The following is a 115343-nucleotide window of genomic DNA, read 5'->3' as shown; positions in this document are numbered from 1 at the left end:
CATGGGCGCCCGCGCCAAGGAAGGTCAGCATGTTGCGGATATGGTCGATGTAATCGTCCAGATCGAACCGGCCGAGCCAAACCGGCGCCATGCGGGCATCCTGCCAATCGGTAATGTAGACATCATGCGTCGGCAGGAAGGCCTCAACGGTTCCGCGCAGCAGGGTGGCATAGTGTCCAGACAGGGGGGCCGCGATCAGAAGGCGCGGCTGCGGGCCCAGCTTGTCGGCATTGCGCGCAGCGGCCAGCGCCTCAGGATCCTTGCGGAAATGAACCATGTTGCACCACGGCGAACGCCAGGCGACGGTCGGCGTAACGCCCACCGGCGCGCTGTTCACGCTCACGCTGTCGATGCGCCATTCCGGCTTGCCATAATACCGTGTGGCGCTTTCGAACACGTCCGCCATTGCGGACAGGGAGCGCCCATATTCGGTATGTCCAAATGGGTTCAGCGGAGAGCTGAGCGCGGCGCGGCTGGCCCGGGCGGCGATGCGAACTGGCGCCATCGCAGCGCGGTTCATTTCAACAAGCGAGTAGAGCATTTGTCACACATCTTCCATGTTGCGGTGCAGCATAGGTCTCAAACGGAGTGAGGGCAAACGGATTCGCCAGACGGGTGTGTCCTCCCCCAAACGGGCCCGATCGGGTTAGTCCGCAAATTTCACGCAAATTTACCAAGACCGGACAGGGTATGTTTAAGTCGCCGGACGTATTTTCTCCTGGCAGTGGAGTGATTGCGATGTTCCTCAAATGCCAGCCAAACCCTCATCGTGGTGGCCGCATGACGCGGGCGCTGATCTATGAACAGTCGCCGGGCCAACGGTTCGCGATCGACGCCGAGATCCTGCACAAGCAGCCGGAATTGCTGAACGATTTCGGGCGCTACATGCATGCCCGTTTCCGCATTCTGGATGCCGTGGCCTACTTTATATGTCTGGCCGGTGTGCTGGCCTCTCTCGCCCTGGTCTGGTGGGCTTTCCTGCCGGGCATCGCCATCTGCACCATGATGTTGGCGGTCAATCGCAAGGCGGCTGGCGAGATTGCGCGCAAAGCGGCAAAGAAGTCCGTCGATGACTTCCGCAAACTTCACGAAATGGGCTGTCTCTGGCTGGTGTTCGCCTGATCCGCCTAGATGCGCACCATGCCGAGGACGGCGGAAACAATCGCCACCAAAGCGAACATAAGTGAAAAGCTGACCGACACTGCGCGCTGGTCTTTGCGGCTCGTGCGAACGCCTTTGGCTTTCTTGCCCGGTGCCAGCATCCAGCGATTTGAAAAGAATCCGAACGCCGCCAGCAATGCCGTGATCGCGGCCGCCCAACTGGTGGCCAGCAGATAGAATGCCCCCGATGCCAACATCATGCCGGCGATGGGCGTTGAGGTCTGCAGCAGCAATTCCCGCACATGCCGATCCGCGCGCGAACCATCCAGTTTGTCAAAACTGCAATTCGGCGATGCGATGGCGGCGACCCATGAGGCGCCGATGGCCATCGCTCCGAAGAGCAGGCCGAGATGGGTGGCAGTGGTGGAGAGACCTTGAAGCATGTCGCAATTATGCGCCGGATTCGCGCATCAGCCTAGAGAAAGCTTACCGGAGGCGACACGGCGCAACGCGCTGGCGACCTCCGGCAAAACAATTGGCGACATGTTGCGACTTGTGGCGACACTGGGCGACAGATCGCAACAAGCCGCGACGGGCGACGACAAACGTCTACAGGGCGGCTTCGTACACTTTCGCGTAATCGTCAGCGCTCATCGGCTTCGGATTGCCGAAATGCGCCAGATCCTTCAGCGCGTATTCCACAACGCCCGGCGCATCGTCTGCACTGAGGCCGATTGCGGAAAGCGTTGCCGGAATGCCGATATCTGCGTTCAGCTCTGCAATCGCATCGCCCAGATCCGCGCCCGGTTTCAGGCCCATGGCCTGGCGCAGGCGGGCGTATTTCTCATCCGCCGTGCCTTCGTGGAAGCGCAGGATATGCGGCAGGAAGATCGCATTCAGCGTGCCGTGGTGCAGTTTCTTTTCATGCAGGCGGCCCGCAGCATGTGACAGGGCGTGGACGCCGCCCAGACCCTTCACAAAGGCCAGTGCGCCCTCATAACTGGCCATCATCATGTGCCAGCGGGCATCTGCATCAGAGCCGTCCTGCACGGCCTTTTTCAGCCAGCCATTCCCGACCGAGCGGAACACGCCTTCATAGGCGATGCCTTCGGCAGGCGGGTTCACGGAAGGGGAGAGCACGGATTCGATACAATGCGTGACAGCATCCATGCCCGTTGCGGCGGTAAGTCCTGCTGGCAGGCCCAAGGTCAAATCCGGGTCACAGATTGCTGTTGCCGGGATCAGGTTTGGCGAAACGATCGTTTCCTTGCGCCCATTCTCCAGAACGATGACCATGCCGACGGACACTTCAGAGCCAGTGCCGGAGGTGGTCGGAATGGCGATCAGGGGCGGGATCTTGCCGATCTTCTTCGCGCCGCCCGTGATCGCCGCATAGGTTTCCAGCGGCTCGTCATGGCTGACCAGAAGGCCAATGCCCTTGGCATGGTCCATAGAAGAGCCACCGCCCAGCGCGATCAGGCCATCCGCGCCGCATGCCTTGTAGGCCGCGGCAGCTTCCTTGGTTTGCTTTTCAGTCGGGTTGGGAACCGTTTCAGAGAATACGCCCGCCGGTGCAACGCCTAGCGCGTCTTCCACCTTTGCCAGGATACCTGCCGCCTTGATGCCCGGATCCGTGACGATGAAGGGGCGAGACATGCCCAGCTTCTTGGCTGTACCGGCCAGTTGCTTCAGTGCGCCGGAGTCAAAGATACAGGTTGTGAGATAATTGATGACGGGCATGCCGTGGTTCCTCGCTCGAATGTTTCCTCAACGCCCATGTGCCCTAGCGGCAGTGCGAAGTTCAAGCCTGACCGTGGGAGAACCATCTTCCTGTTGCAAACTGGGCAGAGGCGAGCCCAGAGCCTGAGCGCGCACATTCCCAGAATCGCAACCGGTCGAAGCGCTCGCAATCGGGGAGATTACTTATTCGCGATGCCATGTCGCGCGACACGGCCCCGCGCGTCAAAACGGGCAATTACTCCCATGAAAACATGGGCGTAGGTGGCGGTCATCCGGCGCAGATTGGTGCGCCAAAATTGGAGTGAAAGACCATGAAACAGCTTCTCCTTGCCTCTCTGGTTGCCGGGGCGACCTGGCTTGGAACAGCGCCTGTCGCATCGGCAGACGAAAACCCGTGGATGGTGCGCGGACGTGTGATCGGCGTTCTCCCGGACGAGTCCGGAGACCTGTCGGTTGCCGGAACGCGCCTGGCTGGCGATGTCGACATTTCGGACCAGTACGTGCCTGAACTCGACATCACTTACTTCTTCACGAAGAACATCGCAGCGGAACTGATCCTCGGCGTGACCCCACATGATGTGAAGGCCACGGGCGTCACGGTGCCAGGCGCGCTCGACAATGCCACGATTGATCTGGGCGATGTTACGCTGCTGCCGCCGACGCTGACACTTCAATATCATTTCGTGAATGACAGCCAGTGGAAGCCCTATGTGGGCGCGGGCATCAATGCGACTTTCTTCTTCAACGAAGATGAAGGCCCGGTCGCGGACGGTATCGACTACGATACCAGCGTCGGCCTCGCCCTCCAGGCCGGGGTTGATTATGACCTCGATGGAGAGCCAGGCGGCTGGGCCATCAATGCGGACATCAAGAAGATCTGGATCAATCCGGACGTGACTGTCGATTTCACCACGGCGCTTGGCGCAACAGTGGATGCTGACGTGGACATCAATCCACTCGTGGTGGGACTGGGGCTCGGATACAAGTTCTGAGACCCGATTGCCGAAGGCGGGGTTTCCCATTGAATCCCGCCCTCGCTTTCTCCTCCTTGGCCGCGTTCTTTCCCGATGAGCGCGGCCTTTTTTTGGCTTTTTGCAGAGCGGTCGTTGCGCCCTTCGCCGTCCCGTATACAGATTGCGATCATGGCTATTCTTTCTGTCAAAGATCTACGGGTTTCCTTCGATACGCCGGACGGTGTGGTCGAAGCGGTCAAGGGTATCAGTTTCGATGTCGCCAAGGGCGAATGCCTGGGCATTGTCGGCGAAAGCGGTTCGGGCAAGAGCCAGTCGGCCCTCTCTGCGCTCGGCTTGCTCGCGGGCAACGGAACCGCCTCTGGGCGGATCGAATTTGACGGCATCAACATGCTGGACGCACCGGACGCGACGCTACGCGACATTCGCGGCGCGCGCATGTCGATGATCTTTCAGGATCCGCTGACCAGCCTGACGCCCCATATGACAGTGGGCGCGCAGATGCGCGAAGTGCTGGCCCTTCACAAGGGACTGAAGGGTGAAGCGGCAGACCGCCTCTGCGTCGAGTGGCTTGAGAATGTGCGCATTCCGGAAGCGGCTCGCCGGATGAACCAGTTTCCTCACGAACTGTCAGGCGGCATGCGCCAGCGTGTGATGATCGCCATCGCCATGCTCTGCAATCCGGAACTCCTGCTGGCGGACGAGCCGACCACGGCGTTGGATGTAACGGTTCAGGCGCAGGTGCTTGAGCTGATGGACGAGTTGAAGCGTGAGACCGGTACCGGCATCGCCCTGATCACGCACAATATGGGCGTCGTCGCGCGCATGTGTGACCGGGTGATCGTTATGCGTCATGGCGAGATCGTGGAGCAGGGGAGCGTCGACGATATCTTCTACCGCCCGCAGGCCGACTACACGAAAATGCTGCTCAATGCCGTGCCGAGAATTGATGAGCCGGATCGTCCCGGTCGTCCTGTCCTGTCAGATGCTCCGGCGCCAGGCACAGAGCCGGTCCTCAAAGTAGAGGACATGAAAATTCACTTCCCGATTTCGGTCAAAGGTGGCCTGTTCGGGAAGACCAAACCGCTCAAGGCCGTGGACGGCGTCTCCTTTGACCTGAAGCCCGGCGAAACCCTCGGCGTTGTCGGCGAGTCCGGTTGCGGCAAATCCACCCTTGCGCGCGGTGTGTTGAATTTGATCCCGCCGACTGATGGCACGGTTGCATGGCTTGGCCGGGACATCTCGAAGGCCGGGCGCAAGGAAATGAACGCCCTTCGCGATGATTTGCAGATCGTCTTTCAGGATCCGCTGGCCAGTCTGGATCCGCGCATGTCCATCGGAGCCTCCATCGCGGAACCGCTTCAGGTGCACCAGCCACGCCTGACGCGGGCCGAGCGCGAGGCAAAGGTTCGCGAAATCCTGCCACGCGTTGGTCTCGACCCGAACCTGATCAACCGTTACCCGCACGAATTGTCGGGCGGGCAGAACCAGCGTGTGGGCATCGCCCGCGCCATGATCCTGCAGCCAAAACTGGTGATCTGCGATGAAGCTGTCTCTGCGTTGGATGTCTCGGTCCAGGCGCAAGTCGTTGATCTTCTGATCGAGCTTCAGAAGGAATTCGGCCTCGCGATGATCTTCATCAGCCACGATCTCGCAGTCGTTCGGCAGATCAGCCACCGCGTTATGGTGCTTTACCTGGGCCGCGTGGTGGAGCTCGCAGGCCGCGACGCGATCTATAATGAAGCGCGCCATCCCTATACGAAGGCCCTGATCGCGGCGGTACCAAACGCCGATCCGACGGGTGAGCGCACTCGCGAGCGCCTGCGCCTGACGGGCGACTTGCCCAGCCCGCTGGATAGCCGGGCAGCGCTGCGGTTCATGAAATCGAAGCTGGTCGATGATGCAGATGCGGACCAGTACAAGCCGAAACTCGTTGAAGTCAGCCCTGGTCACCTCGTGGCGGAGCACGATCCGGTGATGGGTGGGGAAGGACTTCTGGCCAGCTGATCTCCCAGTAAAATGCGGGGCTTGTAAGCTTGGCTTAAGACGAATGTGCGAGGGTCACGGTTCTAGTATTGCCGGAGCCTGCGCATTTTGCCTCAACTAATCGGTCTTGTTCTCGTGCTCGTCCTCGTGATGGGTGGCCTTGCCCTGACCGGCGGGCAAGGCGTGATGCAGGCTTTGCCGTTTGAACTGGCCCTGATCGGCGGCGCGGCTGTTGGCACGCTATTGATCGGGAATTCGCCCAAAGTTGCCAAAGAGGCCTTCGGCGGCTTTGTTCGTTCGTTTCAGGGTAGCCGCTGGCATCGCGCACAACACCGCGAATTGCTGGTCCTGTTGGCGACCCTGATGCGCAGGGCACGTCAGGATGGATTTGTCTCGATTGAACGCGACATAGAGAATCCGGACGATTCTGCCCTCTTCGCGACAGCGCCCGCAGTTCAGGCAGATGCGGCGGTTCGCGACATGATCTGTGATTCCTTTCGCCTGATGGCGCTGGATCTGTCCGACCCGGCGCGGGCCGAAGCGCATATGGAACAGGCTGTCGCGCTTCATGTGGATCAACGGATGAAGGCCGTGAACGCGTTGAATACGGTGGCAGATGCGCTGCCTGCGCTCGGCATTGTGGCCGCTGTGCTTGGCATCATCAAGACAATGGGGTCTATCGACCAGTCACCAGCCATTCTTGGGATGATGATTGGAACCGCGCTGCTGGGAACGTTTCTCGGTGTGTTTCTCGCCTATGGCGTCGTTGGGCCTGTTGCTGCGCGCTATGGCCAGATTGTTGAGGATGAGGCGCAGCCTCTTGATGTGGTACGCACCGTACTGTCTGCATTTGGCAGCGGCGTTCAGCCCGGAATAGCCATTGAGCTCGGCCGCACAGCCATTCCCGTCGAACAGCGCCCGGACGCTGACTCTGTAGAACGGGCCCAGACGAGCGCGCGCTTTGCCGAACGTGCCGTAGCCTAACCTCACATCCATTGCGCGTTGACCGCACTGGAATGAAGCCGCATCACCGGTAGATGCCCCAAATTCGACTGGCCACGTTCAATTGCGAAAACCTGATGATGCGGTGTGATTTCGCGCGCTCGGGTCTGGCCAATGCGCGTAGTCGCCTGACAGATGTCGATGATGCCCGGATCGCTGAGCAGGTGGACGCAGTGTTCGATGTCTTGTCGGAGGATGACCGGACCCTGACGGCGCAGGCGCTTGTGGCGGCAAAGGCCGAGGTATGCGCACTGCAGGAAGTCGAAAACCTTGTCACGCTCACCGCATTTGACAATCGCTACGTGTCGCGCTGGGCAGGGCAGCCCTTCGGCCAACGTGTCCTGCACGAAGGCAATGATAGCCGCGGCATCGATGTCGGCCTGCTTTCGTCGCACCCAGTAGTGTTTCAGCGCAGTCACGCACGTGCCACGTTTGGTCGGCTTGGCATTCGACCGCCGAAGGGCGCATCGGTGAATGACTACGTGTTCCGGCGGGACTGTCTGGAAGTGGATATTGTGAAAGAGGGACGGCAGCTGACGCTGTTTATCTGCCACTTCAAATCGATGCATGGGGGCCGCAAGCGCACGGCCTCGGTGCGTGAAGCGGAAGCCCAGGCTGTGCGGAAGATTGTCAGTCAGCGCTTTGAGACGCCCGCGTCAGAGGATTGGGTGATTCTGGGTGACTTCAATGATTACTGGGAAGTAGACGGCAAGCCAGCCCCGTCGCACGGGCTCGGCCCATTGGTCGGCGATGGCTTTGCGGTCGATCTGGCCAGCCGCGCAATTGCCGATCCTTTTGACCGATGGACGCATCATTATAGCGGTGACGACACTTATGGTGCGCTGGACCATATCTTTTTGTCGCCAAATCTCGCCGCGCAGAATCCGGCGGCAAATGTTGAGATTGTTCGCGCTGGTTCGCCCTACCGGGCGGCGCGATACGACGGAGATCGCTTCCCCGGTGTAGGCTGGATTACGCCGAAAGCATCAGACCATTGCCCCATGGTTGCGACTTTAAAGTTTGAAGGCCGCGCTGCGGCACCCTAATTTATGTGGGCTTTGGTAACCAAGGGGGCCGCAAGGCTGTGTCACGTTTTGATAAACTGATCGAGACGGTGGAGGCCTATCAGGCCCTCGCTGCCGAAAATTATGACCGGATCCGAACACTGGCTGAGGAAGTGCGCAGTGGTTTCTGCGACTATCTTGGCGCAAGTGACGGCGTTTGTGTCCACCTTGTGCCACCGGTCGGCGAGTACAAGCCGAAAGCCCACGGTGACGCCGCATTTTCCATTCCACCGCGCGGATTCCGCCTGCTCGGGCCGATTGCATTCGGCCTGGCAGTAAGGGTTTCCCGCGACACCGATTGGCTGCGGCTGGTGATGCGGTGTCGCAAGATTGGCGACAAATTCATGATCCAGATCGAGGATGGCTCGGAATACGAGTTCAGCCTGCCGCTAAAAGACGCCGATCCTGAGCCATTTTACGACCATCTTTATCAGCACATCCTGCTCTGGTTCTCAGACCATATCGAGCGCTACAAAGTGGGCGACTATGGAACCCGTGAGATCGGATTCGACTTTGCTGATGACATAAATGCCGCTCAAGCCTAGTTTTTTGACGAACTGGTGGGCAGGGTGGACCTAGAACGGGGCTGGTATGGACCAATTTGATTTTGCACTGGCGGCCGCGGGGTCCAGCGAGTTGATCTTTGCATGCGCATTGATTGGCGCACTCGGCATCGGCGCACAATGGATTGCATGGCGCATTCAGGCGCCGGCCATCGTGTTGATGGCCTTAGCAGGTCTCGCCGTCGGACCGCTGTGGACGGTCATTTTTGGCGAGCCGTTGCTCAATCCGGAAAAAGTGTTCAATGGCGGCAGCAATGAGTTGCTCAGGCCGATTGTGTCACTGGCTGTCGCGGTCATCCTGTTTGAGGGTGGTCTCGTCCTGAAATTCGAGAATTTGCGCGATGCGGGCGCTGCCGTACGCCGCATGGTGTTCCTGGGCGGGCCATTGGCGTGGGCGTTGGGCACATTTGCCGCGCACTATGCAGCGGGCCTCGACTGGGGCAGTTCCGTTGTCTTTGCAGGCGTGTTGGTGGTTACCGGGCCGACGGTGATCATGCCCTTGCTGCGGCAGTCAAAGCTTGGGGGCCGAACGGGTCAGTTCCTGAAATGGGAAGGCATCGTCAACGACCCCGTTGGTGCGTTGTTCGCCGTTGCCGCGTTCGAGATCATCCGCGTGGCGGCGACGGGCGAATCCATTCTTGGCAAAGGCGCGATGATCATCGTTGCTGCGGCGCTGGGTGTGGGTCTCGGGTTTGCGTTTGGCTGGGCGATTGTCAGGGCCTTCCGTCAGGGCTGGACACCTGAATATCTCAAGGCGCCGATCATCTTCGCCTCGATTATCCTTTGCTACGCTCTGGCAGAAATGATCGAGAAGGAAATCGGTCTTGTGGCTGTGACGGCCTACGGTATGACGCTGGCCAATTCGCGGCTCGCGGGCCTCGCAGAGCTACGAAAGTTCAAGGAAGACATTGCAGTATTGCTTGTCTCGGGCGTGTTTGTGATCCTGACCGCGAATTTGACGCCGGATGTTATCCGCCGCGCGTTGACGTGGAACACGCTCGCCTTCCTGATGGCGATGCTGTTCATTGTGCGTCCGCTTTCGGTTTGGATCGCGACCTGGGGCACCCTGAAGCGCAATGAGGCCATCCTGCTTGGCTGGATCGCGCCGCGCGGTATCGTTGCTGTCGCTGTGTCCAGCCTGTTTGCAACCCTGCTTGAAGACCTCGGTCGACGCGGGGATTCTCGTTTTTACTTCTCCGGCGCCGAGCAGATCACTCCACTTGCTTTCGCTATGGTGTTTGTCACCGTCGTCCTGCACGGATTCACGATTGGCCCGCTGGCGCGGCGTCTTGGTCTGGCGCGGAAAGAGCGTCCGGGCGTCCTGCTGGTCGGCGTGAACCCGTGGAGCATTGATCTGGCGAAGGTTCTGAAAGATGTCGGCATCGAGCCAATTCTTGCCGACAACAATTGGCGACGCCTGCGGCCAGCACGTGAGGCGGGACTGAATACGTTCTTTGGGGAAGTCCTGTCTGAAGAGGCCGAAGTGCGCCTCGATCATGCGGCGTTTGACCAGGTTGTCGGCCTATCTGCGAACGAGCCCTACAATGCACTCGTTTCCGGGCATTTCGCACCGGAACTTGGGCGGCATCGAGTCTATCAGCTGTCTGCGCAGGACACTGAGGAAGAGGATCCACGCGCCATTGGCATGGGTACGCGCGGACGCACCCTGATCCGTCGGGGCAGGGGGTATGACGGCCTGATCCGCGATCACTATCGGGGCTGGACCTTTGGCAAGACGAAGCTGACCGAGGAATACGATCTTGCGGAGTATCGCAAGGATCGCCCGAAAGCCGATATCATCGCGGAAATCCGCCCGGATGGCACCTTGATCTTCCTTGGGCCGAACCGTGAGGCGCGCGGCGGCGACGGAGTCACCCTGATCAGTTTCGGTCCGGCACGTGAAATGGAAGTTGCAAAAGAGCCTGAGGACATCAGCTCTGACGGCAATCAAGGCTAGCTGCCTGTGGCCTGTAGCGTGGCACCATGAACCCGCAACCAGTTGCGGTGTGTCTTCCAGTCTACGCAACAGGTGGAAACGTGGGCCCAAAAGCGGGGCGAGTGATTCATTTCCAGCAAGTGCGCGCACTCATGAGCCGCGACATAGTCAAGGACAGCTGGCGGCGCCATGATGAGCCGCCACGAGAAGGACAGTTTTCCATCTGCGGTGCACGATCCCCAACGTGAGCGCGTGTCTTTCACTGATATCTCGCTATAGGTCACGTTCAGGCGGGCGGCATGGCGTTTTACGGCGCGGGTGATGTCTGCGCGGGCCTGCTTCTTCAGGTATCTCGTCGTGCGTAAATGCAATGTATCGGGGTCGCCCGGGGCGCATAGCGTATTCGGATCGCCGGGAACCAGGCGCGCGACGCGGCCGTCCCCAATGGCGGTCAGACGACAAGGCGCGCCGCGATAGGAAATCACGCTGCCTTCCTCGAAACTGACTGCATCCGGCAAGTGCCGCAACCGGCTGTGAATCCAGTCAACGCGTTCAGCCGCAAAGGCTGCCGCGTCCTTGATCTGACGGCGTGAAGGCGCAACAGCGACCGCTTCCCTGCGGCGTTCATCCAGCCGAAGGATCAAGCGCCGCGCTTTCGAGTTCACTTCGAGGCGAACGCGGATCTCGTCCCCGTCCGGTCCACTCAGTGTCACGGTCTGGCCATTGTTGTATGGCATGTTAATAATCTCACATTAGGTGACGGGCGCACTCGATACGCTGGCATCAACTATTTTAAGGGACCAAACATGAAATATCTGCTCACAGGCGTTGCCGCCATCGCCATGCTTACGGCTTGCGGGGACAATGACAAGCCAGATGATGGTGCAAGCTCAGAATATGCTGTGCAAGACATCACAGCGCGCGCGGGTGACCCGGCAACTGCACCGCAGGCATTGGCCGCTTTCGCGCTGGATGGGTCCGATTCGACGCGTCTCACATTCGCGGGTAGCGACATCAAGGGGGACAAGGCCGTATTCACGGATGTGACGCTTTTGTCGGCCGATGATGACGACGATTCAGACGAGGACGGCATTGATCTTGATGGCACCGTCGTAAAGGCGAAGAAGCTTGAGCTTGATGGCCTCGCAATGGTCGACGGGAAAGCAAGCTTCTCGAAGATGGTCATGAGCGACATTTCGCTCGTTCCGACAGACCCGGAAGAGGCCGAAGAGGGAAGCGCGACGATTGGCTCGATCCAGCTTGTAAATCCTTCGCCTGAACTGGCAGCTTGGGTCGCGAGCGCATTCAGTGATGCTGATCATGGTGACCTGCCGACCGGCGACGCCCTGTCGTTCGATCTCTGGTCAGTTGGCGATGTTAACATGCAGATCAATGAAGAAGACGGCGAGACCGGTACCTTCCTGATCGATGCCATTTCCGTCAGTGGCCTGAAAGACCGCAAGGCAGCGGGGATGTCCCTCAAGAACATGAAGTTCGACATGTTCGACCCGTCTGAAGACACGACCGTGAAAGCGAATATCGGTGACGTCAGCGTCGAAGGCTTCGACTTTGCGGTATTTGCACCGGAAGAAGGCGAAAGCCTTGAGGACAGTTTTGAGTCGGGCTTCATGTCTGGACTGAATGCTCAGGACCCTGCGAATCCAGGCTACAAGTCCATCAGCATGAAGGACCTCAACTTCGACATATCCGGCGTAAATTTCGATATGCCGTCTCTCGTTTCCAAAGTGAGCCACGACAAACAGGGCCGCGCGGTGAAGGTCGTGACCGAACCAGTGAAGATGGTGCTGAATGCAGGCGATGGCGAACTTGGCCAACAACTGGGTACGCAACTTGCGACGCTCGGCTATGAAAAGCTGGAGCTGACCATGGCGAGCGAGCAGTCTTACGATCCGGATGCTGACATTGTGACCTTGGCCAAGGGTAAGAACTATTGGGAGCTCAAAGATGGCTTCCGCCTCGATTTTGGTGCCAAGTATGAAGGCGCCAGCGCAATGGCGGCTGCGCAGGCAGAGCAGGGTGACGCATCTGCAGACCCATCTGCCATGATGGATGCTGTCATGGAGAAGCTGACGATCCATTCGCTTGACCTGGCGCTGGACGATAATGGCATCGTGGATCGTGCCTTCAACGCATACGCGGCCCAGAGCGGCGAAGACCCGCAGCAATTGCGCAATCAGACTGCTGGCATGTTGGCCATGGCTCCGATGATGGCTGCTGGATCCGGTATTGATCCGGAATTGGTGACAGAAGCTGCAACAGCTCTGTCCAGCTTCATCACCGATCCGAAAACCTTGACGCTATCGTTGAACCCGGCTGCGCCGCTGAAAGTATCAACGCTGGCAGACATGGAAGATCCGTCTGGTCTGACCAAGTCGGCGCTCGGTTTCTCGGCCTCCAACGAATAGGTCGCCGAGCAAATCAGACATATTGGCGCGTGCATCCCGTGTGGGTGCACGCGCTTTTCTTTGCGTGCTAGTCGAGGCATAGACTGGCTGTCATGAAACTGGCTTTTTTTGGAGATGTGGTCGGAAAGCCCGGCCGGCAGGCCGTGTTGGACCATCTACCGGGTCTGAAAGCGCGTCTGCGTCTGGATTTTGTTGTCGTGAATGCAGAAAATTCCGCAGGCGGCTTCGGGTTGACCAGCGCAATTGCGGAGGAGTTCTTCGCGGCTGGTGCGGACTGTCTGACGCTGGGGGACCATGCCTGGGACCAGCGCGAGGCGCTCACTTATATTGAACGCGAACCTCGTCTGCTGCGCCCACTGAATTATCCGCCGGCTGCCAAGGCGCCCGGTAAGGGCGCAAACCTGTTCAGCCTGCCCGATGGCCGCCGCGTGGGCGTGATCCAGGTTCAGGGTAACGTGTTCATGAAACAGGTGTTGAGCAATCCGTTCTCCGCGGTGGATGAAGCGCTCGATTCGATGCCGCTTGGCGCTGTGGCTGATGCGGTGATTGTGGATATGCATTGCGAGGCGACCAGTGAGAAAATGGCGATGGGCCATTACTGTGACGGTCGGGCCAGTCTGGTTGTTGGCAGTCATACGCACGTGCCAACCGCCGATACGATGATCCTTGAAGCGGGTACGGCCTATCAGACAGATGCTGGCATGTGCGGTGACTATGATAGTGTGATCGGGATGCAGAAGCAGATCTCGCTCTATCGCTTCGAAACCCAGCTTCCCGGCGAACGCTATCAACCGGCCCTGGGCGAAGGTACACTCTGCGGAACCTATGTTGAGACAGATGATGCGACCGGGCTTGCGACCCGTATCGAAGCCATTCGCGTCGGCGGAAGGCTCAGCGATGCGGTGCCTTTCTGACCTCTCCTGAAACTGAAGCGCCCCGAGACCTCGGTCTCAGGGCGTTCGTGGAACCGAGTTATTTCCCCGGCTGCGCAGTGTAGCGGAGATAGGGTTTCACCGCCTTGTAACCTGACGGGAAAAGCCGATCGATCTCGTCAGGATCTGTCAGCGATGGCACGATGATCACATCATCTCCGTTCTGCCAGTTCACAGGAGTCGCAACCTTGTGATTGTCAGTGAGTTGAAGGCTGTCGATGAGACGCAGGATTTCGTCAAAGTTCCGCCCGGCACTGGGCGGGTAAATGATGGACGCGCGAATTTTCTTGTTCGGATCGATGACATACACAGCGCGCACGGTGACTTTCGCGTCCGCACTTGGATGGATCATGTTGTAGAGGGTTGCCACGCTCCGGTCTGGATCGGCGATGATCGGGAATTCCACGGTTGTGTCTTGGGTTTCCTCAATGTCAGAGATCCAATTCTTGTGGTCCTCCAGACTGTCGACGGAGATCACCAGTGCTTTTGCGCCGCGCCTTGCAAACTCGTCCTTGAGTTTAGCTGTATAGCCGAGCTCCGTGGTGCAGACAGGTGTGAAATCGGCCGGGTGAGAGAAGAAGACCACCCAGTCTTCGCCAATCCATTCGTGAAACCGAATGCGGCCTTCTGTCGTGTCGGCTTCAAAGTCCGGGGCAACGTCGCCAATCAGAAGGCTCATATTACCATACTCCTGTCTCTTGATTTCTGACAGGAAAGTGGTGCCTAAGAAGAAGCAAACCAATGCGCAGCATCTCAAGCTGTCGATAAGTTTTTCTAATGCCCGGTCAGGGAAGAAGGAATTTGAATGAAACGTCTCATTCTCATGCGTCATGCCAAGACCGAACCCTGGGCAGAAGGCATTGACGATTTTAGCCGGGCGTTGACCGAGCGTGGGAAAGAAGATGCAAAGCGCATGGCCGAGGAACTTGTCGCCATTGGCTGGAGCCCCGAACGCATTCTCGTATCAACTGCGCGTCGGGCGCGGGAGACCTGTTCTGAAGTGGCGAAGATTGTGGAGGGCGAGAAGGTACGCCCGATGGAAAACCTGTATCTCACCGGCGTTCGCGGTCTGACCGAGGCCATCTGCCACAATGACGGGGCAGGCACCCTGATGGTGATTGGGCATAATCCGGGACTGCATGATTTTGCCATGGAGATTTTGCGCGAAGCCGGGAGCCAGGATCATCAGGAATCTGTCAGGCTGATCGAGAAATTTCCGACCAGTTGCTGCGCTCTCTTCGAGAGTGAACAGGACGGGGCCTTTCTGCCGGTCCATTTCAAACTGACTCAAATTCTGCGTGCGAAGGACCTTCGCGAGGCTGATGCGCCACTCTGACGAAAAAAGCCCTGCCGGTGAAGGCAGGGCGGAGATCCTGGTCGGTCAGGCGGTTTGGAGAGGCTGAGACCCTGCCGACCGGATCAGTGCTAGTTTGATTGGTAGTGCACGTTGGTGAACGTGTCGTGGTCCACGTAAGCGACGACCTTCTTCATCATTTTACGTTCGCATTGGCGCACAGCCAGCGCTTTTCCGAAATTGTAAGCGACGTGTTCTGAAGTACACCGAGCGTTCACTTCGTCGCGGATACGGTCGTACTCTTCCTGGGCACCGACAACCGTTTCCAGTTGCGTACGGTTCACGTCGATTTCCATCTTGAATTCATCTGACGCGGCAAAGGCTGGCGCGGTGGCGACGGAAGCGGCGACGGCAAGAGCGGTGAAAATGCGGATCATGGCAGTATTCCTTTCGAATTTCGGTGAGATAATCAGGGCAGGGTGGCTGGCGCCGCATCGATCAGGGGATTGGGGGATGCGGCGCCAGCAGGACAGGCTTAGCGGGCTTCGCGGCGGGCGAAGCGACGGCGGCGGCGGACCAGAAGGTTCTGACGACCCTCCGCTGTGACATCATTGGCCGGCCGGGTCCGGTGAGTTGCCTCTCCGGTCATGATGGAGAGGGCCATCATGCTTTCGGTGGCTGGTACGGCGATGTCGCTCTGACGGGCGCGGGGGATCATGATTTTCAATTCCTTCTAGCTTTCTGTTGATGTCCTTGGCGAGACCATCCCGCCGCCGACACCCTCTATCTAGGTCAGAAATTATCGAAAATCAATAAGTTTTTATCGAAAAATAATAAATGCCAACAAATTCAAGGCACTGTTGTTTGCCGAATATCGATATGGTTGCGCGTTTTTCAAGTCAAGCGATGCCGAATAAACTGGAGAAGAATTCATGCAATGCATTGTAGCGCTGAATCGATGCGACAAGCGGAACCCGTTCCGTTCGCATGGATCAGGCATGGCCACCCAAATCGAAGCTGAGCTGAACCGACTTGGCAGGTAAGGCGTGGACACGTCCAGACTTCGACATGCCCGCCCTGCGCGCCATATTCGGCCGTGCCGGAACACCAAATGGCAACGCATGCGAACTTTGCTCAGGGAACAGGTGACGGCGAGCCGCCCTGGCCGCAGCCATATGATCAACCATTCTCATCGGATAGGATTGGCCCAAGACAATGCCCTTCTCGGCGAGCAGACTTTTTGGGGCATCCCAAGGCGAGTGGATCAGCGCGTCCGGGAGGTCAGCGATTTCAGGTATCCATTTTCGAATAAAGGTGCCCTCAGGATCGCGCATCTGGGAGTGTCGTACCGGATTCGGAATTTGCCCGACGGGGTGTGAGCTGACGCCGACAACTTTCCGTGCGTTCCCATAGAACAGGGCCCCGTCAAAATCGGTGGAGAGCCGCGCCAGATGCTGGGCAGGCGCAGTCGGATCCAGCCAGAGATGGCACGTCGCGAATGACAGAAGCAGGCTGCGCAACTCCGATTCGAGGCGTCCGGTGGCCTGAAGGCAGCGCATGCTGGCATCAAGAAGTGGGAAACCTGTGCGGCCACTGGCCCAGGCAGCCAAGCGGGGATCTGCCGCGCCGACCATTTCACGTTTGAAAATATCATGTGGAAGACCGGCATTCTCAACCTGCTCACGCCGTGGTTTGGCGGTCAGCAGGCGAGACCTTTGTTCCAGATTCTCAACAAATGCGTCGAGCGAGGCGGCAAACGTCTCATCCCCATCGGATAGAAGGGCGCCTTTGGCACGCATCGCCGCCTGCCAGACCTCGCGATCCGATAATGTGCCCCAGTTGAGGTAGGGGGACAGGCCGGAGGCAGATGATTCCCGGTCCGTAACAGAGAGATTGCGTTTGGAGGCTGGCCGTCCGCGACCTGCCAGATATTGGCGCAGCTGAAGCACACCATTGGTGCGGCCTCCAGTCTGGCGGCCTGCACATGCGTCGTCACCCAATCCGTAATCTGATGCGACTGGCCAGTCTTCCGACACCATATCAGGCGTGTCCAAGTTTTCCGGTGCATTGAGACGTGGCTGGCGCATGTAGTGCCGGAAAGCGGTTTCCGACTCTTCCGGAGTTAATGGCATCGCACGCCTTATGGCCTGCTCACGCAATGGGATTCCGGCTTTCATGGCCCAGCTGCGGACGTGCTGAACGCGTTCCGTCTCTTCCGGATCGTGACTTGCCGCATGGAAGTGGAGGGAGGCGATCCCGTACTGGGTGTGAATTTGCGACAGGACTTCGGCTGCGTTGCCGGATCTCAGGCACAACTTGCTTCCGCGTTTGCGCAGGGCGCCGTCGAGATCTGCAAGGGATTCCAGAAGAAAGTCGAATTGGCGGCCGGATGTGTCCGGGCGATGCCAATGCCGGGTATCAAAAATGTAGAGGGGCAGGACCTGCCCGCCTGATGCGCAGGCGGCCACGAGGGCTGCGTGGTCATGCACCCGCAAGTCTCGTCTGAACCAGATGACATGTAGATCGCTCATGGAACAAATATAGAACATTGTTCCTCTTTGTCCAATCTTTTCGGCGCATGCGCTAATTCATTGCGAAACCGAAACAAATTCAACTTCTGGTTTCTTGCGGGTCAATGGTAAAGTTCGTCTTTACCATTTATGGGCGCTGAGGGAGTTACTGCGCGGGATCGTTTCCCGCTGCATCTGTTTGATAATCTTGCTGAACCGAAGCCCGACCCGCGTTTGGCGGAGAATGCGGCCGAGGCCTTCCCAGCAAGATTTCTTGGCATGTCTGCCAAGACCGGTATGGCCACTGATCAGGCCAAACTGCTTCGACATTTGTTGGCAGTGTCCGGAGTCTGCGGACTTGTTGCGCCTGGTTGGTTGCTATCGATTTTTGGAGCCGTGGGGATCGGCGTATTCGCGTTGATGATTCTGTACCGGCTCGGCCTGGTCCTGTTTGGCCCGAGTTCCGTTCATCTTCTGACCAATCCCGCATCGCTATCGTTGCTCCTGCCGACCTACACCATCCTGATTGCTCTCAAGGACGAGGCGGCATGCATGCCGCAATTGGCGAACAGTCTGATGTCGTTGGAGTATCCCCGACGGCTGCTGGATGTGAAGCTTCTGTTGGAGGAGGGGGATCATGATACGAAAAACGCAATCCATGAGCAGATATGGCCCGAGGGGACTGAGCTTTTGGTGCTGCCGCCCGGTCAGCCGCAGACGAAACCGCGTGCGCTGAACTACGGACTGGCCCGGGCCAGGGGAGCATTTGTCACGGTCTATGATGCGGAGGATCGTCCGAACCCCGGTCAGCTGATGGAGGCGGCCCGCCGGTTCGCCTGGGACCCGCAGCTTGCTTGTGTGCAGGCGCCACTATCGGGCAATGTGCGTGGCGGCGGCTGGTTGTCGCGCCATTGGGCGCTGGAATACGCAATCCAGTTCAACCGCATGATGCCGGCGCTGGCCCGGTTGCGTATGCCGATCCCACTTGGCGGAACCAGCAATCATTTTCGCAAGGCGGCACTTCAGGCGGTTGGCGGCTGGGACGCCTGGAATGTGACCGAAGACGCTGATCTCGGACTGCGTTTCGCAAGATTGGGGAAGAAGGTTGATGTTATTGCGCCGCCGACTGTCGAAACCCCACCTCAACAGCTCGATGTATGGGTCGGTCAGCGATCCCGCTGGTTGAAGGGGTTCATCCAGACCTGGCTCGTTCTGATGCGGTATCCATCCACGGCCATAAAGGAGATGGGCGTTCTGGGGTTCATCTCGATGCAATTGACCCTCGGCGCATCTATCTTGTCGGCACTTGTCCATCTGCCTTGGCTTGTCTGGTGCGCGGTTTGCCTCTTGGTGCCGGACGCAAATATGGGTTCGGTCAGCTTGGGCATGTTGGCAGCGTCCTATGCTGTTGGCGTGATCGCGGCGCTGACTGTACCGACGTCTTCTTTTGCGGTCCGGCTGCGCGATATCCTGACTATCCCTTTCTACTGGCCTCTTCAGTTCTTCGCTTTGATGCGCGCGCTTTACAGCCTGTCGCGGCGACCGCATTTCTGGGTGAAGACGCCACACGATATGGACGCCTGACGGAGCCGGGGACAGCGCCCCCACATTTTCTAACGCAAGGTCAATGCTTGGCGGTCCTTCGGCTTGGGCATACAGTCGATGCACGATCTGTTGCCCCCAGAGGAGTCCGATATGGCGTATGATGAATCAGTCGACCTAGAGCAGTTTCGCGCTGAAACGCGCGAATGGCTTGAAGAAAATTGCCCCCCTTCGATGCGTACGCCCATGAAGGATGACGAGATTGTCTGGGGTGGAAAACGCGAAAAGTTCAAGAACCCTGAAGCGAAGGTCTGGCTGGAGCGGATGGGTGAAAAAGGTTGGACCGCGCCGGAGTGGCCAGCAAAGTATGGCGGCGGCGGCCTTAGCCGAGAGCAGAACCGCGTGCTGCAGGAAGAGCTGCGCCGCATCAAGGCGCGGCCTGCCTTGTTCTCTTTCGGGCTCTGGATGTTCGGCCCGGCGCTTCTGGAATTTGGAAATGAAGAACAGAAACTGCGCTTCATCCCGGATATCGTAAAGGGCAAGACACGCTGGTGTCAGGGCTATTCCGAGCCGGGTGCGGGGTCTGATCTGGCAGACTTGCAGACGCGTTGCGAAGACAAGGGCGATCATTACCTGATCAATGGTCAGAAAGTCTGGACCTCCTACGCTGACAAGGCTGACTGGATTTTCTGTCTGGTGCGGACCGATACGAGCACCAAGCATGAAGGGATCAGCTTCATCCTGTTCGACATGGAGAGCGAAGGCGTTGAAGCGCGTCCAATTCTGCTGATTTCCGGCGAGAGCCCATTTTGCGAAACATTCTTCACGGATGTGAAAGTGCCGAAAGACCAATTGGTCGGCGAAGTGAATGGTGGCTGGCAGATCGCCAAACGCTTGCTGCAATTCGAGCGCTCGTCCATTTCTGCCGGAGGCTTTGGCGGCACAGGTGGCTCTGGCATTCTGGGGCCGGAAGAATACGCCAAGATGCACATTGGCACCGACAGTGAAGGTCGCCTGATAGATGGTGACCTCCGTGGGCGGATCACTGACCACAAGATGTATGCCAAGGCATTCAACCTGACTGTTCAACGCCAGGCGGAACAAGCCAAAGCGGGCCAGCAAGTTGGCCATACAGCATCCATTCTGAAGTATGGTGCTGCGAAGATGAACCAGGACCGGCATGAGCTACTCGTTGAGGCGCTCGGCACGGAAGGGCTTGGCTGGGAAGGCGAGGGCTTTGATCCGGCAGCCAAGAAGGTCACGCGCCAATGGTTGCGCTCAAAAGGTAACTCTATCGAGGGCGGTACGAGTGAGATCAATCTGAACGTGATCTCCAAACGCGTGCTGGGTCTCAAGGACCACAAGTAACCCATGTCGTCTACGCAGATCATCCTTCTGTTTCTCGGCACACCGTTCATGGCCGGAGTCCTGGCTCCGTTCTTCCGTGGGCGTTGGCTGGTGCAGTCGGCTGTGTGGATGTTCGCGCTGCTGTCCACACTTGCCGCACTTTATGTGTGGGCTGGTATGGAGGCGGCGCGCCTCGAATTGACAAGCATCAGGCTGGCACTCGCTGCCAGCGCTCTCTGGAGTACGGCCGGGCTGGCCGGACTGCTGGTTGGGCGCGAAGCGGAAAACGTGCGGCGTGTTGCAAAGAACACCAGGGACAAACGCAAGGCTTCGGAGATATTCAGATGACATTCCTTTTGACGGAAGACCAGGAAATGCTGCGGGATACCGCAATGGCATTTGCGCGCGATGAACTGCCAGTGACGCGCCTGCGCAAACTGCGTGATAGTGGGGCAAATGGTGTAGACCCGGACACACGCCAGAAGCTGGCCGAACTTGGCTTCTTCGGTGTGATTATTCCGGATGAGCCAGGCGGTGAGCATTTCGGGCTTGTCGGCCTGGGTCAGATCCTGGAAGCGCAGGGGCGGACTTTGGCTGCTACACCCGTGCTTCAAACCGCATTGATCGCGGCCAGTGCGTTGCAGTTGGGTGGCAGTGCGGAACAACAGGCTGAATGGCTGCCAAAGATTGCTGGCGGAGACGCGACATTTGCGCTGGCGCTTGACGAAACCGCGCACTTCAATCCACTCGGTGTTGCAACGGAAGCTGAGCGTAATGGTCAGGGCTACACGCTGAATGGCATGAAGCGTTTCGTTGCCGATGCGCATCATGCTGACATGCTGATCGTGGTGGCCCGCACTTATGGCGAGGCGGGCGATAGGCACGGACTTACGCTGTTCCTTGTGCCAGCCGATGCCAAAGGCGTGTCAGTTCAGGCGCTGAACTCCGTCGATTCGCATGGCGCGGCTCATATCACGCTGGAAGATGTGATCGTTCCGGACAGTGCAATCATAGGCGCAGTGGATAAAGGCGCCGATGTGCTGGAGCCAGTTCTTGATCGGGCGGCCATGGGACAGGCGGCAGAAATGCTTGGCAGTGCGCAAGCGGCATTCGACATGACGCTGGAATACCTGAACAGCCGCAAACAGTTCGGCCAGTTGATTGGATCGTTCCAGGCTCTGCAGCACCGCGCCGCAAAGATGTTCACCGAATTGGAACTGACACGCTCTTGCGTGGCAGCTGCGCTTGCTGCCGTTGATGAGGGCAAGGACAATGTCGCCGAACTTGCAAGTCTCGCAAAAGCAAAGGCGAGCGAACTGGTGCATCTGGTGTCCAATGAGTGCGTGCAGATGCATGGCGGTATCGGCATGACGGATGATGCTGATCCGGGCCTCTACATGAAACGTGCTCGTGTGCAGGAAGCCATGTTCGGGTCTGCCAGCTGGCACCGCGATCGCTACGCGCGCCTAGCAGGCTACTAGCGGTTCGGAAACACTGAATGAAAAAAAAGCCGGGAAGGTCTGATCCTTCCCGGCTTTACTTTTATCTCGCAAGAGACGCTGGCTTAGCCCTTCAGGACCGATCCCTTCTTCAGAGCTTTGGCAATCAGGTAGTACATGACTGGACGATGTTTTGCGCGAACGGACTTTCCGTACTTCGCAACGGCGTCGGCAATGGCTGCGTCTGCTTTCGCATCGTCAGTTACACCAAGCTTCTTTGCAATGAAGCCTTTCTTGATGCGGGCCAGTTCTTCCTTGTCGGACGCAGCGACTGTCGCAGAGTCGGCCTTGTAGATTGTTGGCCCACAAGCTTTCACGGCGGCATTCAGAAGATCCATGTCGGAGCGTTTTTCACCAACCTTGTCTTTCAGGTCCGTGACATACTTCTCCATCAGCACTTCTTTCGGAGAAGGTGCCTTGGCGGCTTTTGTTGCAGTTGGTGCAGCGGCTTTCTTCGGCGCCGCGGCTTTCTTGGCTTTGGTTGCTTTTGCCATGGGAGTTTCTCCTCAATGGGCCCGACGAACGGGCGTGTTTGAATTTACGCAGCTCACAATACGAATCAGTTTGAAACGTGAAATGGACACTGAACTGTTTTTCCACAGCCTGCCAACCCCTTTTCGGTAGTGAAACGATTCTCAGCAACATGAAGTATACGGACAAAATGGCGGTTGGGTTGCTGATCGCACGTTTCGTTAAGGGCGTGAACTACATTGATTGACCTGTGCGGATTGGGAGTACACATCTTGAGTGCAAACCAGACATGAGATGAGGGCTGACATGTTCCGATACTTGCCGTGGATCACTATCGTACTCCTGCTTGTCGGGTGTCTTGTGTTTTGGAGACTGCAGCCATGGCTGCTGTACGCAGCTGCCGTGCTTGCACTATTTGCGCTGACTGGCCTGTATGACGTCTTCCAGCGCAAGCACAGTCTTTGGCGAAACTATCCATTGGTGGCGCGGATCCGTTGGGTGGCGGAGGAGCTTCAGCCCTTTCTGCGTGCCTACATTGTCGAGAGCGAAACAGAAGGTCGTCCATTTAATCTGGAAGATCGGGCGATGGTGTACCGCCGAGCAAAGAATGTATCTTCGGTGGAGCCGTTTGGCAGTCATCTGGATATGGACAAGCCGCCCTATGAATGGCTGGCGCACTCTATCGCCGCACAACATCCCACCGAGAGCGACCCGCGCGTGATGGTGGGCGCGCCTGGCACGTCCCAGCCTTATTCGACAAGTGTCTTCAATATCTCCGCCATGAGTTTCGGGTCTCTGGGAGCGCACGCTATCTCAGCCCTTTCAAAAGGCGCCGCACTTGGGGGGTTCTATCACGACACGGGGGAAGGGGGTGTCTCGCGCTATCACCGACAGGGAGGCGGTGACTTGGTCTGGGAGCTTGGGTCTGGCTATTTCGGGTGTCGCGCATCTGATGGAAGCTTTGATGCTGCCAAGTTCGCCGAAACTTCCGCAGACCCCCAAATCAAGATGATCGAGGTGAAGCTGAGCCAGGGTGCCAAGCCAGGGCATGGCGGCGTGTTGCCGGGCGAGAAGGTGACTGCGGAAATCGCAGAAGCGCGCGGCATTGAAATCGGGCAGACTTGCATCTCTCCGCCTTCGCATTCTTCTTTCTCGACGCCCATCGAGATGCTGGAGTTTGTTGCCAGATTGCGTGATCTGTCAGGTGGCAAGCCTGTTGGTATCAAGTTCGCAGTCGGCAACCGGTGGGAAACCCTGGCGATCTGCAAGGCGATGCTGGAAACAGGTCTGCGCGTTGACTTCATGGTTGTTGACGGCGGCGAAGGTGGGACCGGCGCTGCGCCTGCGGAGTTTCTAGACCATGTTGGCGCCCCCTTGCGTCAGGCACTCGTTCTGACGCGTAACGCCTTGGTTGGAACGGGGCTGAAGGATGAGGTTCGCCTTGCATGTTCGGGCAAGCAGATCAGCGCGTTCTCAATGGCCTCGTCTCTGGCACTTGGCGCAGATTGGGTGAACACAGCGCGTGGCTTCATGTTTGCGCTTGGCTGTATCCAGTCCCTCAATTGTCACAACAATACGTGCCCGACGGGCATTGCGACATCGAACATGTCACGCCAGCGTGGTCTGGTCGTCGAAGACAAGGCGATCCGCGTCAGGAATTTTCATCACAATACGGTAAAGGCGCTGATGGAAGTCGTCGGTGCCGCAGGGTGCGCGCATCCTTCTGAGCTGACGCCTCGCCATGTGATGCACAGGGTCACTGAAGACATCTCCTATACCGCCGAACGAGCCTACCAACTGATCTCCAACGGGCAATTGCTGGATGCGCCTGATGAGACCCAATTGGCTGAGGAATGGCGCATGGCACAGGCGGCAAGTTTCCACCCAGCAATTTAGCGGGAATACGAGAAGGGGGCGGCCGCATCACAGTTTCACCGGAACCAGCCTTGTTTCATCCGGTTCTGTGCTAGTGCATAGAAAGCGGGCAGCATGATGGTTTCCGCATCCAGTCTTTGGCCGCGCGCTTTGGTCATGGCTGGACGCGGGTTAGACCAAGTGGGACAGGATGGGCAATGACTGAAACTGAGACGCCAAAGCGTAGTCGACTGATTGCGATTTCGAACAGGACCGCTGCGGGGCAGGAAAGCCGCGCCGGTGGGCTCGCTGTGGCTTTGTGGGACTCGCTTGCCGATACACGAGGACTCTGGATCGGCTGGAGCGGTCGCATTCTGGACTTTCCCAGCAATCGCGCCCGCAAATCCAGCGAGGATGGCGTGGAGTTTGCCCTGACGGACTATTCCCGCGATCAGTTCGATGGGTTTTACCTGGGCTATTCAAACAGCGTGCTGTGGCCAGTGATGCACAATCGTATCGATCTTGCCGTCTTCGATTCTTCGTTCTTTCGCTATTATGTGGAGATCAACGAGAAATTTTCCGACATTGTGCGACGTCAGGCGACAGAGGACGACTTGATCTGGGTGCACGATTACCACTTCCTGCTTTTGGGCGGTATATTGCGGGAAGAAGGATGGACAGGACGCTGCGGTTTCTTCCTGCATATTCCATTCCCCTCTCCAGAAGTCTTTCGCGCTATTCCGGAGCATCGCAAGCTTGCGAAAGGCCTGTGCGCTTATGATGTTGTCGGCCTGCAATGCCGGAAAGATCTGGCCAATCTGGCGCAGTATCTGGAAGAGGAATTCGGCGCCGAGGAACAGCCAGATGGCAAGTTCCTGGTTGAAGGTCGTATTGTGCATTTGCTGCATTGTCCGATCGGCATCGACAGCAAGTCATTTGCGCAGACAGCGCAGGACGAACCAGCAACGCGCGCCGCAAGCCGCCTGTCCCGGTTTCTTGGAGAGCGGGATCTGGTCATCGGTGTCGACCGAATGGATTACTCCAAGGGATTGCCACAGCGTTTCGAAGGCATGGCGGATCTGTTCGACAGATATCCCGAGCTGCACGGCAAGATCTCGTTCACGCAGATCGCGCCGCCATCGCGCTCCGTTGTAGAAGAATATGCGCAGCTTCGCGAACAGCTGGATGCCCTGTCCGGGCGCATCAATGGAGACTATGGTGATCTCGACTGGATGCCGATCAGGTATCTCGCACGCGGATATGATCGCGAGGAGATTGCCGGTCTATATAGACTTGCCACGGCGTGCCTTGTGACGCCTTTGCAGGATGGTATGAACTTGGTCGCCAAGGAGTTTGTCGCCGCGCAAGACCCTGAAGACCCCGGCGTGTTGATCTTGTCTCAGTTTGCCGGCGCAGCGGAGCAAATGAAGGAGGCTTTGATTATCAATCCTTATGACAGTTCGGCGATCGCCGAAGCCGTGAAGCAGGCGATTGAAATGCCGCGCGAGGAACGGCGGGAACGCTGGCAAAAGCTCTACGACAACATTTCCGAACAAGACATCGGCTGGTGGCGAAGCCGCTTCATGACCGCCTTCGAGCAGGTTCCGGCATGAGCCAGCCGGACGTCTCTCCTCCCAGGCTGGAAAACACGGTCGCATTGTTCCTTGATTTCGACGGCACATTATCACCGCTTCAGGATGATCCGGATGCCGTATTTCTGGCGCCGGGCATGGATGACGTGTTGATTCAGTTATCTGAGAAGCTGAACGGTGCGCTCGCCATCCTGTCTGGACGCGACCTGACGGATCTGTCTAGGCGCGTCCCGAATGCCTTGTGGCGTTTTGGAAATCATGGCCTTCGCTCCGCCGCTCCGGGAGAGAGGATGGCGGACACGGTGACGGAGGCTCCTGATGGGCTCATCTGTCGGCTTCAATCTGTGATCAGCGCTTTTGACGGGGTGCGGCTGGAGAAGAAGGGGCCTGTTCTGGCTGTGCACTATCGCGCAGCGCCCGACAAGGGTGAGCAGTTGGCCTTGCAATTGGAAAGCGCTCTTGCAGAGTATTCCGACTACGCGCTGCAATCCGGAAAGATGGTGCTTGAGGCGAAGCCGAGCGGGGCGAATAAGGGTGTCTGTCTCGAGAAGGCGATGCGCGCATTTCCCTTCGAAGGGCGGGTTCCCGTTATGATTGGGGACGACAAGACAGATGAAGACGCCATTCTTGTCGCCAATCGTCTGGGTGGATGGTCTGTCAAAGTTGGAGAAGGGGCCAGCGCTGCAGAGTATCGGCTGACGTCCCATAAGGATGTCGAAAATTACCTGAAAGAGATGTTGGGAGATTTATGAGCCTGGATCTTGGAGTTGTCGGAAACGGGACTGTTGCCGGCCTGATCAATTCGCGCGGAGACTATGAATGGTTCTGCCTTCCGCGATTTGATGGTGAGCCTGTGTTCAACAAGCTGTTGGGTGGCGGCGGAACGTTCACCGTCTGGATGGAGGGCTTGACCAAGCGCTCCCAGACCTATGATCGCAACACGGCTATACTGCGCACGCGAATGGAGGCTGAAGACGGAGCAATTCTCGAGATTGTCGACTTTGCTCCGCGCTTTCAGCATAAGGGGCGCACTTTTCGGCCCGCGAGCCTGGTCCGGCGTTTCGAGGTAATCTCGGGCGCGCCGCAGCTGAAGATTTCCCTCACACCGGAAACGGATTGGGGCGGACGCCGCTTGAAGCCAATTCGAGGTGTCAATCATGTGCGCTTCGTCGATGAGGAATTGTCATTCCGGGTGACGACTGATGCGCCGGTTTCCTACATTCTGACAGAAACCAGCTTTATTCTGGATAAGGATGTGACCTTTATTCTGGGGGCTGATGAATCCCTGACGGATTCTCCTGGCGTCATTGCCCGTGATTGGGAAGAACGTACGCGCCAATACTGGGCGAAATGGGCGCGAAGCCTCGCCATTCCATTTGAGTGGCAGGATGAAGTTATCCGCGCTGCCATCACGCTCAAGCTGTGCGTGTTTGAGGAAACAGGCGGAATTGTTGCCGCGTTGACAACGTCCGTTCCTGAGCATGAAGGATCTTCCCGCAACTGGGACTATCGCTTCTGCTGGATTCGTGATGCGTACTTTACTGTGACCGCGCTTAACCGACTGTCCGGAATGGGCACTTTGGAACATTATATGAGATGGGTGAGGAATATTGTTGCCCATTCGAAGGGTGGACATATTCAGCCTGTTTACGGAATCGGCCTTGAAGCGGACCTCACGGAAGACGTCGCGCCTCACTTGCCGGGATTCAGGGACTCAGGTCCGGTCCGGCGTGGCAACCAGGCTGCGGAGCACATTCAGCACGATGTGTACGGTCAGGTTGTGTTGGGCGTTGCACAATCTTTCTTCGACCACAGACTGCTCGCTCAGCCCGGTATTGCGGAGTTCGAACAATTGGAGCCGGTGGGCGAACGGGCGTTTGCCGTTTACGACACACCGGATGCAGGCATCTGGGAATTCCGAACCATCGCTCATGTGCATACATCTTCCGCGATCATGTGCTGGGCCGCCTGTGATCGCCTCTCGCTGATCGCTGACAGGCTCGGACTTGAAAGTCGCGCTGCCTATTGGAGAGAGCGCGCAGACATAATTCATGCGACCATTTTGGACAAAGCCTGGAATGATGACGTCAAAGCTTTCACGGCCGCGTTCGGCGGTACGGATCTGGACGCGTCTGTCCTGCTGATGGCGGAGATCGGATTCCTGCCCGCCACGGACGAGCGCTATGTCGCCACAGTCGATGCAGTGGACCGGGATTTGCGCATGGGCGATCATGTGTACCGTTACAAGGTTGAGGACGATTTCGGGAAACCGAAGACCGCTTTTACGGCCTGCACGTTCTGGTTCATTGACGCGCTGTATCGCGTCGGCCGAGTCGAAGAGGCACGGCGCATGTTTGAGACTGTACTGGCCACCCGCAACCATCTGGGCCTCTTGTCTGAAGACGTGGATACGGAGACCGGTGAACTCTGGGGGAACTTCCCACAAACCTATTGCATGGTCGGAATCATCAATTCTGCGGCACTGCTGAGCAAGCCTTGGGCAGCAGTCACATAAACCTGCACAGTTTTAGCGAACTCGGTTCGATGCTGAGCGGCCGGAACTGAGTTTGTTGAACTGATTCAGCGACTGTGCGTTGCTGAAATCATGGGTGAGAGTGACGACGTCTTTGATGAAATGCATGGCTTCGGGGAAGCGGTACGGTCGCCGTACGCCCGCTATTCCTCCTGGTTTGAAGGCGCGACGCCGTCTGCACTGCTGAAGAAATCGCGGGAAGCGCGCACCTTTTTCCGTCGCACCGGCATTACGTTCAATGTTTACGGTGATGTTGAAGCCGATGAACGGCTGATTCCGTTTGATCTGGTGCCGCGTATTATTGGGGCCAGTGAGTGGGCTTTGCTGGTTCGCGGCATTGAACAGCGGGTCCGCGCTATCAATGCATTTCTTTACGACATCTATCATCGACAGGAGATCATTCGCGCGGGCCGTTTGCCCGAACACTTGATCCGCGAGAATGATGCATTCCTGCCCAAGATGATCGGTTTCGATCCGCCGGGCGGGATCTACACGCACATAGTTGGCATAGATCTTGTCAGAACAGGACCAAACGAATTCTTCGTGCTTGAGGATAATGCGCGGACACCATCTGGCGTTTCCTACATGCTGGAAAACCGGGAAACGATGTTGAAAATGTTTCCCGAGCTATTCGCGCAAGTGCCTGTGCAGCGTGTCTCCGGGTATCCTATGGCCCTTCGCCGATCCCTGGAAAGGTCCGCGCCGCAATCGTCAGCCGACAGGCCCACTGTGGCCGTACTGACGCCCGGCATTCACAACTCGGCTTACTTTGAGCACGCTTTCCTTGCCGACCAGATGGGTGTCGAACTTGTTGAAGGCCACGATCTGCGCGTGGTGGACGGGCGGGTCGCGATGCGGACGACGCAAGGTTACGAGCCAATTGACGTACTCTATCGCCGCGTGGATGACGACTTTCTGGATCCCTTGAATTTCAGACCGGACTCCATGCTGGGTGTCGCTGGAATATTCGACGTCTACCGCGCAGGCGGGATCACCATTGCGAACGCGCCGGGTACCGGCATTTCGGATGACAAGGCGATCTATTCCTACATGCCGGAAATCGTCGAGTTCTATACAGGGCAGGCGCCGCTCCTGAAGAACGTTCCAACCTGGCGATGTGCTGAACCGGATGCGCTGGCCTATGTGCTGGAGCATCTGGAAGAATTGGTGGTGAAGGAAGTGCACGGATCAGGCGGCTATGGCATGTTGGTCGGGCCAGCCGCAAGCAAGCGAGAGATCGCAGCTTTCCGAAGAAAGCTGACTGCGAAGCCAGCGAACTATATCGCGCAGCCGACGCTTGCGCTGTCCACGGTACCTATCCTGACCAAGGCCGGATTGTCGCCCCGCCATGTAGATCTGCGTCCTTTCGTTCTGGTGTCGCCAGACGGTGTTGATGTGACGCCCGGCGGTCTGACACGGGTGGCCATGAAAAAGGGTTCACTCGTTGTCAATTCGAGCCAGGGTGGTGGCACCAAGGACACCTGGGTTTTGAAGGAAGGCTAGGAGATGCTCGGACGCACTGCATCTGGTCTGTTCTGGATGGCCCGCCTTCTGGAGCGCGCCGAGAATACCAGTCGCCTAGTGGAGGCTGGTTTCCGCATGGCGCTGACCCGATCGCAGCCAGGGGAAGAGGAGTGGCGATCTGTTCTGGTCACGGCCGGTTGCCATGACACCTATCGTGCGCGACATGATATGATTGATGGGGCCAAGGTGGCAGACTTTGCGCTCCGTGACCGATCAAACCCCTCCAGTGTATTGTCGACCCTTCACGCTGCCCGTGAAAATGCCCGTATGACCCGCACAGCCCTGACGCGGGAAATGTGGGAGGCGATTAATGATTTCTGGATGACGTTGAGAGATGCGCTCAAGCGGCCCCCCTCGGAAACTGATTTGCCTGAAATCCTCACCATGATCCGGCAGCAAGGTGCGCAAGTTCGCGGCGCGACAACCGGCACGATGCTTCGCAACGACATCTATAATTTCGTCATTCTCGGCATCATGTGCGAACGAGCCGACAACACGGCGCGTATCCTTGATACCAAGTACTATGTCCTCCTGCCGACCAGTGCGTCTGTCGGCTCTCCCCTCGACAATGTTCAGTGGGAGATGATCTTGCGGTCTGCCTCTGCGCAGCGTTCATTTCATTGGCTGAATGGCGGCAGTGTTACGCCGCGCTCCATCGCTGACTTTCTTGTTTTTGACACGCGCATGCCGCGCTCTCTGGCCTATTGCTACCAGACGATCACGCATGAGCTCGACTGTCTGTTTCGGCAGTACGGCCAACGCGTCATGGCCCACGATCTGGCAACGTCTCTGGAAGCAAGTCTGGCCGCGACGAATGTAGACAGCGTGTTTGATAGCGGCCTGCATGAGTTCCTGACGGACTTTCTCGGTCGCAACGCTGCATTATCAACCCAGATCGAACGAGACTACAGGTTTGCGGAGTGATGGGATGAGGCTGACAGTAGATCACACATCGACCTACACCTATGAGACAGGCGTATCGTACGCTCTCCAACAGGTTCGTAAACGTCCTGTCAGTTTGCCCTCGCAATCGATCCTGTCATGGGATCTGTCTATTGATGGGGCGCGTCTGGAGACCAGCTACACAGATCATCACGGGAATCTTGTCGACCTGGTCCAGGTGGATCCAGACGCTTCGAGCGTGACCGTCAGCGTGAAAGGTGAGGTGGAAACGCACGACATGTCCGGCATGATGGGTGGGCATCGCCAGCTCGTGCCGCTTTGGCTCTACAAGCGTCCGACAGGATTGACGGCACCTGCAAAAGGATTGCGGGCGCTTGCGGGAAAGTTCGGTAGCAACACCGCACAGGATGTGGGCGTGCTGCATGAGGTAATGGCCGAAATTGCCACTCATGTGGCTTATCAAACCAACGAAACCGATTCCGAGACCACAGCTGAAGAAGCGCTGCAGAAGGGCCAAGGGGTGTGTCAGGATCATGCGCACATTTTCATCTCAGTTGCGCGGCTTTTGGGGTTTCCGACGCGATATGTCAGCGGCTATCTGATGATGACAGACCGCATTGATCAGGACGCGGGTCATGCGTGGGCGGAGGCGTGGGTGGATGGCCTCGGATGGACAGGGTTCGATGTGTCCAATGGCATCTGCCCAGACGCGCGCTACATTCAGGTTGCGACCGGCCTGGACTATCGGGACGCTGCGCCGATCCGCGGCATGGTGTACGGGGCAGGCGCTGAAAACCTGGTAGTATCCATTCAAGTGCAGCAGTAGATTGCGAGAGCTTTTGTATCGGAGAATCACCCAGTGACGTATTGCGTTGCGCTTCGGTTGAACCGGGGACTTATCTTCATGTCGGATACCCGCACAAATGCGGGCATCGACAATATCTCGAAATTTCAGAAGATGTTCACTTGGGAGAAGCCGGGTAGCCGCGTGATCACCGTCATGACGGCTGGAAACCTTGCGACAACACAAGCCGTCATCAGCCTGCTTGATGAGCGACTGAAAGCCCCGGAAGAACGTAATCCCAGCATCATGGCGGCGGATACCATGTTCCAGGTCGCAAAATTGGTGGGCGACACGCTGAAAGAGGTGATCCGCACCCAAGGGGATGGCGGCCCGGAATCGGAGGCAGCCTTTGGCGCTACGCTTATCGTGGGTGGTCAGATCGCTGGCATGGAGCCAAGGTTGTTCCTCGTATACCCTGAAGGGAACTTCATCGAAGCGAGTGACGAGACCCCTTTCTTCCAGATCGGGGAAACCAAATATGGTCGTCCAATCATTTTGAGGGCTTTCAGTCCCGACATGACATTCGAAGAGGCCGTGAAGCTGCTATACGTCTCGTTCGACTCGACGCTGAAGGCCAATCTGTCCGTGGGTATGCCGCTCGACCTGCAAACCATTGAGTTGGATACCTGCAAGGTCGCTCAGAAGCGGCGGGTCGAGGAGAACGATCCTTACTTCTCGACGATCTCTTCGAAATGGGGCGACGCATTGAAGCTCGCCTTCAATTCATTGCCTGACTACGAATTCTGATCAGATCGGTTCGGGCACATGGCTTCGGTACAGCTTGCGGGCAAGCTCTACCCGACCGAGTGCATCCAATCCTTCGGTATCTGCTTCCAGTGTCGCCTTGAGTAGTGGGCGAATGCCGATCCGGTTCGCAATCTGAATGGCGAGCCCCGGCCGTGCATTCAGCTCCAGAAGAAGCGGTCCCTTTGTCTTGTCCAGAACAATGTCTGCGCCGAGATAACCGAGCCCCGTCACATCGTACGCCTTCGAGGCCATTTCCAGCATCGTATCCCAATGCGGAACCGAGAAATTACGCAGCGGGTTCGCGGTATCAGGATGTATGTCTGTGGTCTTGCCGTTCTGCATACCGCTCAGCGTCTTGCCTGTGACCAGATCCAGTCCAACGCCCACGCCACCCTTGTGCAGGTTCGCTTTGCCATCCGACTCTGCGGTTGGCAGGCGCACCATCGCAACGGCAGGAATGCCGCGCACGACAATGATGCGGATGTCTGGCACACCGCCGAATGAGATCGGATTGAAGATTTCGTCGAATTTTACCCGATACTCGAACATGGCCACGTCCGGCTGGCCGCTGAGGCTATACATGCCAGACAGGATATTGTTCACGTGGAAGCGGATGTCTTCCAGAAGGGCGCGCTGGCCGTTCGACCGGCGCCAACCGCCCCGCATCGGCTCCATCAACACCTGTATCCCGTTCCCCTGAGAGCCGTTGGCAGGCTTGATAACCACACCATCAGGCTTGTCCAGATAAGACTCCAGATGGCGCATATGGAACGGGTTGGCGATCACGCCATAAAGCTCCGGCGTGGGGATGTTTGCCGCGTTGGCGAGACGTTTGGTCTCGCGCTTGTCGTCTACCAGACGGATCAGTCGCCGCGGGTTGAGCTCATTCACGAGGCGGACATTGCGCTCGTTGATGCCGAGCAGCCCAGCCTTCCGTAGAGCCCGATACCGTCCGATCATTTGCGTGTGTCCAACTCGCGGAACCGGATCAGTTCACTGAGGCGCAATCCGGTATATTTACCCATCAGCAGGCAGATCGCCATGATCACGAGAAGCAGTTCAGGGAAGTTGAACATCAGATACTCGACATGCGTGTTGGTCATGACGAGGTAAGACGCCGCAGCGACCATCAGGCTGCCGATGCCTTGCTTGATGGCTTCGGTGGCCGAGTATTCTTCCCAGGCAATCGACATGCGCTCGATCGTCATCGTCAGAATGACCATTGGGAACAGCGATATTGAAAGGCCGATGCGCTGGCCGCTATTGTTCATGATCTGCGCGATAACGGCCATACAGATAACAATAAACACGACAACGGTCGCCAATCGTGGGACCAGCAGCAACTTCAACTTTTCCAGATAGAAACGCACGGCGAGTCCCAGCGCGATGAGCGCCGTGAACAGGATGACTCCGTTGACGAGCGCCGTTTCGCGGAACGCAATGCCGATCAGGACAGGCATGAATGTGCCGAGGGTCTGGAGGCCAATGAACTGGCGGAGGAAGACCAACATCAGAATGCCCACCGGAATGGTCACCAGAACCTGATAGACAAGTTGCGTGGTGATCGGCAGGCGATTGAACGAGAACCATTGCATCGCCGAGCCTTCGTCCTTGGCGACACGTTGCACCACATCCGCGACAGCGGCATTGACGGGCTGGATGCTGACTTGCAGGTCGAGATCGGAGATGCCTTCCGCTCGGATGAAATCCTTGGTGCCATGCCAGATCGTGAAGAATTCCTGCGGATCCGGACCTGGGAAGTAACGGCGGTCAACGCCATCCGCATGATATTCGAGCCAATGCCGGATTTCTGCCCGGCGGCGCGCAGAATCCAGGAATACGCCATTCGCCACGCGGGCAGGGATACCCTGACTGGTCAAGACATCGCGGGCAAGCGCAAGGCGTGCGATTGGGCGCGGCAGGGCTGGCGATAGCAGGGCGTCGACTTCATCGACATCCCCGTCCACGAAGATCTCTTCCAGAACGAGATCTGCGAGAGACTCGTCATCGGCTGAGCGCCGGCGCAAGTCCGTGGACCACACCAGGAAAGCCTGTCGCTCAAGGTCATTTTCTGCCTCAGGCGCGGCGCGGCGCAGTTTTCGGCGCATGTCGTCGGGAAGGGGGCTTTCAACAGTCTCACCGAGCAGGCGCGCACGGTATCGAAGCACCTTCCGGTCATTCGGATAACGATACGTCCAGATGGCGGTCCGACCCTCATCATTGCGGCCATTCAGCCTCAATCCGAAAGCACCGTTGTAGAACTGTTCCTGCGATACGCGGCGATTTTCGCTGTTCGAGGGAACAAAGGTTTCCAGCCGAACTGGCTGGTTGCTCGTGTCGAAGTCGAGATAGATCTCGAAATCCCAAGTTGTGGTCTGCAGGCCGGGGGTCAGCGGATAATCGTGCTGAAGCACTTTCGTCGCGAAGATGCCAAGGCCAATGGCGGCCAGAACCAGGGCAAGTAATCGGGTATGGGTAAAGCTATTCACGGTCTTCTGTTTCGCAGCTGCCAGGAGCAATGAACGTCGAGGCGGAATCGACAAGCACACGGGACGCCATGAATTCGCGTCCTACAAGGAAATCGTATTCGAATTCTTCCCGGTCAGCCAGATTGACTTCCGCCAGGCCGCTTACGCCGCCGATGCATAGCGGTAAGTGAATCACAGGGCGTCTGATGGTTCCGCCCTTTTTCAATTTGATAAGCGCGAAACGCCGAACATTCTGATCGTATCGGACGGTGCGCCCATTCTTGCCGACAAGCCGGAAGCGAACCCAGTCGTCCTTGCCGGATTTGTTGTAGATGTGAACATCGCGTGCAAACACCGAGCTGGAATCGGCACCCGTATCCAGCTTGCCTTTCATCTCAAGGCCAAGTTTTCCGACATATACGTTCTCGACATAGCCCATGGTTACCGGGTCGTCGGTCCGGTCGCTGCTGTCAGCGGAGGCTGACATTGCGGGCAATGACAGAAGGGCCATCGCGGCCACGATAGATCTGAAATACTTCACGTGAATTTGTCCCTTTGCCTTAATCGAGGCAGTCCTCTGCTCACCTACCATGCGAGCGGTGAAGGCGATAGCGTTCGGATCACTTCGGCGTCCCAATTGGGGACGTGGTACAGACTGATAAGTTCCCTGACGACGCCCATTTTTGCCTCAAAAACCTGATTTCGTGTCATTTCTATGGTGAATACGAGGATCGACTGTGGCCCCGGTCTTGCATGTCAATAAACTGCACCTTCTGCGTGTATCACCCCACAAAAATTAACCAAGAATAGAATTTTAAAAAAACTCTATTTCAGGTTGCGTTCTGTAATTGCTGCTATAGAATGAACGTCGGAGGGAGAGAGCTTCGGCTGTCTCGGAGACTGTAAGACGCTGGGGAGTGGTTCGGTTCGCAATCACAAATGCCGGGCGTCATGTTGACGTTGAGAATGGATCGAATCCCGAAGAATTCGGGGGTGATAGGCAGGAAGGCTTTATGGATCGGTCGGTGGATCAGATTCTGGACTGCGTTCGCGAGAATGTGGACGTGCATGTCCAGAATGGCGTGCTGGTTGCGAAGTCGGCAGATGCGCGATCTTTATCTCTGCCTGCGATCTATCCGGAATGGCTGGGAGACGCGGCGTTTGCACAGGCGCATGGTGCGCGGTTCAACTATGTCGTCGGCGAAATGGCGCGGGGCATAGCCACGCCCAGGATGGTTATCGAAGCCGTTCGGGCAGGATGTGTCGGGTTCTATGGCAGCGCCGGACTGAAGCCCGACACGATTCAGGCGGGCATACAGGAAATCAAGGCAGGCATTGCGCAGGGGCAAACCTCTTGGGGTGCGAATCTGATTCATTCACCCCAACAGCCGGGCTACGAAGCAGAAGTCGTGGACTTGTTCCTGTCGATGGGCGTCAGGCGCGTTTCGGCGTCAGCCTATATGCGTTTGTCGCCAGAAGTCGTCCGATACACAGCGCTTGGCTTGTCCAGGGACGGGCAAGGCAGCATCCGGCGCGCCAATCATGTTTTCGCGAAAGTATCGCGCGCTGAAGTCGCGCGGCAATTCATGCAGCCTGCGCCAGAGAAAATTCTGCGCGCGCTGGTATCAGAAAATCGCATATCGCCGGAGCAGGCCGAACTTGCGGCGCAGGTTCCTGTCGCGCTCGACCTCACGGCTGAGGCGGATAGCGGTGGTCACACCGACAACCGCGCCGCGGCGCCCTTGTTTTCATCTCTGTCTATCGCGCGTGATCAAGTAGCCGCGGAAACCGGTATCGATGCGAACATGATCCGTATCGGCCTGGGCGGCGGCATTGCCACACCGCACGGCGTAGCGGCGGCGTTCCAGATGGGCGCAGCCTATGTCCTGACCGGATCAATCAATCAGGCGGCTATCGAGTCGGGTTTGTCCGAACCTGCGCGACAATTGCTTGCCAAGGCCGGGCCAGCCGATGTCGGGATGGCTCCGGCAGCGGACATGTTCGAACAGGGCGTCGAGGTGCAGGTGCTGAAGCGCGGAACCTTGTTCGCCATGCGGGGGCGCAAACTGCACGCGCTCTACAAGGCGGGCTTGTCGTTCGAAACGATGACACAGAAGGATCGGGCCTGGCTGGAAGACGTATTGGGCGAGCCATTTGACGATGTCTGGCAGAAGACACGAGCCTTCATGCTGCAATCAAACCCGAAGGAAGCGGCGCGCGCTGAGGCGGATGGGAACAAGCGGCTGGCGCTCGTGGCGCGTCGCTATCTGTTCATGGGCGCACAATGGGCGCGTGAGGGTGTGGCCGACAAGGCCTCGGACTATCAGATCTGGTGCGGGCCAGCCCAGGGCGCATTCAATGAATGGGTCGCTGGCACATTTCTGGAGCCAATCGAGAACCGGACGGTTCGCCAGATCGCCCTGAATCTGATGGAAGGTGCGGCACGATTGACGCGAGCAGGGCAAATGCGCGCTGCAGGCATTGCTGTGCCGCCCACTGCGTTCTCCTGCACGCCAAAAAGGTTTCTCTGATATGATGTCTTACAAGGTCAGCAAGCCATGAGTTCAAAAGCCGCCACACCGATTGCCATTGTAGGCATGGGCGCGATCTTCCCAGGGCGCGGGGATGTGACCGGGTTCTGGCGTGATGTGTTCGAGGGACGCGACTTGCTGTCGGATGTGCCGTCCACGCATTGGCTGACCGAAGACTATTATGACAGTGATCCGAGGACGAAGGACAAGACTTATGGCAGGCGGGGCGGGTTCATTGATCCTGTCGCTTTCGATCCGCTGACCTTCGGTATCCCTCCAAAGGCGATGGAGGGGACGGATACAGCACAGTTGCTGGCGCTGGTCGCGGCATATGCGACGCTTCAGGATATTGAGCGTGATAGCGAGGGTCGGATCGACAAATCTCGTACGAGCGTAGTCTTGGGTGTAGCGTCTGCTACCGAGTTGACGGCGCATATGGCAGGTCGTCTCCAACGGCCGGTCTGGGTCAATGCCATGCGCGAAGCCGGACTGCCGGAAAGTGAAGTCACTGCGCTCGCCGAGCGGATCGAAAGCCACTATGTCGAATGGCAGGAAGCGACATTTCCGGGACTGCTCGGAAACGTCGTAGCCGGACGGATTGCCAACAGGTTTGATCTTGGCGGCAGCAACATGGTCACCGACGCGGCATGTGCCTCAAGTCTTTCTGCACTGAGCATCGCGTTGCATGAACTGCGCTCGGGCGACAGCGACACGGTGCTGACTGGTGGCGTCGACGCGCTCAATGACATCCTGATGTATATGTGCTTTTCAAAAACGCCGGCCTTGTCGCCAACAGGTGACTGCCGGCCGTTCTCGAACGAAGCCGATGGCACCATGCTTGGTGAAGGGATCGGCATGCTGGCGCTGCGCCGCCTCGAAGATGCGGAACGCGATGGCAACACGATCCATGCGGTGATCCGGGGACTTGGCGGTGGATCAGATGGTAAAGGCACAGCCATTTATGCGCCGGTGCCAGAAGGGCAGGCGCGCGCCTTGAGGCGTGCCTATGAGCAAGCGGGGTACGGCCCGGAGGCCGTAGACCTGGTTGAAGGGCATGGCACCGGGACGAAAGCCGGTGACAAGGCTGAGCTGGATGGACTGCATCTGGTTTTCGGTGAGGTTGAGTCTGAAGCGCCTTGGTGTGCGCTTGGGTCCATCAAGTCCCAGATCGGACATACGAAGGCCGCCGCCGGCGCCGCCAGTCTTGTCAAAGTCGTGAATGCGCTCAGTCGTAAAATCCTTCCGCCTACAATCAAGATCGAAGAACCTGCGGAAGTCATCAAGGATAGCCCAGCCTTCTACCTGAACACCGAGGCTCGCCCCTGGATTGCGCCCAAAAAGCGCCCGCGCCGCGCGTCTGTCAGTTCATTCGGATTTGGCGGAAGCAATTTCCATGTGACGCTGGAGGAGTATATCGGCAAGACAGCGGCGAAGCCTTATCGGGTGATGCCAGCAGAGCTGTTTCTGTTCAGTGAGGATTCGGGCAATGCGCTTGCCTCCGCGATTGAGGCTACCCCTGGTCAGCTAGACGAAGCCGGGCTGGCGTACGCCGCATCGCAAACGCACGCTGCCTTCAGGGCCGACGCTCCGGCGCGCGCAGCAATCATTGCTGAGTCTCTGGCGGATCTGAAGTCAAAAACAGAAAGCCTGTCCCAGCAGATCAGGGCTGGCGAGATCGGTGTCCGTCCGTTCAAGGCTGATTGCGTTGCCTCGCTGGACGCGCCGTTGACTGGCAAAACTGCTTTCATGTTTTCTGGCCAGGGTAGTCAGTATGTCGGCATGGGTTCTGATCTGGCGATGGCCTTCCCTTTGGCGCGTGAAGCATGGGACAGGGCGGCTGGTCACAAACATACCGGCAGGTTGCGGTTGGATCGACTGTCCTTTCCACCTGCCGCCTTTGATCAAGTAGACTTCGGCGCTCAAACGCAGACTCTGACAGAGATGCAGCATGCCCAGCCCGCCATCGCGGCGGTCGCGCTCTCGCAATTGGGGCTGCTATCGCAGCTCGACCTCAAAGCAGACATGGCCGCCGGGCACAGTTTCGGGGAAATCATGGCGTTGCACCTTGGCGGCGTAATGAATGCTGACACTGCGCTGACAGTTGCGGCGGAGCGCGGCGCCCTGATGGCGAAGGCAGCTGGCAACACCAAGGGCGCGATGCTTGCGGTTCAGACGGATGCAGAAACGATCAAACCCGTACTGCAAAAAGTGGGGCAGGGCTTGGTGCTCGCCAATGATAATGGTCCGGACCAAGTCGTCCTCTCAGGTGCGCAGGAGGCAGTTGATGCGGCCAAGGCGGAATGCGACGCGCGAGGCCTTAAGGCGCGGATGCTTCCGGTGGCCACCGCCTTCCATTCCGAGATTGTCGCAGAGGCGGTGCCGCCTTTTGAAAAGCTGCTTGCTAAGCAGAAGCTCCGCGCGCCGAAACTTGATGTTTATGCGAATGCCACCGCCCGGAAGTATGATGCGAAAGTCGCCGAATTGCCGGCATTCATCGCCGACCAGCTGATCCAGCCGGTGCGTTTCCGTGAGCAGGTTGAGGCCATGTACGCGGACGGAGCAAGGGTTTTCGTCGAAGTCGGTCCAGGCGGCGTCGTGACAGGTCTCGTCGGTCATACATTGGGTGATCGGCCTCATCTCGCCATTTCGCTGGACCACAAGCGGCGCAATGGGGTGAACCAGTTCCTGCTCGCGATTGCTACGTTGGGCGTAGCAGGAATCGAGCTCGACTATCCGGCGCTGTTTGCTGAACTTCCGCCACAACCGCCCAATCCAGCTCCGTCCAAGCATGCAGTGAAGATCACTGGCGGCAATTACAACAAGCCGTATCCGCCGGCCAAAGGCGCTGAGGGGCGCGCGACACCGAACCCCGAAAAGCCAGCGATGCCCACGAAATCCACCATGGCGGAATCATCCGCTCCTCCTTCGGTCCGGGCTGGTGTTTCACCACGTCCGGCTGCTCAAGACCTTCCAGAACAGACAGGCGCTTTCATGACCCAAGATCCGTCAGCACCGAGCCCGTATTTCGCTTCGGTACAAAGTTCCGCACTTGCAGCACCCGCTTCGACCACTGAGCGTATCATGCAGGAAGTTTCCCAACGCCACGCAGATTATATGTCAGCCATGTCGACGGCGCATTCGGCATTTCTGAATGTCGCGGTTCAACTTGCCGGACAAACGCCGAGCGAGCCGGCAAAGCCAGCCGCGTTGCCCGCGCCTGCTCCAGCACCGAAGCCGGCGCCCGTTGCTGCGCCATCTCCTGTCGTTCAGTCGCAAGCCAATGGGGCCTATCATGAGGACGCGCCCGAGCCAGCACCTGAACCCGGACCGGTTCCAGAAAGTGCTCCGGCGCCGAAACCTGCCAGTCCTGCGCCCGTGGCAGCGCCTGCAGTCACGCAGCCGGTACTGGGGGCAGATTCGGTTGGCCTGGTCCGCGCGATAATTGCAGAGAAGACGGGGTATCCGGAGGATATGCTTGAACCGGACATGGATCTGGAGGGCGAACTCGGCGTCGACTCGATCAAGCAGGTGGAGATTCTTTCTACGCTGAGAGAGCGCATGCCGGACCTCCCGGAAATCGACCCTGAGCAGCTTGTTGAATTGCGCACGATTTCGGCAATTGCTGAAATGATTGATGCATCCGGCACGGGAGCGGCGGCCCCAGCTGCGGCGACTGTGAGTGTGTCGGAGCCGGAAAGGGGCGCGGCCAATGGCGGCATTTCCGCCGATACAGTCCGGGCATTGATTGCGGAGAAGACCGGCTATCCGGAAGACATGCTGGAAGATGACATGGACCTTGAGGGCGAGCTTGGGGTCGATTCGATCAAACAGGTGGAAATCTTGTCCGCGCTGCGCGATCAGCACCCGGAATTGCCGGAAGTCGATCCAGAGGTTCTTGCCGACTTGCGCACGATCCGGGCGATCGCTGATTTTTTTGGGTAGGGGGCGGCGGAGCGCCAGTTGCGCTCTCCCGTCCCGGCCCTCAGGCCGGTTCGGTTCCGGACTATGAAAGTTCAGTACGTGTCGTTTCACTCGGCGCATCACAGCCCTTCAGCAGGGTTATCGATATCGCTGCGCAGGGGCCGTTCGCAGTATCGGGTGCGGCGCCGGAGCTTGCATATGCCCTTGTCGAGTTCCTGCAGTCGCAAGGTGCGCAGTCTGGGATTTTGGGCGAGGCATCTGATGACTTTCGCACTGTCATCCTCACGGAAGGGCATTCAGGTCTTCCTGTCACGGAACGGCATTGGCAGGCCTTGAATCTGTGTCGGCAGTTTCATGACCGCGGTGTTCGGATAATCATGTTGGAGCCGTCTTCTGAGGCGGCTGCTGATCAATTGTGTGGGCTGCCTGGACTGTCGCGAACTTTGCGTCAGGAATGGCCGAACCATGATGTGGTGACGTGGAGTTTGCCCGCTGGCGAACGCGTAACTGGGTGGGCCGAATTGGTAACGACCGCTCTGGGTACCGATTTGTCTGACGCGGTTTTGACACGGCAGGGAGCGGCCATTCAAGCAATTAACCAAGCACCTCGATTGAGCCGAGCCGTCGTCGAAGCGTCAAATGTCTGGTTCGTTCCAGGCGGTGCGCGCGGCGTAACCGCGGCGTGTGTGAAAGAGCTCGCTCGCAGACAGTCCGGCTCAGTGTTTGTGCTCGCGGGCCGCTCAGACATTGTCTCGTGGCCAGAAGGGATGGACGTTACAAGCGACATGAAACAGTTGCGCGGGGCGCTGATTTCGGTCGCTCGCGCGAGCGGTCAGACGCCATCGCTTCCGGACGTCGATCGACAGGCGAAAGCTCTGCTGGCGGGTCAGGAGATTCGAGAGACGCTGGACGATATTTCGATGTCCGGCGCGCAAGCAGTGTATTTACGCACCGACATGTCAGATCGTGCGAGTATCCAGTCCGCCATTGCGAAAGTCTCACAACAGTATGGCTCCATTACAGGGCTCGTCCACGGGGCAGGGGTGCTGTCGGATGGGCTGGCTCTCAAGAAATCCCGCGAAGATGTCGCGTATGTTTTCGGGCCGAAGGTTGAAGGCTTGGCCATGTTGCTAGAGGCTATCGATCTATCACAGCTCCGCCATGTGGGCCTTTTCTCGTCCGCATCGGCCGTATTCGGAAATGTCGGACAGAGTGACTACGCTATGGCGAATGCCTGGTTGGGCGCGATGGCGAGAAAGCTCTCTGCCGATTTGCCTGACGCCATTGTGAAGAGCTTTTGCTGGGGGCCTTGGGCTGGCGGCATGGTCGACTCGTCTCTCGCAGGTCATTTTGCTTCGCGCGGTATTTCCCTGATCGGCCTGGAAGATGGCGCACGTATCTTCGCTGATCAAATTCTACAGGGTGAACGAAGTGAAGTTGAGCTTCTGATCGGGGATGAGTGGGCAGGATGAGTAGGTCAGACCAGTTCGAACCGATCGCAATCGTCGGACAGGGGTGTGTTTTGCCAGGCGCAATGAGCCCGGCAGAGCTCGGCGATATCGTGTTCAACAAGCGCATCGTGTACGAGCCAGTATCGGCCAAACATCTGGGATTGTCTGAGTCGGAAGCGCTCTCCCGCGCTTATGTGTCGGGAACCATTGACGGGTTCGAAGCTGCCCTCCGTTCAGATAGCGCCTCCGAGTCCTGGCAGACAGCCGCACTTGCTGATCCGGTTTGTGGGTGGACCTTGCGCGCTGCGCTGGACGCATGGTCTGACGCGCGCACACCAAAAGTTCGCAAGGGGAAGGGCGGCGTGTTCGTCGCGAACCTGTCCTATCCGTCTATGGCGCACACGGAACATGCAGCCGAATTCTGGGCCGGGCAGAAGGCCGACAATCCGCGAGCGACGTTGAACGCGTCCCTTCCGCCACACCTGATTGCCGATGTTCTGGGATTGTCAGGTCCGGCCTTTTCCCTTGATGCGGCTTGTGCCTCCTCGCTTTATGCGCTGGAGATCGCCTGCCGCAGGTTGCAGTCGGGAGCGATAGACTGCGCGCTCGTAGCGGGCGTGAACGCAGCGGACAATCTTATCCTGCATATCGGGTTCGAAGCTTTGAAAGCGCTCAGTCCGACCGGGCAATCCCGTCCATTTGTGAGGGGGGCGGACGGGCTTGTGCCCTCTGAGGGGGCGGTGGCAGTTGTCTTGAAGCGTTTATCTGACGTTCGCAAGAAAGACCGGGTTCATGGCGTGATCCGCGGCATTGGTCTGTCCAATGATGGCCGACGCAAAGGGTTGCTGGCACCTTCTGGTGATGGTCAGCGAGAAGCAATGCGGCGCGCCTATGACATGGCTGGACTGGACCCGGCCAGTGTGTCCTATCTGGAGTGCCATGCGACCGGGACACCGACGGGTGATGGTGTCGAAGTGCAGGCATCCACCGAAATGTTCGCCGACAATGAGACTCTCGCCATTGGTTCATTGAAGGCAAATACCGGGCATCTGATCACGGCGGCTGGGCTGGCCAGTCTTCTGAAGCTGACCGAAGCTTTCAAACGTGAGAGCTTGCCGCCAACGCCGGTCGCCGGGGACTTGATCGGACCAGTTCAGGAGGGCGGACTCACCGTCGTCCAGAATGCCGCGCCTTGGAAAATGAAAGGCGGTGTCCGCCGAGCTGCGATCAGCAATTTCGGATTTGGGGGCAATAATGCCCATTTGATCCTGGATCAGTATGATCCAAATGCGAAACAAAGAGAGCCGATCGATCCCGTATCCGTACGTCCACAAGTGGTGATTTGCGGCACCGGTCTCATGGCCGGAACTGATCGCGGTGCGGACGCCGTGACGCGCAGGATCATGAATTCTCCGTTGAAACCCGTCGGGCCTTGCCGGAAGATTGGCGCGGACCCCAGAGCTGCTCGCACACCCCCAATGGATTTGCTTGAGGCCGAGCCGCAACAGCTGGCGATATTGGATGTCGTTGAAGAGGCACTGTCCTCGGTAACACCTGTCGATCCTCAGCGCGTCGGCATCTTCACAGCAATCGGGTGCGCGTCGGACTCTGCGCGTTGGTTGCTGAGAGAGCGTCTGTCTGCGCTCACAGCCTTGCGCTCGGATTCTGATGCGCTGGTGCAAGCCGAGGCCGCTGTGGCGCCGCCATTACAAGCCTCAACAGTGCTGGGGGCGATGGCGAACATGACGGCCAATCGCATTACCTACGCTCACGATTTTCATGGTATGGGGTTCTCGGTGTCGGCGGAAGCGGCATCCGGCCTTGCCGCGCTTGATCTCGCCCTTGAGGCGCTCGGCAGCGGGCGGCTGGATTTGGTGATTGTTGCGGCGGCAGACTTCGCGGCGGAGCCGGTCAGAGCATCAGTTTTGGCTGAACTTGGAGTCACGGTCCAGCCGGGTGACCAGGCTGCTGCGCTAGTGCTCAAGCGTGCGGATGACGCAGCGTCTGCCAAGGATCACAATTTTGGATCGTTAGAGTTCGTTGACTGGACCAGAACACAAACCTCTACTGAAAGCGTCTTGGACGAAGTGTTTGGAGTCGCTCCGTGTGCATCTGTCGTGTTCGATCTGGCGCTAAACGCGCAATTGGCCGCGCGCGGCCAATTGCTGACGGCTGGCGGGGCAATTCCCGATCTGCGAAGTTCGCCAGAGGCCTTGGAAATTGTAGCACGCTCGACGCCTGCGAATTGTACAGGCGCGCTCTCCTTCTGCCCTGCAGACGCCAGGCCTGTGCCGGATGCCTTGCGACCGACGCCATATTTGTATTGGGCTGCCGGAAAGGACAAGGCAACGCTCGCGAGTCGAATTGCATCGGGGAAGGCGGGGGGCAGAGGGAAATGCCGCATCGCAATTCTCGCGCCGACAGAAGACGCGCTTCGGGAGCGGCAGAAATCCGTACAAAAACAGTTGGAGCAGGATGAAATTCCCGAGGGGGAGGGCATTCAGTTTGGTGAGGGCAAGCCCGAAGGTGAGCTGGCTTTCATGTTTACTGGATCGGCCGCCGTCTATCCGCGTATGGGGCGCGGCTTGCTTTCAGCATTTCCGGAATTGCGTCAGCGCCTGTCAAAACTCGACAAGGCTGAAGAGATTGCACCATTGTTGGCGCGCGCCAGTCTGAGCGAATTTGAACAATTGTGCGCCGGTACCTTGTTGAGCCAGGCACACGCGATCCTCCTGCAGGATATACTCGGCGTTAAAGCGGATGCCGCACTCGGACTGTCGCTTGGCGAAAGCAATGCCCTGTTCGCATTTGGATTCTGGCGAGATCCCGGCGCACTGCTGGACGAGATTTCTGACGCGGCCATGTACGAGCGTCACATCGGAGGAGATTTCGAGACTGCGAAAAAGGCCTGGGGACCGAACGTTCCAGCGGACTGGACGAATTGGCGGGTGCAGGCGCCGGTTGAGGCCGTAAAAGCAGAAGTCACACAACATGACGGTGTCGAGATCACGATCATTTATTCGCGGACCGACTGCATGATTGGTGGCCCGGCCGAAGCCTGCCGACAGGTTTGCGCAGCATTGGGGCCCGGCAGTGGCGCGAAGATGCATCAGCACCTCATCGTCCATGCCAAGGCGATGCAACCATTCGCAGAAACCTGGCGGCGTCTGCACACGCGCAAGCTACATAAAGGGAAAGACGTTCGTCTCTATGCCAACGCCATCAATGCAGCCTATGAGCCCACAAGCGAACTGGCAGCAGACATGCTTACCCGGCAGGCCGTCGATACGGTAAACTTTCCCCCCACAGTCGAGCGAGCATGGAAGGATGGTGTGCGAACATTCGTCGAGCTTGGCCCACGAGACACACTGACATCGGCTCTGGCGAACATTCTTGAAGGCAAGCAGTTCAAGGCTGTCGCCACAGACCGGATCGAATCTGCTGACCTGTCCCAGATTGCGGAGTTGGCGGCATTCCTGTTCGCAGACGGGCGCGCCATCAAGATGAAGCCAGTCGCGGAGGCACTGGACGCAGCGAGGCGCAATGCGTCAAGGCGGCCCGAAGCTTGGCCACTCACTCGGCCGGTCCCCTACGCGCCGCCAATCGTTCCCCCGCTTGCATCATCCTTCAGGATGCCCGCAGCACCTGCGCTCTCTGATATTGTCTACCCTCCATCAAGTCCCGCTGCGACGATGGATGAGCCAGTTCACTTTGCGCCGCCTCCGTCGGACCGGCGATTACCGCCGCCCCGCAAGGTGATTGCGGGTACAGAGCCTTTGCTGCCGCGTACGCCGGTGGGACCAAACTGGGATTATCCGGAGATTGAGAAATCTGCTCGCGAGAAAATGTCGGAGTTTTTTGGTAAAAGCTTCAGGAAGCAGGATACGTACGACCGCCAAGTTCGGCTGCCAGCGCCGCCTTTGCTGCTTGTGGATCGGATTACCGGAATCGACGCTGAAGCAGGGGTGGAGAGCACCGGTGTCATCTGGACCGAAACGGATCTGACTGGGGACCAGTGGTTCATCCATGACGGTCGCATCAGGCCGGGGCCGCTGATTGAAAGTGGCCAGGCGGATTTGACCTTGATTGGCTGGATGGGGGCAGACTTCAAGAACCAGAATGACCGTGTCTACCGCCTGCTTGGGTGTGAAATCACATTCCATGACGGAGGCCTGCCGGAGCCTGGCGAAACGCTACGCTTCCAGATCGAGATAACGGGTCACGCCACATTGGCTGGCGTGCGGATGTTCTTCTTCCAATACGATTGTTTGGCGGGTGATCGTCGCGTCTTCTCGGTGCGCAATGGACAGGCTGGTTTCTTCAGTGATGACGAACTTGCGTCCGGAAAAGGCGTCATGTGGGATGCCACAAAGGACGCGCCACCAACCGCTCAGCCTGCAGAGTTCAAGGCGGAGGGCGCCAGCCGCAAGCGCGCTTTCACTGCCGAAGATATCGCAGCCTATCGGGCTGGTGATGCATGGGCCTGCTTCGGTGATGGGTTCGAACTGGCAGCAGCCCGCTCTCGTCCGCATCGCTTGCCTGATGATCGTCTTGCCTTGTTCGATGATGTGGAGATGTTCGATCCACATGGAGGCCCATGGGGCAGGGGGTATCTCAAGGCTCGCGCGCATGTGCCGAAGGACGCCTGGTTCTACAACGGTCATTTCCACAATGATCCCTGCATGCCGGGGACCCTGATGGCAGAGGCGGCTGTTCAGACGCTGGAGTTCTACGCAGCGGCGGCGGGCCTGCTAACCGAACGGGATGGCTATGTCTTTGAGCCAATGCCAGGGCATATGGCGAAGTTCGTGTGCCGGGGACAGGTCATTCCGGATGCAGATCATGACGTGACTTATGAAGTGTTCATCGATGAGATCGTCGATGGCGAGGCCCCCGAAATCTACGCCTCCTTATTGGCGAGCTCCGATGGCAAGAAGGTCTTCCATTGCCCGCGCTTTGGTCTGCGCTTGCGCAGGGATTGGCCGGTGCCTCGTGTCGCTGAACAACCGATCCGGACAGGCCCTCAGGGCGAGAGTCGTGGAGATCATGCAGCCTTGCTTGATTGCGCCAATGGTGCGCCGTCAGCAGCTTTCGGCGACATGTATGATCGGTTCGACCGGGAAGGTATCGTGCCGCGCCTGCCTCAGGACCCCTATCATATGATGACGCGCGTTCTGGATGTGTCGACGCGTCCGGGAGTTCCGGAAAAAGGCGCGCGGGTTCGTGCGGAATATGACATTCCACCACATGCCTGGTACTTCCACGACAATCGCAATGGTGCCATGCCTTTTGCCGTTCTGTCCGAGATAGCACTGCAGCCTTGCGGTTGGCTGGCCAGCCATTGTGGTTTCGCGCTCTCTGGGGACCTCAAATTCCGAAACCTGGAAGGCGAAGGTGTCCTTCACCGTGAACTGAGACCAGAAGACGGCACATTGGTTGTCGACAGTGAGCTGACTGCTTTCTCCCGTGTCGGACCAATGACGATTGTTACATTTGCCGTGAAGGTAAGCTTGGCCAGCGGTGAGCCTGTACTGGAGTTGACGACCCAGTTTGGTTTCTTCCCGGCTGCCGCACTGGCGCGGCAGGCGGGCCTGTCAGACAAACCTCATTTCCGAGACGCGTTCGAACTACCAGGCCAGAATGTGAAGACGAAGAGGATCGAGAAACGCCTGCCCAGTGGCCAGCTTCGCATGCTTGACCGCGTTGACTATTTTGATGCCGAGGGCGGCGAAGCGGGGCTTGGTCTGATAAGAGGGCGACAGGTGGTTGATCCTCATGCCTGGTATTTCAAGGCGCACTTTTATCAGGATCCAGTTCAGCCAGGCTCACTTGGTCTCGATGCCCTCTCGCAGCTTCTTGCGCGTGCCATCCTGCTCAAGGGAATGGATCAGGGGATGAGCAGTCCGCATTTCGAAACCATAGCCACCGGCGCACCCTTCAAATGGAGCTATAGAGGTCAGGTAACGCCCGATAAGAAAGAGGTCGTAACCGTAATGGAAATCACCTCGATTGAAGAGCGGGGAAACGGATATCTGGTTACGGCTCGTGGCAGTCTGTGGCGTGATGGGCTTCGGGTGTATGAAGTTGGTCCCTTCAGTCTTGCTCTGGAAGACCGGGTCTAGTCTGTGGCGGTCGCCAAACTGACCATGAGATGATCATGATGAGTGCAGCTTACGCTGAAGACTCCGTGTCCGGTCGAAATGAGAGCGTGTGGTTCTGCTCCTGTCAGGAACGCATTCGGAAGACTCAGGCTGCGCGCGCCCATACGAAATCCTTCGCCGACGGCTTTCATCACAGCTTCTTTTGCGGTCCATAGACGATAGAAGGCGGGGAGCGCATCAGCTCCTAGCCTGGACAGAAATGCCGTTTCCTCCGACGTACACACCATGTTCTGCATAGACGTCCAGTCGACGGGACGCATATGCTCGATATCGATCCCCAAGGCATTTTGCCGCGACACTGCCACGGCCGACCAGCCAGCGGTCCTTGAAATCGAAATGTGCATGCCGGGTGAGGATGAAAGGGCAGGGGCACCCTTGCTATCGTGCGTCACGTCTACTTGGGAGGCGGATTTTCCCGTCAGATCCGCCAATTCCCGCTTTACGGCGATCAGCGAGCGTTCAAGATCGCGGCGCTTTCCCGCATCTTTGAGCATGGCAAGCCGTTGGATATCCACCGTGTTCAGCGTGCTGGAGTGTACGTCAACATCCGCATGATCCATGATCCGAACAATCGTGTGATCCGGCACATGAGCGTCAAGATGGAAAGCGAATGGGTTGATGGAAACCATGTAGAACCAGCTGCAAGCCTTGTGCCTGTGACTTTTGGAACGGTAAGAAGACGCGATTGTGCAGCGAAGAATATGCACAAGCCACTTATTTCCGCTAGAAGGCGCACTCGTTCCAATCCGCCGCCCTCAAGTGAATTCCGCCATGCCTTTGAATTATACTTTCTCCATCGCGCCGATGATGGACTGGACGGACAGACATTGCCGCATGTTTCATCGGTGCTTGTCGAAGCGTGCGCTGCTCTGGTCAGAAATGGTGACCGCAGATGCGGTAATTCATGGTGATCGGGAGCGCTTGATTGGCTACTCGGAGGCAGAGCACCCGATCGTCCTGCAGCTCGGGGGGAATGAACCCGTCAAGCTCGCCGAGGCCGCTGCGATTGCAGAACAGTTCGGCTATGACGAGGTGAACATAAACTGCGGATGTCCATCAGACCGGGTTCAGTCTGGGGCATTCGGTGCATGCCTGATGGCTCGGCCGCAGGAAGTCGCCGATTGTGTAAGCGCGATGCGGGCTCGCGTGTCCATTCCAGTCACAGTGAAATGTCGCATCGCGATTGACGATCTGCCAGCGGAAGAAACCCTGTTTGGCTTCGTTGAAACCGTAAGCGCCGCAGGGTGTGATGTGTTTACGGTGCATGCGCGCAAAGCCTGGCTGAAAGGGCTCAGCCCGAAAGAGAACCGGGATATTCCGCCGCTCGACTACGGACTTGTCGCGCGGCTGAAGGCTGCCCGGCCCGACCTGACCATTGTTCTGAACGGCGGCATCACGACCCTTGAAGATTGCCTAGAGCATCTGGATACGTTCGATGGTGTTATGCTGGGGCGCGCGGCCTATCAGACGCCCGCCTTGCTCGGAGAGATCGACGCAGCCCTGTTTGGCGAAGGGGCAGCGGTATCGCCTTTCGAGGCAATCGAAGCATATCGGCCTTACATGGCGGAACGCCTGGCAGAAGGTATGGGACTGCATGGCATGACGCGGCACATGCTTGGTCTGTTCAATGGCCGCCCCGGTGCGCGTCAGTGGCGTCGTACCCTGTCTGAAAAAGCGGTGCGAAAGGGCGCGGGCCTTGAGGTTCTGGACGAAGCGCTCAGCGCTGTGATGCACGACGCCTGATGTAAAGGCGTTTCAACTTTTCGGAATTTCGTTCTTTATTTGTTCGCGGAGTTCTGTTAACCATTTCACCCAGGTTGAAGGGGTTTGGACATGGTTTGCAGGGTCACGACATTTGCGTTTGAAGGTGTTGAGGCGCAACCCGTCGACGTGCAGGTGCAAATGACGGGCGGGCAACCCGCATTTCATATTGTCGGACTTCCGGACAAGGCTGTTGGCGAAAGCCGCGAACGTGTCAGGGCTGCTTTCGCGTCTCTTGGCCTCGCATTGCCACCAAAGCGTGTGATTGTGAACCTTGCGCCTGCGGACTTGCCCAAGGAAGGCAGCCATTACGATCTGGCAATTGCGTTGGCAATTCTCGCCATGATGGGCGTGGTCCCGCCAGATCAGCTCGAATCCTATGCAGCGATCGGCGAGTTGTCTCTCGACGGCTCATTGGGGGAGACATTAGGTGTGTTGCCTGCGGCTATGGCAGCAGAGGCAATGGATCTCCAGCTAATCTGCCCACAGATTTGTGGCGCAGAGGCGGCTTGGGCGGGCGGCAGCGTTGTCGGGGCAACTGGCCTCATCGCATTGATCAATCACTTTACGGGCCGCGCAGTAATTTCCCCGCCTCAGCCGGGGGAGCTTGCCATACCGCCTGCGGGGCCAGACCTGTGGGATGTCAAAGGCCAGGAGGGTGCCAAGCGCGCGCTCGAAATTGCCGCTGCCGGCGGGCATAATCTCCTGTTCTGCGGGCCGCCGGGCTCAGGTAAATCCATGTTGGCGCAGCGCTTGCCGGGGATATTGCCTCCACTGTCTGCTCGGGAATTGCTGGAAGTCTCCCAGATACAATCCATAGCCGGATTGCTGGAACGAGGGCGACTGTCGCGTCGTCGGCCCTTTCGGGCACCACACCATTCTGCGTCAATGGCGGCGCTGGTCGGCGGCGGCATAAAGGCCCGGCCGGGTGAAGTGTCATTGGCGCATCATGGCGTCTTGTTCCTGGACGAGTTGCCGGAATTCACGGCCACTGTTCTCGACAGTCTCCGTCAACCTTTGGAGGCGGGCGAAGCCGTCGTGTCGCGTGCCAACCGGCATGTGCGCTATCCAGCCCGGTTTCAACTGATCGCCGCCATGAATCCCTGTCGTTGCGGGGGAGGACCGGGCGCGGCCGCATGCAGGCGCGGCCCGCGTTGTGCACAGCAATATCAGGCGCGATTGTCCGGCCCGTTTCTTGACCGGATTGACCTTTACTACGACACGCCACCCGTGACAGCGGTGGACTTGGCTTTGCCGCCGCCCGCAGAAGGCTCTGCGGAAGTGAGGGAGCGCGTTGCCCGGGCGCGCGATATTCAGACCGAGCGATTGGCGCATATGGCAAGCGATACGTGCCGACCTGTAAACGCTGACACGCCGCTGCCGGAGTTGGAGAAATCGGCTGCCCCCGATGAGGCGGGTGCGGCCTTGTTGTCAGATGCAGCCGCCAGGCTTCAATTGACGGCACGGGGCTATAGCCGCGTCCTCAAGGTGGCGCGCACGATTGCTGATCTGGAAGGATCAGAAGGCGTCCGCCGTATCCACATCGCGGAGGCGTTATCCTATCGGCATCGCCCGGCTGGAGGGCCGGAAGCATCAACAATTCCGGCGCAGGACGGGCTCGTCGGTTAAACGAATGCTAAAGGCTTTGCCTTATGGGGAGGGGCATGACGGACGCATCAAAATCCCCCGAACAGGTCGGTAAGCCGGAAGACACATTCCTCGCTACGGCCAGCCACGAGATACGCACGCCGCTGAACGGCATTCTCGGAACTGTATCCTTGCTCCTGGAAACGGAGCTTGCGCCAGCCCAAAGAGAGTATGCTGAAGCTATCCGTATGAGCGGCGCGCGGCTTCTCGATCTTCTCAACAATGTGCTTGATTATGCCCGTCTGGATGCGTCAGCGGTTGATCTGGAAGTCGAAAATTTCTGCCCCGTCCGCCTTGGCCGCGAAGTGATTGAGCTGCTCAGTCCTCGCGCCCACGCCGCCGGACTTGATCTTGCTGTCAGGGCGAATCCTCTGCCGATGCCGACATATTCCGGGGATGCCGGTCGTATACGGCAGATCCTGTTCAATCTGGTGGGGAATGCTCTGAAATTCACCCAGCAAGGGGCGGTTCTGCTGGATGTGATCGCCCTTGAAGAGGGGTTGAAATTCCGGATCATTGATACCGGCCCGGGCATTGCCGAAGCAGATCGCAAGAACTTGTTCAGCGCGTTCACGCAGTCCACCACGCGCGATGCGTTCAATGATGGCGGCGTCGGCCTGGGGCTCGCCATTGTCAAACGATTGACAGATTTGCTTGGAGGCAAGGTCGAGATTTCGGGCGCGCCAGGACTGGGCACGTCTTTTGATGTGTTTCTGCCGCTTGCCAAAGCAGACATGGCGCCAACCCATGATCTTCCGAAACTGGAAATGACTGTCGGACTGGTTGGGTTGCCTGCTGCCTCGACCCTCGCCGCCGCGGCCGCGCTGCACGGGGCGTCCGTGCGAACTGTCTTGATCAATCCGTCCAATCCCGATGTCCCAGCCAATGTCGATGTATTGCTCATCGGTGCAGACTTGCGCGAAATGCTTGTCCGCAGTTTTGCGAGTCAGAAGCCATCTCTGGTCGTTTTGCGACCGGAGGATCGCGGCGCAATTGATCGCTTCCGTAGTCTCGGATGTGCCGGTTGGCTGGTTCGCCCGCTTCGCGCGTCATCAATTGCGGAGCGCGTCTTTGTCGTGAGGTCGGGAGAGCTGGCGCCGGACGAGCCGGAACAGAAAACCGGCGCAGGTCATGTTCTGATTGCAGATGACAATCCGGTAAACGCCTTGATCGCACGTCGTGCCTTGGAATCGGCCGGTTTTAGCGTCACTGTGGCCTCCACCGGAAGCGAAGCCGTGGAGACTGTCGCCCAGATGACCCCTGACCTCGTCCTGATGGATTTGCGCATGCCTGTTATGGATGGCTTTGAAGCCATGCGGCGTATCCGCGAGCACGGCGGTCGCATGCCCATCATTGCAGTGTCCGCCGAAATGAACCCGAATATTGAACGCGAAGCCAAGGCGGTCGGCGCAGACGGGGTTGCTGCCAAGCCATTGGATGCTGAAGCCTTGCGGACACTTGCCATCAACTGGACGATCGGCGCCGCCCGGCGCGAAGGCGCCGCATGAGCGATACATCGGCGCCAACGCCGCCCGCGGTGAAAGAGCCCTCACGCGCTGTTCGCGCCTTCAAGGCGTTGAAGGATCGCCGTATGGCGGCGATGCTGATCCTCTCATTCGCGGCAAGTATTCCCTATGGCGCGGTTGTCGGGGTTCTCTCCGCCTGGCTGACGCAGGAAGGAATCGATACGGACACAATCGGCGTTCTGGCGCTGGTCTCGCTCGGCTATTCGTTCAAGTATTTGTGGGCCCCCATGTTTGGCCGTGCCCGGAATGTACCTTTCTTGCGTATTGGGGGGCGGCGATCCTGGCTGGTCCTGTGCCAGTCGGTGATAGCGCTGCTCCTGATCGTTCTGGCCTTCAGCAATCCGCCCGAGAACATAGGCCTCGTCGCGCTGATCTGTTTCGTGATCACCATAATTGGGCCGACGCACGATTTGATCCTCGATGCGTGGCGGATCGAGGTGGCGCGATCCGAAGAAGACAAGGATCTGATGTCGGCGCTGTATCAGTTCGGTTACAAATCAGGCGGATTCATATCCGGTTTCCTCGCCCTGTTGGTCGCTGCGCGCGTTGGATGGACCGTTTCCTACGTCATGATGGCGGTCTTCATTGCCTTCACTGTCCTGGGCAGTCTGCTTGCGCCGGAGCCGGAATCTTCTTCAAAGCCAGATACGAGCCGGATGAGCTTCCTGCCGTCACTGCGAAGGAGAGTGACGCTGCCTGCCGTCGTCGTCGTATCGCTCAGTTGGGTGGTCGGCTTCACCTTGATCGGTATCTTTGTGGTGAGAAAGCTGGCGCTTGGCGCTGATATTTCATCACGTGTTTTCGTGTCAGAGCAGGGGCCTATCATTGTCTTGCTGACGGTTGTGCTACCGGCCGTTGTGGCGGCGCTGCTTGTGTTCACGCAGAAGGCCGTCGCAACCGAAGCGCCGCTATTTGTTGCGGGGCAGACACGTGGTGACAAGCTGCTCTCCACCCTGTTTCGGGCGATCTTTGATCCGTTGATGGAACTGATTTCCCGGCTCGGCTGGTGGACAATTCTCGTGCTGGCTCTTGCGCTGACCTACCGGTTCACGGATGCTGTCTGGGGATCGTTCGCCTATCCCTTCTATCTGCGCACTGATCTCGATGCCCTCGGCCACACGCTGGACGATGTTGCGATTGCCTCGAAATTTTTCGGGGTCGTCGCCACAATTCTCGGGTCGCTGATTGGCGCGACATTGATCGCTGTGCTGGGGCGGATGCCTGTCTTTTTCGTTGGCGGCATCGTCGCGGCGGTTACCAATCTGCTGTACGCAGACCTTGCCGCTGGCGCGGCGGCGGTTGATGGCTTCCTCGCGTTCACGCATCTCGATGCGCCGCTGATTGCTTTTGCCGAATGGGCCGCGAAATTGCAGCCGGAGGAGGTGATGATCGCGTCAGACCAAGGCCAGCGCATGGCGCGCCTGATGGTGACGATCTTTGCTGAAAACATCGCGGGCGGGTTCGCGCTTGTGGCGATGACGGCATACCTAACGTCCGTGGTGAACCCGCGTTTCGCTGCGGTTCAATATGCCCTGCTGGCGTCCCTGACGATGCTGATCGGCACGCTCGGGCGGCCATGGCTTGGCGAAATGATCGAGCAGAACGGCTTTTATGACGTGTTCATCATCACCTTCTGGCTAGGGGGTGTTGCGGTTGCGCTGAGTGCCCTAGAATGGGCCCGTCAGGCCTATCTGAAACGGTAGGACATTGCCCCGCTTTTTTGAGGCGGATCCGAACCAGGAGATTTGTGATGCGGTCAGCTGTTTTCGCGGTCATTTTGCCGATCCTTGCTACAGGGTGCGCTACGTATTCTGAGCCATCGTCTCATCTGAGCGGCGCAGCTGAAGCGCAGGAGGCCGCCGCAATAACTGCCGTGCTGCAGGCGCAGGACGAGGCCTGGAATCGCGGGGATATCCGGGCATTCATGGCGGGCTATTGGCAGTCGCCGAACTTGCGCTTCGCTTCAGGTGGCAACGTCGCGCGGGGATGGGATGCGACGCTGGAGCGATACGAAAAGCGGTATGACACGCCCGAAAAGATGGGCCAATTGATCACCTCGGACTATGAGATCGAACTGCTTTCCCCTGATGCGGCCATCGCGCATGGCCGCTGGATGCTGGAGGTAGATGGCGACAACCCGTCCGGTCTCTACACGCTGGTCATGCGCAAGATCGCTGATGAATGGGTCATCGTGTCGGACACGACAACGTCAGCCGACTAGGCGCGATCCACATCCGATGACTTGGCATGCCGGGCAGTTGCGGGCAGAACGCCTTGTGGCCTATCGACCGGAGGGGAACGGCACAGACCATGAAACGCGCAACGCTCGATTTCGACACGCATAATTCTGCTCTGGAAGCCATGGTTGAGAAGCCGTGGTTCCGACATTCGATCATCGCATTGATTATCATCAATGCTGTGATCCTGGGTATCCTTACCTATCGCGCGAGCCTGCCGTCCGGTCTGGTACGGTCGCTGGATGTCATCGACCAGTCCATCACATACATATTTGCGGTCGAAATCCTGTTGAAGCTGATCGTCTATCGGATGCAGTTCTTCAAGCGTGGTTGGAACTGGTTCGATTTCATCGTGATCGGCGTATCGCTGGTGCCAGGCAGTGCCGCATTTGGTGTGCTGCGGGCACTCCGTGTGCTGCGCGTGTTGCGTCTCCTGCACATTGTCCCAATGATGCGCCGGATTACGGAAGCGCTGATGAAGGCGCTTCCGGGTATGGGCGCGATTTTCGCCGTGCTTGCACTGATCACGTATGTCGCCGCAGTCATGGCTACCAACATGTTCGGCAATACGGACAATGAGGAAGTCACGGAGCTGTTCGGAGATTTGCCGCGCTCTGCCTATTCGCTGTTCCAGGTCATGACGATGGATGGTTGGCGTTTCGAAGTGGTTCAGAAAGTTATTGACGATGGCAATCCATACGCCTGGCTTTTCTTCCTGATCTTCATCTTCATTGCCAGCTTCGCCATCCTGAACCTCTTCATCGCGCTCATCGTGGACTCGCTGGCAGCAGAGCAGCAGGCCATCATTGAAGAGGGACTCGACGAGATCGAGGAGGAGCTGGAAGGCGAGCTGATGACGGCGGAGAAGGGGCGTGTTGCCGTATTGAGCGCGATCCAGGATATGCGGTCAGAGATTGCCGCGTTGCGGGCAGTCGTCGAGTCTCAAAGGAAGTAGTCGACCGTAGTAAAAGGCCCGCCAGAAGAGTTTCAGGCGGGCCAGATTTCTAGCGCTTCAGTACAGACCTAGCTGCTCGGCAGCAGTACTTTGTCGATGACGTGGATCACACCATTAGACGCCATGACATCTGCTTTCACGACGGTCGCGTCGTTCACCATCACACCATTTGTGCCGTCAATCGCGACTTCACCATTCAGCGTGTCGACGGTGAGTGTCTGTCCGGCGAGCTGATCTGACGTTACTTTGCTGCCGGCGATAACGTGCAGCTTCAGGATCCCGGCGAGTTGGTCCTTGTTTTCCGGCAGCAGCAGAGTTTCGACCGTGCCGTCAGGCAGTGCAGCGAAGGCCTCGTCGGTTGGCGCAAAAACGGTTAGCGGGCCATCACCTTTCAGGGCGTCAACCAGGCCGGCAGCGGTGGCGGCCGCCAGAAGCGTCTCGAACTGTCCAGCTTCTGCTGCGGTGTCGACAATGTCCATCTTGGTCCATTCGCCTTTGACCAATTCGGCTTCAACCTGATGGGCAGTCTTTTGCTTCGTATATTGGCAGGTTTCGGCAAATGCAGGAGCTGCGGTCAGGGCAAGGGCGGCGGAAAGCGCGATGAGGTGTTTCATAACTGGGGGTCCAACATATGAATTGGCGGGTGGAACCATATCCACCTGCGCCCCTCTGTACGAGCCACCTGCGTGCGGGATCAGAATCTAAAAAATTATTCATGATTGAAATTGTGAGCAGTACTTCACGTAACTGTCAGCATGCCGCTCTCCCAAATCTGGAAAAATGGGGTATAGATTTGCGGGAAATGTCTTTGTGGACCAGACTGCTTGAAGGCGGACGTCGCCTGTTCGACCCGGATCACTCCGACGGCGATTCCGCCGATGGGGGCGATTTCGCCTGCGCGCCAGATCCGAACGATGTCGGCTTCACAGCGGCGGTTGTTGGCCTTGGCGCCAAGCTGGCCGTCGCGGATGGCAATGTGTCTGACGAAGAGATCATGACGTTTTCGCGGGTGTTCCGCGCTGCGCCGGAAGATGCCGACAGCGTGCGTCGCGTATTCAACATCGCCCGCCAGACGGTTCGCGGCTATGAAGGGTATGCCCGCAAGATTGGCCGTCGTTATCACGACCGTCCTTGCCTGTTGGAAGGCGTGCTGGACGGTCTGTTTCAGATTGCCGGGGCAGACGGCGTTGTTACGGCCGATGAACTCGATTATTTGCGCACGGTTTCCGAGGCGTTTGGGTTCACTGAGCAAACATTCCGCCGCATCAAGGCCAGTCATCTGGGGCCAGACGGGGACGATCCCTATCACATTCTTGGCGTCGCGCATGATGCAGACTTTTCCGCCATTCGCGCAGCATATCGTCAATTGATGGCGGACAATCACCCTGACCGCGTTGTGCAGATGGGCGCGCCACGGGAATTCGAAGATGCAGCCCACGCCAAGGCTGCGTCGATCACGGCGGCCTATGCCCAGATCCGCACGGAACGCGGCCTGCTCATCCGGCCCGATTGAGGCAATTGCGTGATTTCACATGGTATCGGCATTGCATTCCATTGACGGAACGCAACGCTGACGCCATGTTTGTTGTTCAGACGAGAGAATGATGACCCACACCGCTTCCAGTTCCGCCCGTTTTCAGCTTGCAGGTGCCGTATCAGGTGCAATCAGCCTGGCGGCGCAATTGTGCATTGGGTTATTGCTCGTCTTGTTCGCCGGAATGCTGGCGCTGATGACCGCAATTGCGGGCGTTCTGCTTGCGGCGGCGGCTTTGGTCATGCGGTTTGCTGGTCGTAGGGGTGTACGCCGCACGGCGCCCCAGCGCCCAGATGAACAGCCCATGACACTTGATGCCCGGCGTACGCCGCGCGGCTGGACGGTCGAGTAGGCGCGATATTTTCCGACAATTGAGTTACGAAGCGCTGCAATACTGTTGCAAGGGATGGCGCATACGTTCCACTTGACGCGGACTCGCTACAAATGTAGCGTTCTCGTGTCAGTGTTAGCGAGGTGCCCATGTCACAGCCAAATCCTTCTGAACTCAATGTCCTGAAACACCTCTGGGCGCATGGCCGGCAGAGTGCACGCGAAGTGCATGATGCCGTTGGGCCGGGGCAGGGGTGGAAGCCGTCAACCACCCGGACCGTGATTGCCCGTATGGAAGAGAAAGGCTGGGTCACACGGCAGGATGTTCACGGAATAACCGTGTTCACTGCCGCTATTGACCGCACGGCGACTCTGGGCGGGCTTGTTCGCCATCTTGCGCGACAGGTTCTGGATATGGACGGCCCACTGCCAGCGGCGCTTTTTGCTGAAAGTCCTCATCTCTCTGACGCGGAACTGGACGAGCTTGACGCCATCATCAATGCAGCTGAGGGCGAACAGGAGGACAAGGCATGAGCGTGCTCGGACTTGTTTGCCTGACCTTTGTCTGGAGCGCCGCATTGTGGGTGCTTGCGTCGGCGCTATCATCACTTAACCCGTCGCCCAAAGCTGCGCAGGCTATCTGGCGTGGTGCAGCTGCGCTGATGTTCGCGCCGTTTGTCGCGTCTGCCTTCATGCCGGGGGTTGGTCAGGTCGCGGTTCACGCCCTGCCGGATTTGCCGATGGTTGAGGCGCTGACCATCCTGCCAGCCGCTGAATTTCAGGATGTGACACGCCCAGCATTCCGTATGCCGCACGTTTCGACGCTTGTCGTTTGGGGGCTGGTGGCAGGTTGGTGCGCTCGGGGAGTTTGTTGGGCCGTCGGCCAGTTCCGGCTTCAGCGCTTGAAGCAACGTGCGCGCGCAGTGTTACGCCCCGTGGGTCATTGGGCCGAGGCGGTTGGATTGAGCCAGGCTCCAGACGTGCGCGTCATACCCCACGGCGCCCCGTTCCTTGCGGGAATACTCCGCCCCGTGATCTACATTCCGGCTGCCCTGATTTCGAAAAGCCACACGCCGCAGATCATCGTGCATGAAATGGTGCATCTGAGGCGAGGTGATTTGCTGACCCGCCCCTTCGACCGGGTCGTGGCAGACATCTTCTGGTTCTCACCTTTTGCCTGGGCCATGCGCGAGCGGCTTGATTACTGGCGCGAAGCCATCGTGGACGAGGAGACTGCCGACCTTACCGGGGACCGTATCGCCTATGCCCGAGCACTCACTCAAGTCGCCCGCCATGCCCGGCCTCCCATGACCCTGCCCGTTGCAGCATTCATTCTCAAAAAGGAAGGAACTCTGAAAATGCGCCTGACACAATTATTGGCGGAGACGGATCATCGGCCGAAACGCCTCGGACTGGCGGTTGCGGCAGCGCTCGCACTGGCTGCGCCACTCGCATTGGCGCAGGGCTCCCTCATCCGTGGCGCAGCCGCGCTGCCCGCAGCCACTGTCAATTACACGCACCCCATTCTCGAAAAGGCCAAGCTGACCAGCGCTTTTGGGATGCGCACACATCCGATCACAGGCGAAGAGAAACTGCATCGTGGGATTGATCTGGCCGAAGAGGCAGGCAAGCCAATCTATGCGCCGACGTCCGCAATTGTCACGCGCGCCGAGATGACCAAGGGGTATGGCAATCTGGTCGAGATCACCGCTGGCAACACGATCCTTCGCTTTGGTCAGTTGCAGGACATCAAGGTTGCCGTTGGTCAAACCGTATCAGGCGGAACGATTATCGGAACCTTGGGCCAATCCGGTCAGGCAACCGGCCCGCACCTGCATCTGGAAGTCTGGCGCGATGGCTCGGTTGTTGATCCGATGGCGGAAGAAGGGCTGGAACCGGCGAAAAGTCTTTTCATAACGGCAAATTCTGGTGCAAGGCTGCCGGCACCGGCGGCTGCGCCCAAAGCTCCAAAGGCACCCGCCGCGCCACAGCCTGCTGCGGCACTAGAAGCGCCGGAGGGGTGTGAGGCAGACAAGGTCTGGTTTACTCAGCGCGATATGTCTCCCGAATGGCGCGAGCGTGCAGAAGCCGCCAAGCTTGCGAACAAGTCGGCCTGGTTGAATCTGGACGCCGGATGGGTGCCGACCACGGTCAAGCATCCCGCGCCGTCCTATCCTGTCGATGCCGCCAAGCAGCATCTGAGTGGTACATGTCTCGTCATGTTCGATCTCGGAGTCGACGGTCTGCCAAAGAACAAGATCGCCGAATGCTCAGATCCGGCATTCAACACCGAAGCCGTCAAACTGAACGGCGCCGTGTTTGAGCCCGTGAAGAATGAGGCCGGCAAGGCGGTTGAAGTGAAAGGCGTGACCTATCCGCTGGAATTCTGCATCGGATAAATTGGTGGAACTTTCCTGGCGCGCGGCGCGTCTGGTTTCGAGAAGAGACTTTTCGCGTCGCGTGTGAGGATGTTCCAGCCATGTCTGCTCCAAAACCCATCGGAAAGAGCAAACCGATCATAGGTGGTGTGCTGACTTTTTTCCTGTTCGGAGTACATCGTCTGTTCGTAGGGCAGATCTACTCTCGCTCAGAAGCGATGAAACTGGTCGACAGCCTTTCCGATTCGTCGCTCTATTTTGGCTCCGCCATTGCCAGTGCATCCGCGACGATTCTGGCCCTCATGCTCACCATGCTTGGCATGATGCACAATAGCAGCGCCGACATTGGTATCTGGCTGTTCAAGCGCGTTCGAATGATTGCCTGGTTTGCGACGATCAGCTTGTGTAGCGCGGTCGCATTGCTGACCTTTTCATCCATCCCCATCGGGGAATTTGAAGACATTCCAAAGGACTGGTTCGTGATGTCTTACTATGCCATCGCGACATTGATGGCGATCCTGGCCGGGCTCTTGGTCACCAGCATTCTGCTGATCCTTGGCGCCGTGAGGTATCTTGTGAACCGATTGGCCCCTGAAGTGCAGGAAGACGCCGACTAGCGATCGAACAGTTTCGAGACGCTCTCTTCATTTGCGATCCGGCGGATAGCCTCACCCAGCAGAGGGGAAATTGGCAGGATGCGGATGGATTTCGACTTGATCGCATCTTCCGATGGCTGGATCGAGTCGGTCATCACCAATTCGTCCAGCACAGATTTCTCGATCCGCTGAACCGCATTGTTCGACAGTACACCGTGAGTGACATAGGCCGCGACAGATTTCGCGCCATGCTCTTTCAGTGCCGCGGCTGCGTTCGCCAGCGTGCCGCCGGAATCACACATGTCGTCGAGCATGATGCAGCGCTTGCCGGAAACGTCGCCAATGATGTTCATCACTTCCGACTTGCCAGCCTCCGGGCGACGTTTGTCGACAATGGCGAGGTCAGCCTCAAGCCGCTTTGCCAGGGACCGGGCACGAACCACGCCGCCAACGTCGGGAGATACGACAATCAGATCCTTGCTGCCGTAGCGCTCCTTGATGTCATCCACCATGACCGGGCTGCCGAACAGGTTGTCGGTCGGGATGTCGAAGAAGCCCTGGATCTGCCCGGCATGCAGGTCCACCGTCAGAACGCGGTCAGCCCCTGCGCTGCAGATCAGATTTGCTACCAGCTTTGCGGAGATCGGCGTGCGTCCGTCAGTTTTGCGGTCCTGACGGGCATAGCCGAAATAGGGGATGACGGCCGTGATACGGCGGGCCGATGCGCGCTTCAGCGCGTCCATGCAGATCAGCAGCTGCATCAGATTGTCATTGGCGGGGTAGGACGTCGACTGGATGACAAACACATCCTCGCCGCGAACATTCTCATCGATCCTGACGAATATTTCCTGGTCCGAGAACGTCTTGACTTCAGAGCGCGTCAGGCGCGTGTCGAGATAGTCGGCGATGGCTTCTGCCAATGGCCGGTTCGCATTGCAGGAAAGCAGTTTCATGATGTATCGCCCGTGAAGCCCGTTGGTGTCGCTTTTGTAACATAGGGCAGCGAGTCGCAACCGGACTCTGTGCGGTTTTGCAGAAAATTACAGATGAAGCATGATCACTGAGGCATTTCGGCCATAGTCCGGTTCGCCGCGATGATTGCGCCTGCGATTGGAGAAATAATCCTTCTCCAGTGCACACGTATCGAGTCCAGAATCATGGACTAAGTGAACGCCCAACCGGTCCAGACGCTGGCGACAATAGCCGGGCAGGTCAAACTGGAATCGGTCTGCCTTGCCCGGAATAAACAAGGCTTCGCTTTCCGGAGACGCCACCAGAAACGTGTCCCGAAATTCCGGGCCGACTTCATAACTGGCCTGTTGGATGGTCGGGCCGATGGCTGCTCGGATGCGGCCTGGAGATGCGCCCAGCTGCGTCATCGCAGAAACCGTTGAATCGAGGACACCGCCAATGGCGCCTTTCCAGCCGGCGTGTGCCGCGCCAATCACGCCGGCGTCCGGGTCAGCAAACAGGACGGGCGTGCAGTCGGCGGTCAGTATGCATAGCGCGAGTCCCGGCTCGGTCGTGACCATCGCGTCGGCTTCGGGCCGCACAGTCCAGGGGGCGGTTACGTGGACGGCATCGGAAGAGTGGATCTGATAGCAGGAAAGAAGGGCGCGGGCGGACAGTGCGGCCCGGACACGCTCCCGGTTCGTCGCTACGGCGTCTGGTGAATCGCCAGAACCTTCGCCGACATTCAGGCTGTCATACAGCCCGCTCGACACGCCGCCTTTGCGGCCGAAGAAGCCGTGTCGGACTGTGCTGATGGCGTGTAGATTGTCGGCGGTGACGGAGGGAGGAATCGACATGGGTTCAGCCTAGTCGCTGATCTGGCGCGCTGGAACGGGCAGCGTGCATATGTCGAGCCGCTTGGGCGGCGTCACGACAAAGGCGTCGACTGCACCATAGTCTCGTTTCGAATCTTTCAGGATTTCCCACTCTGCACTGTGTGTCGCCATGACTTCCCAGCGGGGGCGGATATCTGCGGGCATATCTGCTGCCACGCCGACAGAAAGGATGCGGTTTGCGGCGAGACGCTCAGCCCGCCTTGCAAGGGCTTCCTCGGATGTTTCCGGATCGAGGAAGGCGGCCAAGGCGTCTTCAGGGGTGGGATCGACGCGGTCGAGTCGGTTGATGTGGTCCATCCCGGCGATCACCCGGCCGAACAGTGTGTAGTTCCGGTCCAGATACCGGCGCTGGCCAATCGCGATGTAGAGTTCCGTTGCGCCGGAATCTGGCGCCGTGTCTCGCGCCATCCCCAGCGCACCGGGGCAATGCAGCAGCCATTCCTGCCCGCCCTCTCTGCCCACGGCAAAGCCGTCACGATGACCTGTCGCCTCAGCAAACAGGTCAGGGTTTCCGAGCGGGACAAAGCCGTCAATTTCGATCGGCCGCTCGGCTTCGAGGGAGAGTTCGGCCCATCCGCCCAGACGGTGCTCAAATTCAAGGCCTGCCTGCGCCACATGGCCGTCAATCACGCGGTAGAAGAATTCATCATTGTACAGGTTCGCGCGAACCGCTTCACGGAACTGCGCTGCATGGGCCGGGGCGGCGTTTGCAGCCAGTTCAATTACTGCCTCTCCTGTGAGAGTCTTCAGGATTACCAGATTTTCCGCTTCCACTTCTCGCCAGGGCGCATCGTGACTCGTTTGCGGGGCAGGGGACGCGGTGCCCTGTGGGCTGGAAACGGGGATGGATTCGCAGGCTGTCGTCACCATCAGTGCTGCCGCCGCTGCCATAAGGAATGCTCTCACGTCTTTGTCTCCTTCCCAAGAAACCGTCCGCCTGCTAATCGCCGCGCATGTATCAGATAACTGCAAAGGGCGCGCGGGCGCCAGTCGAAACGGCGTGGGATGCGCTGGCTTGGGCAGATCCTTCGCCAGCAGGCGCGGTCGACGCCAAGGAAGATGGACGCGGCAGCTGGCGGCTCGACGCCTTTGCCGAGACCGAGGAAGAGGCTGAAGCCTGTGTCGTGATCATCGAAGAATCTGCGCCGGAACTGACCGCGCGGATCGAACAGGTGATCGAACAGGATTGGGTTACGCTGTCGCTTGAAGGCCTGCCGCCAGTGAAGGCCGGGCCGTTCATCGTGGCGGGAAGTCACGCCTTGGCGCGACAGTCTCCGGGCAAGATCGCTGTCCTGATCGAAGCCGGGCCGGCCTTTGGCACCGGCCATCATGGCACGACGCTGGGCTGCCTGCTGGCGCTCGACGAAGTTCGCCGCAGCCGGAAAGTCGGCAAGGTGCTGGACCTCGGAACCGGATCAGGCGTGCTGGCGATTGCGGCTCTGAAGGCTGGCGCGACGTCGGCCATAGGCACCGACATCGATCTCGACAGTGTGCGCGTGGCGAATGAGAATGCCCGGAAGAACCACGTCAACGGGTTCACAGCCATGCATGTGACCGGCGCGAATACGCCTCGCATCCGTCAGGGCGGGCCTTATGATACGGTTTTCGCAAACATTCTTATGCGGCCGCTGATCGGGCTTGCGCCGGACATCGCTGCGCTGACGGCGCCGGGGGGCACGATCATCCTGTCAGGTCTGCTTCACCATCAGGCGCCGCCCGTTCGCAACGCGTTTGCGTCCCGAGGCCTGGATTTCCAGAAGCGTATTCGCGAGGATGGCTGGTCAACGCTGGTGTTCCGCAAGCCTGACTGAGGCGATTGCCGCAGCGTCTGCCCGGCCTAGATGAAGCGCGGTGGAGGCGCTTCAGAAATGTCCAGACCCGGCAGCAAACCAAAGCGTGTCAGCAAGGCTGACCTGCCCGAGAAAACCTGCGCTGTCTGCAACCGCCCATTCTTCTGGCGGAAGAAATGGGCGCGGGTCTGGGAAGAAGTAAAGTATTGTTCCGAGCGGTGCCGCCGCGACGCCCGGAAACGCTGACCGGATCAGTATGCGGCGCGGCGAGCCCAGCGGGCCGAACGGCGCGCAAGGATTTGCGGGCGCTGGCTTTCGGCCGACTTCAGCGAGTGCGCAAAAGCGGACTCGGCCACTTCATTGACCATCAGCGGGCGATCTTCACCGGCCATGTTGGTCATGATTGGCGAAGCGATTGTGTTTTGACGTCTCATTTCGAGATCCCTTTTTCTGTATTGTGCGGTGCACAATTTTTATCGTGGCGGCTATGTAGCGGAAAAAGGTAAACTTAAAAGCATGGAAATGCCGAAAAATGCATGCGAATTCGCATAACTGTGATGCGGGTTTCGGTGGTCAAATCGCGGCTTTCGGCCTACATAGAGGGCATGAGACAGACATTTGATATCAAGGGTGGACCGCAGGACGGTCGAGCCCATTTGCCCCTCGTTCGCGAACAGCTTGCCGCTCAGAAGCTTGACGGCCTTTATGTTCCGCATGACGACGAATACCAGAATGAGTACCTGCCGGACGCGAATGAGCGCCTGGCCTGGGTCAGCGGATTTACCGGCTCGTTCGGGTCCGCGTTCGTCTTCACGGATCGTGCCGTCATCTTTGCGGATGGCCGCTACACGCTTCAGGTCGTCGACCAGACCGATCCCGATCTGTGGGAAGTGCAATCGGTTCCCGAGCCTGGCCCGTTCGGCTGGCTGAAGTCACAGGACATGTCCGGAAAGCGGATCGGCTATGACCCGAAACTGATGAGCCCGAATGATGTGGCCCAGATGGCAAAGGCGGCCAAGGCTGCTGGCGCGGAACTTGTTGGCGTCACCGACAACCCCATCGATGTGGCCTGGGCCGACCGTCCGGACCAGCCAATGGCACCCGTTGTCCCGCATGATGTGAAGTTCGCCGGAAAGGCCCATGACGAAAAGCGCGTCGAAATCGGCGATGCCCTGAAAGCGGAAAAGCTGGATGCGGCGGTGATTACGTCCCCGGCGTCGATTGCCTGGGCGTTCAATATTCGCGGCGGAGATGTCAGCTGCACGCCGCTGCCGCTCGGCCGGGCGATCCTGTTCGCAGACGGCTCGGCCGATCTGTTCCTCGACGAGGTGAAAGTCTCGGATGAGCTGCGCCAACATCTTGGCAACAGTGTTACGCTTCGTCCGTTGGCGGATCTCGAAAAAGGTCTGGCGGATCTCAAGGGCAAGACCGTCAGTGTCGACCCGGACGTTGCCTCGGCCTGGTTCTTTGATCAGCTCGAACAGGCAGGCGCTACAATTGTACGAGACCGCGACCCTGTCTCGCTGCCCAAGGCACGCAAGAATGAAGCCGAGCTTGCGGGCTCTGCCGCGGCGCATATCCGCGATGGTGTTGCGCTGACCCGGTTCCTGCACTGGCTGGATACGGATGCGCAGAGCGGCGAGGTCACCGAGATTGATGCAGCCATCAAGCTGGAAGAGTTCCGCGAAAACCTGGGCGGCCTGAACGATCTGTCCTTCCCGACCATTTCCGGGGCAGGGCCGAACGGCGCGCTGCCGCATTACCGCGTTTCGACTGCGTCCAATCGCAAGCTGGAGCGGGGCAGCCTCTATCTGGTCGACAGTGGCGGTCAGTATCTGGATGGCACGACAGATGTAACGCGCACTGTGCCAATTGGTGATCCGAGTGCGGACATGCGCCGTCACTACACCCAGGTCCTGAAAGGGCATATCGCGCTGGCCGTCGTGCGCTTTCCGAAAGGCACAACCGGCACCCATCTGGACGTGCTCGCGCGCCACGCGCTCTGGCAGGCCGGGCTCGATTACCAACACGGCACCGGCCACGGCGTTGGCGTTTATCTCGGCGTTCACGAAGGCCCGCAACGTATTGCAAAAGGCTGGAGCCCGATCCCGCTGGAAACCGGCATGATTGTCTCGAACGAGCCGGGCTATTATCGTGAAGGTCAGTACGGTATCCGCATCGAGAATCTGCAATATGTCACCGCGCCCGCCCAGATCGAGGGCGGCGAGATCGACATGTACGGTTTTGAGTGCCTGACCTTTGCGCCACTGGCGCGGGACCTGATCGACCTGGCCCATTTGACCAAGGAAGAGCGGGAATGGGTCGATGCCTATCACGCGAAAGTCTACGACCTGCTGGCAGACAAGCTGGACGGACCAGTGAAGGATTGGCTGCGCGCCGCCTGCATGCCGCTTTAACACCGTTAACGAAAAACAGGCTTGTTCCTGTTTTGTTCCAATGATAAATCATGGCCAGTAGACTCTTTGGAGACTGGCCATGATCCTTTCCTTGTCGATACGTGATTTTGTCCTGATAGACCGTCTGGACATTGAACCCGGCAGTGGATTTACCGCGCTGACGGGTGAAACCGGGGCAGGTAAATCCATTATTCTCGATGCCCTGTCGGTGGCGATGGGGCATGGCTCTGACCGCGCCATGATCCGCGCTGGACAGGACCAGTCCACTGTTGCGGTGGAGTTTTCACCGCCCGTGAACCATCCGGTGTGGGCCGCGCTGATCGAGAGCGGCATCGACGCCTCGCCTGACGAAACCCTTACCCTGAAGCGCGTATTGCGACGGGCCGGTCCTGCGCGTGCCTTTCTGAATGACCAGCCGGTAAGCGCGGCGCTCCTGTCCGAGATCGGGGACCTTCTGGTCGAAATTCACGGCCAGCACGCGGCCTCTTCCCTTATGAAACCCTCGTCGCACAGGCGGCTGCTCGACCTGTTCGCGGGCAATGAAACCCTGCTCGACGCTTGCGCGTCTGCCTACGGTCTGATGGCTGAGGCGAGTGCGAAGCGGGAGGAGCTGGAGGTGGAACACGCAAAGGCCATCGAGCAGCGGGATTGGTTGAGCGAGGCCGTAGACGAATTGTCCGGGCTCGGCCCACGTGAGGGCGAGGCCGCTCAGCTTACGGAGCGCCGTACGCTGCTGATGCAGTCAGAGCGCGTGACGGAAGCGGTGCGCGAGGCTGAAACTGTACTGGATGAATCCGGGGTTGAGGATGCACTGGCGCGGGCCGCGCGGGCGACAGACCGGATTTGCCGATTGCCGGGGTTCGAGGCGTCAGAAGATGCCTTGCCGGTGGCCGCGCGCGCGGCAGCCGAAGCGGTCGAGCGCGCCTTGATTGAAACCCGTGAAGCGGCGAATGCCATTGGCCAGCTTGAACGTCTAGTCCATCATGATTCCGCAGAGCTGGACAGCGCGGAGGCGCGCCTGTTTGCCCTGCGTGCTGCGGGGCGCAAGCATAATTGCGACCCGGACTTGCTGCCGGACATGCTGGTATCCCTCAGTAAACGGCTGGATCTGGTCGAAGCTGGCGAGGATGCGCTCAAGGCGGCACGCAAGGCTGAGGCCTCTGCAAGGGCCGATTGGCATCAGGCCGCTGGCAAGCTGAGCGATGCGCGCAAGGCGGCGGCGTCCCGGCTTGAAAAGGCCATCGCGCGGGAACTGAAACCGCTCAAACTTGGCCGCTCGGTCATCCGCGTGTCGATCTCTCCATTGGCAGAAGGGGAGGGCGGCCCGAACGGTATCGACCGGGTTGAGTTCGATGCAGAGACCAATCCGGGCGCCGGGTTCGGTCCGCTGCGAAAGATCGCCTCGGGCGGGGAGCTGGCGCGTGTATCGCTCGCGCTGAAATGTGCGCTCGCCGAGGCAGGCTCTGCGCTCACCCTCATCTTTGATGAAGCGGATCAGGGCGTCGGCGGCGCCGTGGCGGCGGCGATTGGCGAACGCCTCATTTCGCTTGGCCAGTCCCGGCAGGTCTTTGCCATTACCCACAGTCCCCAGGTCGCGGCATCCGCAGCGGCGCAGTGGCTCGTGGAGAAGGGGGCTGGCGGCTCACGCATACGCGGGCTAGATGACAGCAGCAGGCAGGAAGAAATTGCCCGGATGCTGTCAGGTGCCGAAGTGACCGCTGAGGCCCGCGCCGCTGCCGGGAGGTTGTTGGAGGGTGCATGAGCGAGGCAACACCGGTTGAGGATCTGACACCGGACGAGGCAGCCGCCGAACTCGCGCGGCTCGCCGCGCTCATCTCCGAAGCTGATGCGGCCTATTATCAGGAAGATGCGCCGGTCCTGACCGATGCGGAATATGATGCGGCCCGCCAGCGCAACCTCGCCATTGAAGCCCGGTTCCCGAATCTGAAGCGAGAAGACAGTCCCTCTGACCGGGTCGGGGCTGTCGCTCAGGATGGCTTCAGCAAAGCCACGCATGCCGCGCCGATGCTGTCGCTGGACAATGCGTTTTCCGACGAAGACGTTGAGGAATTTGCGGGTCGTATCCGACGGTTTCTGGGGCTTTCAGAAGACGATGAGCTGGAGCTGACGGCCGAGCCCAAGATCGATGGGCTGTCTCTCAGCCTCACCTATGAAAAGGGGGTGCTGCAGCGCGCCGCCACGCGGGGCAATGGCCAGGTCGGCGAGGACGTCACCGCCAATGCTCGCACGTTGAAAGACATTCCCGCAAAGCTCTCGGGCAAGGGCTGGCCGGACTTCATCGAGATCCGCGGCGAGGTGTATATGAGCCACGCCGATTTTGCTGCGCTCAACGCGCGCGAAGGCGAAGCCGGGCGAAAGACTTTTGCCAACCCGCGCAACGCCGCCGCCGGCAGTTTGCGGCAGCTCGATACCGAAATCACGAAATCCCGTCCGCTCAACTTCTTCGCCTATGCCTGGGCAGCGGAAAGCGAACCCTTTGCCGAGACCCAGATGGAGGCGGTCGCCGCGTTTGCCGCCTGGGGCTTCGATACGAACACGCTGATGGCAAAGGCGGCGACACTTGGCGACATCCTGGCGACATATCGCGACATAGAGCGACAACGCGCGACACTCGGCTACGATATCGACGGTGTCGTCTACAAGGTAAACAGGCTCGATTGGCAGCAGCGTCTCGGCTTTGTCAGCCGTGCGCCGCGCTGGGCAATCGCGCATAAATTCCCGGCCGAGAAGGCCACTACAACCTTGGAAGATATAGATATTCAGGTGGGCCGCACAGGCTCGCTGACCCCCGTTGCCCGCCTCACACCCGTCACGGTCGGCGGTGTCGTCGTCTCCAATGCAACCCTCCACAATGAAGACGAGATCGAGCGCCTCGGCGTAAAGCCCGGCGACACCGTCGAGATCCAGCGCGCAGGCGACGTGATCCCCCAAGTTCTGCGTGTGGTGAAGGATGGCGGCGGCGCGCCCTGGCACATGCCTGAGACGTGCCCGGTGTGCGGCTCAGCTGCCGTGCGCGAGATTGACGACAAGGGTGAGGCCGATGTGCGCCGTCGTTGCACAGGTGGGCTGGTCTGCGCCGCTCAGGCCGTTGAGCGGCTGAAGCATTTCGTGTCCCGAAAGGCGCTCGATATTGACGGCATTGGCGCGAAACAGGTCCAGCTTTTCCACGAGAAGGGCGTTGTGAAGGCGCCACAAGACATTTTCCGCCTCGCCGATCGCATCGCGGAGGAAGGCTTGCCGCCGCTGGAAGAGTGGGACGGGTTTGGAAAGGCCTCGGCAAGGAAACTGTTTGATGCAATTGATGCCCGCCGCAGCGTGCCCTTTGCGCGCTTTTTGAACGGGCTCGGCATCCGACATGTCGGCCAGACCACGTCCCAGCTCTATGCGCGGCATTTCCTCGACTGGGCACCTTTCTGGCAAACTGTCGTGCGTGCAGAGAAAGGCGGGCAGGAATCTGAAGCCTTCGCCGAACTCACCGGGATTGATGGTGTGGGCAAGGCCGCTGCCGGCGCGCTTATCGATTTCGAGGCAGAGCCCCACAATCGGGAAATGCTCGAAGCGCTCATGCGGGAAGTTTCGGTTGAGGCGGAAGAGGCCGCAGCGTCTGATAGTCCGGTTGCCGGAAAGACGATTGTCTTCACCGGCACACTGGAACGCATGACCCGCGATGAAGCCAAGGCACGGGCCAGCGCGCTCGGCGCGAAAGTGTCAGGGTCGGTATCGGCGAAGACAGATATTCTGGTCGCCGGTCCCGGTGCGGGCTCCAAGCTGAAAAAAGCTGAAGGCCTCGGTGTCCAGACTATGACCGAAGATGAATGGTTTGATCTGATTGGTGGCTAGGTACGGAGTGGCTATTTGCCGCCAGGAATGATCCGCTGCAGCAGGGTGCGGCGGGTTTCGCCATCCAGCGCTTCCGGATCAAGGCCCTTATTGGTCAGCAGGCGATAGCTCATCTGGTACCAGTCGCTTTCGGGGTAGTTGTAGCCAAGCGTAGATCCAACCGCGAGCGCCTGGTCGCGCAGGCCCAGGGTCAGGTAGGCTTCCACGAGCCGATGCAGTGCCTCTGGGGTGTGGGATGTCGTATCATACTTCTCGACCACGGTGCGGAAACGGTTGACCGCAGAAAGCATCTGATTGTTGCGCAGGTACCAGCGACCGACGGTCATTTCCTTACCGGCCAATTGGTCATGCACCATGTCCAGCTTCACACTGGCGTCGCGCGCATATTGGCTGTCCGGGAAGCGGCGGACCACATCCATCAGCGCGTCGCGGGCGCGTTCAGTCGTCGCCTGGTCGCGGCCAACATCGGTAATCTGGTCAAAATAGCTCGCAGCGATCAGGTAATAGGCGTATTCGGCTTCCGAGCCACCCGGATGAAGCGCGAGATAGCGTTGCGCGCCTGAAATCGCCTCGTCGTACCGACGGCCCTGGTAGTGTGCAAAGGCGGTCATGACCATCGAACGGCGCGCCCATTCGGAATAGGGGTGCTGGCGCTCGACTTCGTTGAATAGCAGGATCGCCTGATCGTAATCCCGCTTGTCCATCTCGGACGTCGCCTGATTGTAGAGCTGCTCCACCGGGCGTTCGACATAGGCCAGTTCCTGACGACGATTTTCGCGGGACTGACAGGCTGTCAGCGCAAGCGCGGCAGTCGTGATCAGGAGGAGGGGGAGCTTTGTGGATACTCGCATGGCAGGGCGGGCGCTTTCTGCTGTGATGATCTGATTAACTGCTTAGCGCGAACCCGCAGGGTTTTCCAAGCGCGTTTCTCAGGCCTCGACGGTCAAACGCCTTAAACAGCCGCAGAGCGGCGCGTATCTGCACGGCTCGCATCAGCCGTATCGGATTCCCAGCACCAGGCAGATGGCGTTTCCAACAGTTTCCGAACGAGCAGATTGTTGATGGAGTGGCCCGGCTGGACCGCTTCATAAATACCAGCAATGGGCGCGCCTGCCAGCATGAGATCGCCAACCGCATCAAGCATCTTGTGGCGAACGAATTCGTCTTCAGACCGCAGGCCTTCCGGGTTCATGATCTCGCCATCGTCGACCACGACCGCATTCTCCAGCGATCCGCCCCGGGCAAGCCCCATGGAGCGCAGCATGTCAACATCGCGGGCAAATCCATAGGTGCGGGCGAAGGCCAGATCCCGGGCAAACATGCCGGGAGCCAGTTGCAGCGTCATTTCCTGCACGCCGATGACTGTGTCATCATATTCGATACGTGCATTCAGCGTCAAAAGCTTGTCTTCGGAAGGGGACAGGCGCGCGCGCTTCGGGCCGTCTTCAATCTCGATGGTTTCCAGAATGCGGATGCGGCGGCGCGGTGCAGATTGCTGCTTCAATCCTGCCTGCAGCAGAAGTTCGCAATAGACGGCGGAGGAGCCATCCATGATCGGTACTTCCGGGCCATCGATTTCGATGAGCAGGTTATCAATACCCATGCCAGCCAGCGCCGCCATGAGATGTTCAACGACTGCGACAGACACACCATTTTCGTTCGTCAGCGTGGTGCCAAGTTGGGTATCGGTGACCTGTTCGGCATCGGCCGGGATGGTCGTGTTGGGCCCTTGAATGTCCGTTCGGCGAAACACGACACCGGTTCCGGCCGGAGCCGGTTTCAGCACGAGCCGTGCTTTCTTGCCGCTATGCACACCTACACCCGCACATACGGCGGGACGCGCAATCGTTTGCTGAAATTCTACACTACCGGACAACACACCTACCTCCAGTTTCGCAGAATACATTGGGGTGGGCGGCGTGAAGATACAAAACACGGCTTGTTTCGACGTGTTACAAACCGGGCCAAGATAGCGATCTTGGCCCTGTAATCATTGTGTTTTATTTGAAACAATTGCGTCTGTGGTTTGCTGCAATCGTGTGCAAAATCAGTGATTGGCAGACCGGCGAAGGAAAGCCGGAATTTCCAGGTCGGAATCATCGAACGGAGCAGGTTCCGGGTGGTCGTCCGGCGAGGAGACGATCTGGCCGCCGGATTCCGTCGCTGGTGTGTCGCCATTATCCGCATGAGCGTTGCGACGCCAGCCGAACAGGTTGGAGAATCCGGACGGACCGTGGCGGTTCTCATCTTCAGCAGGCGCGTCGGTCTGCTTGCTGAAAACGGCGTCGGCCTGGATCTGGTCTTCGCCTTCGCTGCCCTCGAAGTGTTCTGCCGGCAAGGATTGGCCAGGGAAGTCGCCGCGCGGATCGGCTTCTTCGGAGCGAAGCGGGGATGGAGTATGGAGGATCACCTTTGGACGATCGTCCTCGTCAGCAATTTCCGCGACAGCTTCGACTTCCGGTTCAACTTCTGAGTCTGCCTCAGTGACGGGCTCTTCCTGAATAGGTTCCGCGATGGGCTGGCGCACAGTCTTTGCGACAGGCGGTTCCTGCTTCAGGGATGGCAGCACGGCGTCCACGCCCGCGGCAACGACCGATACGCGGATCTTGCCTTCCAGTTCGGTATCGAAAGCTGAACCAAGAATGATGTTTGCGTCCGGGTCGACTTCACGGCGGACTTCATTGGCCGCTTCATCCAGTTCGAACAGTGTCATGTCATAGCCGCCGGTGATGTTGATCAGCACGCCCTTTGCGCCCTTCATCGAGATGTCGTCCAGCAGCGGATTGTCGATAGCGGCCTTGGCGGCTTCGAGTGCGCGATTTTCGCCCTCTGCTTCGCCCATACCCATCATCGCCGCGCCCATGCCCCGCATGATGGAGCTGACATCGGCAAAGTCGAGATTGATCAGGCCCGGCATGACCATCAGGTCAGTGATCCCGCGCACGCCAGAATAGAGTACGTCATCAGCCATGCGGAAGGCTTCGGCGAAAGTTGTGCGATCGTTGGCGATGCGGAACAGGTTCTGGTTCGGCACCACGATCATGGTGTCCACATGTTTCTGAATGTCAGCGAGGCCGCTCTCGGCAAAAGACATGCGGCGGGTGCCTTCAAAGCTGAAGGGCTTGGTGACGACAGCAACCGTCAGGATGTTCATTTCCCGAGCGGCGCGCGCGATGACGGGGGCTGCGCCGGTTCCGGTTCCGCCGCCCATACCGGCAGCGATGAACACCATGTGTGCGCCGTCCAGGCGTTCGCGAATTTCGTCTATGGATTCTTCAGCGGCCTTCGCGCCAACATCGGGGCGGGCTCCTGCGCCCAGTCCGGACGTGGTTTCTGGCCCAAGCTGGATGCGGTTTTCCGTCTTCGAGCGGGAGAGGGCCTGCGCGTCCGTGTTGGCAACGATAAACTCGACACCCTGCAGGTTCGCCTCGATCATGTTGTCAACGGCATTGCCTCCGGCGCCGCCGACTCCAAAGACCAGGATCCTGGGCTTGAGTTCATGTGTCATTCGTCGTCCTCACCTAACCGCCTGAAGCCATACTGAAGCGCTAAAATGACGCGTTGCAGCTAAGAAGCGGTTAAGTGATTCGCGATTGGCGTCAGAAATTTTCCTTCAACCAATGGAACGCCTTGTTCACGGCTCCGCTTCGGGCTTCTGCTCCGTATTCCTTTGACGCAATGCCAGCCCGCACAGCGTCTGCGAACCCCAACTCGGTATACAGTAGCAGACCTGAAGCTGTAGAAAAAGCTGGTGTTCCCAGTGTTTCACCCAGGAATTCAGCATTTGTCGGCCGTCCCAGCCGGACCGGCGCCTCCAGAGTGCGCATGGCAACTTCTCTGACGCCGGGCAACTGGCTGGCGCCGCCCGTCAGTACAACTCGACGAGGCAGTACTTTGCGTACACCACTTGCCTGAAGCGTGCGTTGGACCAGCTCGAAGATTTCCTCGATACGCGGCGCAATGATTTCGGCCAACTGGCCGCGCTCCATACGCGTTGCCTGAAGTCGACCATCATCTCCGAGGCGGGGCGCTTCAATTCGTTCTGCGAGGCCCGGCCCTTCCATATTGGCGGTCCCATAGACGCTCTTGAGACGCTCGGCAGCGGCGAAAGTCGTTCCGATGCCCTGCGCGATGTCTGATGTGACATGCGTTCCGCCCGCCGGAACAAGGCCGAGCCAGGCTGGCGACCCATTCAGATAAACCGACACGGCTGTCACGCCGGCGCCCATGTCTATGCAGATGGCGCCGTTCTCGATTTCATCATCGATCAGCGTGCCTGCGCCGCTCGCGATAGAGGAGGGGATCAGCATCTCCACACCGAGATGCGCGCGGCCGACACATTCCACCAGATTGCGCACCATCGCCTTTGGCGCGGTGACAACAGACAGCAGCAATCCGAGCCGGTCGGCGTACATACCTGCTGGTTCGCGTACGCCTTCCTGTGCATCAACGCGGTACGCCACAGGCCAGGCCGCCAGGACGTCCGCGCCTTTGGTCGGGATCTGCGCCATTGCCTGCGCTTGCACGCGGCGAATGTCCTTCGGCGTCACTTCGCGGCCACCGATATCGATTTCTGCTGTAACCAGCTGGCAGTTCAGCTTCGAGCCTGTGATCCCCAGAACGACCTGGCTGATCTGCTCGCCTGCTTCGCGTTCAGCGTCTTCCACAGCGAGGCGAATGGAGCGTTCGAGCCCATGCATGTCCGTAATGGTGCCGCCATTAAAGCCGCGCGACTGCTGGCGACCGGCGCCGAGTATCTGAAAATTGCGCGGTCCGGTGCCGTCATTCCGGCCGATGAGGCAGGTGATTTTTGAGCAGCCGATGTCTAGCGCGGCAATCGGGTTGGATGCTCGCGTCCCTACCAGTGGTTTTCGCCGGGCCTGGACGTTTGCCATCAGCTTCGGGCCGCCTCTTTTCGGGCTGCAAAGTCAGGATCATTGACCGGGTTGAGATAGACGCGGCCCTTGTTGCGAAGATCGATGGTCTCCAAAGGACGCTGCATCAGAGCGGTGCGCAATTGCAGTGTCGACAGGCTGTCCAGCGCAGCAACCATTTGGGGGTCTTCCGGGAGGCGAACGGTCGCGCCGGAAACCAGTCGCATGTCCCAGCGGCGATCATTGATACGGGTGGCAATCGCGATGCGCGGGGCAACATCCGGTTCGGCTTTCAGCGCCTCGACCAGGGCAGGGGCGGCTTTCGCTGCACCGCGACCCGCCAGGCGGATCAGCTGCTTGTGGTCATCCGCGCGAGCGTCCGGAATGACGCGGCCGAGGCCGTCGACAACTGTCCATTCCTGACCGTCATGCCAAACGGCAACAGGTTCCGCAGCGTCGGCCAGAATCACGACCTGATCAGGCCAGAGCCGGTGGACACGCACGTTCAGAACCTTGTTGGTGCCTTCGACGCGGCGACGAATGACATGCGGGTCGGCGCGAAACATGTTCTCTCCCGGCTCGATCATCGCAGCCGCGCGAATGTCCTGTGCCAGTGCAGGGTCCTGTTCCAAGCCAATGATGGACACATCATTCACGGCGATACCGACAGTCCGGGCGGTATCATCCATGAAGCTCGCGAACCGGTTTTCGATCTGGGACATGGAGCCGCCCATCCAGGCGGCGGTGGCCACAACAATGGCAACCAGCATCACAAAACCGAACACGACTGAGGAGACGCGCACCTCTTCGCCCGTCACCTCATCAACAATGACGGCGGGCTTGCGCGCTTTTTTCGGAACGGTCTGATTGCGGGTTACCTTTGGCATGAAGCATCCTCGATCATCCAGGTGACCAGCTGTTCAAAGGACATGCCTACGAAAGCGGCCTGTTCGGGGACAAGCGAGGTGGGCGTCATGCCGGGTTGTGTATTTGTTTCCAGGATCACGAGCCGGTCTCTCTTGTCATCATAGCGAAAGTCGGACCGCGTCGCGCCCCGGCATCCGAGCGCCTGGTGTGCTTTCAGGGCAAATTTCATCGCCGCTTCGGTCACATGGGCAGGCAGGTCTGCCGGGATCACATGCTGCGATCCACCAGCTTCATATTTTGCATCAAAATCGTAATAGTCTCTTAAGGTCGTGATCTCTGTAACGGCCAGCGCGCGATCGCCAAGCACCGCCACGGTCAACTCCCGACCGGGAATGAATTCCTCGGCCATGAGATGGTCGCCATAGCGCCAATTCGGTCCGGTCAGCTCCTTTGCGGGACCATTGGCGCCCTCGCGTACGATCAACACGCCAAAGCTGGAGCCCTCGGCGACCGGTTTGATGACGTAGGGCGGATCGAGGGGATGTGCTGCAGCGGCCTCGGCGCGGGTCACCTGCTTGTCTGCAGCAACCGGAATGCCTGCCTGCTGGAACACGGCTTTGGATTTCAGCTTGTCCATCGCAAGTGCCGATGCCAGCACGCCTGAATGGGAGTAGGGCAGGTCCAGAACCTCTAGCACACCCTGGACACAGCCATCCTCGCCCCAGGGGCCGTGGAGGCCATTGAGAACCACGTCCACGTTTGCTTCGGTCAGTTGCGCCGCAAGATCACGACCCGCATCGATTTCCACAACATCATAGCCGGCTGACCGCGCGGCCTTAGCCATTTGTTTACCGGACGTAACCGACACGTCGCGTTCAGAGGACCAGCCTCCATAGATCACGGCCACACGTTTCATAAGAATATCCTGCAAGCTGGTAGTGGAAGTATTCTTCGCGTCTGCAGGGTTAAAGCGGCCTTAGCGTGGCAGCCTGAGTGTGATTTCCCGGCGAAATAACAAAAAAATTAGAAAACGCCGGTTGCAACGTTTGGACTACAACTGTAGTCGATATCGAAAATCGACATCATTTCGGATTTGGGACACCGGATGTTTCCATCATCTGCGCGGGAGGATACGCAGCGTGAACCCTTTGACTCGGCTTCTTGGTGGAGCGTGCTTCAGTGCACTGGCAGTATCTGTTGTGGTGCCGTCGGCGATGGCCGACGTGGCTCCGGAAACCACGCCAGGCGCAACGATCTACACGATTGAGAATTTCCGTCAGTATGCGCCACGTACAGCGCTGGAAATGGTGAATCGAATTCCGGGCTTCTCAATTCAGGGAGACAATGACGGTTCGCGGGGATTTGGGCAGGCCAGCGGCAACGTCCTGATCAATCATCAGCGTGTGTCTGGCAAATCGAATGGCGCAACGGATTCGCTGGACCGGATCGCTGCGACGAGCGTGGTGCGTATCGAACTTGTCGACGCGTCTGCATTTGAGATCCCTGGCCTGTCCGGTCAGGTCGTGAACGTCGTTACCAGTGGGGACACGGGAATATCCGGCACGTGGCGATGGAGCGCCCGGTTCCGGGATAATCTTCCACCATACTACAATGATCTCAATCTCACCCTGTCAGGTGGGGGCGGTGACCTCAGCTGGACCTTCGAAGCTGAGAGCAGTCCGGAAAGAGGGGCTTCCAACGGACCGGAATTCGTCACTGATGGGCAGGGAAGCCTGATCGAGCGACGGGAAGAAGACTTCACGTACATCGCAGAGATCATGTCCGTGGCAGGATCGATCGGATGGACGCCGCCCTCGGGTGCAATCGCAAACCTGAATGCGAAGGCTCAGGTCTTTCAGCCAGACTACAAGGAAGCCGGAAAACTGTTCCGCACTCAAGGCGTGGAAGGTCGGCGTCTCTATACTGGTGCAGAAGATGAAGTGTTCGTGGAAGTCGGTGGAGATTACGAATTCGGTCTCGGGCCGGGCCGACTGAAAGCGATTGGTCTGGTGCGCCGGGAAGACAGCCCGATTATTGATCGCGTTCTGGTCGGCAATCTTGATGGCGGCAGGGCTTCAGAAGACGTGTTCCGAAAGGATATCCAAGAAGGAGAGTATATTCTCAGAACGGAGTATGCGCTGGGTGCCGGGTCTGGAGCAGATTGGCAGATCGCCCTGGAGGGTGCGTTCAACTATCTGGAGCAGGACTCATCCTTGTTCGTGTCACAAGATGGTGGGCCGCTGGAGCGACAGGAATTGCCGCGAGCGAACTCCCGTGTCGAAGAACAGCGCGGAGAAATATCGATCACGCATGGCCGTCCTTTGGCGAGGGGGCTGACAGGGCAAGTCTCGCTGGGCGCGGAGATGTCGGAACTCTCTCAATCAGGTGACGCTTCCAATGTCAGGACATTCACGCGGCCCAAAGGATTCGCCAGCCTTACCTGGCAGGCCAGGCCCACTCTCCGTCTCGTCTCGCGTCTCGAAAGAGAAGTCGGGCAGCTCGATTTCTATGATTTTGTGTCTTCGGTGAATCTCAACTCTGGCAATGGACAGACAGGAAACCCGGAGATTGTGCCGGATCAGAAATGGAAACTCAGTGTTAAGACCGAAAAGAACTTTGGCGCGTGGGGCGCCGGGACGATCGAGGTATTTTACGAAGATATCGAGGATATCGTGGACCGCGTTCCGATTGGTTCAGGTGATGGGCCAGGCAATCTCGACTCGGCCTGGCAGGTCGGAGCGGAGTGGGATGCCACATTGAAGCTCGCGCCCATCGGATTGTCTGGCGCAGAGCTGACCTATGAGGGCAACTATTATGACTCCGAGTTGACCGATCCGTTGACCGGAGAACTCCGCCCTATCAATGACAGTTCGAAATACTGGATGATGCTTCAACTACGTCATGATGTGCCGGCGACCGACTGGGCGTGGTCGGTCGGGTTCGAGCGTTGGGAGCGGAATCCATACTATCGTCTTGCGGAGACTGGTCAGGAAGGCGCACGCCCAGGATTTGCGTTTGCCTATATTGAGCACAAGGATCTCTGGGGCATGACTGGTCAGGCCATGATCGGCAATATTGCAAACCAGAATGATACGTTCCGCCGCCAGATCTACGGCACTAACCGTCTCGGAAATGTTGTGCGAATAGAGGACCGTGCCCGCGATTTCGGGCCGATCATGACCTTCACGCTGGAAGGAATTTTCTAGGCATCGATTGGGGGAAGGGGAGGCTTGATCCGTCCGATCCGGCGCACTTCCCAGCGGAGGTTCACTCCTTGCGTGGCCAATACTTGCGCGCGGACGAGTTCGCCCAATGCTTCCAGGTCTGCCGCTGTGGCGTCGCCCCTATTGATGAGGAAGTTGCAATGTTTGGGAGAGACTTGTGCACCGCCCACTTTCAAGCCCCGACAGCCGGCAGCGTCGATAAGTTTCCAGGCTGACCTCTGGTCTGGTGTGCCGGGAGGGTCAGGATTGGCGAAGGTAGAGCCCGACGTCTTTTCCTTTATCGGCTGTGTATCCGCGCGGCGGTTCTGAAGCGATTCAATCTCGGCAAGGATCTTTTCCGGATTACCTGAGCCAGACCCTTCCAGCGTCAGCTTGGTGACGATCAGATCATTGGGCAAGTCTGTATGGCGATAGGAGAAGCTGGCCTCTGGCAGATTGCCGGGACGCCCTGGCCCCCGATAGGCGACATGCGTACCGTCCCTCAGATAGCCCTCTAGTCCAACCAGGACATCCCGCAACTCCTGACCATAGCAGCCTGCATTGGTTCGGGTTGCCCCGCCCAGAGATCCTGGAATGCCTGAAAGAAATTCTAGGCCCGTTATGCCTGCACGCGCCGCGGCTTTGGCCACGGAAACGTCTAGTGCGCCCGGTCGCGCAGTCAGAAATCCGTCTTCGCTCGCTTCGACGCTGCCCCAGTATTTACCCATCAGACGCACCACGACACCGGCGATCCCGCCATCGCGGACGATGACATTCGAGCCGACGCCGAGAACCGTAACGGGTATTGCCGGGTCAAGCGTTTTCAGAAAGCCAGCAAGGTCCGTCTCGTCTTCTGGCAGGAACAGCCAATCTGCCGAGCCGCCGACGCGGAACCAGGTGTAGGGCGCGAGGCTTGCATCCTTGATCAGCTTGCCGCGAACAGGGGGAAGGGTTGTCATCATATCGAACTAGGCGTTCGGGCACTTCCAGTCATGTGTCAAGTTGTGAGGATGGTCTGGCCTAGCGTTCAGGCAAGCCATCCTGATCCAGTTCGTCTGAGATCTCATCGGCGGCTTCGGAAACTTCATTCGCGAATTCGGAGGTTTCTTCCGGAAGGTCGTCGATTGTCGCATCCATGCGCGCGCCAGCACCTTCAAAAGATCCTTCCTGGTAATAGAACCAGCCGAGCACGATCAGAAAGGCAACGCAGATAAAGGCGAGGATGGCGGTGAGCGTACGGCCCATGATGAGACTCCTTGTGGGTGTTCATCAGGGTGAACGCAGCGTTTACCACGAAGTTCCGATTCAGCGCCTCATCCGGTCTGTTTCACGAGTCTCAAAAGGTCATCCACACAGTCTGAAATCGGTCGTCCAGCCGTATCGACTGTTCCTGAAGATAGGGAATTTGGCTCCCAGGTACGCTTACGGCGGTCTTGAGGCATGACCGGCAGCAGACCGTCTATGCCTGTCTCGCGCGTGCGCAACCTCTGGGCGGCTTCGTCTTCATTCGTACACACAACTTCGATCTCGATGATCTGCGTGCCAGTCTCCTCAGCGATGGCTCTCCAACCCGTGCGTGCTGGTTCCACCGCATTCACAGCGTCAGCGATGACATCTTTGCCTTTCAGAAGGTGATGCCGGGCAAGGTCATAGCCAATCTGGTAGCCTTGCGTGCCTACATCAAACGTGTCGCCATTGGCATTGCGCAAATCCTGTTCGAATACATCAATTCTGAGCAGGATCGCGCCTGTGTGGTCACTCATTTTTTGCGCCAGCGTGGACTTTCCCGATCCTGGCAGACCCGACAGCATGATGAGCCGGGCCAGGAGATCAAACCTTCTGGCCGATCAGGGCGCCGTGGCAATGCTTGTACTTCTTGCCGGAGCCACAGGGGCAGGGAGCGTTACGGGGCGTGTTGGCCCAGCTTTCTTCTGCCTGGTGAAGGGCGGGTCCGGGCGGCGGTGTGTCGTCTTCAGACATCTCGTTTTCGCCCGTATCCGGATCAAGATGGGTTTCGCGCATCTGCGGCGGAGGTGCCGCGGGCTGCGGGGCAGGGCGTTGCTGTTGTTGTTCGGCCGGGGCCTGAACGCGAATATGCATCAGCGAGCGTGTAACCGTTACGCGAAGTTCGTTCAGCAGATTGTAGAACAGGTTGAAGGCTTCTTCCTTGAACTCGTTCAACGGATCGCGCTGGCCATAGGACCGCAGGTGGATAACGGAACGGAGCTGGTCGATCATTTGCAAATGTTCGCGCCAGCGCATGTCCAGGACCTGAAGCAGGATCTGCTTCTCAATCCGTTGCATCTGCTCAAGGCCAACTTGCTGGGTGATGGCCTCGTAGACCTTGTTCACGCCATTGTGGATGCGCTCGGCGATTTCCTGGTTGGCGACGCCCTCTTCGCTGGCCCAATCTTTCACGGGCATATCGATTGCGAAATCCTGTCGCAGGGCTTCGGCAAGGCCGTCCATATCCCACTGTTCCGCATACGCGCGTTCTGGCATGGTGCGGGTCACAAGGTTGTTGATCACGTCTTCGCGCATGTCGAGAATGGTGTCGGACACGTTCTCGGCGCGCATGAAGTCCATGCGCTGCTCGAAAATGGCCTTCCGCTGATCATTGATCACGTCATCATATTTGAGGACGTTTTTTCGGATCTCGAAATTGCGCTGTTCGATTTTCTTCTGCGACGTTTCCATCGCCTTGTTCATCCACGGATGCGTAATGCCTTCATCTTCCTTGATGCCAAGGCGACGCATCACATTGTCCATGCGCTCAGCCGCGAAGATGCGCATAAGGTCATCTTCAATGGAGATGTAGAATTTCGACTTACCCGGATCACCCTGACGCCCTGTCCGGCCGCGCAGCTGGTTATCGATCCGACGGCTTTCATGGCGCTCCGTGCCAAGAACATAAAGGCCACCAGCGTCCAGCGCCTGCTTCTTCTTGACCTCGATGTCCGCCTTGATCTGGCTGGTCAGCAGGGAGAGTTCGCTTTCCGTCAGCTCACGGCCGAGCTTGGCTTCCTGTTCGGCCTTCTCCTGTTCAAGCCGCATTTCGAAATTGCCGCCCAGCTGGATGTCGGTTCCGCGGCCGGCCATGTTGGTTGCCACAGTGATCGCGCCCGGCACACCGGCATTCGCAACAATTTGAGCTTCCTGCTCGTGGTGGCGTGCGTTCAGAACCTTGTGAGGTATCTTCGCTGCCGTCAGCAAATTGGAGAGAACTTCGGATTTCTCGATGGATGCCGTGCCTAGCAGAACCGGCTGGCCCTTCGCATGACATTCACGCACATCAGTGACAATCTCGGCATATTTCGCCTTAGCCGTCCTGTACACGACGTCGTCTTCGTCGATCCGCTGGATCGGCTTGTTGGTCGGCAGGTCCACAACGCCCAGATTGTAGATATCAGCAAATTCGTCGGCCTCGGTTAGTGCTGTGCCGGTCATGCCGGCCAGCTTTTTGTAGAGGCGGAAATAGTTCTGGAAGGTGATCGACGCGAGAGTCTGGTTCTCTGGCTTGATGTCTACCTGCTCCTTCGCTTCGATGGCCTGGTGCAGGCCTTCGGACAGGCGGCGCCCCTCCATCATGCGACCGGTAAATTCGTCGATCAGCATCACCTGACCATCCTTGACGATGTAATCCTTGTCGCGGGTGTAAAGCTTGTGAGCGCGCAGGGCCTGATTGGCGTGATGGACGATGGAAATATTCGCTGGCTCCCACAAAGAGCCTTCAAGCGTTCCGTTTTCTGTCAGCCATCCTTCCAGCTTTTCGGTGCCGGTTTCGGTGTAGGTGACCGAGCGCTGTTTCTCGTCGAGTTCGTAGTCTTCATCGGTCAGGCGCGGCATCATCGCGTCAAGCGTCATGTAGAGCTCAGACCGGTCATCGGTCGGGCCGGAGATAATCAACGGCGTACGCGCTTCATCGATCAGGATGGAGTCGACCTCATCGACGATGGCGAAGTGGTGCTCGCGCTGGGCCATCTGGTCCAGCGAGTATTTCATGTTGTCGCGCAGATAATCGAAACCGAACTCATTGTTCGTGCCGTAGGTGATGTCTGCGGCGTAGGCCTGGCGGCGTTCCTCGTCAGAGATGCCGTGCACGATGATGCCGGTCGTCATGCCAAGGAAGCCATAAACCTGGCTCATCCACTCAGCGTCTCGTTTGGCCAGATAGTCGTTGACCGTGATGACGTGAACGCCCTTGCCTTCAAGCGCGTTCAGGTAAACTGCCAGAGTTGCCACCAGCGTCTTGCCTTCACCCGTACGCATCTCGGCGATGTTTCCGGAGTGCAACACCATGCCGCCCATCAACTGCACGTCGAAATGGCGCATGCCCAGCGCGCGGCGGGCACCTTCGCGGACTACGGCAAAGGCTTCTTCCAAGAGGCTGTCGAGAGTTGCGCCGTCGGCCAGGCGTTTGCGAAATTCTTCTGTCTTGCCCTTCAGCGCCTCGTCGGACAGGGCCTCCATCATCGGCTCAAGGGCGTTGATCCGGTTGACGCGCGCGCGAAGCGGCTTCAGCTTGCGATCATTAACTGAACCGAAAATCTTGCGGGCAACAGAAAGCATATCAGGCAGCACCAATTGATCTGGGCGACAAAACTCTAATCCTGACAGCGGAACCGACAGAATTTTTGTGGGTTCTCCCACCGCACTCTCGCTGGCTGAAACCCCTCGACCAGCGTTCGGGTCAGACTTAAGAACGCCGCATTGGGGTGTCAATGCAGCGCCCTCAGCCTAGAGGAGACTTTACAGTGCTGCTTCTGAAGCCCTTTTCCCGGATTCATTCCATACTTTTCGTGTCGCTGGTCCTGTCTGCAACGGTGGCGTGCAATCGCCCCGTCGAGGAAGAGCCTGTCCTGCAAGTCGAAGCGGCGACTGCAGTCACAGTAAACGGCGATCCAATTTACGTCAGCGACATTGAGCTTGAGGCAGTCGCCCGCGGCCTGATTTCCCCCGGTGAGGAATTCGGCCCCGGCGACGACAATTATGATCTGGTTCTGGATCAGTTGGTCGATCAGAAATTGATGGCGCAGGAAGCGTTGGGGCGGGGGCTCGACAAGGGCGCCGCCGCAGAGCGCCGCCTTGAAGTTGCGCGCGAGCGCATTCTCGGAAACCTGCTGGTCGAGAGCCTGGTTGCCTCCGAGGTGACGGAAGACAGCATCGAGTCCATGTACAAGGAGCAGGTCGCACTGCAGCAGGAAGACGATGAGGTCTCCATCGCGCACATTCTGGTCGAAACAGAAGAAGATGCACGGCGCCTGTACGACGAAATTCAGAATGGAGCGACATTCGAAAGTCTCGTCGTGTCGGATTCCGTGGATTCGACGACCCGGATGGAAAACGGCGATCTCGGCTATGTCTCTCCGAACAACATGGCCGACCCGTTCCCGGTCGTAATTGCCAATACGGGTGTGGGAGAGGTGTCAGAGCCGTTTCTCTCAGCCGATGGCTGGCACATCCTGAAAGTGAAGGATCGCCGAACCAGCCCACCCAAGACGCGCGCCGAGATGCGTCCGGAAATCGTGACCTTCCTGACACTCAACCAGGTCAGCAAGATCCTGCGTCGATTGCGCACCGAGGCGAAGATCGAAAAAGGCGAAAAATCGCCACATATCGTTCCGGATTCCGGACTTTCGCTTGAAAGCGAAGGCGATCTGCTGAAAGAGCAGCCCGCATCTGAAGCACAAGGACGTGAGCTTTGAAACTGATCCCATCCCCCTTCGCCCCGGCGCATTTTCCTGACTTGCCTATCGTTCACGGCGTGCGCGCAGCCACCGGCTCGCGAGGCTTTTACGCAGCGCGTGGTCTGACACGGGATGATGTTTTCCTGTTCGCCTTCGACGAAGGAACGAGTTGCGCGGGCGTTTATACGGTTTCTAATACGGCTTCGGCCGATGTGCTTTGGTGCCGGGAGGCGCTGAAAAGCGGTGCGGGCACTGCGAGCGCGCTTGTGGTGAACTCCGGCAACTCCAACGCCTTCACCGGCCCGAAGGGTGTCCTGAAGAACGACGCTACACTCAAGGCCATGGGTGACGCATTGGGGGTTGCGAAGGAAACCTGCTTCATCGCTGCGACGGGCGTCATCGGTGAGCCTCTGGCAGATCCAAATTATGTCGGCTCTATTGTGCCCGAATTGGCAGCGCGCCTTGCCGCGCCGGACTGGGAAGCTGCTGCCCGAGCCTTCATGACCACCGATACGTTCCCGAAAGGCGCAGGTCGGTCGTTCGATCTCGACGGAACTCAGATCAATATCGCTGGTATCGCCAAGGGATCGGGCATGATCGCGCCGAATATGGCAACGATGTTGTCATACGTTTTCACTGACGCTGCCATCGCCCCGGCGCTGCTGCAGGAATTGCTGGAGGACATTACTGACGAGACCTTCAACAGCATCACCGTGGATGGCGACACATCAACATCCGATACTCTGATGGTCTTCGCGACCGGTGCCTGCGGCATGTCACCCATCACGTCGTCCGACGATCCCCGGTTCGAAGTGCTGGCGGACGCCCTGCATGCGGTCTGTCTTGAACTAGCCCATCTGATCGTCAAGGACGGGGAAGGGGCCAGCAAGTTTGTCACGATCACCGTGAAAGGTGCCGTCTCGAGTCAGTCCGCCAAGATCATGGCGTGCGAAATTGCAAACTCGCCTCTGATCAAGACGGCAATGGCGGCAGGCGACGCCAACTGGGGGCGCGTCGTCATGGCCGTCGGCAAGTCGCTTGAGCCGATCCGGATGGACGAACTCTCGATCTGGTTTGATGATGTGCTCGTCGCTCAGAATGGCTCGCGTGCCCCGGATTATTCAGAGGCTGCTGCCAGCGCTGTGTTTGCAAAGCCGGAGTTTACAATCACCGTCGATGCGGGCGTGGGCGACCAGTCACATACCGTCTGGACCTGCGACCTCACCCACGGCTATGTCGACATCAATGGGGCCTACCGCACATGACGCGCCGAACGGTGCTGGTGGTTGCTGCCGCGCTTTATGACGCAAAGGGCCGTATCCTGTTGGCCCAGCGCCCTGAAGGGAAATCAATGGCGGGCCTGTGGGAATTTCCCGGCGGCAAGATTGAACAGGGTGAAACGCCTGAGCAGGCATTGGTCAGGGAACTTCACGAAGAGCTTTCGATAAAAGTGGAGGAATCCTCACTGAGACCTGTCACTTTTGCCAGTCATGCTTATTCTGATTTTCACCTTTTGATGCCACTTTTCGCAACGGAGAGTTGGGACGGCGAATTGGTGCCGCGAGAAGGTCAGTCTCTGGCCTGGGTCAAATCATCGGACCTTCATCTCTATCCGGCGCCTGCGGCAGACATTCCTTTGTTTGACGCGCTCTCGGGTAAGACAGTCACTCGGAGCAAGTAACATGGCCACGAAAAAGACAATCGTTCGGTTTCTGACGGATGAGTCCGGCGCGACAGCTGTGGAGTATGGTCTTTTGGTTGGTTTGATTGCTGTAGCGATCATGGGCGGTCTGGTTGCAGTTACGGCCTCAATAAATTCGACGTTCGAAACGGTCGAGAGCGAGATGGCTTGACCCCACACAGGTGAAAAGTCAGCGCGAGCCAGCTTTTTTAACTGCGTCCGCAAGACTGACCTTCGCACTTCCCGGCTTTAGTGGTTTTGGTTGTGAGTCCGCCGGACTCCAACCAGACATGTGAACAATTTCGAACGTCGCTCTGACCCTTCCGTCAGGATCGCTGAACCGGTCTTGGTAGATTTCCATTGCTCGCATAAGCACCCGCCGCGACAGAGGCCGGGTTGTTCCGGTCATAAACGCGGCGCGTTCTCCCATGCCCTTCAAATCGGTCAGCAAGGTTAGCGGCGAACCATAGCGAACCGTAACGGGATCGCGGTCCACGACGGGCAAGGTGAAACCCGCTCTTTGCATCAGGCTCGCCATATCCCGCAGGCCGGGCAGGGGAGACAGTCGCGCAGCTACGCCACCTGTCAATTCGGTCTCGGCTTCCATCAGGCTGGTGCGCAGCTCGCTGAGTGTACCCGCTCCAAACAGGGCTCCTAGAAACAATCCGTCCGGTTTGAGCGCCTTGCGGATCTGCACGAGCGTACCGGGCAGATCATTCACCCAATGAAGCGACAGCGCGGACACGATCAGATCCAGGCTTGCGGGGGCAAACGGGAGGCGTTCTTCGTCGATCTCTCGCGCCGTCACACCACCCGCCGCCATGCGCTCCACCATGCAGCGCGACAAGTCTCCGGCCTCGATGGTGCCGACTTGACCGCTATCCTGCAGCACCTGCGCCAGTTGGCCAGTGTGTGCGCCGAGATCGAAGGCGCGGTCGAAGGTATGTGATGTATCAGCGAGGCGTTCGGCAATATCGCTCGACACACGGGCTTTCAGAAAGTCATAGTTTCCGAAATCGCTTGCAGCCCGGTCGCGATTGCGCGCCAGACGGGCACGATCGAACAGGCGGGGCGGACTGGCAGTTGGGGAAACCGGGGAAGACATGGGCAGCGATATGGACCAGCCAACCCGTATGGCAAAGGGGGCATTGCGCGGCGTCGCTGAGTTTCTGTGGCCGCAGCGTTCCTTGGTCAGCGGTCAACGAGGTGTCGGTAAGGGGCCGCTGACGGCGTCCGAGTTCGCCGCGATCGGCTTTCTGTCTGACCCCGTTTGCAACACTTGTGGACGTCCGATGGAGCTGGACCTAGGGCCGGAAGCGCAATGCGCGGCCTGTATCGCGCGTCCCCCACGCTGGGACCGGGCGCGCGCTGCGCTTATCTATGATGCCGCCAGCCGCCGTATTGTGCTGGACCTCAAACGCTCTGGTCGCCGGGACGGATTGCGCACCATGACCGGCTGGATGCAGCGGGCCGGTGCAAATCTAATTGCGGAAGCGGATATGATCATACCGGTTCCGTTGCACTATACGCGCCTAGTCAGTCGGGGCTTTAATCAATCCGCCTGGCTGGGACAAGGAATCGCGCGGGAGGCGGGGCTACCTTGCCGTGTCGATCTGCTCAAACGCAAACGGAGGACGCCTACGCAGGGAAATCTGAGCGCGAAGGCCCGCCACCGGAATGTGGCGGGTGCGTTCAGTATCTCTCCTCGCGCGGCAACTTTGATCGACGGCAAACGCCTCTTGCTGGTTGATGATGTTCTGACGACGGGCGCGACCCTTTCCGCATGCACACGTGCCCTGAAACGTGCCGGAGCGCGACAAGTCGACGTGCTGGTGCTTGCGCGCGTTGTGCGGGAAACGGATGTCACCATATAAATCGGGAAGAAACCCTGTCAGGAGCCCCCTTATGGCTGAAGTCACGATCTATACGCGCCAATTCTGCCCTTACTGCACGCGCGCTGTTTCCCTGCTCAAATCCAAAAATGTCGAGTTCAACGAGATTGATGCCGGCATGGACGCACAAAAGAAGGCTGAAATGGTCGAGCGCTCGGGTGGCGGTCGCACATTCCCGCAAATCTTCATCGCAGATCAGCATATCGGTGGCTGTGATGACATGATGGCGCTTGAGCGGTCCGGCAAGCTGGACCCATTGCTTCAGGCCTGACGCGAACGACCATGATCCGATACGCCCTGATCTGTTCTGATTGCGAGCACGATTTCGAAGCGTGGTTTGCGTCCTCATCTGCATTTGATGACCAGTCCCAGCGCGGGCTCGTCAGCTGCACGATGTGTGGTGGATCAAATGTCGCGAAACAGATCATGGCTCCTTCGGTGCGTACATCGGAAACGCGCAGGACCAGTTCGGGTGAGGCCGCCCTCGCACGCGAGTTCATCGAGAAGGCACGCGATCACGTCGCCAACAATTTTGATTATGTTGGCGATAGTTTCGCAGATGAGGCCCGGTCCATGTATTACGGCGAGACCGATAGTCGCCCTATCTGGGGTGAAACCACGGCGGAAGAATCCCAGGCTCTGCGTGAGGAGGGCGTGCCCGCCGCGCCGCTTCCGGCGGCCTTGGCACCGCGGCCACCCAAGTCTGACAAGCAATTGAACTGAACTGGAGCGCTTTGACGCGCTTGACCCTGCTGCGCCCTCATATATTACGCAGGACACAAGGTTTTTGACGGGGAGTGCCCTAATGGCTGCCAATGAATATCATCGCGGTGACATGGATATCAGCGTCCAGAAGGCGACTTGGGATGGCTTCATGGTGGGCAGCATCTGGGGCAGCCTCCTGATCATCATGACGGTCGGCTATGCCACGCTTGCTGTTGCCATCGGAATGAACTGGATGGTGTCCTTGGCTCTTATGGCCATCGTTGGCGTCGTTGCCGGTCTTGTCATGAACCTCGGCGGCCGCTGGATGGCGACGGTCGTGCTGATGGTGATACTGGCCGTGATCGTCCAGCTCTTCATCATGCTGTTCGGCGTTTTTCTCTAGATAAATCAGCTCGTAAGCGTCGCGGGCGCCCGGCAGTCCGAGCAGGTTTCGACAGCCGGGTCCGCATCAAGTCGCTTTAGCGAAATTGGACTGTTGCATCCTGTGCAGATGCCATAATGGCCCGCATCCATGCGGTCGAGCGCGGATTCAATCCGCGCGAGCTGTTCGGCGTATTTTTCCAGGGCTGTCGGCTTGCGGCCGAGCGGGTCCTGACCTGCACTGTGAGTCAGGTGATCCGGCACGGGAGGGGGAGGTACCGTCTTCATCTGACGCGATGCTGCGACTCCTTTAAGGGCTTGGCAAGGCAAATCGGACATTTGAAAGTATTGCTTATCGACAATCGAGACGCCCAGAGCCGCTAACTCCACGAGGACGCCCGAACCTTGCCTGCATCCCCGCTGATCATGACTGCCGTCACCAAACGGTTTGGCCAATTCACGGCCGTCGACAATCTGTCGCTGGACGTTCCCGAAGGGCAAATCATCGGATTCCTTGGACCCAACGGCGCAGGCAAGTCTACAAGCCTCCGCATGGGACTGGGCATCATGGAGCCCGATTCCGGCTCGGTTGAGCTGTTCGGCCGCGCGCCGAATGTGCAGTCATTGCGCCGTGTCGGCTTCCTTCCGGAGGAGCGCGGCCTCTACAAGAAGATGACCGCGCGCGACACAATCAGCCACTTTGCGCGATTGAAGGGCCTGTCGGCATCTGATGCGCGCGCCCGGGCCGATGAGCTACTGGAGGCAACCGAGCTCGGTGAGTTCAGCCGGTCGCGTATTTCCAAACTGTCCAAGGGCATGGCGCAGAAGGTGCAGATCCTGTCGACGCTGGCGCACCGTCCTGATTTTCTGATCCTGGATGAGCCATTTTCCGGGCTGGACCCGGTGAATCAACAAGCGCTGGAAAATCTCATTCGCGCCGAGCATGACCGTGGGGCGACGATCCTTTTCTCCACACATGTGATGGAGCATGCCGAGCGTCTGTGCGACCGGATTGTGATGATGGCGCGTGGTCGCAAGGTGTTGGATGGTACGCTGAAGGAGGCATTTGCCTCGTTGGGGCAGGGCGCCCGCATTTCTGTCGAGCATGGATTTGATCTGGCCGCAGCGCTGTCGCCAAAAGGGTTTGAGGCCATTCGCACGGCGGATGTCGGTCACGGCGAGACGTGGCGAATTGAGTTGCCACCCGGCCGGGAGGCGCAGGATGCCTTGCGCGCTGCGCTGGAGGCGGGCGCACCCATCACAGGGTTTGCACCTGAAGAGGCGCGATTGCGGGACGTGTTCGTCTCGCTGGTGGGCGAGGCTGATGCGGCCGCGCTCGAAGCGTCACTCGCTGAAGATGGGGTCGCCTGATGCGCAACATATTGCTGATCTTCCGCCGCGATTATCTTGGCTATGTGAAGGCTTGGGGCTTCTGGCTCAGCCTGGCCGCCGTGCCAATGTTCATGATCATAGGCGCCGCGCTCGCCGCCTTCGCTGCGCAGTCTTCTCCTGTTCGCTATTTCGCTGTGATCGAGCCGGGCAGCGTCTATGCCGAAGCGATTGAGGCTGAGTTCCGAGAGCGGGAAATTGCTGAAATTGAGCGAACCAGTGAAATCGCGGAACAATTGGATCTGCCTGTCTTGTCTGAAGTGGATGTCGCTTCGGTGGGGGAGGGTGGGGCAAGTCCGACGGACCGGAAATTCGTTCAGGTCCCGCCTCCGGCTGATTCCATCGACGGATTGCGACCATACCTGCTGGGTCAGAAACTTGTTTCCGGTCCGCTTGGAGAAAAGCCGCTCTTTGCCGCCTTCATTCTGACAGAAGATGGCGGCGAGCTGGAATATTGGAGCGATGATGTGAATGTCGACCAGCTTCGCTATCTCGCCCGAAATGCGATGCTGGACCTCGCCCGCAAGGATGCGCTCTCCGAGGCCGGGTTGGGCGAAGACTTTTTGGAGCGCGTCGATGAAGCCGCCTTTGACGTCCCCGCCCGGCGTATCCGAACTGTAGAGGAGCAGGATACGGCAGGCTCGGAAGTCACGATGGCGGACCGCGCGCCGATGTTCGTCGCTGGCGGGCTTGCCTACTTTCTCTGGCTGATGGTGTTCTCGATCATTCAGTACCTGCTGATGGGCACGATCGAGGAACGGTCAAACAAGATTTTCGACACGCTGCTGACCTCGGTGAAGCTGCCGGAATTGCTGGCGGGCAAGCTGCTGGCCGTGTTCGCGGTGACCACCACGATGATGCTGTCCTGGGGGGTGTTCGCCTTCTCAGGGGCAACGATTGTCTCGACCCAGATCCCCGGTGTCGGCAATGCGATTGCGCCCTTCATCGCGGCGCTCGCAAACCCGGCCATTATTGTGCCCGGTCTGATCAGCTTCATTCTCGGCTATATCATGTACGGCATGATCTTCATGGCGCTCGGCTCGCTCTGCGACACGATCCAGGAAGCGCAAACGCTGCTCAGCCCGATGATGATCCTGCTCATGCTGCCCATGTTCGCGATCTTCATCGCCTTTCAGGATCCCGGCTCGCCATTGATCGATATCGCCTCATGGATCCCGTTCTTCACGCCCTTCCTGTTGATCCTGCGCATGCCGCATGATCCGCCGCTTTGGGAAGTGCTGGCCCAGATGGGCCTGATGGCCGGGTTCGCCCTGCTCATCCTGTGGCTGTCCACCAAGGTCTACCGCGCGGGCGCCGTCCACGGCGCCGGCATCGGCGACATGGGCGGCATGCTGAAACGGATGATTGGCGTGAAAGGGAAGGCGGCCTGATTCAGCCCCAATAGAAAAAGCCCCGCCAGCGCGAACTGGCAGGGCTTTTATTTAACCGGTTATCCGGAAGCCGGGTCTATACCAGACCTTCGCGCTGGGCGCGCTTGCGAGCCAGTTTGCGGGCGCGGCGAACCGCTTCAGCGCGCTGACGGGCTTTCTTCTCGGATGGCTTTTCGAAGTACTGACGGGCCTTCATTTCCCGGAACATGCCTTCGCGCTGCATCTTTTTCTTCAGTGCGCGCAGAGCCTGCTCGACATTGTTATCGCGGACGACGATCTGTACGATTGTTCTTCTCCATTCGTTGGGGGCGTCGCCCCGATGCATTTCGGTTGAGGCCTACAGACCTCGGAAGCGGCGCCTATATCACGGGTCCGGCCCATTGGCCAAGCCCTTAAAGCCATGAGGTTCAGTTATGTCATCATCGCCGTCAGAAACACTACGGTTCCGCTGGCTGGATGCCCTGTTGCCCGATGTGCCGTTTGATGGCTGGACGGACGCCGCCGCCGAGGCTGCGGCTCAGCGTGCCGGCCTCAGCGAGGGCAAGCAGGCGTTGGCCGCGCCAAATGGCATCTCAGACCTGATTGACGCCTTTTTCGAGCGAGCAGGGCAGGCGGCGCGCGCAACGCTGGCGGCGGAGGATCATTCGGCCCTGAACACGCCGGGCCGGGTCAAGGCCGGGGTGAAGGCGTGGCTTGCCGCGCTGGAGCCAGACCGCGAAGCCGTAAGGCGGGCCGCGGTGCGTGGCCTGTTGCCGTGGGGCGCATTGCCAGCGGCGCAGCGTACCTGGCGCGTGGCAGATATGGTCTGGGAAGAGGCTGGCGACACGGCAGAAGACTATAATCGCTATTCCAAGCGGGGCCTTTTGGCTGCCGTGATTCCGCCCATCGTAATGTACTGGCTGGATCAGCCATTGGACGAGGATCTCGACGCCTACATTGATCGCCGCCTGAAACTTGCTTCGGGCATTGGCCGGAATATCGGTCGTTTCGCCAAGCCATTGCTTGACGCATTGCCCGTCTCGCGGCCCAATAGGTCCAGAAACGCGTAGCTGAGATGGCAGTGAAGGATGAGATGTCGGACAGAGGCTGAACAAACGCCCCAGGGGGCTGGGGGGGCTGATGGGTCCGGGGTGTCTGCTGAACACCTCCGCCCGACAATTAGAAGATGATTGTCGTCGGGGGCGGACGCAAGGCGGAAACATGGCAAATCTGCCTAAATCGGGCGGGATTTCCATTAAATTGCGTTTAGGCGAGCTTACCGGCCACCTTTTCGCGTCACAGGAGAAACCAGAAAGGGAAAAATGGCAGAAAATACCCACCGGATTTCACCGCCGGAACCGCGAATCGCTTTCCACAAGACAGAGCTTCAACCGATTCTCGATGTCTATGGCCGTCTCGTCATGGCGGGGGAAGCAAGAGACTATGCGATCGGAATGCACAAGGATGTCGCGATCTTTGCCATTTTCAGGCGACACGCGGAAAATCCCACATGGCGCATCGAGAAACAGCCCCATCTGGCCAATATGCAGGGCCAATATGTCGTCTACGGACAGGCCGGACAGGTTCTGCGGCGAGGGCGTGAATTGGCGCAGGTGCTGAAAGTGTTCGACCGTAGCCGCTTTCGCGTCATCGATTGAATTCGACCGAATACGTTAATGCGCTGTTAACTAAAAATTTCTTGCGGAACGTTGTGGAACATTATAGGAACATGCTCATTGGAACGGAGCATGAACATGGGTATCGACGTAAGGTTTCGGGGACGGTCAGGCAAAGCCTGGGATTTCAAACGGGTTCCCCTGGATGCGCCTTGGGCGCGCACGGCGGGCGTGGCAATCTTCGCAGCGCCCGACACATATGGATGGCGCATCATCCGCACGATTGAGCTGTCCGGTAAGCCGAATGACGTTCAGCCGATCTGGGCATTGGCCGATGCCGAGCGCTATGGCGCGCGGGCGGTATTCCTGGCGACGGAGTTTGATGCCAGAACGCGCCGCGTAATGGTCGATGATATTGAGGCCGGCTTCAGCCCGGTCTGCATGTCGGATCGCAGCCGGGCCGAAGACGCGCCAATCGCAGCTTGATCTATTCTTCCTGACTCTGCTGGCGCAGGGCGGCCTGAGCCTCGGCCGTCTCTGCAAGCCGGGTCAGCTGCACAAACTCTGCGCGATACCCGAATTCGTCAGGGCCCTTGGCGCCATTCGCCAGGTTCCGGATACTCTCCCAGCCGAACCCGGTGCCGAGGGCCTCGCCACCTTTCAGCATTTCACCATAGCCCGCGACGGCCGTGGCAAAGCGCGCCCATTGCGGGGCGTCGTCGACACTATCTACACGATCCGAGCCAGTGACCGCGCGCTCCAGCAGGGTAGAAGAGTCCTCACCCGGCGCCTTGTAGCGCAGTTTAACATAGGCGTACTCACCGGACGGCTCAGCCTTGCTCGTATCATTGTCGCCGTAGCGGAGCGGATCGATCTGGGTCGCGTCGGAGCCGACCGGCGTGATCTCATAGATCGCCGTCACACTGGTGCCTGCGCCGATATCGCCAGCATCTACCTTGTCATTGTTGAAGTCCTCGCGGTCCAGCAGGCGCGTTTCATATCCGATCAGGCGATATTCGGCGACGCGGGCGGGATTGAACTCGACCTGGATTTTCACGTCATCCGCAATCGGAAAGATGTTTCCGGACAGATCGTCGGCCAGAACTTTCCGGGCTTCGCTCAATGTATCGATGTAGGCTGCCGTGCCGTTGCCGGTCTGGGCAATCTTCTGCATCATTGCATCATTGTAGTTGCCGCGTCCGAAACCGAGCACAGACAGGTAGATGCCCGTCTCGCGCTTGCGGGAGACGAAATCTTCCAGCTGTTCCGGGTCGGAAATGCCGACATTGAAATCGCCATCGGTCAGCAGCATCACCCGGTTGACCGCATCTTCCTTCAGGCCCTGTTCGGCGAGGGAATAAGCAAGGCGCAGCCCTTCGCCGCCAGCAGTTGATCCGCCTGCGCGCAATTCTTCCAGCGCCGCCACGATCTTGCGTTTTTCGCTAACTTGTGTTGGCGCTAGGATCTCACCGGCCGCGCCCGCATATACCACGATCGCAATTGTGTCGGTTGGCTCCATCTCTTCCAGCATCAGCTTGATGGCCTGCTTTGCCAGGGGCAGCTTGTCGTCAGAGAACATGGACCCGGACACATCCATCAGGAGCGTCAAATTGATTGGTGGGCGCGCATCGCGGTCAATGTCGCGGCCCTGAATGCCGATCTGCATCAGCTCACGCCCTTCGGCGAAGGGCGAGGGCATGAGGTTCACCTGCGTGGAGAATGGCGCTTCGCCGTCTGCAGGTTGCGGATAGGTGTAGTCGAAATAATTGATCAATTCCTCGATGCGCACCGCGTCTTTTGGGGGCAATACGCCATCTTCAAGAAAGCGGCGAACATTCGCGTAGGATGCGGTGTCGACATCGATTGAAAAGGTCGAAACGGGTTCTTCGCTGACCAGTTTGACAGGGTTCGGATCAACATCATCGTACTTGTCACGGAATTCCGGCTCTGGCTGCACCATGATCGGAGAAGGTGCACCCGCCATTTTGGCAAAGCCCACCGGCGCTTCCATCGCGGCCACAGCAGGGGGAGGGGGCGGCGGCGGAGGCGGTGGGGGCGCCACAGTGTCCTCGGCCATGTCTTGTGACGTACAAGCCGCCAATACAGCGATTGCGGCCACTCCGGCCAGAATTTTTCCGCGCATTTGCATGATTGTCCCTCCTCATTGCGTCCTGCTGATGACAGAATGGTAAGCCGGTCATGGCGTCAATAAGGCGAAGCCCGGATACTTTGAGGCAACGGGTCTAATGGTCGGCGTTCAGTTTTGCGATGTACCAGCGTTCGACATCATCTTCGAGCAGGGCAAGCGGGCGTGGGCCGCCGCTCAGCACCACGTCATGGAATTCGCGCAGGCTGAAATCATCACCCAGCACCATCTGTGACCGGGTGCGCAAGTCCAGCATCCGTTTCGCGCCGACCCAATAGGCTGCGGCCTGGCCGGGCCAAACAGCGTAACGGTCGACCTCGTGTGCCATCGCTTCCCGGGACTGTCCGGTTGTCTCGGCCAGATAGACAATCGCATCCTCGCGTGACCAGTGATAGCGGTGCATTCCGGTATCCGCCACCAGCCGGGCCGCGCGAAACAACATGGCTTGCAGGAAGCCAATCCGTCCAAGCGGATCGTCTGCATACAGGCCCATATCCTGAGACAGAATTTCTCCGTAGACGGCCCAGCCTTCGCCATAGGCCACATTCCATACCATCTGTCGGATCAGGGGCAGGTTGGCGGATTCCGCCGTCAGCGCACTTTCCAGGTGATGCCCCGGAATGGTTTCATGGAAGACCAGAGTCGGCAGCATGAAGTCTGGCCAGTCGCTGATGTTGGACAGGTTAATCTCAAACTGCGCAGGCGCAGAGCCATTCGCCGGAGCCGCGCTGTAATAGGCAGACGGCGCGGACGCTTCGAGAAATTCCGGCACCGCGCGAATGGTCACGCCCGTTCCCGGCATGGCGGGCATGACATTCGCCATGATTGTTTCGGCCCTGCGCATATGATCCCGCATCCTTGCGAGCAGCGCCTCGCGGCCTTCCGGCGTGTCTTCGTAGAGCTGACCTTCCTGTTGGGCCAGCAGTTCCAGCCGGTCTGCCAATGTGCCCTCGACCAACTCCTGCGCCTCAAGCGCCGCCATCAGTTCGTCCGTCAACCGCTCTACTTCAAGCAGCCCTTGGGCGTGCAACGCTTCAGGCGTGATGCCTTCATCCGTGTAGGCGGCAAGCGCGGTATCATAATAGGCGTCGCCGTCTGGCAATCGCCAGATGCCGGGCTCCTCCGGCGCGTCTGCCTTCAGCGTTTCAAGCGCTTCGGCAAACTCCGCATAAGCGGGCAGCACGTCCTCCCGCATCAGCGTTTCAACCTGCTGCGCCAGTTCCGTTTCGTCCTCAAGGCTCAGATCGTCCGGCCCGGCCACCAGATTGTTGAACGTGGTGACAAGCAAATGTGTCTCGGCGGGGCCGGCCCCAATCGTTTCTGCAAGGGTCTGCATCCGGTCCAGCACAAAAACGGGCGGCACGATTCCGGCCCGGGCGTCTGCCTGCAGGCGGCGGCGTTCATCCTGCAATGCACCGGGCAATTGGGACAGGCGAGTGACGTAATCGCGGGCATCCTGCGCCGTGTTGAATGGGTGTGCCCCGGTCAGCAGGTCTGGCACATCGATATAGGCACCGCGCATATGGTCTGCGACATAGGGAAAGGCCTGGCCCAGCCCCGTCTGGCCGTGCCCCGATACGAACAGCGACTCTGCCGTGCGGTAGGCCTGGGTTACGGTGATCAGGTGTCGAGATTGGGTACCGCCCTCGGCCGGTCGGGGGGCGGCGAGCAGGGCCTCCAGCGTTTCCAGCCGCTTGACCCGCATCCGCTCATAGGCCGCCTGAGAACGATCCGTGAGATAGGCATTGAAGCGGTATCCGGTCGAGGATTCGGTGAGGCCGAGTCGTGTCGCCAGTTCAGGATCATCGGCCAACTCGTTTCGGGCGATGGACGTGAGCAACTCATCCACTTCGCGGGCGATCCTGCGCGGCGTGCCGGAATCGTCGACGGCAGGCGCGCAGGCCGTCAGGAAGGCAGCGATTGCAACGCCACCAAGTGCAGTGCGTGCAACAGTTCGGATCGTCAGCGCAAATGGGAAAAACATTCGAGAAACATGACCTTTTTCTGACTGTAGTTCGCCCTGATTCGGGTGTTGTGACACAAGCCTATTTCCGGTAACGATCCGTCAACAATTTCGGGAGTCTCCAACGTGAACACAACACCTGCAAACCCGCCAGTCGGCGGTCAGCCAAGCCTCACCGGTAATGTCATGTTCTACAAGCAGCCTCAGCCGCTGTCTGCTGAAGCGCATGCGGGCCTGGGCGTCAAACAAATCGATCAGCCTTTCGCCTTCCTGCGGGAATCCCACGCTGTTCCGGTCACCGTATCGGAATTTGGCCGTGCCGCCAGCTTCTTTCCACTGATCTTTGTCGGCGATGACCGTACTCCTGTCGCTGTGATGGGCATTCGTCAGGGCCAGAATTTGTTCGTTGATGACAAGGGCTTCGTTGCTGACGACCATTACGTTCCGGCATTCGTGCGCCGTTACCCGTTCGTGTTCGCGGCTGATGAAGGCTCTGACCGCCTGATCCTGTGTGTCGACCGCTCCGCGCCGATGGTGACCAACCAGCCGGAAGTGCCGTTCTTCGAAAATGGCCAGCCAAGCAAGTTCACGAATGACGCGATTGAATTCTGTAAGGAATTCGAGCGCCAGCGTCAGGCCACCGCGGAATTCGGCAAGATCCTGGGTGATCTTGACCTGTTCGAGCAGAAAACCGTTTCCTTCCAGCCGCGCGACGCGCAGGGCAACGAAATGGGCGCTCAACAGAAAATCGCCGATTACTGGGCCGTTTCCGAGGAAAAACTGAACGCGCTGCCAGCCGAGAAATTCATCGAGCTGCGTGACAATGGCGCGCTCGGTGCGATCTACGCCCACCTGATCTCGCTGATGAACTGGCAGAACGTGATCCAGCGCGCTGTCCGCATCCAGTCTGCTGCTCAGGCTCAGCCGGCTGCTGCGCCGGTGAACTAAGGCCTGTCAGGCATGCAATTCGAACGGCGGTTCCGCTTGGGCGGGACCGCCTTTTTTGTTGGCGCTTAACGGCTCACCACGTGATCACGATTCGGCGAGGCCCTTCATCCCGCGGCGAATAGCGGGCATATGGGCGAGCTTGTAATCAACTTGCCTCAAGGTTTCCGCATGCTTCGAGCGTTCTTCCTGTCTTTTGTCGCCCTGTTCATGGCGTATGTGCCAAGCGCCAATGCGCAGGCTGTGGATGGTGGCCGCGCCCTGGTCGAACTGATCGCAGAGCGGGAAAGCGTCGAGCCGGGCGATACGCTCTATGTCGCGTTGAAAATGGATCTTGATGAGGGCTGGCACGTCTATTGGCGCAATGCGGGCGATGCCGGCCTGCCGCCGCTCGTCGACGTGCTGGATGGCAGCTCGATTTCAGATGAACATCTTGGCGACTTTGTCTGGCCCATTCCACACCTGCTTCCAGTGGTGGAGGGGGAGATCATGGATTATGGCTATGATGCCCGCCTGGTCCTGCCATTTCCCCTGACCGTTCCGGCCGACGCCGAGGGCAGCGTCCAGCTCAACCTTCTGGCCGATTATCTGATTTGCGAGGAAATCTGTATTCCGGAGACGGCAGAAGTCAGTCTCACTCTGCCAGTGGGCGGCAGTGATCCGCATGTCGAACATGGCACCCTGATTGGCGAATGGGTGGCCAAGGCTCCGCGTGACTTCGACGGGGAGGCCCGCATCCACACCGCGAGCGCGCCGTGGAAACTCAGCCTGAAAACGGATGGCGGATTTGAAGAGAATGCCGACATCCGATTCTATCCGTTTGCGCATGAAATCAGCCACCCCGCCGACCAACCGCTCAGCTTTGGCAGAGACGGCGCAACGCTCAGCCTGACGCCAGCGGATGCCAGCCTCGATGGAACGCTTGATGGCATCATCGTGGTAGAGACCAAGGACGGCGAGCGCACCGGCTACACGATTTCTGCGGAGCAGGGGGAGGTGTTCGAGAATACGGCCGGAATTGCCGCGCGGCCTGCATATTCAGGTGGCGGAAAAAGCCTGATCGGTCTGGCCCTTGCGGCGGTGCTCGGTGGATTGATCCTCAATCTGATGCCGTGTGTGTTGCCGGTCCTGTCGATCAAGGCAATGGGCATGGTCCATGCCGTCTCTTCGGGCCATCAGAGTGAAGTGCGCAGTCATGGCCTCTGGTACACAGCAGGCGTGTTGCTGTCGTTCGCAGCACTCGCCGCGGCGATCATCGCCATCCGGGAGGCAACCGGTACGGCCAATCTGGGCTTCCAGCTGCAGAACGGCCCGACCGTGGCCGTCCTGACCCTGATCATGTTCGTGATCGGGCTCTGGTTGCTCGGAATGTTCGAGCTCGGCACGTCCATTCAGAATACGGGCAACAGCCTGGCCTCGCGCAGCGGCTCCATGGGTGCATTCTTTACCGGCGTTCTGGCGGCCATTGTTGGCGCGCCCTGCATCGGGCCGTTCCTCGGCGCAGCGCTGGGTGCAGTGCTGGACCGGCCGGCGCTGTCGGTGATGGTCGTCTTTCTGGCAATGGGCTTCGGCCTGGCGCTGCCATACCTGGTGCTCAGCTTCGTGCCGGGCCTGTCGCGCCTGTTGCCAAAGCCTGGCCGCTGGATGGAGACGCTGAAACAATTCTTCGCCTTCCCGATGTTCCTGACGGCGGCAGCGCTGCTCTGGACCCTCGGCGCGGTGTCCGGCCCGGCTGCTGTGGCCTGGACCGTGGCGGGCGGTACATTGATCGCATTCGGAATATGGCTTGCAAAGCGCGGCAGCGGGGCGGTTGCGAAATCCCTCGCGGCCCTCGCCGTGGTCGGCGGCATGGTCTATCCTGCACTGACCGCGAACTCCTCCACCGCAGCGGGGCAGGGCAACGCGCAATATGCCGAGAAGTACGAGACCGAGGACTGGAGCCCGGAGCGCATCGCAGAGCTCACCGCAGAGGGCCGGCCGATCTTCGTGGACTTCACCGCCACCTGGTGCGCCACTTGCCAGCTGAACAAGGCAACCACGCTGAAATCAAAGCCGGTGCAGGAGGCCTTCGCCGCCAATGACGTGGCCTTCCTCGTGGCGGATTTCACCCGCAAGGACCCGGTCATCGCCGAGGAGCTGAAGCGTCGCCAGCGCGCAGGCGTGCCGATGTACCTCTGGTATCCGGCAGGTGCGACAGAGCCGGAAATCCTGCCGGAGATCCTGTCTCAAAAGCTTGTGATTGGACTTGTGACCGCGGAGTGATCATGATCCCTCCAACCCACCCCAATGGAGGATTCCCATCATGATGAGCCGTCGCAATTTCTCGCTTGCCGCTGGCATGGCCGCCGCCGTGGCGCTGACTGCAGGGGCCCTGATCGCCTCCACCGCGCAGGCCGCGCCGGACGATGCCACCACGCTCGCGCCAGACTTCACCGGCGTAACCGCCACGGGAGAGACCGTGTCCCTGTCCGATTTCGCCGGTCAGACCGTGGTGCTTGAATGGACCAATGATGGCTGCCCCTTCGTGAAGAAGCACTATGCCGTGCCACCGGCCAACATGCAGGGCCTGCAGACCGATGCGTCTGAAAGCGACGTTGTCTGGCTGTCCATCGTCTCCTCCGCCCCCGGCAAGCAGGGCCACCGCACGGGCGCTGAATTGCTCGACATGAATGAGGGCCGCGGCGCGACGCCCGCCCATGTCATCATTGACGAGAGCGGCGACATTGGCCGCCTCTACAAGGCCAAGACCACGCCGCACATGTTCGTTATCACCGCCGAGGGCGAGATTGCCTATCAGGGCGCCATTGACGACACGCCATCGGCCCGCGTCTCGGACATCGAAACCTCCACCAATTACGTCTCTGCCGCCATGCAGAGCGTTGCTGCGGGCGAGCCGGTCGAGGTGGCCAGCTCCAAGCCCTATGGCTGTTCGGTAAAATACTAGCTGCGCCCAATCGGGCACATGACGAAACTGTCGCTTGAACTCGGCGGCAATGCGCCCTAGACGCGCTCGCCATGCTTCAGATTGTGCCCGAAACGCCCGAACTCCACGCCGATGCGATCGAAGACCTCTTCGCGCGCACCTTTGGCTCGGGCCATTTTGCCAAGACGGCCGAGCGGCTGCGGGAATATTCCCGCTCCCTGCCAGAGATCAACCGCGTTGCCGTGCTGGACGGCAAGGTGATCGCTGTTTGCCGTGTCTGGCCCCTGAAGATCGGCCCAAACGCTGACCGCGCCCTGTTCTATGGCCCGGTCGCCGTCGGCCCCTCCCACCGGGGCAGCCGCCTTGGCCTGACCGTCACGGGCGAAGCGCTGGAGGCGGGCAAGGCCGCAGGCTGGCCAGCTGCCGTGCTGATCGGCGCGCCGGCCTATTTCGGCGAGATCGGCTTCACCGTCACCCCGAAGAACCAGCTTCTCTTCCCCGGCCCGCAGGACCAGGCCCGTGTCATGGTGAAAGACCTCGCCGGAGACGCCAGCCAGCTTTCCGGCCTCGTCACGGCGGCGTGACCTGATGCGCCGCATCGCGGGCTTCTCTGACGCAAGGGCAGGGGGGCTAGCGTCTGGCCGTAAAGGCAACAGCCACCAGGAACTGAGCAGGGAGGGCCACCGGCCATGGAATTCGATGAGGTCATCAAGACGCGGCGCAGCATTCGCGGATATCTCGACAAGCCGGTGCCGAAGGAGCTGATCCGCGAAATCCTCGAAATCGCCATGCGCGCGCCCACTTCGATGAATTCCCAGCCCTGGAACTTCTACGTCGTCGCGGGCGACGTGCTGGACCGTATCCGCAAGGGCAATGTGGAGCGTAACGTCGCCGGCGTGCCGGACAGCCGCGAGTTTCGCATGGGCCCGCCCTATGCCGGGGTGCACCGGGATCGTCAGGTCGAGATCGCCGTCCAGCTGTTCCAGGCGATGGGCATTGCGCGCGATGACAAGGAAAAGCGCATGGACTGGGTGCTGCGCGGCTTTCGCCAGTTCGATGCGCCGGTCTCCATCGTCATCACCTATGACAAGGCGCTGGCGGGCGGAGACATCCCGCCCTTTGATTGCGGCGGCGTGGTCAATTGCATCGTCAACACGGCCTGGTCACGCGGGCTCGGCTGCGTGATCAATTCGCAGGGCATCATGCAAAGCCCCGTCGTGCGCGAAGAGGCCGGCATTCCGGACGATCAGGTGATTCAGACCTGCGTCGCCATGGGCTGGCCCGACGACACCTTCCCCGCAAACGCCGTCGTCTCAAAACGAAAATCCGTAGACGAAGCAGCGGTATTTCGGGGGTTTTAGTCTCAGCAGCCTTGTTATCTATCTAGGATGTCGTCCTTGTGCTACCTACCGGTGTGCCAGTTCGTTAGGTGTGCGGGATGAGCAACGAGACACAATTTGAAAAGTTGTTGTCTGACGTTCGAGAGACGTTGGATATTGAAGTAAAGGAAACTCTCGACATTGCAGGGGATCCCAATCATCGCGCAGCGTTAGCCAAAGAGATTATTGCGTTGGCTAACCATGGTGGTGGCTTTGTCATTATTGGTTATGAAGAGAAGGAAGACGGTGATTTCGTACCATCGGTAAATCGAAAGCCTTCAATGATGGATTGGTCGACCGATAAAGTCCAATCGATCATTTCTAGGTACGTCGATCCGCATATGCAGTGTTCAGTCACTCAAACGTCAATTCCAAATAGTGAGGACCGGTGCGTTATCATTGCTGTACCGGGAGGTCACAAAGTTCCGGTAAGAGCAAAGTCGGGGTCACCAGACAACAAGACTTTGGTGCCAAATAGGGTGTATGTCAGGCGACCCGGACCAAACAGTGAAGAGCCTCAGTCGACCCATGACTGGGATGAACTATTTTCACAGATCATACGAAACCGCAGAGAAGAGTTGTCAGAGGCTTTCCGATCGATTTTGGAGGGTGTTGTTCCAGTGAGCTCAGCTACCGAGGAGCCGGCAGACGAGGCACTTCAAAAGCACATTGATCAGGCACGTTCTCGTTGGCATGCTCGAACATCAGATTTGCCTGACCGTCACGCAGCAAAGCTGATATATGGCTATTATGATTGCGCATTTCAGATTCTTGGAAATTTTGACATTCCGTCCTTTAAAGAGCTGCGGGAGATAGTTCAGAGTTCAGTGCGAAATCACTCGGGCTGGCCGCCGTTCGTATCCCTAGCGGGTTCAGAGTACGCACCTCAAATAGTCGACGGCTCTCTAGAGTTCTGGAGGGGCCCAAATACTGATGGTGCTGAACATACGCCCGACCATCACGATTTCTGGCGAATATCTCCAGATGGGTTGTTGTTCATACGTCGCGGTTACCCCGAGGATGGGTTCTTCGACGGGATGGAGCAGGGAAAATACTTAGATATCTCTACGCCGACACGAAGAGTTGGCGAAGCGATTATGGAAGCTGCCTATATTGCGAGAGGTCTGGGTGCTTCTAAGGCGAATATAAAGTGTGAAATCCACTATTTTAAGCTTGCTGGCCGCGAGTTGGTTAGTAAAGGAAACACCAATAGGATGCTATTTGACGAGTACAAGAATCGTCAGGATGAGTACAATTCGAAGTCGGTAGTAGCTGTTTCTCAGCTTCCAGGTTCTTTGCCCGAGGTGGTATACAAGTTACTTGCTCCGCTTTATCAGCTATTCGGATTTTTCAGCCTTCCGAAGCGGCTTGTAGAAGAAGAACTTCGGGATCTACTTCGGTACACGCACTAGTTCAGAATGAGTACTGGAATTTGTGCGGACCCGAAGTAATCTTGACTGATGGGCTTTCTGGCGACCGCGTATTAGTTCCCAATCCGTCTGATAAACTCCGCCCCTAGACTTTCTCGTATGAATGGGATGCAGGCATTTGTGGAGCAGGGGCTGGCGGCGGCGCGGACGGCGTTGCAGGGGGTGCGGGCAGAGGCCGGGCTGCATCTGGAGCCGACACACGTGACCAAATGCCTGCGCGCCAGGGTGCGCAGCCGCCTGAAAGCCATTGAAACCATTGTCCGGCGGCTGATCACCTTGATGGCCAGCGCGTTGGAAATTGCGCCGAACGCGCTCGCTGCGCGCGGGCAGGGCGCCCCCGCCGCGCAGCCGGACAGCTTGCCGGATGGCGTGGAAGACGTGACCGACAGTTTCGCGGGGCTTCAGCCGCCCGCCTTTCGCCTGCGCCTCACCGGGCGGGCGGTGTCCGGCCTGATAGATTGGCACCAGGTGTTTGCCGGTTCGGTCAGCGCGTCGGCCCAACCCTCCGGCCCGGTGCTTGCCGCGCCGCTGATTGCACAGATCGTGGCGCTGCACCGTGTGCTGAGTGATCCTGAGCCAGCCGCCCGGCGGCTCGCGCGGCATCTGGCGCAGATGAAGCAAGCGGGCGAAGCGCGCCCCGTCTGCCCGCCCAGCGCGGGCGATTTCCGCCTCGGCGCAGAGCTGGGCAGCGTCTCCACTGCCTTGCCGAGCCTGCTGACCCGCGCGCTGGCCGACTGGCCGGACTCGTCCTGAGTTTTCCGTAGAATTTCATCTGATTACCGGGGCGCTATCCGCGTCTCCGGTCGCTGGCGCTGGCGGCGAGCTCCGCTCTCCTTCGACTTCGCTCTCCTTCGACTTCGCTCAGGATGAGCTAATCTCTTGAGGCGATGTTTTCCTCATTCACCGACTCATCCTGAGCGAAGTCGAAGGATGAAGCGGCCAGGAGCAAAAGCCCGGCGCGTGCGCTTCGGGCCTTCTCGGGGACATCGCAGTGCGATGTCTGGCCCCTCCAAGCCTGAGCGAAGTCGAAGGATGAAGCGGCCAGGAAACCAGTGACCCTACTTGCCCTCAAAGAAGGAATAGACCGCATCTTCCGGATGGCTCGCGCCAATTGGCGTGCGCGGGCCGAAGCGCTCGGCCTCGCTGCCCGGCGGCAGCGGCATTTCCTCGGTCCAGTCGAACACGACCAGCCGGTTCAGGATGCGCCATTCGCCGTCGCGCTTCACGAACCAGTCGAGATAGCGGCCCTTCATATCCCATTGCTGCATCTGCCGGTCCGCGCCCGGCTGGCGTTGGAAGGCAGAGAAATAGCTCTCCACCGCCGCGCCGCCCTCGCGAAATTCGATCAGGATATTGTGGATCTGGTGAATGCCGCGCTCGATATAGGGAAGGGTCTTCATCGCCCAGTCGACAAAGCCGGATGCGCTGCCCTGATACGGCCCATGATGGTCCGTGCCGTCGGGCCAATAGGCAGAGCGGAGCATCGCCTCATCGGCCCGGTCAATGCCGCGCGCATAGCGAAACAGGCAATCGCGAATCGCCTCGCGCGCCCATAATTCCTCGATCTTCTGTTCCAGCGTCAGCTCGGCCATCTTGGCGCTCCCTTTGTTCCTGTACGGTTTTATCTGTATCCCTACCGGCCCTCACGCCGCCAGGCCAGCAGCAACAGGCCGATCAGGAACGCCGCCGCGATCAGCCCCGGAAGCAACGGCTGGCTGCTGGAAGACCGAACAGCGTAAGCGCCGCGTTCTCTCAGGCCCAGCCAGTTGCCGCCCGCTGAATTTCCCCGCGCGCCGGTTCGGCGAATGTCCGGCAGATTCGTGCCGCTCTCGTTCAGGCGAAACACGCCGCCGCCAGTTGCATCCGCCATCGGCGCCAGAACTTCGGTCGAGGACTGAAGATCGGCATATTCCTTCGGGTTCGCCGGTCCGTTCAGCGCAACAGCTTCCAGCCCGCCCGCTTCGGCGCGGTAAAGCCCCAGCTGGTCAATCGGCGCCTCGGCCACGAATTGCCCCGGCGCCTGCTGACGCCATTGCGGCTCAAGGAAACTGCCCTCCGGCGTCTCGACCAGAAGCGGCGGCGCGGTATCCAGCAAGGTGCGCAGCTCCACGCGCGCTGTATCGCCCTCCGCAACGAGGCTCAGCTTGCGCTCTTCCAGTTCGGGCTCTTTCATCATCCAGTGCACGATCCGCCGGATCAGTTCGGCAAACGGCCCGCCCCCATCATGCCCGCGCGCCCACAGCCAGATCTGGTCCGTCATCAGCATGCCGACCCGGCCATCGCCCACGCGGTCAACGATTAGCACCGGCTTTCCGCGCGGTCCGTTCATCAGTACATCTCCGGCCTGTGCCTCGGCATCGATATAGCGCATCCAGCCGCCCCATTCGCGGCCATCCAACGGCATCGTCACCGCATGCCGCTTGCCCGGTTCGGTCAGTTCCGGCGTGTATTCGCCGGTATAGATATCCCCTGTCGGCGTGGCCGGAAGCACAGAGGCGAGCGGCGATCGGGCAAGACTTCCCGGCCCGGCAAATGGCTCGCCCGCCGCAATCAGCAGCGCGCCACCATCCGTCACGTATCTGGCCATGTTTGCGAGGTAGGACTGGGTGATCACGCCGCGCCGCTCATATTGGTCGAAGATGATGAGGTCGAATTCTTCCAACTTGTCCTCGAACAATTCCTCTGTCGGGAATGCGATCAGGGCAAGCTCTTCCGTCGGCGTATAATCCAGCTTGTAGGGCGGGCGGAGAATCGTGAAGTGGACGAGATCTACGGACGGGTCGGATTTGAGCAGGTCCCGCCAAACGCGCCCGGCCTGGTTCGGCTTGCCGGTCACCAGGAGAACTCGCAACCGGTCGCGGACGCCAGAAAGTGTCGCTGCCGTGCGATTGTTCGCAAGCGTCAATTCTTCGCGTCCCGGCGGGGTTTCCACGACGATGACGTTTTCGCCGCGCCGCTCAATTTCCATCGGCACGGTCGTGTCTTCGCCCGGTGTCACATCCATCCGGCGCGGCATTCCGCCATTGATGGACAGCTCGATCTGGACCGGGCGTCCCTCCGGCATGCCGGGATCATCGACGCGGATAACCAGTTCTGCCATTTCGCCGACAATGCCGAAATCCGGAGCATCCACAATGGACACGCGCCGGTCGCCCCGGTTTGGATCGCCTACGATCAGGCCATGCAATGGGCCGATATGCCGTTCATCCGAGTCCTGATCCGGCAAATCATGAATTTGACCATCCGTGATCAGGATGGCCCCGGCAATGCGATCACGTGGAACATCGGCCATGAGACCTTCCAGCGCGCCGTAGAGATGGGTGCCATCGGCGCCTGGATCACTTTCCATCACGCGTACTTCGAGGCTCGGGTCCGTCTCAAGTTCAGCGGTCAGCGCCGCATAGGCTGCGGTGGCAGCTGTCTCGCGCGCGCCAAATTCCATGCTTTCGGACCGGTCGAGGATCACCGCCGCAACCGAGGGAAGGGGTTCTCTTTCCTCTTTTACCAGCGACGGGTTCGAGAGGGCCGCGGCCACCAGGGTCAGGGCCAGTCCGCGGGTCAGCCATGCGCGGCCTCGCAAGATGGCATAGGCAATCCAGGCGAGCGCCGCGATGGCAACAATCGCCCAGAGGATTGGCCAGCCAAGGAAGGGCTCGAAGCCGAGACGGGTCGCATCAATCATCACGGGCCCCCATCCAGAATGCGGCTGGGTAATTCAACGGGCTCGTCATCAGGTTCTTCACCATCCCCCAGCCGTTCCAGCAAGGCGGGTATGTGAACCTGATCATCCTTGTAGCTGCCGGTCAGGACATACATGACGAGGTTCACGCCAAAGCGGCGGGACATTTCCCTTTGCTCTGCGCCGCCGTCTACGGAGTAAAGATCGCGCCCCTGCGCATCGACCGCCCATGCGGATGCCCAGTCAGCATCTCCGATGATCAGCCGTGAAACGCCGTCGCCGCGCGGAGCGCTTGCGTCACCGGCCTGCTCGATCCAGAGGCTGCGCTGGGCATACCGGCCGGGAAAGTCGTTCAGCAAGTAGAAGCTGCGAGTCAGGACATGATTCTCGCCCACTGTTTGCAGGGGCGGCGCATCAAGGCCTTCGAACAAGGTTTCAAGTCTGCTGACATCGGTCTGTGAACCGATGGTCCCGCCCGCGCGGGTGTCGATCACCAGAGCGCCCCCGGAGCGGAGATAGGTGTTGAGATTTGCAATTGCTGTTTCTGACAGGGGGGGCATGGACTCCGGTACGTTGAAGTAGATCAGCGGGTAGAGTTCAAGCGAATCCGTTTCCAGATTTACACCACGTGGGTCGGCGGGCTCAACCGAGGTACGCATCCGCAATATGCTGGTCAAACCGGACAGCCCGGCTTCGGTTCGACGGTTCAGGTCACCGTCAGGGGTCTCGACAAAGGCCAGCCGCATTTCCAGCGCTGCGTCGATTTCCTTCTGCGTTGAATTGCCTGTAGACGGCAGACGAATGACGTCCGGACTCGTATCAACACGGCGATAGGTTCCATCGGGCAGCAGCTCGTACTGGTAGGGCTGGGCCACGGCGTCCGGGCCGGGCAGGGCGACCATCGCTCCTCCGATCAGGATGCAGGCGGTCGCGGCGCTCCGTCCGAAGCGGCGGAGTCTTCCAGCAACGAACAGGGCGATGAACAGGTCAAGTGCCAGCAATAATGCCGCCAGAGTCAGCAGCGGTCCGGCCAGTCGCAGCGAGCGCGCCTCTGCATCGCCGAGCAGGCGCGCCGATAGCGGCCATTCGGCAATCAGTCTTGGGCGCTGCCCTGCGCCAGCATTCAGTGCGCGGGTTCCGGCAGGCCCCCGATAAAGACCGGGCGGGTGGGATTCCGACAATACCGTCTCCGCGAAATCAACGGCTTTCAATGGCGCAGCATTCGGTCCGGCAGCGGACAAGCGGCCATACCCGTCCAGGGTCAGGTATGGCGTATACGCGCCTTCCGCGTCGCCCACCGCTTCGCCGCGCCCAGCGGCAATGGACCGGCGCAGCATCTGCGAGAAGGTGCCGGAATAGGCAAGGTCTGCCCAGTCCGGCCCAGCGGTGGTGTGAAACAGGATCAGCGTGCCATTGCCGCGCGTGTCGGCGGTGACAAGCGGCGAGCCATCTGCGAGTCGCGCCCAGGTCTTGGATGCAAGTTCCGGTCCCGGACGGGCGAGAACCTGTTGTTTGATGCGCACATCGCCCGGCACGGAAAGGCCGGCAAAGGGAGAGGCTTCAGGAAAAGACGCCATGGCCTGGGGCTCGTCCCAGGCGAGCGCGCCGCCGAGCGCGCGCGATGACCTGCGTAACGCTACTGGCAAGAGGTCATCTCCCTGCGCGGCGAGCCGCGGACCGGCAAAGCGGATCAGCGCGCCGCCGTTTTCCACCCATGTATTCAGCAGTTCGGCATCCTGCGGCAGGATCTGGCCGACATCACTCATGATAATCGCATCGGGGGAGGCGGCGACGAGGTTTTCGATGCTGCCCTCGGATATGGTCGCGAAGGGCTCCAGCGCCTTGCGGATATAATGCATGTCGGACAGCAGCGGTTGAGCAGACGCGCCCGCATCGACCAGACCAACCCTGCGGGAGCGGTCCGCCGAATCCCAGAGCCAGACCGTGCCCGCGCCCTGTTGCCCGGTGACATTGAACCGAGCCACTCGCGCCAGCGCTGCAGCAGGGATCGTGAACTCTGCGACGGCTTCGCTCTGCCCATCGGCAAAGTCCAGGGGAGCGGTGGCAAGGGCCGAGCCGTCAATGGTCAGGGCAGAAACATAGCCCGTTGTTACGCCGCGGGCGTCTGCGCGCCTCGCTGTAACAGAGACCGAATCTGTCTGGGACCGGATGCTGGAAATCACGACGGGCCCTGTCGGCGCAGCAGCATAGACGGTCAGCGGCGCAATGCTGGAGAGCTCCTGCGCGAAGCGCTGTCCGTTGCGTCCTTCCAGACCATCGCTGGCCCAGAAGATGCGGTCGGGCGTAAAGGTGGAATCGCGCAGTCGTGCCAATGCATCAGCGCGGTCTGGTGCCCAGGCCTGCGGACGCAGGGAAGCGAGGCGTTTGGCCATGTCCGCGCGGGAAATACGTTCGGCCGGGTCGGGATTGAATTGCTGCGGCGCGGTCAGCAACAGGTGAACCGGCGCGTCGCGGTTTCCGCTGTCCAGCGTGGCGGTCGCGGCATTGATCAGGTCCGGCCAACGCGGCGCAGAAGACCAGCCATTATCCACGACAATGAGAAGGCTTCCGGTGCCCTCTGCCGTTTCCGTCTGTGCGCCCGGTGCATAGACCGGTTGCGATAGTCCAAGGATCGCAGCGGCGACTGCCAGTGTGCGGATCAGCCAGACCCACCAAGGCGTGCGCGCCGGGGTTTCTTCCTGCGGTTCGATCCCGTCCAGCAATTGCATCGACGGCAATTCGGCATGGCGCGGGGCAGGTGGCGTCGCGCGCAGGATCCACCAGATCAGCGGCAGCGCGGCGAGCGCGGCAAGCGCCCAGGGCGCACCGAGCAGGAATGGGCCGAGCGCCGTCATGATTTCGCTCCGAAGGTTTCGATCTGTGCTTTCAGGCGCGCGGCACCCTCCAGCGAGGATTGCCCGACAGTATGCGTCACCAGTCTCCAGCCGAATTGGGTGGCCAGTTTCCTCAGCCCGTCGCGCTGTTCGGAGAAGCGGCGCAGGTAGGTGTCTCGCATGGTTTCGGCGCGGCCCAGAATGCGGTCGATGCCCGTGCCCGGCCGGCTCAGTTTCGTGCGGCCCTCAAAGGGAAAGTCCTCTTCGATCGGCGCGGACACGGCCAGCAGAACGCCTTCCGGGCATTTAGCCGCCAGCGGCGCAAGCCTTACCTGCCATTCCGTAAGCGGAGCGTAGAAGTCTGACGCCAGCACCAGCGTCGCGGCGGAGCGTGGGGGAGAAGGGAATTGCCCATTCGTGCCGCGCTCGAGATCTTCGGCAAGTCGCGCAACGGCCTTCTTGCCAAAACTGGCAGACCGGCCTGCGCCCAGCATGCCGATCCGCTCGCCATCCTTTGACATCAGAATGCCCAGTGTCAGCATCAGAAGCTGTGCTTCCTCGGCCTTGGTCCGCAGGTCGCCTTCGCCCTTCCAGCGAAAGCCCGCCGCATCATCGCACCAAAACAGCACCGTGCGCGCGGTTTCCAATTCTGTTTCGCGTACGAACAATTCATTGCCCTTGGCCGAGCGGCGCCAGTCGACCCGGTCTGCGGCGTCTTCCTGTGCGTAGCGACGATATTGCCAGAAATGCTCGCCGGTGCCCGGCCGCCTGCGCCCGGCCGAGCCGATATGCGCAGCCTCGCTTGCCTCGGCCTTGAAGTTCAGGCCGGGCAATTGCCGGGCAAGGCTCTCGGCCTCAGCGCGAAGGTCGGCGGCAGGTGTCATGCAGATACCGCTTTCCCGCATGCGATTGCGTCAGTGGCGAGTGTGCGCATCGGCGTGCCGGTGGCTTCGGCTTCAGCAAGTGCGACATTGGCCGCGTCCGAATAGGCGTGCATGAGTACGGATGTACGCTGAGCAAGTTCGTCTTTGTCTATCGCATCGTCTCGCAACAATTCGTTCTGACTGGCTATCACGGCTTTTCGTAGTTCTGTGCTGTCTTTATCGGCGGCATCCTGAAGCATCGCGATTGCTGCCATATGTGTGATCAGGCAGGAATCGAAATTTGTAGATGCAGCCGATGGGGCTTGCTGCGAACAGGCCATAAGGCACGCAGCCATGAGGGCGAGGCTGGATACGTGTTGAAGTTCGCGGGCAGGTGTCATTCCGGGAGCGCTAGCCAACATTCCGGGCAAGGTCATTGATCAGATCGGTCAGGTTCGGCGCTTCGCCCGTCGGGTCATAGCGCATGGCCATCCGGTGGCCGAGGCAGGGTTCGGCCAGCGCCTCGACATCCTCGATGCTGGGTGCAAGACGGCCGCGCAGCAGCGCGCGGCTCCGCGCCGCCAGCATCAGGGCCTGGCCCGCGCGTGGGGATGGGCCCCAGTCGACAAGCCGCTTCACGCGCTCGTCACTCGTCTGTTCCGGTCGGGCATCCCGCACCAGCGCCAGGATCGTCGACACGATCTTCTCGCCTACCGGCATCCGCCGCACGAGGCTTTGCAATGCGATCAGGCGCTCTGCATCCAGCGCCGGGCGGACGATATTGTCCTCGCCCGTTGTGGTTTCGATCAGGATGCGGCGCTCCGTATCGAGATCCGGATACTGGACATCAATCTTCAGCAGGAACCGGTCAAGCTGCGCTTCGGGCAGGGGATAGGTGCCTTCCTGCTCAATCGGGTTCTGCGTCGCCAGCACATGGAAGGGCGCGGGCAAATCATGGCGCACGCCAGCGACGGTCACATGCCGCTCCTGCATGGCCTGCAAAAGCGCAGACTGGGTGCGCGGGCTGGCGCGGTTGATTTCGTCTGCCATCAGCAGCTGGGTGAAGATCGGCCCTTTGAGGAAGCGGAAGGTGCGCTGCCCACTCGGGCTCTCGTCCAGCACTTCCGAGCCGATGATGTCTGACGGCATCAGATCCGGCGTGAACTGGATGCGCTGATTGGCCAGGCCCAGCGCCGTGCCCATCGCTTCCACAAGGCGTGTCTTGGCCAGGCCCGGCGCGCCGATCAGCAGGGCATGCCCCCCGGCCAGAACGGCGGCGAGCGACAATTCCACCACGCGGTCCTGCCCGAACACTGCCTTCGCAATTTCGGCTTTTACCTGCGCCAGCGTCTCTGCGGCGGCTTCGGCTTCGGCCACGATTGCATCACTTACCTGTTCAGTATCGGCCATCAAAAGGGCGCCTCCGGCTTTTCGTCCTGAATAAACAAACCTATGTCTAAGGCCGGATCATGGCGGAGCAAAATGTGAATTCCAGTGCCACAACCACAATCAGTCTCGAAGAGACGCTTAAAGCGATCCTTCCCGATGGCAAGGTAGAGGGCAAGCTGCCCCCCGTCCATTTGTGGAATCCGGACCGCACGGCAGACATCGACATGGAAATCCGCGCCGATGGCAGCTGGTGGCATGGGGGCGGCCGTATCAATCGCGAAAAGCTGGTGAAGCTGTTTTCCCGCATTCTAAGACAGGATCCCGACGGCAAGATC

General features: G+C 59.1%; 103 protein-coding genes (2 of these 103 running past the window's edge). 64 read left to right on the top strand and 39 right to left on the bottom strand.

The window, feature by feature from the left end; all coding sequences use genetic code 11:
• On the bottom strand, positions 1-541 hold the 5' portion of the coding sequence (locus HY36_RS01885; protein ID WP_035547471.1) for a polyhydroxyalkanoate depolymerase. It extends 752 nt beyond the left edge of the window; the window shows 541 of its 1293 coding nt (coding positions 1-541); its start codon is at positions 539-541; its stop codon lies beyond the left edge, outside the window.
• A gap of 197 nt (positions 542-738) precedes the next feature.
• On the opposite strand from HY36_RS01885, the gene HY36_RS01880 reads away from it, so the two are divergent.
• Positions 739-1122, top strand: coding sequence for a hypothetical protein (locus HY36_RS01880; protein ID WP_155841628.1), 384 nt, complete (start codon positions 739-741; stop codon positions 1120-1122).
• 5 nt (positions 1123-1127) lie between these two features.
• On the opposite strand, the gene HY36_RS01875 is transcribed toward HY36_RS01880, so the two are convergent.
• Both HY36_RS01875 and HY36_RS01870 read right to left on the bottom strand, forming a co-directional pair.
• A complete protein-coding gene (locus tag HY36_RS01875) occupies positions 1128-1544 on the bottom strand; it encodes a hypothetical protein (protein WP_051602395.1) in 417 nt (138 codons plus the stop codon).
• A gap of 166 nt (positions 1545-1710) precedes the next feature.
• A complete protein-coding gene (locus tag HY36_RS01870) occupies positions 1711-2841 on the bottom strand; it encodes an iron-containing alcohol dehydrogenase (RefSeq protein ID WP_035547467.1) in 1131 nt (376 codons plus the stop codon).
• Positions 2842-3152: 311 nt separating this feature from the next.
• Here HY36_RS01870 and HY36_RS01865 point away from each other — a divergent pair, with 311 nt between their 5' ends.
• From HY36_RS01865 to HY36_RS01840, 6 genes are all read left to right on the top strand, one after another.
• Positions 3153-3833, top strand: a complete 681-nt coding sequence (locus HY36_RS01865) for an OmpW/AlkL family protein (protein ID WP_035547465.1) — start codon at positions 3153-3155, stop codon at positions 3831-3833.
• Between the two features lie 150 nt (positions 3834-3983).
• The gene (locus HY36_RS01860) at positions 3984-5819 is read left to right on the top strand and encodes a dipeptide ABC transporter ATP-binding protein (protein WP_035547462.1); all 1836 of its coding nucleotides are present in this window, start codon (positions 3984-3986) and stop codon (positions 5817-5819) included.
• An 87-nt stretch (positions 5820-5906) separates the two neighbouring features.
• Entirely contained in the window at positions 5907-6782 is an 876-nt protein-coding gene (gene motA, locus HY36_RS01855; protein ID WP_035547459.1) for a flagellar motor stator protein MotA, read from the top strand.
• Positions 6783-6835: 53 nt separating this feature from the next.
• Entirely contained in the window at positions 6836-7846 is a 1011-nt protein-coding gene (locus HY36_RS01850; RefSeq protein WP_035547456.1) for an endonuclease/exonuclease/phosphatase family protein, read from the top strand.
• A gap of 38 nt (positions 7847-7884) precedes the next feature.
• Positions 7885-8409, top strand: a complete 525-nt coding sequence (locus tag HY36_RS01845; protein WP_035548261.1) for a hypothetical protein — start codon at positions 7885-7887, stop codon at positions 8407-8409.
• 46 nt (positions 8410-8455) lie between these two features.
• Entirely contained in the window at positions 8456-10384 is a 1929-nt protein-coding gene (locus HY36_RS01840) for a cation:proton antiporter (protein WP_051602394.1), read from the top strand.
• Here HY36_RS01840 and HY36_RS01835 read toward each other — a convergent pair.
• Entirely contained in the window at positions 10381-11100 is a 720-nt protein-coding gene (locus tag HY36_RS01835; protein WP_035547454.1) for a M48 family metallopeptidase, read from the bottom strand. The two genes, HY36_RS01840 and HY36_RS01835, sit on opposite strands and share 4 nt — an antisense overlap.
• Positions 11101-11169: 69 nt before the next feature.
• Here HY36_RS01835 and HY36_RS01830 point away from each other — a divergent pair, with 69 nt between their 5' ends.
• On the top strand, positions 11170-12789 hold the full coding sequence (locus tag HY36_RS01830) for a hypothetical protein (RefSeq protein WP_035547452.1): 1620 nt from the start codon (positions 11170-11172) through the stop codon (positions 12787-12789).
• A 92-nt stretch (positions 12790-12881) separates the two neighbouring features.
• Entirely contained in the window at positions 12882-13703 is an 822-nt protein-coding gene (locus HY36_RS01825; protein WP_035547448.1) for a TIGR00282 family metallophosphoesterase, read from the top strand.
• A 58-nt stretch (positions 13704-13761) separates the two neighbouring features.
• On the opposite strand, the gene HY36_RS01820 is transcribed toward HY36_RS01825, so the two are convergent.
• Positions 13762-14400 carry a peroxiredoxin gene (locus HY36_RS01820; protein ID WP_035547444.1) on the bottom strand — a complete coding sequence of 213 codons (639 nt, stop codon included), beginning with the start codon at positions 14398-14400 and terminating at the stop codon, positions 13762-13764.
• Between the two features lie 126 nt (positions 14401-14526).
• Between HY36_RS01820 and HY36_RS01815 the strand changes: the two genes are divergently transcribed.
• Positions 14527-15057, top strand: a complete 531-nt coding sequence (locus tag HY36_RS01815; RefSeq protein ID WP_051602393.1) for a SixA phosphatase family protein — start codon at positions 14527-14529, stop codon at positions 15055-15057.
• An 89-nt stretch (positions 15058-15146) separates the two neighbouring features.
• Here the strand turns inward: HY36_RS01815 and HY36_RS01810 are convergent, their stop codons facing one another.
• From HY36_RS01810 to HY36_RS01800, 3 genes are all read right to left on the bottom strand, one after another.
• Positions 15147-15452: a UrcA family protein gene (locus HY36_RS01810; RefSeq protein ID WP_035547441.1), complete on the bottom strand. Its 306-nt coding sequence runs from the start codon at positions 15450-15452 to the stop codon at positions 15147-15149.
• A gap of 98 nt (positions 15453-15550) precedes the next feature.
• Positions 15551-15733 carry a hypothetical protein gene (locus HY36_RS01805; protein ID WP_035547437.1) on the bottom strand — a complete coding sequence of 61 codons (183 nt, stop codon included), beginning with the start codon at positions 15731-15733 and terminating at the stop codon, positions 15551-15553.
• Between the two features lie 274 nt (positions 15734-16007).
• Positions 16008-17546: an FAD-binding domain-containing protein gene (locus HY36_RS01800; RefSeq protein ID WP_162175930.1), complete on the bottom strand. Its 1539-nt coding sequence runs from the start codon at positions 17544-17546 to the stop codon at positions 16008-16010.
• 129 nt (positions 17547-17675) lie between these two features.
• On the opposite strand from HY36_RS01800, the gene HY36_RS01795 reads away from it, so the two are divergent.
• The 4 genes from HY36_RS01795 (at position 17676) to HY36_RS01780 (ending at position 21895) form a co-directional block, all read left to right on the top strand.
• The gene (locus HY36_RS01795) at positions 17676-19109 is read left to right on the top strand and encodes a glycosyltransferase family 2 protein (protein WP_051602392.1); all 1434 of its coding nucleotides are present in this window, start codon (positions 17676-17678) and stop codon (positions 19107-19109) included.
• Positions 19110-19220: 111 nt separating this feature from the next.
• A complete protein-coding gene (locus HY36_RS01790) occupies positions 19221-20435 on the top strand; it encodes an acyl-CoA dehydrogenase family protein (protein WP_035547432.1) in 1215 nt (404 codons plus the stop codon).
• Between the two features lie 3 nt (positions 20436-20438).
• Entirely contained in the window at positions 20439-20762 is a 324-nt protein-coding gene (locus tag HY36_RS01785) for a hypothetical protein (protein ID WP_035547429.1), read from the top strand.
• Positions 20759-21895 (top strand): acyl-CoA dehydrogenase family protein, encoded by a 1137-nt coding sequence (locus HY36_RS01780; RefSeq protein WP_035547425.1) that lies wholly within the window; start codon positions 20759-20761, stop codon positions 21893-21895. The genes HY36_RS01785 and HY36_RS01780 overlap by 4 nt, the downstream gene beginning before the upstream one ends.
• A gap of 83 nt (positions 21896-21978) precedes the next feature.
• Here the strand turns inward: HY36_RS01780 and HY36_RS01775 are convergent, their stop codons facing one another.
• Positions 21979-22407 (bottom strand): DUF2853 family protein, encoded by a 429-nt coding sequence (locus HY36_RS01775; RefSeq protein WP_081805978.1) that lies wholly within the window; start codon positions 22405-22407, stop codon positions 21979-21981.
• Between the two features lie 283 nt (positions 22408-22690).
• Here HY36_RS01775 and HY36_RS01770 point away from each other — a divergent pair, with 283 nt between their 5' ends.
• The 8 genes from HY36_RS01770 (at position 22691) to HY36_RS01735 (ending at position 32381) form a co-directional block, all read left to right on the top strand.
• On the top strand, positions 22691-24280 hold the full coding sequence (locus HY36_RS01770; RefSeq protein ID WP_035547423.1) for an FMN-binding glutamate synthase family protein: 1590 nt from the start codon (positions 22691-22693) through the stop codon (positions 24278-24280).
• Between the two features lie 176 nt (positions 24281-24456).
• Positions 24457-25851, top strand: a complete 1395-nt coding sequence (locus tag HY36_RS01765) for an alpha,alpha-trehalose-phosphate synthase (UDP-forming) (RefSeq protein ID WP_035547420.1) — start codon at positions 24457-24459, stop codon at positions 25849-25851.
• Complete coding sequence (gene otsB, locus HY36_RS01760) at positions 25848-26582, top strand: trehalose-phosphatase (protein ID WP_035547418.1); 735 nt, start codon at positions 25848-25850, stop codon at positions 26580-26582. The genes HY36_RS01765 and otsB overlap by 4 nt, the downstream gene beginning before the upstream one ends.
• Positions 26579-28345 (top strand): glycoside hydrolase family 15 protein, encoded by a 1767-nt coding sequence (locus tag HY36_RS01755; protein WP_035547415.1) that lies wholly within the window; start codon positions 26579-26581, stop codon positions 28343-28345. Before otsB ends, HY36_RS01755 begins: the two co-directional genes overlap by 4 nt.
• Before the next feature lie 90 nt (positions 28346-28435).
• Positions 28436-29866: a circularly permuted type 2 ATP-grasp protein gene (locus HY36_RS01750; protein ID WP_035547412.1), complete on the top strand. Its 1431-nt coding sequence runs from the start codon at positions 28436-28438 to the stop codon at positions 29864-29866.
• Positions 29867-29869: 3 nt separating this feature from the next.
• A complete protein-coding gene (locus tag HY36_RS01745; protein ID WP_035547409.1) occupies positions 29870-30811 on the top strand; it encodes an alpha-E domain-containing protein in 942 nt (313 codons plus the stop codon).
• Between the two features lie 4 nt (positions 30812-30815).
• A complete protein-coding gene (locus HY36_RS01740) occupies positions 30816-31616 on the top strand; it encodes a transglutaminase family protein (RefSeq protein WP_035547405.1) in 801 nt (266 codons plus the stop codon).
• A 33-nt stretch (positions 31617-31649) separates the two neighbouring features.
• A complete protein-coding gene (locus HY36_RS01735) occupies positions 31650-32381 on the top strand; it encodes a proteasome-type protease (RefSeq protein ID WP_035547402.1) in 732 nt (243 codons plus the stop codon).
• On the opposite strand, the gene HY36_RS01730 is transcribed toward HY36_RS01735, so the two are convergent.
• From HY36_RS01730 to HY36_RS01720, 3 genes are read right to left on the bottom strand one after another with little or no spacing between them, the layout of a single operon-like run.
• A complete protein-coding gene (locus tag HY36_RS01730; protein WP_035547400.1) occupies positions 32382-33341 on the bottom strand; it encodes an alpha-L-glutamate ligase-like protein in 960 nt (319 codons plus the stop codon).
• Entirely contained in the window at positions 33338-34870 is a 1533-nt protein-coding gene (locus HY36_RS01725; protein ID WP_035547398.1) for a UUP1 family membrane protein, read from the bottom strand. Before HY36_RS01725 ends, HY36_RS01730 begins: the two co-directional genes overlap by 4 nt.
• Positions 34863-35390, bottom strand: a complete 528-nt coding sequence (locus HY36_RS01720) for an ATP-dependent zinc protease (protein WP_035547395.1) — start codon at positions 35388-35390, stop codon at positions 34863-34865. The genes HY36_RS01725 and HY36_RS01720 overlap by 8 nt, the downstream gene beginning before the upstream one ends.
• A gap of 472 nt (positions 35391-35862) precedes the next feature.
• On the opposite strand from HY36_RS01720, the gene HY36_RS01715 reads away from it, so the two are divergent.
• The 4 genes from HY36_RS01715 to HY36_RS17545 all read left to right on the top strand — a co-directional run bounded on the left by HY36_RS01715 (position 35863) and on the right by HY36_RS17545 (position 48874).
• On the top strand, positions 35863-37380 hold the full coding sequence (locus HY36_RS01715) for a PfaD family polyunsaturated fatty acid/polyketide biosynthesis protein (RefSeq protein WP_081806001.1): 1518 nt from the start codon (positions 35863-35865) through the stop codon (positions 37378-37380).
• Positions 37381-37407: 27 nt separating this feature from the next.
• Entirely contained in the window at positions 37408-41322 is a 3915-nt protein-coding gene (locus tag HY36_RS01710; protein WP_051602390.1) for a type I polyketide synthase, read from the top strand.
• Between the two features lie 590 nt (positions 41323-41912).
• Positions 41913-42773, top strand: a complete 861-nt coding sequence (locus HY36_RS01705) for an SDR family NAD(P)-dependent oxidoreductase (protein ID WP_162175929.1) — start codon at positions 41913-41915, stop codon at positions 42771-42773.
• Positions 42770-48874, top strand: coding sequence for a beta-ketoacyl synthase N-terminal-like domain-containing protein (locus tag HY36_RS17545; protein ID WP_081805975.1), 6105 nt, complete (start codon positions 42770-42772; stop codon positions 48872-48874). The genes HY36_RS01705 and HY36_RS17545 overlap by 4 nt, the downstream gene beginning before the upstream one ends.
• Here the strand turns inward: HY36_RS17545 and HY36_RS01690 are convergent.
• On the bottom strand, positions 48871-49542 hold the full coding sequence (locus HY36_RS01690) for a 4'-phosphopantetheinyl transferase family protein (protein ID WP_035547390.1): 672 nt from the start codon (positions 49540-49542) through the stop codon (positions 48871-48873). The two genes, HY36_RS17545 and HY36_RS01690, sit on opposite strands and share 4 nt — an antisense overlap.
• Positions 49543-49684: 142 nt before the next feature.
• Here HY36_RS01690 and dusA point away from each other — a divergent pair, with 142 nt between their 5' ends.
• The 6 genes from dusA (at position 49685) to HY36_RS01660 (ending at position 57039) form a co-directional block, all read left to right on the top strand.
• Entirely contained in the window at positions 49685-50656 is a 972-nt protein-coding gene (dusA, locus tag HY36_RS01685) for a tRNA dihydrouridine(20/20a) synthase DusA (RefSeq protein WP_035547388.1), read from the top strand.
• Positions 50657-50746: 90 nt separating this feature from the next.
• Positions 50747-52303, top strand: a complete 1557-nt coding sequence (locus tag HY36_RS01680) for a YifB family Mg chelatase-like AAA ATPase (protein ID WP_035547384.1) — start codon at positions 50747-50749, stop codon at positions 52301-52303.
• 35 nt (positions 52304-52338) lie between these two features.
• On the top strand, positions 52339-53829 hold the full coding sequence (locus HY36_RS01675) for a response regulator (protein ID WP_035547381.1): 1491 nt from the start codon (positions 52339-52341) through the stop codon (positions 53827-53829).
• Positions 53826-55550, top strand: a complete 1725-nt coding sequence (locus HY36_RS01670; RefSeq protein ID WP_051602388.1) for an AmpG family muropeptide MFS transporter — start codon at positions 53826-53828, stop codon at positions 55548-55550. The genes HY36_RS01675 and HY36_RS01670 overlap by 4 nt, the downstream gene beginning before the upstream one ends.
• 47 nt (positions 55551-55597) lie before the next feature.
• Positions 55598-56068, top strand: coding sequence for a YybH family protein (locus HY36_RS01665; RefSeq protein WP_035547379.1), 471 nt, complete (start codon positions 55598-55600; stop codon positions 56066-56068).
• Positions 56069-56157: 89 nt separating this feature from the next.
• Positions 56158-57039: an ion transporter gene (locus HY36_RS01660; protein WP_051602387.1), complete on the top strand. Its 882-nt coding sequence runs from the start codon at positions 56158-56160 to the stop codon at positions 57037-57039.
• 68 nt (positions 57040-57107) lie between these two features.
• On the opposite strand, the gene HY36_RS01655 is transcribed toward HY36_RS01660, so the two are convergent.
• Positions 57108-57653 (bottom strand): fasciclin domain-containing protein, encoded by a 546-nt coding sequence (locus HY36_RS01655; RefSeq protein ID WP_035548231.1) that lies wholly within the window; start codon positions 57651-57653, stop codon positions 57108-57110.
• A 188-nt stretch (positions 57654-57841) separates the two neighbouring features.
• Between HY36_RS01655 and HY36_RS01650 the strand changes: the two genes are divergently transcribed.
• The 5 genes from HY36_RS01650 to HY36_RS01630 all read left to right on the top strand — a co-directional run bounded on the left by HY36_RS01650 (position 57842) and on the right by HY36_RS01630 (position 61898).
• Positions 57842-58552 carry a molecular chaperone DjiA gene (locus HY36_RS01650; protein ID WP_035547377.1) on the top strand — a complete coding sequence of 237 codons (711 nt, stop codon included), beginning with the start codon at positions 57842-57844 and terminating at the stop codon, positions 58550-58552.
• A 91-nt stretch (positions 58553-58643) separates the two neighbouring features.
• Positions 58644-58925 (top strand): hypothetical protein, encoded by a 282-nt coding sequence (locus tag HY36_RS01645; protein WP_162175928.1) that lies wholly within the window; start codon positions 58644-58646, stop codon positions 58923-58925.
• Between the two features lie 128 nt (positions 58926-59053).
• Positions 59054-59437: a BlaI/MecI/CopY family transcriptional regulator gene (locus tag HY36_RS01640; protein ID WP_035547373.1), complete on the top strand. Its 384-nt coding sequence runs from the start codon at positions 59054-59056 to the stop codon at positions 59435-59437.
• On the top strand, positions 59434-61302 hold the full coding sequence (locus HY36_RS17540) for a peptidoglycan DD-metalloendopeptidase family protein (RefSeq protein ID WP_051602386.1): 1869 nt from the start codon (positions 59434-59436) through the stop codon (positions 61300-61302). Before HY36_RS01640 ends, HY36_RS17540 begins: the two co-directional genes overlap by 4 nt.
• 80 nt (positions 61303-61382) lie before the next feature.
• Positions 61383-61898: a hypothetical protein gene (locus tag HY36_RS01630; RefSeq protein WP_035547370.1), complete on the top strand. Its 516-nt coding sequence runs from the start codon at positions 61383-61385 to the stop codon at positions 61896-61898.
• Here HY36_RS01630 and HY36_RS01625 read toward each other — a convergent pair.
• The 3 genes from HY36_RS01625 to HY36_RS01615 all read right to left on the bottom strand — a co-directional run bounded on the left by HY36_RS01625 (position 61895) and on the right by HY36_RS01615 (position 64630).
• The gene (locus HY36_RS01625; RefSeq protein ID WP_035547367.1) at positions 61895-62830 is read right to left on the bottom strand and encodes a ribose-phosphate pyrophosphokinase; all 936 of its coding nucleotides are present in this window, start codon (positions 62828-62830) and stop codon (positions 61895-61897) included. The two genes, HY36_RS01630 and HY36_RS01625, sit on opposite strands and share 4 nt — an antisense overlap.
• 87 nt (positions 62831-62917) lie before the next feature.
• Positions 62918-63685, bottom strand: a complete 768-nt coding sequence (pgeF, locus tag HY36_RS01620) for a peptidoglycan editing factor PgeF (RefSeq protein ID WP_035547364.1) — start codon at positions 63683-63685, stop codon at positions 62918-62920.
• Between the two features lie 9 nt (positions 63686-63694).
• Positions 63695-64630 (bottom strand): peptidylprolyl isomerase, encoded by a 936-nt coding sequence (locus HY36_RS01615; protein ID WP_155841622.1) that lies wholly within the window; start codon positions 64628-64630, stop codon positions 63695-63697.
• Positions 64631-64677: 47 nt separating this feature from the next.
• Here HY36_RS01615 and HY36_RS01610 point away from each other — a divergent pair, with 47 nt between their 5' ends.
• Positions 64678-65535: a 50S ribosomal protein L11 methyltransferase gene (locus tag HY36_RS01610; protein WP_035547361.1), complete on the top strand. Its 858-nt coding sequence runs from the start codon at positions 64678-64680 to the stop codon at positions 65533-65535.
• Between the two features lie 57 nt (positions 65536-65592).
• Complete coding sequence (locus HY36_RS01605; protein WP_155841620.1) at positions 65593-65760, top strand: DUF2256 domain-containing protein; 168 nt, start codon at positions 65593-65595, stop codon at positions 65758-65760.
• A 5-nt stretch (positions 65761-65765) separates the two neighbouring features.
• Here the strand turns inward: HY36_RS01605 and HY36_RS18305 are convergent, their stop codons facing one another.
• Positions 65766-65948 carry a hypothetical protein gene (locus HY36_RS18305; protein ID WP_155841618.1) on the bottom strand — a complete coding sequence of 61 codons (183 nt, stop codon included), beginning with the start codon at positions 65946-65948 and terminating at the stop codon, positions 65766-65768.
• A 171-nt stretch (positions 65949-66119) separates the two neighbouring features.
• Here HY36_RS18305 and HY36_RS01600 point away from each other — a divergent pair, with 171 nt between their 5' ends.
• The 3 genes from HY36_RS01600 (at position 66120) to ligA (ending at position 71792) form a co-directional block, all read left to right on the top strand.
• Positions 66120-67931 carry an aminopeptidase P family protein gene (locus HY36_RS01600; protein WP_035548222.1) on the top strand — a complete coding sequence of 604 codons (1812 nt, stop codon included), beginning with the start codon at positions 66120-66122 and terminating at the stop codon, positions 67929-67931.
• Positions 67932-68010: 79 nt separating this feature from the next.
• Entirely contained in the window at positions 68011-69693 is a 1683-nt protein-coding gene (locus tag HY36_RS01595; protein ID WP_035547356.1) for a DNA repair protein RecN, read from the top strand.
• Entirely contained in the window at positions 69690-71792 is a 2103-nt protein-coding gene (gene ligA / locus HY36_RS01590; protein ID WP_035547353.1) for an NAD-dependent DNA ligase LigA, read from the top strand. Before HY36_RS01595 ends, ligA begins: the two co-directional genes overlap by 4 nt.
• 11 nt (positions 71793-71803) lie before the next feature.
• On the opposite strand, the gene HY36_RS01585 is transcribed toward ligA, so the two are convergent.
• The 6 genes from HY36_RS01585 to HY36_RS01560 all read right to left on the bottom strand — a co-directional run bounded on the left by HY36_RS01585 (position 71804) and on the right by HY36_RS01560 (position 78449).
• The gene (locus HY36_RS01585) at positions 71804-72643 is read right to left on the bottom strand and encodes an outer membrane protein assembly factor BamD (RefSeq protein ID WP_035547350.1); all 840 of its coding nucleotides are present in this window, start codon (positions 72641-72643) and stop codon (positions 71804-71806) included.
• Between the two features lie 101 nt (positions 72644-72744).
• Positions 72745-73668 carry a UDP-3-O-acyl-N-acetylglucosamine deacetylase gene (gene lpxC, locus HY36_RS01580; RefSeq protein ID WP_035548221.1) on the bottom strand — a complete coding sequence of 308 codons (924 nt, stop codon included), beginning with the start codon at positions 73666-73668 and terminating at the stop codon, positions 72745-72747.
• 171 nt (positions 73669-73839) lie between these two features.
• Positions 73840-75300: a cell division protein FtsZ gene (gene ftsZ, locus HY36_RS01575; RefSeq protein ID WP_035547348.1), complete on the bottom strand. Its 1461-nt coding sequence runs from the start codon at positions 75298-75300 to the stop codon at positions 73840-73842.
• Between the two features lie 91 nt (positions 75301-75391).
• Positions 75392-76687, bottom strand: a complete 1296-nt coding sequence (gene ftsA / locus HY36_RS01570; RefSeq protein WP_035547344.1) for a cell division protein FtsA — start codon at positions 76685-76687, stop codon at positions 75392-75394.
• Positions 76687-77553, bottom strand: a complete 867-nt coding sequence (locus HY36_RS01565; RefSeq protein ID WP_035547341.1) for a cell division protein FtsQ/DivIB — start codon at positions 77551-77553, stop codon at positions 76687-76689. The genes ftsA and HY36_RS01565 overlap by 1 nt, the downstream gene beginning before the upstream one ends.
• Positions 77541-78449, bottom strand: coding sequence for a D-alanine--D-alanine ligase (locus HY36_RS01560; protein WP_035547339.1), 909 nt, complete (start codon positions 78447-78449; stop codon positions 77541-77543). Before HY36_RS01560 ends, HY36_RS01565 begins: the two co-directional genes overlap by 13 nt.
• 223 nt (positions 78450-78672) lie before the next feature.
• On the opposite strand from HY36_RS01560, the gene HY36_RS01555 reads away from it, so the two are divergent.
• Positions 78673-80739 (top strand): TonB-dependent receptor plug domain-containing protein, encoded by a 2067-nt coding sequence (locus HY36_RS01555; RefSeq protein ID WP_155841616.1) that lies wholly within the window; start codon positions 78673-78675, stop codon positions 80737-80739.
• On the opposite strand, the gene murB is transcribed toward HY36_RS01555, so the two are convergent.
• The 4 genes from murB to secA form a co-directional block, all read right to left on the bottom strand.
• On the bottom strand, positions 80736-81695 hold the full coding sequence (gene murB, locus HY36_RS01550) for a UDP-N-acetylmuramate dehydrogenase (RefSeq protein WP_035548219.1): 960 nt from the start codon (positions 81693-81695) through the stop codon (positions 80736-80738). The two genes, HY36_RS01555 and murB, sit on opposite strands and share 4 nt — an antisense overlap.
• 61 nt (positions 81696-81756) lie before the next feature.
• Positions 81757-81981 (bottom strand): hypothetical protein, encoded by a 225-nt coding sequence (locus HY36_RS01545; RefSeq protein ID WP_035547332.1) that lies wholly within the window; start codon positions 81979-81981, stop codon positions 81757-81759.
• Positions 81982-82049: 68 nt separating this feature from the next.
• On the bottom strand, positions 82050-82547 hold the full coding sequence (locus HY36_RS01540; protein WP_035547330.1) for an AAA family ATPase: 498 nt from the start codon (positions 82545-82547) through the stop codon (positions 82050-82052).
• 19 nt (positions 82548-82566) lie between these two features.
• A complete protein-coding gene (secA, locus tag HY36_RS01535) occupies positions 82567-85305 on the bottom strand; it encodes a preprotein translocase subunit SecA (protein WP_035548216.1) in 2739 nt (912 codons plus the stop codon).
• Between the two features lie 185 nt (positions 85306-85490).
• Between secA and HY36_RS01530 the strand changes: the two genes are divergently transcribed.
• From HY36_RS01530 to HY36_RS18050, 4 genes are read left to right on the top strand one after another with little or no spacing between them, the layout of a single operon-like run.
• The gene (locus HY36_RS01530) at positions 85491-86441 is read left to right on the top strand and encodes a peptidylprolyl isomerase (RefSeq protein WP_051602383.1); all 951 of its coding nucleotides are present in this window, start codon (positions 85491-85493) and stop codon (positions 86439-86441) included.
• The gene (argJ, locus tag HY36_RS01525) at positions 86438-87688 is read left to right on the top strand and encodes a bifunctional glutamate N-acetyltransferase/amino-acid acetyltransferase ArgJ (protein WP_035547327.1); all 1251 of its coding nucleotides are present in this window, start codon (positions 86438-86440) and stop codon (positions 87686-87688) included. Before HY36_RS01530 ends, argJ begins: the two co-directional genes overlap by 4 nt.
• Complete coding sequence (locus HY36_RS01520) at positions 87685-88104, top strand: (deoxy)nucleoside triphosphate pyrophosphohydrolase (RefSeq protein ID WP_035547324.1); 420 nt, start codon at positions 87685-87687, stop codon at positions 88102-88104. The genes argJ and HY36_RS01520 overlap by 4 nt, the downstream gene beginning before the upstream one ends.
• Position 88105: 1 nt before the next feature.
• Positions 88106-88276 (top strand): Flp family type IVb pilin, encoded by a 171-nt coding sequence (locus HY36_RS18050; RefSeq protein ID WP_081805972.1) that lies wholly within the window; start codon positions 88106-88108, stop codon positions 88274-88276.
• Between the two features lie 18 nt (positions 88277-88294).
• Here HY36_RS18050 and HY36_RS01515 read toward each other — a convergent pair whose 3' ends face one another.
• Positions 88295-89209 carry a methyltransferase domain-containing protein gene (locus HY36_RS01515; RefSeq protein WP_035547322.1) on the bottom strand — a complete coding sequence of 305 codons (915 nt, stop codon included), beginning with the start codon at positions 89207-89209 and terminating at the stop codon, positions 88295-88297.
• On the opposite strand from HY36_RS01515, the gene HY36_RS01510 reads away from it, so the two are divergent.
• From HY36_RS01510 to HY36_RS01495, 4 genes are all read left to right on the top strand, one after another.
• Positions 89208-89978 (top strand): ComF family protein, encoded by a 771-nt coding sequence (locus HY36_RS01510; RefSeq protein ID WP_051602382.1) that lies wholly within the window; start codon positions 89208-89210, stop codon positions 89976-89978. The genes HY36_RS01515 and HY36_RS01510 overlap by 2 nt on opposite strands.
• A 31-nt stretch (positions 89979-90009) precedes the next feature.
• Positions 90010-90267, top strand: coding sequence for a glutaredoxin 3 (gene grxC / locus HY36_RS01505; RefSeq protein ID WP_035547319.1), 258 nt, complete (start codon positions 90010-90012; stop codon positions 90265-90267).
• 11 nt (positions 90268-90278) lie between these two features.
• Positions 90279-90719: a DUF1178 family protein gene (locus HY36_RS01500; RefSeq protein WP_035547316.1), complete on the top strand. Its 441-nt coding sequence runs from the start codon at positions 90279-90281 to the stop codon at positions 90717-90719.
• 82 nt (positions 90720-90801) lie between these two features.
• Positions 90802-91104 carry an aa3-type cytochrome c oxidase subunit IV gene (locus tag HY36_RS01495; protein WP_035547315.1) on the top strand — a complete coding sequence of 101 codons (303 nt, stop codon included), beginning with the start codon at positions 90802-90804 and terminating at the stop codon, positions 91102-91104.
• Between the two features lie 5 nt (positions 91105-91109).
• On the opposite strand, the gene HY36_RS01490 is transcribed toward HY36_RS01495, so the two are convergent.
• Entirely contained in the window at positions 91110-91370 is a 261-nt protein-coding gene (locus HY36_RS01490; protein WP_155841614.1) for a TraR/DksA family transcriptional regulator, read from the bottom strand.
• A gap of 138 nt (positions 91371-91508) precedes the next feature.
• Here HY36_RS01490 and HY36_RS01485 point away from each other — a divergent pair, with 138 nt between their 5' ends.
• Together HY36_RS01485 and HY36_RS01480 are read left to right on the top strand one after the other, a co-directional pair.
• A complete protein-coding gene (locus tag HY36_RS01485; protein WP_035548207.1) occupies positions 91509-92453 on the top strand; it encodes an ABC transporter ATP-binding protein in 945 nt (314 codons plus the stop codon).
• Positions 92453-93862, top strand: coding sequence for an ABC transporter permease (locus HY36_RS01480; protein WP_035547308.1), 1410 nt, complete (start codon positions 92453-92455; stop codon positions 93860-93862). The genes HY36_RS01485 and HY36_RS01480 overlap by 1 nt, the downstream gene beginning before the upstream one ends.
• A 76-nt stretch (positions 93863-93938) precedes the next feature.
• Here the strand turns inward: HY36_RS01480 and rpsU are convergent, their stop codons facing one another.
• Complete coding sequence (rpsU, locus tag HY36_RS01475) at positions 93939-94187, bottom strand: 30S ribosomal protein S21 (protein WP_035547306.1); 249 nt, start codon at positions 94185-94187, stop codon at positions 93939-93941.
• 88 nt (positions 94188-94275) lie between these two features.
• Between rpsU and HY36_RS01470 the strand changes: the two genes are divergently transcribed.
• The 3 genes from HY36_RS01470 (at position 94276) to HY36_RS01460 (ending at position 95943) form a co-directional block, all read left to right on the top strand.
• Positions 94276-94911: a COQ9 family protein gene (locus HY36_RS01470; RefSeq protein WP_051602381.1), complete on the top strand. Its 636-nt coding sequence runs from the start codon at positions 94276-94278 to the stop codon at positions 94909-94911.
• Positions 94912-95163: 252 nt separating this feature from the next.
• Positions 95164-95499 carry a DUF2794 domain-containing protein gene (locus HY36_RS01465; RefSeq protein WP_035547303.1) on the top strand — a complete coding sequence of 112 codons (336 nt, stop codon included), beginning with the start codon at positions 95164-95166 and terminating at the stop codon, positions 95497-95499.
• A 96-nt stretch (positions 95500-95595) separates the two neighbouring features.
• Positions 95596-95943 carry a hypothetical protein gene (locus tag HY36_RS01460; RefSeq protein ID WP_155841610.1) on the top strand — a complete coding sequence of 116 codons (348 nt, stop codon included), beginning with the start codon at positions 95596-95598 and terminating at the stop codon, positions 95941-95943.
• A gap of 1 nt (position 95944) precedes the next feature.
• Here the strand turns inward: HY36_RS01460 and HY36_RS01455 are convergent, their stop codons facing one another.
• Positions 95945-97606 carry a vWA domain-containing protein gene (locus tag HY36_RS01455; protein ID WP_241764115.1) on the bottom strand — a complete coding sequence of 554 codons (1662 nt, stop codon included), beginning with the start codon at positions 97604-97606 and terminating at the stop codon, positions 95945-95947.
• A gap of 94 nt (positions 97607-97700) precedes the next feature.
• On the bottom strand, positions 97701-99587 hold the full coding sequence (locus HY36_RS01450) for a DUF885 domain-containing protein (protein WP_035547298.1): 1887 nt from the start codon (positions 99585-99587) through the stop codon (positions 97701-97703).
• A gap of 105 nt (positions 99588-99692) precedes the next feature.
• Here HY36_RS01450 and HY36_RS01445 point away from each other — a divergent pair, with 105 nt between their 5' ends.
• The 7 genes from HY36_RS01445 (at position 99693) to HY36_RS17535 (ending at position 106996) form a co-directional block, all read left to right on the top strand.
• Positions 99693-100514 carry a SapC family protein gene (locus tag HY36_RS01445; RefSeq protein WP_035547295.1) on the top strand — a complete coding sequence of 274 codons (822 nt, stop codon included), beginning with the start codon at positions 99693-99695 and terminating at the stop codon, positions 100512-100514.
• Between the two features lie 129 nt (positions 100515-100643).
• The gene (locus HY36_RS01440; RefSeq protein WP_081805971.1) at positions 100644-102773 is read left to right on the top strand and encodes a protein-disulfide reductase DsbD family protein; all 2130 of its coding nucleotides are present in this window, start codon (positions 100644-100646) and stop codon (positions 102771-102773) included.
• Between the two features lie 40 nt (positions 102774-102813).
• Complete coding sequence (locus HY36_RS01435) at positions 102814-103455, top strand: redoxin family protein (RefSeq protein WP_241764114.1); 642 nt, start codon at positions 102814-102816, stop codon at positions 103453-103455.
• 71 nt (positions 103456-103526) lie between these two features.
• Positions 103527-104018, top strand: coding sequence for a GNAT family N-acetyltransferase (locus tag HY36_RS01430; protein WP_035547290.1), 492 nt, complete (start codon positions 103527-103529; stop codon positions 104016-104018).
• A 105-nt stretch (positions 104019-104123) separates the two neighbouring features.
• Positions 104124-104795, top strand: a complete 672-nt coding sequence (locus tag HY36_RS01425; RefSeq protein ID WP_035547287.1) for a nitroreductase — start codon at positions 104124-104126, stop codon at positions 104793-104795.
• A 77-nt stretch (positions 104796-104872) separates the two neighbouring features.
• On the top strand, positions 104873-106225 hold the full coding sequence (locus HY36_RS01420; protein WP_035547284.1) for a helix-turn-helix domain-containing protein: 1353 nt from the start codon (positions 104873-104875) through the stop codon (positions 106223-106225).
• A gap of 126 nt (positions 106226-106351) precedes the next feature.
• A complete protein-coding gene (locus tag HY36_RS17535; RefSeq protein ID WP_206741133.1) occupies positions 106352-106996 on the top strand; it encodes a hypothetical protein in 645 nt (214 codons plus the stop codon).
• A gap of 305 nt (positions 106997-107301) precedes the next feature.
• Here the strand turns inward: HY36_RS17535 and HY36_RS01405 are convergent, their stop codons facing one another.
• Genes HY36_RS01405 through HY36_RS01380 form a run of 6 tightly spaced genes read right to left on the bottom strand, consistent with a single transcriptional unit; the run spans position 107302 to position 115029 of the window.
• The gene (locus HY36_RS01405; protein WP_035547277.1) at positions 107302-107835 is read right to left on the bottom strand and encodes a nuclear transport factor 2 family protein; all 534 of its coding nucleotides are present in this window, start codon (positions 107833-107835) and stop codon (positions 107302-107304) included.
• A gap of 41 nt (positions 107836-107876) precedes the next feature.
• The gene (locus HY36_RS01400) at positions 107877-109925 is read right to left on the bottom strand and encodes a hypothetical protein (protein ID WP_035547274.1); all 2049 of its coding nucleotides are present in this window, start codon (positions 109923-109925) and stop codon (positions 107877-107879) included.
• Positions 109925-112777 carry a DUF4159 domain-containing protein gene (locus tag HY36_RS01395; protein WP_035547272.1) on the bottom strand — a complete coding sequence of 951 codons (2853 nt, stop codon included), beginning with the start codon at positions 112775-112777 and terminating at the stop codon, positions 109925-109927. Before HY36_RS01395 ends, HY36_RS01400 begins: the two co-directional genes overlap by 1 nt.
• Positions 112774-113640, bottom strand: coding sequence for a DUF58 domain-containing protein (locus tag HY36_RS01390; protein ID WP_035547270.1), 867 nt, complete (start codon positions 113638-113640; stop codon positions 112774-112776). Before HY36_RS01390 ends, HY36_RS01395 begins: the two co-directional genes overlap by 4 nt.
• Positions 113637-114020: a hypothetical protein gene (locus HY36_RS01385; RefSeq protein WP_155841608.1), complete on the bottom strand. Its 384-nt coding sequence runs from the start codon at positions 114018-114020 to the stop codon at positions 113637-113639. The genes HY36_RS01390 and HY36_RS01385 overlap by 4 nt, the downstream gene beginning before the upstream one ends.
• Positions 114021-114030: 10 nt before the next feature.
• Positions 114031-115029, bottom strand: a complete 999-nt coding sequence (locus HY36_RS01380; RefSeq protein ID WP_035547264.1) for an AAA family ATPase — start codon at positions 115027-115029, stop codon at positions 114031-114033.
• Between the two features lie 59 nt (positions 115030-115088).
• On the opposite strand from HY36_RS01380, the gene HY36_RS01375 reads away from it, so the two are divergent.
• Positions 115089-115343 carry the 5' end (the start) of a DUF1285 domain-containing protein gene (locus HY36_RS01375; protein WP_081805970.1) on the top strand. The gene runs 348 nt beyond the window's last position, so the window shows 255 of its 603 coding nt (coding positions 1-255); the start codon lies at positions 115089-115091; its stop codon lies off the right edge, out of view.

Origin of the sequence: Hyphomonas atlantica corrig., from assembly GCF_000682715.1 — a bacterium.
Classification (GTDB): Bacteria; Pseudomonadota; Alphaproteobacteria; order Caulobacterales; family Hyphomonadaceae; genus Hyphomonas; species Hyphomonas atlantica.
This window is presented reverse-complemented; position numbering and strand designations above follow the sequence as displayed.

What these genes read in the sequence shown, in the direction of transcription:
- HY36_RS01880 (WP_155841628.1), top strand. Translation starts at nt 739, where the DNA reads ATGTTCCTCAAATGCCAGCCAAACCCTCATCGTGGTGGCCGCATGACG.
- HY36_RS01875 (WP_051602395.1), bottom strand. Translation starts at nt 1,544, where the DNA reads ATGCTTCAAGGTCTCTCCACCACTGCCACCCATCTCGGCCTGCTCTTC.
- HY36_RS01870 (WP_035547467.1), bottom strand. Translation starts at nt 2,841, where the DNA reads ATGCCCGTCATCAATTATCTCACAACCTGTATCTTTGACTCCGGCGCA.
- HY36_RS01865 (WP_035547465.1), top strand. Translation starts at nt 3,153, where the DNA reads ATGAAACAGCTTCTCCTTGCCTCTCTGGTTGCCGGGGCGACCTGGCTT.
- HY36_RS01860 (WP_035547462.1), top strand. Translation starts at nt 3,984, where the DNA reads ATGGCTATTCTTTCTGTCAAAGATCTACGGGTTTCCTTCGATACGCCG.
- HY36_RS01850 (WP_035547456.1), top strand. Translation starts at nt 6,836, where the DNA reads ATGCCCCAAATTCGACTGGCCACGTTCAATTGCGAAAACCTGATGATG.
- HY36_RS01840 (WP_051602394.1), top strand. Translation starts at nt 8,456, where the DNA reads ATGGACCAATTTGATTTTGCACTGGCGGCCGCGGGGTCCAGCGAGTTG.
- HY36_RS01835 (WP_035547454.1), bottom strand. Translation starts at nt 11,100, where the DNA reads ATGCCATACAACAATGGCCAGACCGTGACACTGAGTGGACCGGACGGG.
- HY36_RS01830 (WP_035547452.1), top strand. Translation starts at nt 11,170, where the DNA reads ATGAAATATCTGCTCACAGGCGTTGCCGCCATCGCCATGCTTACGGCT.
- HY36_RS01825 (WP_035547448.1), top strand. Translation starts at nt 12,882, where the DNA reads ATGAAACTGGCTTTTTTTGGAGATGTGGTCGGAAAGCCCGGCCGGCAG.
- HY36_RS01820 (WP_035547444.1), bottom strand. Translation starts at nt 14,400, where the DNA reads ATGAGCCTTCTGATTGGCGACGTTGCCCCGGACTTTGAAGCCGACACG.
- HY36_RS01815 (WP_051602393.1), top strand. Translation starts at nt 14,527, where the DNA reads ATGAAACGTCTCATTCTCATGCGTCATGCCAAGACCGAACCCTGGGCA.
- HY36_RS01810 (WP_035547441.1), bottom strand. Translation starts at nt 15,452, where the DNA reads ATGATCCGCATTTTCACCGCTCTTGCCGTCGCCGCTTCCGTCGCCACC.
- HY36_RS01805 (WP_035547437.1), bottom strand. Translation starts at nt 15,733, where the DNA reads ATGATCCCCCGCGCCCGTCAGAGCGACATCGCCGTACCAGCCACCGAA.
- HY36_RS01800 (WP_162175930.1), bottom strand. Translation starts at nt 17,546, where the DNA reads ATGAGCGATCTACATGTCATCTGGTTCAGACGAGACTTGCGGGTGCAT.
- HY36_RS01795 (WP_051602392.1), top strand. Translation starts at nt 17,676, where the DNA reads ATGGGCGCTGAGGGAGTTACTGCGCGGGATCGTTTCCCGCTGCATCTG.
- HY36_RS01790 (WP_035547432.1), top strand. Translation starts at nt 19,221, where the DNA reads ATGGCGTATGATGAATCAGTCGACCTAGAGCAGTTTCGCGCTGAAACG.
- HY36_RS01785 (WP_035547429.1), top strand. Translation starts at nt 20,439, where the DNA reads ATGTCGTCTACGCAGATCATCCTTCTGTTTCTCGGCACACCGTTCATG.
- HY36_RS01780 (WP_035547425.1), top strand. Translation starts at nt 20,759, where the DNA reads ATGACATTCCTTTTGACGGAAGACCAGGAAATGCTGCGGGATACCGCA.
- HY36_RS01775 (WP_081805978.1), bottom strand. Translation starts at nt 22,407, where the DNA reads ATGGCAAAAGCAACCAAAGCCAAGAAAGCCGCGGCGCCGAAGAAAGCC.
- HY36_RS01770 (WP_035547423.1), top strand. Translation starts at nt 22,691, where the DNA reads ATGTTCCGATACTTGCCGTGGATCACTATCGTACTCCTGCTTGTCGGG.
- HY36_RS01765 (WP_035547420.1), top strand. Translation starts at nt 24,457, where the DNA reads ATGACTGAAACTGAGACGCCAAAGCGTAGTCGACTGATTGCGATTTCG.
- otsB (WP_035547418.1), top strand. Translation starts at nt 25,848, where the DNA reads ATGAGCCAGCCGGACGTCTCTCCTCCCAGGCTGGAAAACACGGTCGCA.
- HY36_RS01755 (WP_035547415.1), top strand. Translation starts at nt 26,579, where the DNA reads ATGAGCCTGGATCTTGGAGTTGTCGGAAACGGGACTGTTGCCGGCCTG.
- HY36_RS01750 (WP_035547412.1), top strand. Translation starts at nt 28,436, where the DNA reads ATGGGTGAGAGTGACGACGTCTTTGATGAAATGCATGGCTTCGGGGAA.
- HY36_RS01745 (WP_035547409.1), top strand. Translation starts at nt 29,870, where the DNA reads ATGCTCGGACGCACTGCATCTGGTCTGTTCTGGATGGCCCGCCTTCTG.
- HY36_RS01740 (WP_035547405.1), top strand. Translation starts at nt 30,816, where the DNA reads ATGAGGCTGACAGTAGATCACACATCGACCTACACCTATGAGACAGGC.
- HY36_RS01730 (WP_035547400.1), bottom strand. Translation starts at nt 33,341, where the DNA reads ATGATCGGACGGTATCGGGCTCTACGGAAGGCTGGGCTGCTCGGCATC.
- HY36_RS01715 (WP_081806001.1), top strand. Translation starts at nt 35,863, where the DNA reads ATGGATCGGTCGGTGGATCAGATTCTGGACTGCGTTCGCGAGAATGTG.
- HY36_RS01710 (WP_051602390.1), top strand. Translation starts at nt 37,408, where the DNA reads ATGAGTTCAAAAGCCGCCACACCGATTGCCATTGTAGGCATGGGCGCG.
- HY36_RS17545 (WP_081805975.1), top strand. Translation starts at nt 42,770, where the DNA reads ATGAGTAGGTCAGACCAGTTCGAACCGATCGCAATCGTCGGACAGGGG.
- HY36_RS01690 (WP_035547390.1), bottom strand. Translation starts at nt 49,542, where the DNA reads ATGGTTTCCATCAACCCATTCGCTTTCCATCTTGACGCTCATGTGCCG.
- dusA (WP_035547388.1), top strand. Translation starts at nt 49,685, where the DNA reads ATGCCTTTGAATTATACTTTCTCCATCGCGCCGATGATGGACTGGACG.
- HY36_RS01680 (WP_035547384.1), top strand. Translation starts at nt 50,747, where the DNA reads ATGGTTTGCAGGGTCACGACATTTGCGTTTGAAGGTGTTGAGGCGCAA.
- HY36_RS01675 (WP_035547381.1), top strand. Translation starts at nt 52,339, where the DNA reads ATGACGGACGCATCAAAATCCCCCGAACAGGTCGGTAAGCCGGAAGAC.
- HY36_RS01670 (WP_051602388.1), top strand. Translation starts at nt 53,826, where the DNA reads ATGAGCGATACATCGGCGCCAACGCCGCCCGCGGTGAAAGAGCCCTCA.
- HY36_RS01665 (WP_035547379.1), top strand. Translation starts at nt 55,598, where the DNA reads ATGCGGTCAGCTGTTTTCGCGGTCATTTTGCCGATCCTTGCTACAGGG.
- HY36_RS01660 (WP_051602387.1), top strand. Translation starts at nt 56,158, where the DNA reads ATGAAACGCGCAACGCTCGATTTCGACACGCATAATTCTGCTCTGGAA.
- HY36_RS01655 (WP_035548231.1), bottom strand. Translation starts at nt 57,653, where the DNA reads ATGAAACACCTCATCGCGCTTTCCGCCGCCCTTGCCCTGACCGCAGCT.
- HY36_RS01650 (WP_035547377.1), top strand. Translation starts at nt 57,842, where the DNA reads ATGTCTTTGTGGACCAGACTGCTTGAAGGCGGACGTCGCCTGTTCGAC.
- HY36_RS01645 (WP_162175928.1), top strand. Translation starts at nt 58,644, where the DNA reads ATGACCCACACCGCTTCCAGTTCCGCCCGTTTTCAGCTTGCAGGTGCC.
- HY36_RS01640 (WP_035547373.1), top strand. Translation starts at nt 59,054, where the DNA reads ATGTCACAGCCAAATCCTTCTGAACTCAATGTCCTGAAACACCTCTGG.
- HY36_RS17540 (WP_051602386.1), top strand. Translation starts at nt 59,434, where the DNA reads ATGAGCGTGCTCGGACTTGTTTGCCTGACCTTTGTCTGGAGCGCCGCA.
- HY36_RS01630 (WP_035547370.1), top strand. Translation starts at nt 61,383, where the DNA reads ATGTCTGCTCCAAAACCCATCGGAAAGAGCAAACCGATCATAGGTGGT.
- HY36_RS01625 (WP_035547367.1), bottom strand. Translation starts at nt 62,830, where the DNA reads ATGAAACTGCTTTCCTGCAATGCGAACCGGCCATTGGCAGAAGCCATC.
- pgeF (WP_035547364.1), bottom strand. Translation starts at nt 63,685, where the DNA reads ATGTCGATTCCTCCCTCCGTCACCGCCGACAATCTACACGCCATCAGC.
- HY36_RS01610 (WP_035547361.1), top strand. Translation starts at nt 64,678, where the DNA reads ATGTATCAGATAACTGCAAAGGGCGCGCGGGCGCCAGTCGAAACGGCG.
- HY36_RS01605 (WP_155841620.1), top strand. Translation starts at nt 65,593, where the DNA reads ATGTCCAGACCCGGCAGCAAACCAAAGCGTGTCAGCAAGGCTGACCTG.
- HY36_RS18305 (WP_155841618.1), bottom strand. Translation starts at nt 65,948, where the DNA reads ATGAGACGTCAAAACACAATCGCTTCGCCAATCATGACCAACATGGCC.
- HY36_RS01600 (WP_035548222.1), top strand. Translation starts at nt 66,120, where the DNA reads ATGAGACAGACATTTGATATCAAGGGTGGACCGCAGGACGGTCGAGCC.
- HY36_RS01595 (WP_035547356.1), top strand. Translation starts at nt 68,011, where the DNA reads ATGATCCTTTCCTTGTCGATACGTGATTTTGTCCTGATAGACCGTCTG.
- ligA (WP_035547353.1), top strand. Translation starts at nt 69,690, where the DNA reads ATGAGCGAGGCAACACCGGTTGAGGATCTGACACCGGACGAGGCAGCC.
- HY36_RS01585 (WP_035547350.1), bottom strand. Translation starts at nt 72,643, where the DNA reads ATGCGAGTATCCACAAAGCTCCCCCTCCTCCTGATCACGACTGCCGCG.
- ftsZ (WP_035547348.1), bottom strand. Translation starts at nt 75,300, where the DNA reads ATGACACATGAACTCAAGCCCAGGATCCTGGTCTTTGGAGTCGGCGGC.
- ftsA (WP_035547344.1), bottom strand. Translation starts at nt 76,687, where the DNA reads ATGGCAAACGTCCAGGCCCGGCGAAAACCACTGGTAGGGACGCGAGCA.
- HY36_RS01565 (WP_035547341.1), bottom strand. Translation starts at nt 77,553, where the DNA reads ATGCCAAAGGTAACCCGCAATCAGACCGTTCCGAAAAAAGCGCGCAAG.
- HY36_RS01560 (WP_035547339.1), bottom strand. Translation starts at nt 78,449, where the DNA reads ATGAAACGTGTGGCCGTGATCTATGGAGGCTGGTCCTCTGAACGCGAC.
- murB (WP_035548219.1), bottom strand. Translation starts at nt 81,695, where the DNA reads ATGACAACCCTTCCCCCTGTTCGCGGCAAGCTGATCAAGGATGCAAGC.
- HY36_RS01545 (WP_035547332.1), bottom strand. Translation starts at nt 81,981, where the DNA reads ATGGGCCGTACGCTCACCGCCATCCTCGCCTTTATCTGCGTTGCCTTT.
- HY36_RS01540 (WP_035547330.1), bottom strand. Translation starts at nt 82,547, where the DNA reads ATGCTGTCGGGTCTGCCAGGATCGGGAAAGTCCACGCTGGCGCAAAAA.
- secA (WP_035548216.1), bottom strand. Translation starts at nt 85,305, where the DNA reads ATGCTTTCTGTTGCCCGCAAGATTTTCGGTTCAGTTAATGATCGCAAG.
- HY36_RS01520 (WP_035547324.1), top strand. Translation starts at nt 87,685, where the DNA reads ATGACGCGCCGAACGGTGCTGGTGGTTGCTGCCGCGCTTTATGACGCA.
- HY36_RS18050 (WP_081805972.1), top strand. Translation starts at nt 88,106, where the DNA reads ATGGCCACGAAAAAGACAATCGTTCGGTTTCTGACGGATGAGTCCGGC.
- HY36_RS01510 (WP_051602382.1), top strand. Translation starts at nt 89,208, where the DNA reads ATGGGCAGCGATATGGACCAGCCAACCCGTATGGCAAAGGGGGCATTG.
- HY36_RS01515 (WP_035547322.1), bottom strand. Translation starts at nt 89,209, where the DNA reads ATGTCTTCCCCGGTTTCCCCAACTGCCAGTCCGCCCCGCCTGTTCGAT.
- grxC (WP_035547319.1), top strand. Translation starts at nt 90,010, where the DNA reads ATGGCTGAAGTCACGATCTATACGCGCCAATTCTGCCCTTACTGCACG.
- HY36_RS01500 (WP_035547316.1), top strand. Translation starts at nt 90,279, where the DNA reads ATGATCCGATACGCCCTGATCTGTTCTGATTGCGAGCACGATTTCGAA.
- HY36_RS01495 (WP_035547315.1), top strand. Translation starts at nt 90,802, where the DNA reads ATGGCTGCCAATGAATATCATCGCGGTGACATGGATATCAGCGTCCAG.
- HY36_RS01490 (WP_155841614.1), bottom strand. Translation starts at nt 91,370, where the DNA reads ATGAAGACGGTACCTCCCCCTCCCGTGCCGGATCACCTGACTCACAGT.
- HY36_RS01485 (WP_035548207.1), top strand. Translation starts at nt 91,509, where the DNA reads ATGACTGCCGTCACCAAACGGTTTGGCCAATTCACGGCCGTCGACAAT.
- HY36_RS01480 (WP_035547308.1), top strand. Translation starts at nt 92,453, where the DNA reads ATGCGCAACATATTGCTGATCTTCCGCCGCGATTATCTTGGCTATGTG.
- rpsU (WP_035547306.1), bottom strand. Translation starts at nt 94,187, where the DNA reads ATGCATCGGGGCGACGCCCCCAACGAATGGAGAAGAACAATCGTACAG.
- HY36_RS01470 (WP_051602381.1), top strand. Translation starts at nt 94,276, where the DNA reads ATGTCATCATCGCCGTCAGAAACACTACGGTTCCGCTGGCTGGATGCC.
- HY36_RS01465 (WP_035547303.1), top strand. Translation starts at nt 95,164, where the DNA reads ATGGCAGAAAATACCCACCGGATTTCACCGCCGGAACCGCGAATCGCT.
- HY36_RS01460 (WP_155841610.1), top strand. Translation starts at nt 95,596, where the DNA reads ATGGGTATCGACGTAAGGTTTCGGGGACGGTCAGGCAAAGCCTGGGAT.
- HY36_RS01455 (WP_241764115.1), bottom strand. Translation starts at nt 97,606, where the DNA reads ATGCAAATGCGCGGAAAAATTCTGGCCGGAGTGGCCGCAATCGCTGTA.
- HY36_RS01450 (WP_035547298.1), bottom strand. Translation starts at nt 99,587, where the DNA reads ATGTTTTTCCCATTTGCGCTGACGATCCGAACTGTTGCACGCACTGCA.
- HY36_RS01440 (WP_081805971.1), top strand. Translation starts at nt 100,644, where the DNA reads ATGGGCGAGCTTGTAATCAACTTGCCTCAAGGTTTCCGCATGCTTCGA.
- HY36_RS01435 (WP_241764114.1), top strand. Translation starts at nt 102,814, where the DNA reads ATGATGAGCCGTCGCAATTTCTCGCTTGCCGCTGGCATGGCCGCCGCC.
- HY36_RS01430 (WP_035547290.1), top strand. Translation starts at nt 103,527, where the DNA reads ATGCTTCAGATTGTGCCCGAAACGCCCGAACTCCACGCCGATGCGATC.
- HY36_RS01425 (WP_035547287.1), top strand. Translation starts at nt 104,124, where the DNA reads ATGGAATTCGATGAGGTCATCAAGACGCGGCGCAGCATTCGCGGATAT.
- HY36_RS01420 (WP_035547284.1), top strand. Translation starts at nt 104,873, where the DNA reads ATGAGCAACGAGACACAATTTGAAAAGTTGTTGTCTGACGTTCGAGAG.
- HY36_RS17535 (WP_206741133.1), top strand. Translation starts at nt 106,352, where the DNA reads ATGCAGGCATTTGTGGAGCAGGGGCTGGCGGCGGCGCGGACGGCGTTG.
- HY36_RS01405 (WP_035547277.1), bottom strand. Translation starts at nt 107,835, where the DNA reads ATGGCCGAGCTGACGCTGGAACAGAAGATCGAGGAATTATGGGCGCGC.
- HY36_RS01400 (WP_035547274.1), bottom strand. Translation starts at nt 109,925, where the DNA reads ATGATTGATGCGACCCGTCTCGGCTTCGAGCCCTTCCTTGGCTGGCCA.
- HY36_RS01395 (WP_035547272.1), bottom strand. Translation starts at nt 112,777, where the DNA reads ATGACGGCGCTCGGCCCATTCCTGCTCGGTGCGCCCTGGGCGCTTGCC.
- HY36_RS01390 (WP_035547270.1), bottom strand. Translation starts at nt 113,640, where the DNA reads ATGACACCTGCCGCCGACCTTCGCGCTGAGGCCGAGAGCCTTGCCCGG.
- HY36_RS01385 (WP_155841608.1), bottom strand. Translation starts at nt 114,020, where the DNA reads ATGACACCTGCCCGCGAACTTCAACACGTATCCAGCCTCGCCCTCATG.
- HY36_RS01380 (WP_035547264.1), bottom strand. Translation starts at nt 115,029, where the DNA reads ATGGCCGATACTGAACAGGTAAGTGATGCAATCGTGGCCGAAGCCGAA.